The sequence below is a fragment of the Halobacillus sp. H74 genome (assembly GCF_052246715.1).
GTDB classification, from domain to species: Bacteria; Bacillota; Bacilli; order Bacillales; family Halobacillaceae; genus Halobacillus; species Halobacillus litoralis_A.
In genome coordinates this window covers 115,343-230,685 of sequence record NZ_JBQQCI010000002.1, presented here as the reverse complement: position 1 = coordinate 230,685, position 115,343 = coordinate 115,343, and the positions used below count along the sequence as shown (strand labels likewise).

At 42.7% G+C, this 115,343-nt stretch carries 118 protein-coding genes (1 of these 118 cut by a window edge); 5 read left to right on the top strand and 113 right to left on the bottom strand.

Going from position 1 to position 115,343, the window contains the following annotated elements; genetic code table 11:
• Positions 1-85: 85 nt before the first annotated feature.
• The 4 genes from tlp to acnA all read right to left on the bottom strand — a co-directional run bounded on the left by tlp (position 86) and on the right by acnA (position 4,412).
• Positions 86-331, bottom strand: a complete 246-nt coding sequence (tlp, locus tag ACTWPX_RS04380) for a small acid-soluble spore protein Tlp (RefSeq protein ID WP_431357382.1) — start codon at positions 329-331, stop codon at positions 86-88.
• Positions 332-626: 295 nt separating this feature from the next.
• Positions 627-770, bottom strand: a complete 144-nt coding sequence (locus tag ACTWPX_RS04375) for an FbpB family small basic protein (RefSeq protein WP_164908438.1) — start codon at positions 768-770, stop codon at positions 627-629.
• A gap of 51 nt (positions 771-821) precedes the next feature.
• Positions 822-1,412, bottom strand: a complete 591-nt coding sequence (locus ACTWPX_RS04370) for a peroxiredoxin family protein (protein ID WP_128522663.1) — start codon at positions 1,410-1,412, stop codon at positions 822-824.
• A 294-nt stretch (positions 1,413-1,706) separates the two neighbouring features.
• Positions 1,707-4,412 carry an aconitate hydratase AcnA gene (acnA, locus tag ACTWPX_RS04365; protein ID WP_443118653.1) on the bottom strand — a complete coding sequence of 902 codons (2,706 nt, stop codon included), beginning with the start codon at positions 4,410-4,412 and terminating at the stop codon, positions 1,707-1,709.
• A 287-nt stretch (positions 4,413-4,699) separates the two neighbouring features.
• Between acnA and ACTWPX_RS04360 the strand changes: the two genes are divergently transcribed.
• Positions 4,700-5,128 (top strand): DUF2621 domain-containing protein, encoded by a 429-nt coding sequence (locus ACTWPX_RS04360; RefSeq protein WP_128522665.1) that lies wholly within the window; start codon positions 4,700-4,702, stop codon positions 5,126-5,128.
• A gap of 11 nt (positions 5,129-5,139) precedes the next feature.
• On the opposite strand, the gene ACTWPX_RS04355 is transcribed toward ACTWPX_RS04360, so the two are convergent.
• The 9 genes from ACTWPX_RS04355 to ACTWPX_RS04315 form a co-directional block, all read right to left on the bottom strand.
• Positions 5,140-5,622 carry a CcdC family protein gene (locus ACTWPX_RS04355; protein WP_443118652.1) on the bottom strand — a complete coding sequence of 161 codons (483 nt, stop codon included), beginning with the start codon at positions 5,620-5,622 and terminating at the stop codon, positions 5,140-5,142.
• A gap of 35 nt (positions 5,623-5,657) precedes the next feature.
• Positions 5,658-6,017 carry a response regulator gene (locus ACTWPX_RS04350; protein WP_443118651.1) on the bottom strand — a complete coding sequence of 120 codons (360 nt, stop codon included), beginning with the start codon at positions 6,015-6,017 and terminating at the stop codon, positions 5,658-5,660.
• 14 nt (positions 6,018-6,031) lie between these two features.
• Positions 6,032-6,460: a Na(+)/H(+) antiporter subunit B gene (locus ACTWPX_RS04345; protein ID WP_128522668.1), complete on the bottom strand. Its 429-nt coding sequence runs from the start codon at positions 6,458-6,460 to the stop codon at positions 6,032-6,034.
• 66 nt (positions 6,461-6,526) lie between these two features.
• Positions 6,527-7,231 carry a cytochrome c biogenesis CcdA family protein gene (locus ACTWPX_RS04340; protein ID WP_443118650.1) on the bottom strand — a complete coding sequence of 235 codons (705 nt, stop codon included), beginning with the start codon at positions 7,229-7,231 and terminating at the stop codon, positions 6,527-6,529.
• Positions 7,232-7,365: 134 nt separating this feature from the next.
• On the bottom strand, positions 7,366-7,590 hold the full coding sequence (locus tag ACTWPX_RS04335; RefSeq protein ID WP_128522670.1) for a YneF family protein: 225 nt from the start codon (positions 7,588-7,590) through the stop codon (positions 7,366-7,368).
• 73 nt (positions 7,591-7,663) lie between these two features.
• The gene (sirA, locus tag ACTWPX_RS04330; RefSeq protein WP_443118649.1) at positions 7,664-8,086 is read right to left on the bottom strand and encodes a sporulation inhibitor of replication protein SirA; all 423 of its coding nucleotides are present in this window, start codon (positions 8,084-8,086) and stop codon (positions 7,664-7,666) included.
• 205 nt (positions 8,087-8,291) lie between these two features.
• Positions 8,292-10,295 (bottom strand): transketolase, encoded by a 2,004-nt coding sequence (tkt, locus tag ACTWPX_RS04325; RefSeq protein WP_443118648.1) that lies wholly within the window; start codon positions 10,293-10,295, stop codon positions 8,292-8,294.
• Between the two features lie 353 nt (positions 10,296-10,648).
• Entirely contained in the window at positions 10,649-10,882 is a 234-nt protein-coding gene (locus ACTWPX_RS04320; protein ID WP_443118647.1) for a DUF896 domain-containing protein, read from the bottom strand.
• Positions 10,883-10,978: 96 nt separating this feature from the next.
• A complete protein-coding gene (locus ACTWPX_RS04315) occupies positions 10,979-11,629 on the bottom strand; it encodes a YneB family resolvase-like protein (RefSeq protein WP_443118646.1) in 651 nt (216 codons plus the stop codon).
• Between the two features lie 317 nt (positions 11,630-11,946).
• Here ACTWPX_RS04315 and lexA point away from each other — a divergent pair, with 317 nt between their 5' ends.
• On the top strand, positions 11,947-12,570 hold the full coding sequence (gene lexA / locus ACTWPX_RS04310) for a transcriptional repressor LexA (protein ID WP_128522675.1): 624 nt from the start codon (positions 11,947-11,949) through the stop codon (positions 12,568-12,570).
• 259 nt (positions 12,571-12,829) lie between these two features.
• On the top strand, positions 12,830-13,381 hold the full coding sequence (locus tag ACTWPX_RS04305) for a CotY/CotZ family spore coat protein (RefSeq protein ID WP_443118645.1): 552 nt from the start codon (positions 12,830-12,832) through the stop codon (positions 13,379-13,381).
• Between the two features lie 225 nt (positions 13,382-13,606).
• Here the strand turns inward: ACTWPX_RS04305 and glnA are convergent, their stop codons facing one another.
• The 7 genes from glnA to miaA all read right to left on the bottom strand — a co-directional run bounded on the left by glnA (position 13,607) and on the right by miaA (position 20,348).
• Positions 13,607-14,938, bottom strand: coding sequence for a type I glutamate--ammonia ligase (glnA, locus tag ACTWPX_RS04300; protein ID WP_443118644.1), 1,332 nt, complete (start codon positions 14,936-14,938; stop codon positions 13,607-13,609).
• 24 nt (positions 14,939-14,962) lie between these two features.
• Positions 14,963-15,367, bottom strand: coding sequence for a MerR family transcriptional regulator (locus tag ACTWPX_RS04295; protein WP_128522678.1), 405 nt, complete (start codon positions 15,365-15,367; stop codon positions 14,963-14,965).
• 125 nt (positions 15,368-15,492) lie between these two features.
• Complete coding sequence (locus ACTWPX_RS04290) at positions 15,493-16,743, bottom strand: methionine gamma-lyase family protein (protein ID WP_443118643.1); 1,251 nt, start codon at positions 16,741-16,743, stop codon at positions 15,493-15,495.
• An 18-nt stretch (positions 16,744-16,761) separates the two neighbouring features.
• A complete protein-coding gene (gene hflX / locus ACTWPX_RS04285) occupies positions 16,762-17,997 on the bottom strand; it encodes a GTPase HflX (RefSeq protein ID WP_443118642.1) in 1,236 nt (411 codons plus the stop codon).
• A gap of 75 nt (positions 17,998-18,072) precedes the next feature.
• Positions 18,073-19,014 (bottom strand): AAA family ATPase, encoded by a 942-nt coding sequence (locus ACTWPX_RS04280; RefSeq protein WP_241655915.1) that lies wholly within the window; start codon positions 19,012-19,014, stop codon positions 18,073-18,075.
• Positions 19,015-19,148: 134 nt separating this feature from the next.
• Complete coding sequence (hfq, locus tag ACTWPX_RS04275) at positions 19,149-19,373, bottom strand: RNA chaperone Hfq (RefSeq protein ID WP_128522681.1); 225 nt, start codon at positions 19,371-19,373, stop codon at positions 19,149-19,151.
• A 45-nt stretch (positions 19,374-19,418) separates the two neighbouring features.
• A complete protein-coding gene (gene miaA, locus ACTWPX_RS04270; RefSeq protein WP_443118641.1) occupies positions 19,419-20,348 on the bottom strand; it encodes a tRNA (adenosine(37)-N6)-dimethylallyltransferase MiaA in 930 nt (309 codons plus the stop codon).
• A gap of 189 nt (positions 20,349-20,537) precedes the next feature.
• Between miaA and ACTWPX_RS04265 the strand changes: the two genes are divergently transcribed.
• Together ACTWPX_RS04265 and ACTWPX_RS04260 are read left to right on the top strand one after the other, a co-directional pair.
• Positions 20,538-20,897, top strand: coding sequence for a helix-turn-helix domain-containing protein (locus ACTWPX_RS04265; protein WP_443118640.1), 360 nt, complete (start codon positions 20,538-20,540; stop codon positions 20,895-20,897).
• A gap of 279 nt (positions 20,898-21,176) precedes the next feature.
• Positions 21,177-21,326: a hypothetical protein gene (locus tag ACTWPX_RS04260; RefSeq protein WP_443118639.1), complete on the top strand. Its 150-nt coding sequence runs from the start codon at positions 21,177-21,179 to the stop codon at positions 21,324-21,326.
• A gap of 33 nt (positions 21,327-21,359) precedes the next feature.
• Here ACTWPX_RS04260 and mutL read toward each other — a convergent pair whose 3' ends face one another.
• From mutL to hslU, 93 genes are all read right to left on the bottom strand, one after another.
• On the bottom strand, positions 21,360-23,216 hold the full coding sequence (gene mutL / locus ACTWPX_RS04255) for a DNA mismatch repair endonuclease MutL (RefSeq protein WP_443118638.1): 1,857 nt from the start codon (positions 23,214-23,216) through the stop codon (positions 21,360-21,362).
• 14 nt (positions 23,217-23,230) lie between these two features.
• The gene (gene mutS / locus ACTWPX_RS04250; RefSeq protein WP_443118637.1) at positions 23,231-25,810 is read right to left on the bottom strand and encodes a DNA mismatch repair protein MutS; all 2,580 of its coding nucleotides are present in this window, start codon (positions 25,808-25,810) and stop codon (positions 23,231-23,233) included.
• A 315-nt stretch (positions 25,811-26,125) separates the two neighbouring features.
• Positions 26,126-26,698 (bottom strand): outer spore coat protein CotE, encoded by a 573-nt coding sequence (locus tag ACTWPX_RS04245; RefSeq protein ID WP_443118636.1) that lies wholly within the window; start codon positions 26,696-26,698, stop codon positions 26,126-26,128.
• A 170-nt stretch (positions 26,699-26,868) separates the two neighbouring features.
• Positions 26,869-27,294, bottom strand: coding sequence for a RicAFT regulatory complex protein RicA family protein (locus ACTWPX_RS04240; protein ID WP_443118635.1), 426 nt, complete (start codon positions 27,292-27,294; stop codon positions 26,869-26,871).
• Positions 27,295-28,866 (bottom strand): tRNA (N6-isopentenyl adenosine(37)-C2)-methylthiotransferase MiaB, encoded by a 1,572-nt coding sequence (gene miaB, locus ACTWPX_RS04235; protein ID WP_443118634.1) that lies wholly within the window; start codon positions 28,864-28,866, stop codon positions 27,295-27,297.
• A 294-nt stretch (positions 28,867-29,160) separates the two neighbouring features.
• Positions 29,161-30,336, bottom strand: a complete 1,176-nt coding sequence (locus ACTWPX_RS04230) for a glycine C-acetyltransferase (RefSeq protein WP_443118633.1) — start codon at positions 30,334-30,336, stop codon at positions 29,161-29,163.
• Positions 30,337-30,355: 19 nt separating this feature from the next.
• Positions 30,356-31,396, bottom strand: coding sequence for an L-threonine 3-dehydrogenase (gene tdh, locus ACTWPX_RS04225; protein WP_443118632.1), 1,041 nt, complete (start codon positions 31,394-31,396; stop codon positions 30,356-30,358).
• A gap of 471 nt (positions 31,397-31,867) precedes the next feature.
• Positions 31,868-32,128 (bottom strand): stage V sporulation protein S, encoded by a 261-nt coding sequence (locus tag ACTWPX_RS04220; protein WP_128522690.1) that lies wholly within the window; start codon positions 32,126-32,128, stop codon positions 31,868-31,870.
• Positions 32,129-32,236: 108 nt separating this feature from the next.
• The gene (locus ACTWPX_RS04215) at positions 32,237-33,034 is read right to left on the bottom strand and encodes a TIGR00282 family metallophosphoesterase (RefSeq protein WP_128522691.1); all 798 of its coding nucleotides are present in this window, start codon (positions 33,032-33,034) and stop codon (positions 32,237-32,239) included.
• Positions 33,035-33,128: 94 nt separating this feature from the next.
• A complete protein-coding gene (rny, locus tag ACTWPX_RS04210) occupies positions 33,129-34,691 on the bottom strand; it encodes a ribonuclease Y (protein WP_443118631.1) in 1,563 nt (520 codons plus the stop codon).
• A 324-nt stretch (positions 34,692-35,015) separates the two neighbouring features.
• Positions 35,016-36,059 (bottom strand): recombinase RecA, encoded by a 1,044-nt coding sequence (gene recA, locus ACTWPX_RS04205; RefSeq protein ID WP_128522693.1) that lies wholly within the window; start codon positions 36,057-36,059, stop codon positions 35,016-35,018.
• 160 nt (positions 36,060-36,219) lie between these two features.
• A complete protein-coding gene (locus ACTWPX_RS04200; RefSeq protein ID WP_443118630.1) occupies positions 36,220-37,464 on the bottom strand; it encodes a competence/damage-inducible protein A in 1,245 nt (414 codons plus the stop codon).
• A complete protein-coding gene (gene pgsA, locus ACTWPX_RS04195; RefSeq protein WP_443118629.1) occupies positions 37,461-38,039 on the bottom strand; it encodes a CDP-diacylglycerol--glycerol-3-phosphate 3-phosphatidyltransferase in 579 nt (192 codons plus the stop codon). Before pgsA ends, ACTWPX_RS04200 begins: the two co-directional genes overlap by 4 nt.
• Before the next feature lie 102 nt (positions 38,040-38,141).
• Entirely contained in the window at positions 38,142-39,077 is a 936-nt protein-coding gene (locus ACTWPX_RS04190; RefSeq protein WP_443118628.1) for a helix-turn-helix domain-containing protein, read from the bottom strand.
• A gap of 19 nt (positions 39,078-39,096) precedes the next feature.
• Positions 39,097-39,888 (bottom strand): DUF3388 domain-containing protein, encoded by a 792-nt coding sequence (locus tag ACTWPX_RS04185; protein WP_128522697.1) that lies wholly within the window; start codon positions 39,886-39,888, stop codon positions 39,097-39,099.
• A gap of 202 nt (positions 39,889-40,090) precedes the next feature.
• Positions 40,091-40,351: a DUF3243 domain-containing protein gene (locus ACTWPX_RS04180; RefSeq protein WP_128522698.1), complete on the bottom strand. Its 261-nt coding sequence runs from the start codon at positions 40,349-40,351 to the stop codon at positions 40,091-40,093.
• Between the two features lie 68 nt (positions 40,352-40,419).
• A complete protein-coding gene (gene ymfI / locus ACTWPX_RS04175; RefSeq protein ID WP_443118627.1) occupies positions 40,420-41,139 on the bottom strand; it encodes an elongation factor P 5-aminopentanone reductase in 720 nt (239 codons plus the stop codon).
• Positions 41,132-42,424 (bottom strand): EF-P 5-aminopentanol modification-associated protein YfmH, encoded by a 1,293-nt coding sequence (gene yfmH / locus ACTWPX_RS04170; RefSeq protein WP_443118626.1) that lies wholly within the window; start codon positions 42,422-42,424, stop codon positions 41,132-41,134. The genes ymfI and yfmH overlap by 8 nt, the downstream gene beginning before the upstream one ends.
• A 1-nt stretch (position 42,425) precedes the next feature.
• Complete coding sequence (gene yfmF / locus ACTWPX_RS04165; protein ID WP_443118625.1) at positions 42,426-43,709, bottom strand: EF-P 5-aminopentanol modification-associated protein YfmF; 1,284 nt, start codon at positions 43,707-43,709, stop codon at positions 42,426-42,428.
• A gap of 142 nt (positions 43,710-43,851) precedes the next feature.
• Positions 43,852-44,811: an ABC transporter permease gene (locus ACTWPX_RS04160; protein WP_128522702.1), complete on the bottom strand. Its 960-nt coding sequence runs from the start codon at positions 44,809-44,811 to the stop codon at positions 43,852-43,854.
• The gene (locus ACTWPX_RS04155; RefSeq protein ID WP_128522703.1) at positions 44,812-45,858 is read right to left on the bottom strand and encodes an ABC transporter permease; all 1,047 of its coding nucleotides are present in this window, start codon (positions 45,856-45,858) and stop codon (positions 44,812-44,814) included.
• Positions 45,858-47,384 (bottom strand): ABC transporter ATP-binding protein, encoded by a 1,527-nt coding sequence (locus tag ACTWPX_RS04150; protein ID WP_443118624.1) that lies wholly within the window; start codon positions 47,382-47,384, stop codon positions 45,858-45,860. The genes ACTWPX_RS04155 and ACTWPX_RS04150 overlap by 1 nt, the downstream gene beginning before the upstream one ends.
• Positions 47,385-47,517: 133 nt before the next feature.
• Positions 47,518-48,642 (bottom strand): BMP family lipoprotein, encoded by a 1,125-nt coding sequence (locus tag ACTWPX_RS04145; RefSeq protein ID WP_443118623.1) that lies wholly within the window; start codon positions 48,640-48,642, stop codon positions 47,518-47,520.
• 114 nt (positions 48,643-48,756) lie between these two features.
• The gene (locus tag ACTWPX_RS04140) at positions 48,757-49,482 is read right to left on the bottom strand and encodes a GntR family transcriptional regulator (protein ID WP_128522706.1); all 726 of its coding nucleotides are present in this window, start codon (positions 49,480-49,482) and stop codon (positions 48,757-48,759) included.
• Positions 49,483-49,977: 495 nt separating this feature from the next.
• Positions 49,978-52,281, bottom strand: a complete 2,304-nt coding sequence (locus ACTWPX_RS04135) for a DNA translocase FtsK (RefSeq protein WP_443118622.1) — start codon at positions 52,279-52,281, stop codon at positions 49,978-49,980.
• 130 nt (positions 52,282-52,411) lie between these two features.
• Positions 52,412-52,618, bottom strand: a complete 207-nt coding sequence (locus ACTWPX_RS04130; RefSeq protein ID WP_128522708.1) for a YlzJ-like family protein — start codon at positions 52,616-52,618, stop codon at positions 52,412-52,414.
• Positions 52,615-53,337 (bottom strand): ClpP family protease, encoded by a 723-nt coding sequence (locus ACTWPX_RS04125; RefSeq protein WP_128522709.1) that lies wholly within the window; start codon positions 53,335-53,337, stop codon positions 52,615-52,617. Before ACTWPX_RS04125 ends, ACTWPX_RS04130 begins: the two co-directional genes overlap by 4 nt.
• A gap of 287 nt (positions 53,338-53,624) precedes the next feature.
• Entirely contained in the window at positions 53,625-54,500 is an 876-nt protein-coding gene (gene dapA, locus ACTWPX_RS04120) for a 4-hydroxy-tetrahydrodipicolinate synthase (protein WP_443118621.1), read from the bottom strand.
• The gene (gene dapG / locus ACTWPX_RS04115) at positions 54,497-55,738 is read right to left on the bottom strand and encodes an aspartate kinase (protein WP_443118620.1); all 1,242 of its coding nucleotides are present in this window, start codon (positions 55,736-55,738) and stop codon (positions 54,497-54,499) included. Before dapG ends, dapA begins: the two co-directional genes overlap by 4 nt.
• A gap of 24 nt (positions 55,739-55,762) precedes the next feature.
• A complete protein-coding gene (asd, locus tag ACTWPX_RS04110) occupies positions 55,763-56,809 on the bottom strand; it encodes an aspartate-semialdehyde dehydrogenase (RefSeq protein ID WP_443118619.1) in 1,047 nt (348 codons plus the stop codon).
• A 104-nt stretch (positions 56,810-56,913) separates the two neighbouring features.
• Complete coding sequence (locus ACTWPX_RS04105) at positions 56,914-57,510, bottom strand: dipicolinate synthase subunit B (protein ID WP_128522713.1); 597 nt, start codon at positions 57,508-57,510, stop codon at positions 56,914-56,916.
• Positions 57,510-58,403, bottom strand: coding sequence for a dipicolinic acid synthetase subunit A (gene dpaA, locus ACTWPX_RS04100; RefSeq protein ID WP_443118618.1), 894 nt, complete (start codon positions 58,401-58,403; stop codon positions 57,510-57,512). Before dpaA ends, ACTWPX_RS04105 begins: the two co-directional genes overlap by 1 nt.
• A 128-nt stretch (positions 58,404-58,531) precedes the next feature.
• Entirely contained in the window at positions 58,532-58,663 is a 132-nt protein-coding gene (locus ACTWPX_RS04095; protein ID WP_443118617.1) for a hypothetical protein, read from the bottom strand.
• A 271-nt stretch (positions 58,664-58,934) separates the two neighbouring features.
• Complete coding sequence (locus ACTWPX_RS04090; protein ID WP_128522715.1) at positions 58,935-59,168, bottom strand: YlmC/YmxH family sporulation protein; 234 nt, start codon at positions 59,166-59,168, stop codon at positions 58,935-58,937.
• A 16-nt stretch (positions 59,169-59,184) separates the two neighbouring features.
• Positions 59,185-60,105 (bottom strand): polysaccharide deacetylase family protein, encoded by a 921-nt coding sequence (locus tag ACTWPX_RS04085; RefSeq protein WP_443118616.1) that lies wholly within the window; start codon positions 60,103-60,105, stop codon positions 59,185-59,187.
• A gap of 102 nt (positions 60,106-60,207) precedes the next feature.
• Positions 60,208-62,328, bottom strand: coding sequence for a polyribonucleotide nucleotidyltransferase (gene pnp / locus ACTWPX_RS04080; RefSeq protein ID WP_443118615.1), 2,121 nt, complete (start codon positions 62,326-62,328; stop codon positions 60,208-60,210).
• Positions 62,329-62,448: 120 nt separating this feature from the next.
• Positions 62,449-62,718: a 30S ribosomal protein S15 gene (gene rpsO, locus ACTWPX_RS04075; protein ID WP_128522718.1), complete on the bottom strand. Its 270-nt coding sequence runs from the start codon at positions 62,716-62,718 to the stop codon at positions 62,449-62,451.
• Between the two features lie 127 nt (positions 62,719-62,845).
• On the bottom strand, positions 62,846-63,769 hold the full coding sequence (gene ribF / locus ACTWPX_RS04070) for a riboflavin biosynthesis protein RibF (protein WP_443118614.1): 924 nt from the start codon (positions 63,767-63,769) through the stop codon (positions 62,846-62,848).
• A 24-nt stretch (positions 63,770-63,793) separates the two neighbouring features.
• Positions 63,794-64,690, bottom strand: coding sequence for a tRNA pseudouridine(55) synthase TruB (gene truB / locus ACTWPX_RS04065; protein ID WP_443118613.1), 897 nt, complete (start codon positions 64,688-64,690; stop codon positions 63,794-63,796).
• A gap of 64 nt (positions 64,691-64,754) precedes the next feature.
• Positions 64,755-65,105: a 30S ribosome-binding factor RbfA gene (gene rbfA, locus ACTWPX_RS04060; protein WP_128522721.1), complete on the bottom strand. Its 351-nt coding sequence runs from the start codon at positions 65,103-65,105 to the stop codon at positions 64,755-64,757.
• Between the two features lie 28 nt (positions 65,106-65,133).
• Positions 65,134-65,412 (bottom strand): DUF503 domain-containing protein, encoded by a 279-nt coding sequence (locus tag ACTWPX_RS04055; RefSeq protein WP_128522722.1) that lies wholly within the window; start codon positions 65,410-65,412, stop codon positions 65,134-65,136.
• Positions 65,409-67,472: a translation initiation factor IF-2 gene (gene infB / locus ACTWPX_RS04050; protein WP_443118612.1), complete on the bottom strand. Its 2,064-nt coding sequence runs from the start codon at positions 67,470-67,472 to the stop codon at positions 65,409-65,411. The genes ACTWPX_RS04055 and infB overlap by 4 nt, the downstream gene beginning before the upstream one ends.
• A 7-nt stretch (positions 67,473-67,479) precedes the next feature.
• A complete protein-coding gene (locus ACTWPX_RS04045; protein ID WP_128522724.1) occupies positions 67,480-67,794 on the bottom strand; it encodes a YlxQ family RNA-binding protein in 315 nt (104 codons plus the stop codon).
• Positions 67,791-68,063 (bottom strand): RNase P modulator RnpM, encoded by a 273-nt coding sequence (rnpM, locus tag ACTWPX_RS04040; RefSeq protein WP_281975554.1) that lies wholly within the window; start codon positions 68,061-68,063, stop codon positions 67,791-67,793. Before rnpM ends, ACTWPX_RS04045 begins: the two co-directional genes overlap by 4 nt.
• A 15-nt stretch (positions 68,064-68,078) precedes the next feature.
• Positions 68,079-69,188 (bottom strand): transcription termination factor NusA, encoded by a 1,110-nt coding sequence (nusA, locus tag ACTWPX_RS04035; protein ID WP_443118611.1) that lies wholly within the window; start codon positions 69,186-69,188, stop codon positions 68,079-68,081.
• Positions 69,189-69,202: 14 nt separating this feature from the next.
• Positions 69,203-69,676 (bottom strand): ribosome maturation factor RimP, encoded by a 474-nt coding sequence (gene rimP, locus ACTWPX_RS04030; RefSeq protein WP_443118610.1) that lies wholly within the window; start codon positions 69,674-69,676, stop codon positions 69,203-69,205.
• Between the two features lie 330 nt (positions 69,677-70,006).
• Positions 70,007-74,299 (bottom strand): PolC-type DNA polymerase III, encoded by a 4,293-nt coding sequence (locus ACTWPX_RS04025; RefSeq protein ID WP_443118609.1) that lies wholly within the window; start codon positions 74,297-74,299, stop codon positions 70,007-70,009.
• Between the two features lie 89 nt (positions 74,300-74,388).
• Positions 74,389-76,095 carry a proline--tRNA ligase gene (locus tag ACTWPX_RS04020; RefSeq protein ID WP_443118608.1) on the bottom strand — a complete coding sequence of 569 codons (1,707 nt, stop codon included), beginning with the start codon at positions 76,093-76,095 and terminating at the stop codon, positions 74,389-74,391.
• 83 nt (positions 76,096-76,178) lie between these two features.
• Positions 76,179-77,435 carry an RIP metalloprotease RseP gene (rseP, locus tag ACTWPX_RS04015; protein ID WP_443118607.1) on the bottom strand — a complete coding sequence of 419 codons (1,257 nt, stop codon included), beginning with the start codon at positions 77,433-77,435 and terminating at the stop codon, positions 76,179-76,181.
• Positions 77,436-77,451: 16 nt separating this feature from the next.
• Positions 77,452-78,597 (bottom strand): 1-deoxy-D-xylulose-5-phosphate reductoisomerase, encoded by a 1,146-nt coding sequence (gene dxr / locus ACTWPX_RS04010; protein WP_443118606.1) that lies wholly within the window; start codon positions 78,595-78,597, stop codon positions 77,452-77,454.
• 18 nt (positions 78,598-78,615) lie between these two features.
• Positions 78,616-79,416, bottom strand: coding sequence for a phosphatidate cytidylyltransferase (locus ACTWPX_RS04005; RefSeq protein WP_443118605.1), 801 nt, complete (start codon positions 79,414-79,416; stop codon positions 78,616-78,618).
• 17 nt (positions 79,417-79,433) lie between these two features.
• Positions 79,434-80,201, bottom strand: coding sequence for an isoprenyl transferase (locus ACTWPX_RS04000; RefSeq protein WP_128522733.1), 768 nt, complete (start codon positions 80,199-80,201; stop codon positions 79,434-79,436).
• 154 nt (positions 80,202-80,355) lie between these two features.
• A complete protein-coding gene (frr, locus tag ACTWPX_RS03995) occupies positions 80,356-80,913 on the bottom strand; it encodes a ribosome recycling factor (protein ID WP_128522734.1) in 558 nt (185 codons plus the stop codon).
• A gap of 2 nt (positions 80,914-80,915) precedes the next feature.
• On the bottom strand, positions 80,916-81,638 hold the full coding sequence (pyrH, locus tag ACTWPX_RS03990; protein WP_443118604.1) for a UMP kinase: 723 nt from the start codon (positions 81,636-81,638) through the stop codon (positions 80,916-80,918).
• Between the two features lie 122 nt (positions 81,639-81,760).
• Positions 81,761-82,645, bottom strand: a complete 885-nt coding sequence (gene tsf, locus ACTWPX_RS03985; protein ID WP_443118603.1) for a translation elongation factor Ts — start codon at positions 82,643-82,645, stop codon at positions 81,761-81,763.
• Positions 82,646-82,786: 141 nt separating this feature from the next.
• A complete protein-coding gene (rpsB, locus tag ACTWPX_RS03980) occupies positions 82,787-83,524 on the bottom strand; it encodes a 30S ribosomal protein S2 (RefSeq protein WP_128522737.1) in 738 nt (245 codons plus the stop codon).
• Positions 83,525-83,672: 148 nt separating this feature from the next.
• Positions 83,673-84,146 (bottom strand): DUF6115 domain-containing protein, encoded by a 474-nt coding sequence (locus tag ACTWPX_RS03975; protein WP_443118602.1) that lies wholly within the window; start codon positions 84,144-84,146, stop codon positions 83,673-83,675.
• A 246-nt stretch (positions 84,147-84,392) separates the two neighbouring features.
• Entirely contained in the window at positions 84,393-85,751 is a 1,359-nt protein-coding gene (locus ACTWPX_RS03970; RefSeq protein WP_443118601.1) for a DUF342 domain-containing protein, read from the bottom strand.
• A gap of 15 nt (positions 85,752-85,766) precedes the next feature.
• Entirely contained in the window at positions 85,767-86,543 is a 777-nt protein-coding gene (locus ACTWPX_RS03965; protein WP_443118991.1) for a FliA/WhiG family RNA polymerase sigma factor, read from the bottom strand.
• Positions 86,544-86,589: 46 nt separating this feature from the next.
• Entirely contained in the window at positions 86,590-86,907 is a 318-nt protein-coding gene (locus ACTWPX_RS03960; protein ID WP_443118600.1) for a hypothetical protein, read from the bottom strand.
• Complete coding sequence (locus ACTWPX_RS03955) at positions 86,907-87,404, bottom strand: chemotaxis protein CheD (RefSeq protein ID WP_443118599.1); 498 nt, start codon at positions 87,402-87,404, stop codon at positions 86,907-86,909. The genes ACTWPX_RS03960 and ACTWPX_RS03955 overlap by 1 nt, the downstream gene beginning before the upstream one ends.
• Positions 87,397-88,047, bottom strand: a complete 651-nt coding sequence (locus ACTWPX_RS03950; protein WP_443118598.1) for a chemotaxis protein CheC — start codon at positions 88,045-88,047, stop codon at positions 87,397-87,399. Before ACTWPX_RS03950 ends, ACTWPX_RS03955 begins: the two co-directional genes overlap by 8 nt.
• Positions 88,040-88,510, bottom strand: a complete 471-nt coding sequence (locus ACTWPX_RS03945; RefSeq protein ID WP_443118597.1) for a chemotaxis protein CheW — start codon at positions 88,508-88,510, stop codon at positions 88,040-88,042. Before ACTWPX_RS03945 ends, ACTWPX_RS03950 begins: the two co-directional genes overlap by 8 nt.
• Before the next feature lie 15 nt (positions 88,511-88,525).
• Positions 88,526-90,559, bottom strand: a complete 2,034-nt coding sequence (locus ACTWPX_RS03940; RefSeq protein ID WP_443118596.1) for a chemotaxis protein CheW — start codon at positions 90,557-90,559, stop codon at positions 88,526-88,528.
• Between the two features lie 5 nt (positions 90,560-90,564).
• A complete protein-coding gene (locus ACTWPX_RS03935) occupies positions 90,565-91,617 on the bottom strand; it encodes a protein-glutamate methylesterase/protein-glutamine glutaminase (protein WP_443118595.1) in 1,053 nt (350 codons plus the stop codon).
• Positions 91,618-91,621: 4 nt separating this feature from the next.
• Positions 91,622-92,479 carry a MinD/ParA family protein gene (locus ACTWPX_RS03930; protein WP_443118594.1) on the bottom strand — a complete coding sequence of 286 codons (858 nt, stop codon included), beginning with the start codon at positions 92,477-92,479 and terminating at the stop codon, positions 91,622-91,624.
• Positions 92,463-93,575 carry a flagellar biosynthesis protein FlhF gene (gene flhF, locus ACTWPX_RS03925; protein ID WP_443118593.1) on the bottom strand — a complete coding sequence of 371 codons (1,113 nt, stop codon included), beginning with the start codon at positions 93,573-93,575 and terminating at the stop codon, positions 92,463-92,465. The genes ACTWPX_RS03930 and flhF overlap by 17 nt, the downstream gene beginning before the upstream one ends.
• Positions 93,572-95,605, bottom strand: coding sequence for a flagellar biosynthesis protein FlhA (gene flhA / locus ACTWPX_RS03920; protein WP_443118592.1), 2,034 nt, complete (start codon positions 95,603-95,605; stop codon positions 93,572-93,574). Before flhA ends, flhF begins: the two co-directional genes overlap by 4 nt.
• 18 nt (positions 95,606-95,623) lie before the next feature.
• Positions 95,624-96,709: a flagellar biosynthesis protein FlhB gene (gene flhB / locus ACTWPX_RS03915; protein ID WP_443118591.1), complete on the bottom strand. Its 1,086-nt coding sequence runs from the start codon at positions 96,707-96,709 to the stop codon at positions 95,624-95,626.
• 2 nt (positions 96,710-96,711) lie between these two features.
• Positions 96,712-97,491, bottom strand: coding sequence for a flagellar biosynthetic protein FliR (gene fliR, locus ACTWPX_RS03910; protein ID WP_443118590.1), 780 nt, complete (start codon positions 97,489-97,491; stop codon positions 96,712-96,714).
• Between the two features lie 3 nt (positions 97,492-97,494).
• On the bottom strand, positions 97,495-97,764 hold the full coding sequence (gene fliQ, locus ACTWPX_RS03905; RefSeq protein ID WP_443118589.1) for a flagellar biosynthesis protein FliQ: 270 nt from the start codon (positions 97,762-97,764) through the stop codon (positions 97,495-97,497).
• 15 nt (positions 97,765-97,779) lie between these two features.
• A complete protein-coding gene (gene fliP / locus ACTWPX_RS03900; protein WP_128522750.1) occupies positions 97,780-98,445 on the bottom strand; it encodes a flagellar type III secretion system pore protein FliP in 666 nt (221 codons plus the stop codon).
• The gene (locus ACTWPX_RS03895; protein ID WP_443118588.1) at positions 98,438-99,112 is read right to left on the bottom strand and encodes a flagellar biosynthetic protein FliO; all 675 of its coding nucleotides are present in this window, start codon (positions 99,110-99,112) and stop codon (positions 98,438-98,440) included. The genes fliP and ACTWPX_RS03895 overlap by 8 nt, the downstream gene beginning before the upstream one ends.
• Before the next feature lie 13 nt (positions 99,113-99,125).
• Positions 99,126-99,488, bottom strand: a complete 363-nt coding sequence (locus ACTWPX_RS03890; RefSeq protein ID WP_128522752.1) for a response regulator — start codon at positions 99,486-99,488, stop codon at positions 99,126-99,128.
• Between the two features lie 29 nt (positions 99,489-99,517).
• Entirely contained in the window at positions 99,518-100,720 is a 1,203-nt protein-coding gene (gene fliY, locus ACTWPX_RS03885; RefSeq protein ID WP_443118587.1) for a flagellar motor switch phosphatase FliY, read from the bottom strand.
• The gene (gene fliM / locus ACTWPX_RS03880; RefSeq protein ID WP_443118586.1) at positions 100,713-101,714 is read right to left on the bottom strand and encodes a flagellar motor switch protein FliM; all 1,002 of its coding nucleotides are present in this window, start codon (positions 101,712-101,714) and stop codon (positions 100,713-100,715) included. Before fliM ends, fliY begins: the two co-directional genes overlap by 8 nt.
• Positions 101,715-101,744: 30 nt before the next feature.
• On the bottom strand, positions 101,745-102,158 hold the full coding sequence (gene fliL, locus ACTWPX_RS03875; RefSeq protein ID WP_443118585.1) for a flagellar basal body-associated protein FliL: 414 nt from the start codon (positions 102,156-102,158) through the stop codon (positions 101,745-101,747).
• Entirely contained in the window at positions 102,155-102,373 is a 219-nt protein-coding gene (locus ACTWPX_RS03870; protein ID WP_128522756.1) for a flagellar FlbD family protein, read from the bottom strand. The genes fliL and ACTWPX_RS03870 overlap by 4 nt, the downstream gene beginning before the upstream one ends.
• Positions 102,374-102,419: 46 nt before the next feature.
• On the bottom strand, positions 102,420-103,307 hold the full coding sequence (gene flgG, locus ACTWPX_RS03865; protein WP_128522757.1) for a flagellar basal body rod protein FlgG: 888 nt from the start codon (positions 103,305-103,307) through the stop codon (positions 102,420-102,422).
• Positions 103,308-103,393: 86 nt separating this feature from the next.
• Positions 103,394-103,759: a TIGR02530 family flagellar biosynthesis protein gene (locus ACTWPX_RS03860; RefSeq protein ID WP_443118990.1), complete on the bottom strand. Its 366-nt coding sequence runs from the start codon at positions 103,757-103,759 to the stop codon at positions 103,394-103,396.
• A gap of 2 nt (positions 103,760-103,761) precedes the next feature.
• The gene (gene flgD / locus ACTWPX_RS03855; protein ID WP_443118584.1) at positions 103,762-104,229 is read right to left on the bottom strand and encodes a flagellar hook assembly protein FlgD; all 468 of its coding nucleotides are present in this window, start codon (positions 104,227-104,229) and stop codon (positions 103,762-103,764) included.
• A gap of 8 nt (positions 104,230-104,237) precedes the next feature.
• Complete coding sequence (locus ACTWPX_RS03850; RefSeq protein ID WP_443118583.1) at positions 104,238-105,704, bottom strand: flagellar hook-length control protein FliK; 1,467 nt, start codon at positions 105,702-105,704, stop codon at positions 104,238-104,240.
• Between the two features lie 29 nt (positions 105,705-105,733).
• Positions 105,734-106,312, bottom strand: coding sequence for a MotE family protein (locus ACTWPX_RS03845; protein WP_443118582.1), 579 nt, complete (start codon positions 106,310-106,312; stop codon positions 105,734-105,736).
• A 4-nt stretch (positions 106,313-106,316) separates the two neighbouring features.
• A complete protein-coding gene (gene fliJ / locus ACTWPX_RS03840; RefSeq protein WP_443118581.1) occupies positions 106,317-106,766 on the bottom strand; it encodes a flagellar export protein FliJ in 450 nt (149 codons plus the stop codon).
• 14 nt (positions 106,767-106,780) lie between these two features.
• A complete protein-coding gene (fliI, locus tag ACTWPX_RS03835; protein ID WP_443118580.1) occupies positions 106,781-108,088 on the bottom strand; it encodes a flagellar protein export ATPase FliI in 1,308 nt (435 codons plus the stop codon).
• Complete coding sequence (gene fliH, locus ACTWPX_RS03830) at positions 108,081-108,833, bottom strand: flagellar assembly protein FliH (RefSeq protein WP_443118579.1); 753 nt, start codon at positions 108,831-108,833, stop codon at positions 108,081-108,083. The genes fliI and fliH overlap by 8 nt, the downstream gene beginning before the upstream one ends.
• Positions 108,817-109,830: a flagellar motor switch protein FliG gene (gene fliG, locus ACTWPX_RS03825; protein ID WP_443118578.1), complete on the bottom strand. Its 1,014-nt coding sequence runs from the start codon at positions 109,828-109,830 to the stop codon at positions 108,817-108,819. Before fliG ends, fliH begins: the two co-directional genes overlap by 17 nt.
• Positions 109,831-109,843: 13 nt before the next feature.
• Positions 109,844-111,445: a flagellar basal-body MS-ring/collar protein FliF gene (gene fliF, locus ACTWPX_RS03820; RefSeq protein ID WP_443118577.1), complete on the bottom strand. Its 1,602-nt coding sequence runs from the start codon at positions 111,443-111,445 to the stop codon at positions 109,844-109,846.
• Between the two features lie 62 nt (positions 111,446-111,507).
• Positions 111,508-111,822 carry a flagellar hook-basal body complex protein FliE gene (gene fliE / locus ACTWPX_RS03815; RefSeq protein ID WP_443118576.1) on the bottom strand — a complete coding sequence of 105 codons (315 nt, stop codon included), beginning with the start codon at positions 111,820-111,822 and terminating at the stop codon, positions 111,508-111,510.
• Between the two features lie 23 nt (positions 111,823-111,845).
• A complete protein-coding gene (gene flgC / locus ACTWPX_RS03810) occupies positions 111,846-112,298 on the bottom strand; it encodes a flagellar basal body rod protein FlgC (RefSeq protein ID WP_443118575.1) in 453 nt (150 codons plus the stop codon).
• A gap of 3 nt (positions 112,299-112,301) precedes the next feature.
• Positions 112,302-112,694 (bottom strand): flagellar basal body rod protein FlgB, encoded by a 393-nt coding sequence (flgB, locus tag ACTWPX_RS03805; protein ID WP_128522768.1) that lies wholly within the window; start codon positions 112,692-112,694, stop codon positions 112,302-112,304.
• Positions 112,695-113,376: 682 nt separating this feature from the next.
• A complete protein-coding gene (gene codY / locus ACTWPX_RS03800) occupies positions 113,377-114,156 on the bottom strand; it encodes a GTP-sensing pleiotropic transcriptional regulator CodY (RefSeq protein ID WP_128522769.1) in 780 nt (259 codons plus the stop codon).
• Between the two features lie 28 nt (positions 114,157-114,184).
• On the bottom strand, positions 114,185-115,343 hold the 3' portion of the coding sequence (gene hslU / locus ACTWPX_RS03795; RefSeq protein ID WP_128522770.1) for an HslU--HslV peptidase ATPase subunit. It continues 239 nt past the right edge of the window; the window shows 1,159 of its 1,398 coding nt (coding positions 240-1,398); its start codon lies off the right edge, out of view — the gene reads right to left on this strand; it ends in the stop codon at positions 114,185-114,187.

Below are 115,343 nucleotides of genomic sequence, written 5' to 3'. Positions count from 1 at the left end.
TGTAGATGAACATGCTGTCGGCAGGGAAAACTTCCTTTTGAAAAAACCGCTCCCCCTTATTTAAGAGAAGCGGTTCAAAAATTGATTAATATTGTTGGTGACGAGCTTCGTCTTTAATTTCCTGCCTCATCGACTCAAGCGACTGATTTCTCCGTTTGTTTTTGCGTTCAATATCCTGCTTTTCTTCCTCTGTGGCAAACTGCATTGCATTGTGGGAAGCTTCAATATTTTCAATCGTATTTGTTACATTCTCCTGAAGTCGATCGACATTATCTGCCCGCTTATCAGGGTTCGGCTTTTCGTTCGCCATGTGCTGTTGTTTGTGGGACATATCGTCACCCTCCTGTACTTTCGTATTGTGAGTCATGGTTTACTTTTCCCAGGAAGCCAATGATTTATGATGGACATTTGCTGTCATTAATCCCCAATATAAGGACAAAAGCGCAAATGCCTTGGTCGACCTCGAAAAGTTTAAGAACATCAGTCCCGTGAAGTGATCTTTCACGACGGTACTGATGGAGTTAAGGTCTCGAGAGGCTAAGCGTTACAGCTGGGCGGGCCTTATACAGCACAAGACCCATAGGGTGGTATTTTATTATTTCCTACGCAAAAAAACAAACCCCGGTTCACGACGGGATTTGTTTCATTCGTTCATTGTGGCGTTTTTCAATTCGCTCATCGATTTGTTCCATCAGCTTGTGATCGGCTTGGATCGAGCGGATATTCTCTTTCACTCGTTCCTCAAAAGAAATCGGTTTATGTCTTCTCATGGAAATCTCTCCTTTAATAGGTATGATTTCCATGATTTGAAAGAAATATTCTTAATTTAATGCATTTTTCATCTCTTTCATGTACTCATATGTCATCGGGCCTACGATCCTTGGTTGTTGTATGACTCCATCTGTTCCGATGAAATATGTTGTAGGTATCGAGATAATCTCATATGTCTGATTTATAGCTAAATCTTTATCCAATAGAATTGGAAAGGTGTATTCACCTTCTTGCACGTATTCCTTCACTTGCTTGACACTTTTTTCCGAACCTGTGCCGTTAACTGCAAGAATGACGACTTCGTCTCCGAATTCTTCATGGAAGCGCTGCATTTCCGGCATCTCTTCTCTACAAGGCGGACACCAGGTAGCCCAATAATTCAAAAACACTTTTTTTCCTTTGAAATCGGAAAGTTTGACCGTTTCACCTTCAAGTGTCTGTAGAGTGAAGTCTGGGGCCTGTTCCCCCTCCTCTAAGCCATCAGGAGCATTAGGAGCCGTCATCCCGGCTCCTTCTTGGTCACGATCACTATATTCTTGAAGGCCACTATCCGCCTCTTTCTCATCATTTTCATTTAACGCAGAAATGATGACAAATGCGAAAAGTAGTACCAGGAATGCTGTGGCTCCCCATTGCTTCATTTCATTTCCTCCGTCCCTCTAAGAAAAATTCTTCGTCACTCTTCTATATATAAGAATATAGAAAAACATTTATACCTGTAAAGAAGGATACGCCTTTTCATACAAATTTCACAATTATCTCTTCTAAAGTGGTCAAGGATAGAAAGCATGTGAATTGGTCTGTGTTAACAAATTTAAACATCCGTATCTTGAAAGGAACATACACGGAACGGAGAGCTTATGTAGGATAAGGAGAAATTTCATCATCACAGACCTAGAAAAAAGGATCGCCCGACTGGGCGATCCTTTTTGATATTAACTAAGTTTATTACGCAGTACCATTTGCAAGATACCACCGTGACGATAATAATCAACCTCAACTTCACTGTCAAAACGAGCAATGACGTCGAATTCTTTTTTATTACCTTCTTCATCTGTGGATGTAACTTTGACAAGATCATGTGGTTTCACATCTTCTCCGACTTCCACATCAAAAGTTTCACGGCCAGTCAAACCAAGGGATTCAACGGAATCTTCCGGTTTGAACTGAAGGGGCAGCACACCCATCATAACCAGGTTGGAGCGGTGAATACGCTCAAAGCTTTCGGCAATGACTGTCTTGATTCCAAGAAGGTCAGTACCTTTAGCCGCCCAGTCACGAGAGCTTCCCATACCATAGTCATTTCCTGCGATGACCATCAACGGAGTATCGTCCTGCTGATACTTCATGGCAGCTGTATAAATCGGCATGACTTCTTCTGTCGGCCAATAAGTTGTGAAGCCACCTTCTGTACCAGGTGCAAGCTCATTACGGATACGAATATTTGCAAACGTACCACGCATCATAACTTCGTGGTTACCACGACGGGATCCATAAGAGTTGAAGTTACGCGGACTCACACCATTCTCCTGCAAGTACTCTCCTGCCGGCATATCCTTAGGAATTGCACCAGCTGGTGAGATATGGTCTGTAGTTACAGAGTCACCGAATTTACCTACCACACGCATTCCTTTTAGTGGTTTGACTGCTTCAGGATCGCTGGACAGTCCTTCAAAGAATGGCGGGTTTTGTATATACGTGGAATTATCGTTCCAGTCATACAACGGCTCATCAGTCGTATTGATTTCATTCCATTTTTCATTGGAGTTGAATACACTTTCATATTCTTTACGGAAGATTTCCGGTGTAACAACACGGGAAATTTCGGATTTAATCTCCTCTTGAGATGGCCAGATGTCATCAAAGAAGACCTCATTCCCCTGTTGGTCTTTACCGATCGCTTCATTTTTAAGATCGATATCAACCGTCCCTGCAAGTGCATAGGCGACAACAAGTGGCGGTGAAGCCAAGTAGTTCGCTTTTACAAGTGGGTGGATACGTCCTTCGAAGTTCCGGTTACCTGAAAGCACAGAAGAAACCGTCAAATCACTGTCTGCGATAGCTTTTTCGATTTCAGGCAGCAATGGACCGGAGTTCCCGATACAAGTCGTACAGCCGTAACCCACAAGATTGAAACCGAGTTTATTCAAGGGCTGCATTAATCCAGAGTCTTCAAGGTAGCGGGTTACTACTTTGGAGCCGGGTGCGAGTGAAGTTTTCACATAATCCGGCACTTCAAGACCTTTTTCAACGGCTTTCTTAGCTACTAAGCCTGCCCCAAGCATAACGTGTGGGTTAGAAGTGTTCGTACATGAAGTAATCGCAGCGATAGCAAGAGCACCAGTATTCATAACTGTTTTATTTCCGTTATCGAACTTCACTTCAACTTCTTTATCGAATTCGGCTTTACCCAAACCGAAACCATGGTTCCCAGCAGGGCCAGTGATCGCTTTTTCGAATGAATCCTTCATTTGGGAAAGTGGAATCAAGTCTTGAGGACGTTTAGGTCCTGATAGATTCGGCTCCAATTCTCCGAGATCGATTTCAACCAGGGAAGTGAACTCTGGATCTTCGAAGGATGGATCGTACCAAAGACTGTTTTTCTTGCAGTACTCTTCGACCATATTGATTTGCTCTTCACTACGTCCAGTCAGACGCATATATTCAAGTGACTCTCCATCAACTGGGAAGAAACCACATGTAGCTCCATATTCAGGCGCCATGTTGGAAATGGTAGCGCGATCTGCAAGCGGCATTTCTTGCAGACCAGGTCCGAAGAATTCAACGAATTTACCAACAACATTCTGTTCACGAAGTTTTTGTGTAACTTTCAAAGCCAAGTCTGTTGCGGTGGTTCCTTGCGGAAAGCTTCCGTTCAACTTAACACCGATAACTTCAGGAGCAGGGAAATAAGAAGGTTGTCCGAGCATTCCAGCTTCCGCTTCTATTCCTCCCACACCCCATCCAAGAACACCAAGGCCATTGATCATCGTCGTATGTGAGTCGGTACCGACAAGTGTATCTGGATAAGTATCATAAGAGCCGCTCTCATTCTCTTTCGCATGAACGACATTCGCGATGTATTCAAGGTTCACCTGGTGGACGATTCCTGTTGCTGGCGGGACAGCGCGATAGTTATCGAACGCCTTTTGTGCCCAGTGAAGGAACTCATAACGTTCCTCGTTTCTTTCGAATTCAAGTTCCATATTGATATTAAGTGCGTCAGCTGTCCCGTACTTATCTACTTGTACGGAGTGGTCAATGACAAGATCCACAGGTACTTCCGGGTTGATCTTATCAGGACTTCCACCCATGTCCACCATCGCTTTTCTTAACGATGCAAGATCGACGACAGCTGGTACTCCGGTAAAGTCTTGCAAAATGACACGGGAAGGTTTGAATGGAACATCTTCCCCTTTAGATTTCTCAGTTCCCCAGTTTGCTAGACTCTCTACGTGATCATCTTTAATGACACGTCCGTCATGTTGACGTAACAGAGATTCTAGTAGGATACGGATGGAGAAAGGCAGACGGGAGATCTTACCATGTCCCGCATCTTCTAAGGCTTTCAGGTCGTAATAGTTGTACGTTTGGCCGTTCAGGTCAAATTGTTTGCGAGCATTAAAAGCATTGCTAGCCATATTCCTTTTACCCCCTCATCAATATTCAATGGTGATGCCGTTTATCCGGCTTCTCCATTCCCCAATTTTTGTACATTTGATCCCTTCATACATAACAAGTTCACAAATCTGCAACCCTTATTGTAAATGAAAACGATTTATAAGTAAAATATATGAACGTAAATTTTTCATAATTCGACAATTTATATATTTGAGCCCGACATAACAGGAACACTTGTATTTAAATGGAGGAACTTTTATAATTAAATAAAGAACTGATTACAAGAAAAATGAAACAGGTGATAGGTATGTCAGGTGGATTTGCCCTATTCATAGTCGGGTGGATTGTCATCATGGTCGGTTTGATGAGCATCGGTGGTTTTTTCATGTTCCGGAAATTTTTGAAACGATTGCCGAAAGAAGATGGGAAATCAATCATTGATTGGGAAGAATATTATGTGGATAAGACCCGTCATATGTGGGCCTCTGAGCAGAAGGAGCTTTTGGAAGAACTCGTCTCTCCTGTTCCTGAAATCTTCAGAGATGTAGCCAGACAAAAAATTGCTGGCCGCATCGGGGAAATCGCACTGCAAAAAAAGAAGAAAAGAATTACGCAGGATATCTTGATCGAAGGTTACATTCGTGCCACTCCGAAACGGGACCATAAATTCTTAATCAAAAAGCTTGAAGAAAAAGAAATTGATATGACACCATATCATCCATTACTTGAACGATAAAAGGACCAGGCTTACGCCAGGTCCTTTTTTGCGTCTAAATTCTTTTCTAATTGTAAATATTGCCTCAGCATAGCCAGACGCCATGTCAAAATCATTCCCAGAGCCAGCAGAAAGAACATCCCGCTCGTTTCTCCAAAGGAAACATGCTGCCCGATAATCAGCTTGAAGATGACCCGCAGGATCAATAAGCCGAACAAAATGAAGACGAAAGCTTTGGAAGGCTTTAAATAGATGTCTCCACCCCTCACCTCGAATTTTGAGGTCCGGATAAGAAAAAACGAGAAGATCACGCCAACTAAAAGCGCTTCAATCACCTGACTCCACTGGACCCTGAATTCAGGAAAAATGAACATCAAGGCTCCAGTACTCATGAAGAATGGAGGCAAAATGATTTTTTTTACACTTGCAGGCTGCCTGGATGCGCGAAGTCGGATGAAAATCATCCCCGTCGCCATACATGCAGCTACAATAGTACTTGCAATCAACCAAAACATACCATTTCACTCTTTCTTCTCTGCCTGAATAAAGTTTAGTTTAACACACGGTCAATCGCATCAAGGACGCGGGATTCATCAAAGGGTTTGACAATGAAATCTTTCGCACCCTTCTCAATTGCTTCAACTACCATCTTCTGTTGTCCCATAGCTGAACACATGACGACTTTTGCTTGTTCAGACTGAGCTTTGATTTCCTTAAGAGCTTCAATACCATTCTTTTCAGGCATTGTGATGTCCATCGTAACTAAATCCGGTGAAAGTGCTTCATATTTTTCTACAGCTTCCTGCCCGTTTTCAGCTTCTCCGACTATTTCATGGTTCCCATTCTTCAAAATGTTCGTCAGCGTCATACGCATGAATTTAGCATCATCGACAATCAGAATTTTTGCCATTCATCCTTCCCCCTTCATTCACGGTCGTTTGCAATCGTCAAGATAATCGTCATTGTGACTCCGACGACCGCTAAATAGACCCCAAGGTCGAACAATAGAGCCGTAGCCAGTTCGGTTTTACCTAAAATGGGCAATTGAAAGTAAGCGAAGGTCTGCGTCAGGAACGGCTGGCCGAATATAAAGGACCCGACTCCTGTACCAGTTGCGATGACCAAACCTACAGGTATCACATAACGAAAGTTGATTGGCAGAATTTTTTCCATTGCTTTGATGCCATAAGCCATATACATGAGGATGATTGCAGCAGCAGTCATGAGACCTCCGATGAAACCACCACCGGGCGCATTGTGCCCAGCAAAAAACAAGTAAATGGAAAACCCTAATAGTATGAAAGCGATTAAAGTAGTTGTTGTTCTTAATATGATGTCGTTGGTTCGGGTCATACAAATACTCCTTTATTTTTAATCAATACTTTTATCTTAATATAAAAACCGCATAAAATCTATATTTTAGAAACCTTGGAATCCAAATAAACCAGCAAGATATGATGTAAGCTTAGCCATCCAGTCGAAATATAAAGCTATTCCCACAAGAATCATGATGTATCCACCTACTTTTAAAATCTTTGCGCTGTGACGTTTGATCCAATTCAATTTGCCGATAAAGAAAGAAAGCAGCAAGAAAGGAATTGAGAAGCCCATGGAATATGAGAGCATCATAACTACAAACAATTCAGGTGAATCGGCTGCCAGAGAAAGTACACCTGCGAGTATCGGTCCCGTACAAGGCGTCCATCCAAGTGAAAATGTCAGGCCGATTAAAAAGGACCCCAAATATCCAGAAGGTCGGTTTTTAAAACTGATTTTCCTATCTTTCATCAAAAATTGAAAATTGAATACTCCAATGATGGTGAATCCAAAAAAGATAATTAAAATCGCACCCAAACGACGGATGATCGACTCATTTTGGATTAGAAACTGAGAGAAAAATGATCCCGAAAACCCTATAATCATAAAAATCGTCGTAAAACCTGCTAAAAATAGAACGGTATGAATTAAGCTTGTACGTTTCAACATTCCATTGTCTTCTTTTAATTCATTGACACTCATCCCTGTTATGTAAGAGAGGAATGCAGGATATAAAGGAAAAACACATGGAGAAATGAACGATAAAAACCCTGCTCCGAAAGCTAGGAATAGATTCACATCCATCATAATATTATCCTCCAAACTCTTAGTCGCCCTCTATTGTATCAGAGGTTTTTTCAAAAAACGATGAAACTACTGTGAACATCTTATGTTTTCCATAGAGAAAGCCTTCTCCCCGTACAGGAAGAAGGCTTTATGAATTATTTCATTTGGTTGTTCATTGAACGCATCATTTGATTGATCTTCTTCTGTGATGGCTTTTGACCCATCTGCATCATCAATGTGCGTAGCATTTGTTCGTTGATTGGTGGGTTTTTTTTCAAATAATTCATCATATATTTTCTTGCGATAAAGAAGCCAAGGGCTGCCCCACCGACAAGCGCTAGTAAAGCTATGATGATGACCCAAACGATCCCCAATGTCATGTCTTCGTCTTCCTCCTTCGTATTGTCTCCCATAACAGTATAGTAAAACGGCCTTTAGAATACAATAGTCGTTTTACGATAATAGACGTTGCCGTGCTTCAGATGTGATCCAGCCATAATGTTCCCCTGAAGTTTCAATGATATAAAACGTATGGGTCGACATTCTCAACGGGCTGAATGCAACACTTTCAGCTTGCCACAGACTATCACACTGAAAAAGACAACAATAATTCTTATCGACTATTATATCATACGGAAGGGCGAAATCGAAAAAGCGACGACAAAAAGAACCATTTTTTTCACTCGATTCCTCTATTAACTCTTTGTCTAAGTAACTTTCGAAAGGGAAAGGCTCTGTTATGTAGGAGAGTTGCCTGTGATGATGACGACTTCCAGGATTCCTCAGCCATTCTAAGAAAAACCGCTTCATAAGATCTGCTTTATAGTAATATTGTTCTGTAATTTCACGTTTGATTGAAAATATGATGAAATACATTCCACTCACTCCTCCCTATCATTATAAAAACAAATAGATAGATTTCGTGTCGTATTGTGGCAGGAAGCAGTTTCTTTTTTTGTCTATTTCGCTCTGTTTATCAGCCCTTCTACCTTTTCAGATGGATCCCTTCAAGTGGAAATGGTTTTACTCAATATGTACAAAAAAAGCTGCCCCCGTTATATACCAGGGGCAGCTTTATTGTTTATTTCATTAGGTTTTCCGCATGTTTCACTACATTTTCAACTGTAAAACCATAGTTTTCAATGACTGTATTTCCAGGTGCGGAGGCACCGAATGTATCGATTCCAATGACAGAACCATCAAGACCAACATAACGTTCCCATCCGAAGGAAGCAGCCATTTCAACTGCAAGACGTTTACGAACGTTCGGAGGCAATACTTTCTCTTTGTATTCCTGAGGTTGTGCATTGAAACGATCGAAAGAAGGAATACTCACGACGCGGACATCGTACCCTTTCTTCTTCAATTCGTCTTGGGCTTTGACAATTAATTGAACTTCAGAACCAGAGGCGAGAAGGATAGCATCAGGCTCTTCTTTATCTGAATCACTAAGGATGTATGCTCCTCGCTTCAGACCTTCGTAAGCATTCTCTTCTGTACCTTTAAGTGTAGGAAGCCCTTGACGAGTCAACACAAGCGCAGTAGGAGTGGTATTAGATTCCAGAGCGATTCTCCACGCAGCATTGGTTTCGTTTCCATCTGCAGGACGGACGACTGAAAGGTTCGGCATTGCTCTAAGTGAAGGCAGCTGCTCCACTGGTTCGTGTGTCGGACCATCTTCACCGACTGCTACTGAATCGTGAGTAAACACATAGTTCACAGGAAGGTTCATAAGTGCAGACAGACGGATTGCCGGACGCATGTAATCACTGAAGACGAAGAATGTGCCGGCATAAACTTTCAGGCCTCCGTGTAGACACATACCATTCATGGCAGAAGCCATCGCAAATTCACGTACCCCAAACCAAATGTTACGCCCAGCATAGTTTTCACGGGAGAAGTCTTCCTGATCTTTCACGGCTGTTTTGTTTGAACCGGCAAGATCGGCACTACCACCGAAGAAATAAGGGATTGCATCAGATAAAGCATTAATCGCACCCCCGGAAGCTGCACGGGTTGCAGGACTGTCCTCACCAACTGTATAAGAAGGCAGTTCTTTGTCCCATCCTTCTGGCAGCTCACCACGGATGGCTGCTTCCAGCTCTTTCCCAAGCTCAGGATATGCTTCTTTATATTGAGTCATCAAATCATTCCAGGACTGCTCTTTATCTTGACCATTTTCCTGTACTTTCTCTTTGAAATCTTGATAAACTTCATCAGGTACATGGAAAGGTTCATGACCCCATTCATAAAATTCTTTAGCTGCAGTCACTTCATCTTCACCTAAAGGTGCACCATGAGAATCAGATTTACCGGATTTGTTTGGAGAACCGTAGCCGATAACTGTTTTAACTTCGATCATAGTCGGCTGATTCGTATTCGCTCTCGCCTTTTCCAGCGCTTTCGTAATTTCTTCTGTATCTGTGCCGTTTTCAACACGGATAACCTGCCATCCATAAGCTTCATAGCGTTTTTCAACACTCTCACTGAAAGAGCGATCCAGATCACCATCAAGCGAAATATCATTTGAATCATAAAGAACGATTAATTTACCAAGACCAAGGTGGCCAGCTAAAGAGGCGGATTCTTGGGACACACCTTCCATCAAATCTCCATCGCCGCAAATCGTATAAGTGTAATGATCTACTACATTGTAGCTCTCGCGGTTGTATTTAGCTGCCAGATGGGCTTCAGCCATCGCCATACCAGTTGCCATAGCGATCCCTTGTCCAAGAGGGCCTGTCGTAGCCTCGACTCCATCCGTGTGACCAAACTCAGGGTGACCGGGAGTTTTGGAATCCCACTGACGGAAAGACTTCAAATCGTCCATCTTCACATTATATCCTGAGAGGTGTAATAGACTGTAAAGCAGCATAGATCCATGCCCTGCTGATAATACAAAACGGTCACGGTTGAACCATTCAGAATTATTCGGGTTGTGATCCATGAATTTCGTCCATAGTGTGTAAGCCATCGGTGCAGCCCCCATAGGCATCCCCGGGTGACCAGAGTTTGCTTTTTCTACTGCATCGATCGTAAGTGTTCTGATCGTATTGATTGATGTTTGTTCAAGGCTGTTAGCCATGTCCAACATTCCCCTTTCTGTTCAGGTATATGTACCATGTATTATCCTATAATGAAAATCCATTTGAAACAAGCATAGGATGAACTTTCTTAAAGATCTTCCCTATACTTTCCCCTTAAATGATGGAATTAAACAGACGTTCATTCGCTACTGAAACGTTCCTTAAGAGTGATTCAAAAACAGGAAGATGAGGTTTTCAGCTCTGACTAAGAGCGTCTCATTAAAGGTTGTCATTGATCTTTCATAATAATCTTTACCAGTATCTTTTCTTCTATTTTGTTATAGCCGTTTTCAATTTCCGGGAGAAACAAAAAAGAAAGCACTCTACTGCAATAGAGTGCTCATGGAAACAGTTAGTTCTTTTTCTCATTTTCCTGCATTTGTTTAAGTTTTTTCGGTGTAACATCTGTACCTTCAGGATCGATGACAGTGACACCTTTCAATTGGTTCTTAAAGGATTGACGAGCATTTTTCAGATATTCTTGTCTTAATTTCTGTTGTTCATTCTTTTCCTCTTTCGACAATTCTTGTTGTTTTGATTTATTGGCTAACTCGTTGATTCGATTGATTTTCTCTTTGGATAACATAAGATCCTACTCCTTTATATATAGTCTGGACCGTAAAAACATGAAAAAGACAAGCAGCCTTTAAGACTCTTGTCATTTAAGTATATATTAACTTGCTTATTCTTCTTTTTCAAGCGATAGATATTCCTTATATCTACGGTGGACCGTCGCTTTAGAAACATCGTAACCCAAGCCTCTCAGAGTGGCAGCGATATCTTTGAACGTCAGGTTATTCCTTCGCAAACGAACTACTTCTTCAATGGGAAATTCTATACGTTCACGTCCCGGGGCTAAATGTTGATTCGAAAGGTTGGAAGCCGGGTCATAGCCATGATCTACTGCTTTTCTCATCCCTCTGCGTATTTTCATATTATGGATTTTTCTTTGATATTCTTCAACAATGCCTACGATTTGCAGGACCATCGAGTCAGATTCTGAAAGCTCCAGCTCCCCTTCATGGGAAAGGGAAAATATTTTCACTTCCAAACGATTCAATTGATGGAAAAGTGCTATTTTCGTATTCCCGCGCCCGAGTCTGGTTTCATCTTGGATCAGCAGACCATCTGCTTCCCCTTCTGAAAAATAGGACAGCAGGCGGAAAATCCCCTCGCGCTCGATGTCATACCCACTCGCTTGTTCTTGGATGCATTCGACCACTTCCATCCCATGGACTTGTGCCATGTTTGCAAGCTCTGTCTTTTGTCTGTTCAATGAGGTTACCTGTGCCTCTTTTTCCGTGCTGACACGACAATATAATAGTACTTTCATGATGCCTGATCCTTCCTCCTATAAGTTCTACGACTGATTTCTTACCCGCTCGTAACCATAGAATAATAGAGAAAGGCAAAACTCACAACGAACAATAATAAATAAGTGTAATCAAGTTTGGATAATTTGTTGAACATGATTAATCCCTCCGTTTTAAGAACGAACGTTCCCTTAGAACCTGTGTTCGCATTTGTTGATTACCATTATAGACGAATGTGTGTTCTTGTCAACTTGTATTTTTCGAACGCTTGTTTGTGTTTTTGAAATGACCGTGGTACAATGTGGTTACTATAATCCTATGTACGAGGTGCTAATCTATGAGTAAACTTTCAAAGCGGCAGCAAGAGATATTAGATTTTATTAAAGAACAAGTATTAATGAAAGGTTATCCACCATCAGTAAGGGAAATCGGAGAATCTGTCGGGCTGGCTTCCAGCTCTACCGTACATGGACATCTATCCAGACTGGAGAAGAAAGGGTATATCCGCCGGGATCCTACTAAGCCAAGAGCAATAGAAGTCATCGAATTAGAAGAAGATCATAGCATACCGAGAAGTGAAGCCTCTTATGCCCCAGTGATAGGTAAAGTTACGGCAGGGTCTCCTATCACTGCAGTTGAAAATATCGAAGAATACGTGCCGCTCCCAGACACATTAGCAGGATCAGACGACAATACATTCGTCCTTATCGTGCAAGGGGAAAGTATGATCGAAGCAGGAATATTGAATGGAGACATGGTGATAGTCAGACAACAGCAGACAGCTCAAAATGGAGATATAGTCGTTGCAATGACAGAAGATGAAGAAGCCACTGTCAAACGCTTCTTTAAAGAGAAGAACCATATCCGCCTTCAGCCTGAAAATGCCACGATGGAACCGATCATCTTGAACGATGTATCGATTCTAGGAAAAGTCGTCGGTTTATATCGCACAGTTCATTAAAAAGACGAGGGGATTCCCCTCGTCTTTTTGCTATCTCATACTATTTATAAATAGAATCGTACATTCACTTCTCTGGCCATCAATCTTTCTATATATTATGACGCTACAGTTTCCAAAAAGACTATAATAAGTTTCTGACCTTCCACTAGACTCTTTCATTATGTACAAGCGCACATTTCTTCTCCATCGTGACAATCTCCCATCCTCTTGTCTATTTCTCTCATACTCTATTAGTAAATAGTGTAAAGGAGTGAAATAAATGAGTTGTAAATGTAAAAAAAGCAACTGTGTCTGTGAAAAGGTAAGAAAAATTGCCGCAGCACAGGACGAAGTTGCCAATAATGATTGCTGTCGTGCTGGTTCATGTGAGAAATCACTAAGAGATTTGCTTTCTCCTGCAGCGAATGGGAACGGAAATGACACGATTCCGTTCATGCTTCTATGTGGATGTGAAAGTGCACTTTCCGGTTTGCTTCCGTACTTTGCCTGGGGAGTAAGAAATGTCAACACATCCTGCTTCGGTCCCATTCCGTCTCCATTTTTCCGTGTTAAGAAAATCAAAGAGGATGACAAATGCTGCGCGGTTTTAGAACTGCTGTATCCGAGCTTGTGTGACGAAACACCAGATTCATTGCTAGACTTCATCGAATATGATGGATGGTTTGCAACAGGGGCTTGTGTAGAAGTGGATCTTAGTAACTTCACTGGTATCACGTGTTTCCCACCAACAACAACGATGACACCTACTGCTAGTAATATGCAAGCAGGTATCAATGCTGTTAATGCTCTACGCAATCAGCAAGCTAAATAATCAGGGGACACCTTGTATGATTTAAATGATAAAGCGACCTTACACTATGATAAGGTCGTTTTATTTATGTGTGACGGGTACTTAAATTCATGCTACTTTCTCTCTACTATACAGAGTAATCCAACTAAGGAGCTTTTCTATTCATCTTTTCAGGGCGGTGTATCCATTCATCCCGCAGCGTACAAAAAAGCCTCAACACGAAGAGTGTTGAGGCTTTTGTAAATATTAATAAGTTTGTAAGTATTGTTCACGTTCCCATGGATGAACCTGAGTACGGAACATATCCCATTCGATTTCCTTCGCTTCAATGAAGTGTTCGAAAAGGTGTTCCCCAAGTGCTTCAACCATGATCGGGTCTTGTTGCAACTCTTCAAGCGCATCATAAAGGGTAGCAGGAAGGTCTTTCACGCCATGAGCTTCACGTTCTTTTTTATCCATAACGTAGATATTACGATCGACAGGTGCTGGGGCTTCTAATTTATTTTCCACACCGTCGAGTCCGGCCGCAAGCAATACCGCCATGGCCATATAAGGGTTGGCCGCTGGATCGACACTACGTACTTCGATACGTGTGCTTAACCCACGTGAAGTCGGTACACGTACAAGCGGGCTTCGGTTTTGTCCAGACCAGGCGACATAACATGGCGCTTCATATCCTGGAACTAGACGCTTATACGAGTTGACTGTAGGATTCGTCACGGCTGTGAAGTTTGTTGCGTGTTTAATGATTCCTGCTGTGAACTGGTAAGCTACTTCAGAGAGCTGCTCTTTTCCATTTTCTTCAAAGAAGGCGTTACCATCTTTATTGAATAGGGACATGTTTGCGTGCATCCCGGATCCATTTACACCGAATAATGGTTTAGGCATGAATGTAGCATGTAAACCATGTTGACGTGCAATCGTTTTGACAACCAGTTTAAATGTCTGAATGTCATCACAATGTTTCACAGCATCGGAGTATTTAAAGTCAATCTCGTGCTGTCCCGGAGCTACTTCGTGGTGGGAAGCTTCAATTTCAAAACCTATTTCTTCAAGTTCAAGAACGATATCCCGACGACAGTTCTCGCCCAAATCGGTCGGTGCTAAATCAAAATATCCACCTTTATCATTGAGCTCCATCGTAGGATTTCCTTTTTCATCCAATTTAAACAGGAAGAATTCTGGTTCTGTTCCAATATTGAACGCAGAGAAACCAAGTTTCTCCATTTTCTTAATGTTTCGCTTCAGATTATAGCGCGGGCAACCTTCAAAAGGCGTTTTATCTGGGTTGTAAATGTCACAAATGAATCGTGCCACTTTCCCCTTTTCGGAAGTCCATGGGAAAACGACGAATGAGTCCAGGTCCGGTACTAAGTACATATCGGACTCTTCAATTCGAACGAAACCTTCAATAGAAGATCCATCGAACATCATCATTCCATCTAATGCTTTATCTAATTGGCTTAGTGGAATTTCCACGTTTTTGATTGTGCCCAGCATATCAGTGAACTGCAACCGAATGAACCGGACATTTTCCTCATCGATTTTTTTGTAAATTTCTTCTTTTGTCAAACCCATTACATCTTCCCCTCTCAACACTAATTAATGGAAGAATCTAGACATTTCTCCCTGCCTGATTCCCAATTTACCTTGCCTTCCCGCTGTGAATAGTTCTTGTTGGAGCATACGACGAAGTTCTTTTTCAGTCAGTTCATTATGGACTTCCTGAATTTGTTCTTCATCGTAAGCCTGGTTCTCTGGCTGTTTATCAAGCTTAAGAACTTTTTTAATCCCCGCCATGTTCACTCCTTGATCAATAAGGTCTTTGATTTCTAACAATCGATCGACGTCATTGAATGAGAACATACGGCGGTTCCCTTCTGATCGGGCCGGATGAATCAGCTGATGCTGTTCATAATACCGGATTTGCCGAGCAGTAAGGTCTGTTAAAGATTGAACAATCCCCATCGGGAACAAGGGCATTGAACGACGAATTTCATCACTCATCGATGTGCCTCCTCCCCATAAGAATGATACTTTAATTATACTTCAAGCAAGGTATATGTCAACATATGTGAGGAATGTTCACATAAGTAAATTTAACAAGTGAAACAGGTCGTTAACCTGCGCTTTTAATCAAGCTTAACCATTCCTTCTTCTATCAATTGTCCAGCAGCATTCAAGACAGCTATTTTGACATGAGCGTAAGTCAGCCCGCCTTGTACAAAGGCAGTATATGGCGGGCGGATCGGTCCATCTGCTGTCAACTCCAAACTTGCTCCTTGAATGAAAGTTCCTGCTGCCATGATAACTTCATCTTCATATCCCGGCATTGCGCTCGGTTGAGGTTTGACATGGGAATTTATCGGTGATGCCTGCTGGATGGTTTGACAGAATCGGATCATCTGTTCTGCAGTTTCAAAGTTGACAGATTGGATTAAATCGGTGCGCTCCGCATCAAAGGGAGGGCTTGTATGGAATCCCAGCAGATCAAGGAACCTGGCAGAAAATATCGCACCCTTCAATGCCTCTCCGACAATGTGGGGGGCGAGGAATATTCCCTGGTACATTTCTTGAAGACTATTGAGACTTGCACCGGTTTCTTTCCCTAACCCCGGGGCAGTCAAGCGGTAACTGCACTGTTCGATCAATCTTTTTCTCCCGGCTATGTATCCCCCAATGCGGGTAATTCCTCCTCCCGGGTTTTTAATTAAAGATCCCGCAATCAAATCGGCTCCTGCCTCCAAAGGTTCCTTTGTTTCTACAAATTCGCCATAACAGTTGTCGACAAATACGATGACATCCTTCTTCAGACTACGGATATACTTAATGATGGACGCTATTCGTTCTATATTGAATGATGGTCTGTCGTCATAGCCTTTTGAACGCTGGATCGCCACTACCTTTGTCTCACTCTTTACCGATTCACTTATCTTTGCTTCATCGAAGGACCCTTCCGCGGTTAATGGGACAGATTGATAAGTAACTCCAAAATCCTTCAACGAACCTTTGTCCTTATTCCCGGATGTCCCTATAACTTCTTCAAGTGTGTCATACGGTTCCCCGGAGATGTACAGGAGCTCATCCCCTGGCCGCAGCACTCCAAATAACGCCGTAGTTATTGCGTGTGTCCCTGAAATCAATTGAGGGCGTACGAGGGCATCCTCCGCATCGAAAATCTCCGCATAAAGAGCCTCTAATGTGTCTCGCCCGAAATCATCATAGCCGTACCCTGTGGTCGGATTGAAATGGGAGTCACTGACTCGTAATTTTTGAAAGGCGTGTAAGACTTTTTCTTGATTGGATTCGACGATTTTATTCACTTTGGCATGTTGCGCCGCTATTTGTTGTTCTGTATTCAACTTAATTTCTTTCAAGTCCATGTTGTTCTCTTCCTAACATTATAATATCTGATGTTTCAGAGGGTGGGCTGGATGGATGAATCCATGTAGCGCATATCCTTCTTTCTCTTCATAAAAATGCATGGAGGTAACCATACTGTATGATTTGAATTGCTGCAGCCTCTTCCCTTCTGAAGCATGTACAAACACATCGTATTCATGCCATTCTTCCTGGAGTACTCTTTCGATCTTATTCAATACCCGCTTTAAATCAATCGGGTCATGCACACTGACGGTCAAAGAAGGATAGGCATCAGGAATGAAGTCCTCCGTGAGTAAATCTTTTTTATTATACACAGTCAGAACGGGTAAATGATCGGCCCCCAAATCCTCCAGCAGCTTCAATACCGTTTTCTCCTGTTGAAGGTGGTCCGGGTGGGAAGCATCCACCATATGCAGAACGAAATCAGCTTCTGTCACCTCTTCCAAAGTCGAACGAAAGGCAGCGACCAATGTTGTCGGTAGATCTTGAATGAAGCCAACTGTATCTGAAACTAACGCTTGGAACCCTGATGGGAGACTCACTTGTCTAGTTAAAGGATCGAGAGTGGCGAACAGCAGATCTTCCTCAAAAGACTGGCTTTCAGTTACGCGATTGAAAAATGTTGATTTTCCGGCATTCGTATAACCGACAATCGCTATTTGAAAAGCGCGGTTGTCTTTGCGGCGCTTACGGTATTGCTCCCGTTGTTTAACTACAGCATCCAGCCGCTTCTTAATGTCATCAATTCGGCGACGGATGTGACGGCGGTCACTTTCCAGCTTTGTTTCACCAGGCCCCCGCGTCCCTATTCCCCCACCAAGGCGTGACATCTCTGTCCCTTGACCAGCCAGGCGTGGCAGCAAATATTGTAACTGAGCAAGTTCGACCTGCAATTTTCCTTCTTTTGTCCGGGCTCGAGAAGCAAAAATATCTAAAATCAACTGGCTGCGGTCAATGACTCGGCGTCCAACCTTTTCAGAAATATTCCGAAGTTGGCCTGGGGAAAGCTCGTCATTGAAAATAACGAGCTCCGCGCCCGAGTCATCCGCTTCCTGTTTGATTTCTTCTAATTTCCCTTCGCCCAGATATGTAGCCGGGTGAACCCGCTCTCGCTTTTGTGTGATGATCTTAGCGACTTCACCATCAGCTGTTTCAGTCAAAGATTGAAGTTCTTTCAAGGAGGACTGAAAGCGGTCCTCCAATTCGTCAGGATCTTTTCTTGCAACTAACACGACTAATTCTTTTTCACTCATCCTTACACCTACTTTTCTACATCTTCACCCCACCCATCATAACAAAAAAGCAACAGAAAAGAATCATATCGCTCACTAGTGGATGTAGGTATGTTTAGTCTGCACATTGAAATCTTCTGACTGCAGTGTCATCAAGGTTGTTTTCTTGGGATTAGGACTACCGATCACACGCCATGCATGCTTTCGTATAGCTTCTTCAATAAGGTTTCTTACATACCTCGCATTGGAAAAATTCTCACGTTTCTCCCAGCATACAGACTGTAAATGCTGATGCAATTTTCTTTTTGCTTCTTTTGTTAAACAATATTCCCTTTCCTCGATCATCCCAAAAGCGATAGCCGAAAGTTCTTCGGGATTATAATTGGAAAAAGAAAGCTGAATCGGGAACCTTGAAGCTAAGCCGGGATTGATCGTCAAAAAATCATCCATTTCATCAGGGTATCCTGCCAGGATGATGATCAATTCATCATGGTGGTCTTCCATACATTTCACCAGCGTATCAATAGCTTCTTTACCGAAGTCCTTCTCTCCTCCGCGGGCAAGCGAGTAAGCTTCATCTATGAAAAGTACCCCACCGAGAGCTTTACGAATCAATTCTTTCGTTTTTTGAGCGGTGTGACCGATATACTCACCGACTAAATCACTCCGGTCAGCTTCAATAAAATGCCCCTTTTCCAGAACATCGATTTCTTGAAACAATGCAGCCACCATCCGGGCTACTGTCGTTTTTCCTGTGCCGGGGTTCCCTTTGAAAACCATGTGTAACACCTGGGGGTTGGCTTTCAGACCGGCGTCTTTCCTTTTTTGAGTAATTAAAACCTGCGCATAGATTTCTTTCATGCGCTTTTTTAAATCCTGCATACCTATAATAGTAGAAAAAAATTCATCAATTCTACGAAAAGGGGTTGCCGGCTGTTCCCGCACGTCCTTCCTCGGATCAGGGACAGCTCTATCTTTTGTATCATTCAAGACGATATTGATCGCGCCAGGCTTCGCTGCTTTTGCTTGCGGATGCACATCGATCCCTCCTCATTCTCCTTCATCATACGTTGAAGGAAGAGATACTGTGACAAATGCCCACCTTTAAAACACATCAAAATGGGAGCCCCGAAAAGGACTCCCACATTGTTCTCGTTTGCAGCGATTAACCGCTATTCTTTATCCAACGACACATTTTTCATTGGTGCGAATGTCGAAATGGCGTGTTTAAATATCAATTGTTGCTTACCATCAGTTTCAAGGAGCACAGTAAAGTTGTCAAATGCTTTGATGACGCCTCTCAATTGGAAACCATTAAGCAGAAAGACAGTCACCTGCATACGTTCTTTTCTTAATTGATTCAAATAATTGTCTTGGATATTAACCGATTGGGCCATGGATCTTCCTCCTCTTTTCTATCTGTAATAATACGTTTCTACGTTTTAGCCTATCTTTCCTGCTAAATCGTCTAAAATAGTTTCAAATTTATCATTGTAATTGTTCTCATCGATTTCATACCATTGAATCTCCATTTTATTTTTAAAGTACGTGTATTGACGCTTTGCGTACCGTCTTGAATTTCGTTTCAACAGCTCGATGGAACGAGCAAGGCTATACTCTCCTCGAAAATAAGGGAGCAATTCTTTGTAACCGATCGCTTTCATGGATTGCGCTTCAGTCAAACCTTGCTTGTAGAGTCGTTGAACCTCTTCCACTAATCCTTCTTCGACCATTTGATCGACTCTCCGGTTGATACGACGATATAACAGCTCTCTATCCATCTCCAAACCGATCATAACCGGGCGGAAAGGAGATTCTCCAACCTGCTCCTTATGATACTCACTCATGACCTGTCCTGTAGTCTCATACAGCTCCAGGGCACGAATCAAACGCCGTTCATTGTTAGGATGAATCCGATTCGCCTGTTGGGGATCGACTGCATGAAGACGTTCGAACATATACTCTTTGCCCTTTTCTTCGAGTTCCTTTTCCAAGCGCTTGATAACCTCCGCATCTTTCTTCACATCTGAAAAATTGAAGTCTTCCAATGTAGCCTGTATGTATAAACCTGTCCCCCCGACGAGAACGGGAACCTTCCCACGTTCATAGACGTCGTTAATCAATTCCTGGACATCCGCCTGAAATTCAGCCACAGAAAAACTTTCATCCGGATCTTTGATATCGATCATATGGTGCGGTATACCACCCATCTCTTCTTCAGTGATTTTAGCAGTCCCGATATCCATCGTCCTGTAAACCTGCATGGAATCACCGCTAATCACCTCACCATCAAAGCGTTCAGCGATTTTGACTCCTAATTTCGATTTACCGACCGCTGTCGGTCCAACCACCGAAATGACTAAAGGTTTCATATTTCCACCTCCTACTCTTTGCTGCTACCTATTATACATGAATGGCTCTACAATCATACATCAAGACGTAAACTAACGTAAACCGTTACCACAACTAACGATTACCGTTAGTGAAAATCAAAATATCCGTTAGTCATGGTATCGCATTTCGTTAGTCTGTGTTATAGTATAGAAAAGGAGGCGTCTTAAGTGGTTCATGAAAGAATTCGTTCGCTTAGAAAAGAGAGACGTTTTACACAATCGATGTTAGCTGAAAAAGTCGGTGTCTCGGCACAAGTCGTATCGAACTGGGAGCGTAATTATACATCTCCAGATCTGGAGGATTTGACAAAAATCGCCCACTCTCTTCATACCACTGCAGATTATCTTCTCGGTTTAAGTGATGAATTTGAAGATGAAATGCGCGAAATCAAGCAGCTCCTGGAAACAAAGGGTTACAACAAACCAGTCTTTTTCGATAAAAAAGCATGGTTCGGCATTCAACCTGATGACATTAAGCAGATAGATAATTATTTCCGTTTCTTACTCCAACAAAAAGATATTTCCTGACTTCCCCTACTCTAATAAGTGGATAAAATAAAAAGCAATCATAAAAATATTATGTAAACATAAAAACAAAAAGAGGCTCCGCTGAGGGAGCCTACTGAAGAACTGCAACTTTCTGAGTTATGCATAGATGTAAAGAAGCCGCGTTGGACGATAAAATCGTCCAACGCGGCTTCTTTATTTCGGAGTCAATCGAGCTCTTACTTCTCCATGAGCTTTAGCGTTCTTTTTGACATTGACGGTGAATATCGCCACCATCCCTTTTACACTTAGAGGGCCTCATTGATTCCACGATGCTTGTTCGGTGGTCACGCCTGCGGGGACACCGGGCCGGAAGATCCATTTGGTCAAGGAATCTTCTGGACCCGGTTAACTGAGGCCGTGCCCGCGGCCAACATTCACCGACAAGCGATTCGTGTGAAGCAACAATAAAATTTAACAGGTCCTCTAGAGATGAAAAGGGTTTTACATTACTCGCTTGAACATTTTTTCCATTTCATACTCGGAAAAGAAAACGATGATCGGGCGGCCATGCGGGCAGGTGAATGGATCAGTCGATTTTCTTAAATCCTCCAACAACTGAAACATATCTGATTGATTAAGATAATGGTTCGCTTTTATGGAACGTTTGCATGACATGAGTATCGCCGCTTCTTCTCTCAGCTTGAGAATATCGATGCGATCCTCATTCATCAATTGCTGGATCATCTCATCGATCACTTCCTGCTCAAAACCTTTCGGAAACCATTGCGGATGGCTCCTGATGATGTAACTGGTTTCACCGAAAGTTTCAAAAAAGAGTCCCGCTTTTTCTAAATCTTCTCTGAATTCTTCAATCCGTAAACATTCTTGTTTAGAGAAATCAAACGTCATAGGTACAAGAAGCTCTTGCACTTCATGATCGACTTCTTTCAATTTATCACGGAAGAACTCATATTTGATCCTCTCTTGAGCGGCATGTTGATCAATGATGTACAATCCATCTTCGTTTTGAGCCATGATATAAGTCCCGTGAAGCTGGCCGATCGGATACATAGTCGGCACCCGGTTGCCCCCTTTTTCAGGAGGACTTACTTTTTCATGGGCTTCAGGGTCCTCTTCCGGCTTTTCGATTCCGGTTTCATAGGCAGCCATCTCTTTTACAAGTTCATCTTGTTCTGCATTATAAGAATCATGGTGAAGGGGCTCGTGCTGAGAGGTTTCGAACAGATGATCTGCTGCCGTCTCCCTCTGCCGGTGGGCCTCTTCTTTACGAGTTTCGTATAAATCAAAAGAACCCTGGTGAGATTTTTCTTTTTTCGGTTTGGCTTTTGTCTCCTGGACATCCGGGATGAGTGTTTGTTTACGAAAAGCCTGTCTGATCGTATCTTCGATCAACTCGAACAATTCCTTTTCCTTACTGAACCTTACTTCTAACTTAGATGGATGAACGTTCACATCAACAAGAATGGGGTCCATATCGATATTCAAAACGACAACCGGGCTTTTCCCAATAGGCAAGAGGGTATGATACCCACCGAGGATTGCTTTATTTAATGGGATACTGCGGATAAAACGTCCGTTTATGACTGTAGACATGTATTGACGGGAGGCTCTGTAGACTTCTGGTTTAGCAATATAACCCTTCACTTTGAAATCTGCCGTTTCCGCTTCCACGGGAACCATTTTTTTTGCGACATTCATGCCATATATATTCGCAACGACTTGAAGAAGCTCCCCGCGTCCATTTGTTTTGAATATTTGTTTTTCGTTATGAGTGCAGGTGAACTGGATTTCCGGATTAGCCAGCGCCATCCGGTTAAGAACATCAGTAATGTGGCCCAGTTCTGTATGGATGGTTTTCATATACTTCAATCGAGCCGGAGTATTGAAGAAAAGTTCTTCTACGGTAATATCCGTCCCTTGTCGCGCATCACTTTTTCCTTGCTGAAGGAGTGTCCCTCCTTCAAATTCCAGCTTTGTTCCTGCCTGGTCGCCGGTCGATGTTTGGACGCTCAGCCGGCTGACTGCTGCGATACTGGCAAGAGCTTCTCCCCGAAAACCTAGTGTACGCACATGGAACAGATCATTCTCATCCATGATCTTACTTGTGGCGTGTCGATGAAATGCACGTTCTACATCTTCTTTTTCCATCCCTGCACCATTGTCTATGATCCGGATACGCTGTAAACCAGCTTCCATCAAATCGACTTTCACCCATGTCGCCCCTGCATCAACACTGTTTTCTACCAGCTCTTTCACGACAGAGGCAGGGCGTTCGACGACTTCTCCAGCAGCTATTTTATTGGCTAAATGGTCAGGCATCAGTCGGATACGCGCCATCTCTGTTCCCCCCTTTAAGACTTGATACGTTTTTGCAAACGGTATAACTCGTTCATTGCATCCATCGGAGTCATTTCCATTAGATCCATTGCTTTCAATTGCTTTTCAATGGATGATGGATTCGCTTTTTTCTCAGCAGGCTTCTCTTTTTTCTCTTCTATGAAAAGACTCAGCTGTTCATCAGTTTCACTTGTTGCTGCTGCTTCATCGCCAGCAGAGGTATTTTCCAACTGATGCAGCAGCTGTGAGGCACGATCAATTAACACTTCTGGCAGCTCGGCAAGCTTAGCCACGTGAATACCATAACTTTCATCAGCGGGACCTTCTTTGATTTGGTGAAGGAATACGACATTCCCTTCATATTCTTCTGCACGGACATGGACATTCTTCAATCGCTCTAACTGTTCATCAAGCGTTGTAAGCTCATGATAGTGGGTGGAAAATAATGTTTTAGCTTTGATTTTCCCATGTATATATTCAACGATCGCTTGAGCCAAAGCCATACCATCGTATGTGCTTGTGCCCCGACCGATTTCATCGAGGAGAATCATACTATTCTCTGTCGCATTACTTAGCGCGTGATTGGCTTCAAGCATTTCCACCATAAACGTACTATGTCCTGAAACAAGATCATCTGCCGCTCCGATCCTGGTGAAAATCTGATCGAAAATCGGCAGGGAAGCTGATTCACATGGAACGAAACAACCCATCTGCCCTAAAATCGCCGTCAAAGCCAGTTGCCGCATATAAGTACTTTTCCCTGACATATTAGGGCCAGTAATAAGCAGAACATCCGTTTCCTCATCCATATAAATATCGTTAGGGACAAAGGTTCCGTCCTGCATAACTTTTTCTACTACTGGGTGGCGGCCTTGTTTGATATCAACAATCCGTTCTTCTCCATATGAAGGGCGGACATATTGATTGGCCTCTGCTACTTGAGCGAAACTTTGCAGGACGTCTACGCGACTGATTTGATCAGCAAGATTTTGAAGTTCCTGGACAAATGCCTTCACCTTTTCTCTAATTTCCAGGAAAAGTTCATATTCCAATTCTACACTTTTATCTTGAGCTTCTAAGATCATCGTTTCTTTTTCTTTCAGCTCAGGAGTAATAAAGCGCTCCGCATTTGTCAATGTCTGCTTGCGTTCATACATTCCTTCCGGCAAATGACGCAAGTTCGCTTTCGTCACTTCAATATAATAACCGAACACCCGATTGTAGCCGATTTTCAATGATTTGATACCGGTCGCTTCTCTCTCTTTTTGTTCTAACTGAGCGATCCACTGCTTTCCATTTTTCGATGCATCCCGATACTCATCTAATTGTGTATGATATCCATCACGGATTAAGTCCCCTTCTTTGATCGTAATCGGAGGATCTTCGCTGATGCTTTCTTCCAACAAGTCTTTCAAATCTTCAAGCGGATTGACGGTTTCATAAAGTTCACGAATCGAAGGGTGGTCAAATTGAGATAGAGTATACAGTATCCCCGGGATTCTGTTAAGGGAGTTCCGTAACTGAACAAGATCTCTTGCATTGACATTCCCATATGCCACACGCCCGGCCAACCGTTCCAAATCATAGACAGAAGTCAATTCTTCCCGAAGCGTTTCCCTTTCGAAAAATTGTGCAAGGAAACCTTCCACCTGATTATGCCGCTCGGAAATTGCATCCTGTGATAACAACGGACGCTCCATCCATTTTTTCAACATTCTGGCACCCATCGAGGTAATGGTCTTGTCTACTACAGAAAGCAGACTTCCCGCTTTGCCTTGTTTCCTTAAAGTTTCCAGCAACTCCAGGTTTCGCTTAGAGTACATATCCAATGTCATATATTCCTTCAGTTCGATGACGCTGACAGGTTGCAGGTGACCCAAGGTTCTTTTCTGGGTATGCTGGATATAGTTGAGCAGCCTTCCGAAGCCTACAAGGAGCTTATCCTGATGAAGCTCTTTGACAAGTGGGTGAAATTCGGTTTGAATTTCGGTTTCGTCCTGATAGGAGACGGTATAGCCTAACCGGTCTGCCAGCATTTCCTGTTGGCTGTCTTGAAAATCTGAAGCTACGACGACTTCCTTTACGGGACGGCTGTACAATTCACTCAATGCAGCGTCAAAACCGCCAGGAATGAGTGCAACACTATTTTCTCCTGTTGTCAGGTCATTGTAGCTTACCGTATATGAACCATCAGGAAAAGCACTTAAAGAGGCTAAGTAATTGTTCTCTTTTTCGTTCAGCATACTTCCTTCCATTACAGTACCAGGCGTAATCAACTGGACCACTTCACGCCTGACCACTCCTTTAGCAGTCTTAGGGTCCTCGACTTGCTCACAAATGGCTACTTTGAAACCTTTTTCAATCAACTGTCTTATGTAATTTTCGGCTGAATGGTAGGGTACACCACACATAGGGATTCGATCATTCGACCCTCCATCACGACTTGTCAATGTAATTTCCAGTTCTTGGGATGCTTTTAACGCATCATCAAAAAACAATTCATAAAAATCACCTAAACGAAAGAAAAGGAACGCATCCTTTTGTTCTGCTTTGATCTTTAAGTATTGCTGCATCATTGGTGTATATTGTGCCATAAGGTCAGTCCTCCAAAGCGTACGTATTGATTATGTCCTTATTATAGCACACACGGCAAGCCGGCTTGAAACGCAAAAGCTTACCAGATCCATCATCGACACTGCTCCGAAATCATTTGATAAGGTCCTTCCACATACTAAGAACTGAGTACTTTTGCATAAAAATCGATCCCGCATCCCCCGCTATAGTTGAAGTTGGATTTACTTTACATACGGATACTTTAAAACCTGCTTTTGAATCATTGAAAAATCAAAATGAGTAAAAGACAGCAAAAAAAAAAGAAATCCTCGCTGGGACAGCAAGGAATCAACAGGTCAATCTTTTTTATCATGACTACTTGAAGATGATGGAAGGAAGTCCGTTTCAATAGCAGAAAAATCATCGGAAGACAAGTCGTACTCATAATCACCTTTGTTGTCGCAACCATGTGGATCGACTTTTACGCACAATTTCGTTTCACCAATGACATCGACGATAAACTCTCTCTCTACTTCTACAACGATTTTCTGACCATTTCCAGTGATGTTTGCTTCCAGACAGTTCGGTTGTTGGACGACCTTGGCAATCACCTCAAATTCATCATGTACGCAATTATCATCTTTGACAGCCAATTTGACGTGATCGCAATAGCTGACACGCTCTGTGACTACCTCTGTTTTCGTATTGTCATTATACGAATACCAGACGTTGATGTCATAACTGCCTGAAACCTCGACGTGATCCCCTTTCTTCTTCGCATTGTAAATGTGGTTGATGACCCAACAACCTAGAATGCTTGTCGGCCGATGCGAAGGACTGATTGTGTGTGTTGATTCTGTAAACTTTTTACCTTTTCCGATTACAGCCTTGGTAATGATTTCTCTGTAATCCCGCTCAAAAAAAGACATAGGGTTTCATTCCTCCTTATTCTACCACCCATCCTATGCAAGGATTGGGCGAATGGTGACTAACAGGAACATGACTTAAGGACGTGTTTAATTCATTCTATGCACGAGCCCATAAAATTGTACGAAAAAAATCCGCCAGAGAGAAAAACCCTCTGACGGATGTATATGCATCAACGGCTGCAGCCATTACTTTGTTTGTGAGAACCTGTTTCCCCTTGCAGAACATCTCCCCCAGTCGAGCGAATTACTTCATTCGTAACTTCACGGGAAATGGTGTTTGAAATCATTTGAAGAATATCATTGATAACAGTTTGCGATTCTTTGAATTCCGCAACAACCGGAACCCCATCCAGTTCATCTTGCAGACGATCGATCTCTTTTTCAATTTTTTGCAAGGCTTCAGTCTTACCATAAGCTTGAAAATTGACGGCTTGTTTTTGCAAAGCTTTGATTTTCTTTATATGGGATTGAACTTTTTGATTGTCGTTCAGTTTTGCTTCGAGTTGTTTAAAGCGATCGATTTCTTCAATTTCCGCCATCATTTTCGCTAATTTATGTGCTTCATCTACGACTTCTTTTCTTGTATATTGTGCCATTTATTTCACCTCTGCGTTTAATTCAACCATTTCTCCATCAAGAGACCAGGTTTTTGCTTTTATTATTTTTACAGGGAGGATCTGTCCAATCGCAGCCCGGGGAGCTCTGAAGTTCACTAATTTATTTCGTTTGGTATAACCGGCTAATACATCAGGGTTGGTTTTACTTTCCCCTTCCACGAGTACATGAACGATTTCCCCTTCATATTCCTTCATGGCGTCAGCAGATTGTTGATTGACAATTTTGTTGAGTCTTTGAAGACGGTCTTTTTTCTCTTCCATCGAAACATTATCTTTCATTTTTGCTGCCGGTGTGTTTTCACGCGGCGAATAAATGAAGGTGTAAGCAGCTTCGAAGCCGACTTCTTCCACTAGTGATAATGTATCCTGGAATTGCTCTTCTGTTTCATTCGGAAACCCTACGATGATATCTGTTGTCAGTGTAGCTTCAGGCATCGCTGTCCGAATTCTTTCTACAAGCTCAAGATATTCTTCCCTGGAGTATTTTCGACCCATGATTTTCAGGACCTCTGAGTTACCTGACTGTACAGGGAGGTGTATATGATCAAGCATATTGCCACCCTTAGCCAGCACTTCAATCAGCCGGTCATCAAAATCGCGTGGATGTGATGTCGTAAACCGGACACGAGGAATGTCGATGCCGCGAAGTTCATCCATCAAGTCTCCTAAACCATATTCAATGTCGAGATCTTTGCCATATGCATTGACATTCTGGCCCAGTAAAGTGATTTCTTTATATCCTTGAGCAGCTAAATGACGAACTTCTTGAATAATATCTTTCGGCAGACGACTTCGTTCTTTCCCACGAGTATACGGAACAATGCAGTACGTACAGAACTTGTCACAACCGTACATGATGTTCACCCATGCTTTGATATTCCCTTTACGGGAACGCGGAAGGTTTTCAATAATGTCCCCTTCTTTTGACCACACATCAATAACCATTTCTTTTCCGAACATCGCTTCTTTGACAAGCTGGGGAAGTCTGTGGATATTGTGTGTGCCGAAAATCAAATCAATGAATGGGTGTTTTTTCAGAATACGATTGACCACGGATTCTTCTTGTGACATGCAGCCACAAATACCGATGATCAAATTAGGATTCTCCATTTTCAAAGGCTTCAAGTGTCCGATTTCCCCAAACACTTTGTTTTCCGCATTCTCCCTGATCGCACATGTATTCAGTAATATGATATCTGCTTCTTTTGTATCTTTCGTAGCTTCGTAACCCATTTCTTCGAAAATTCCAGCCATGACTTCAGTATCGTGCTCATTCATTTGGCACCCGTATGTACGGATCATATACTTTTTACCTTTACCGGAGTGATCCATATCTTCAGGGATTTCGAAGTCATAATGCACGTCGGTCTCTTTCCGTTTACGACGCTGGGCATCTCTCATATTAGGTGGTTGATAAGTTGTTTCGAAATATTTTACAAAATCTTCACTCGTCTTTTCTTTTAGACGATTCAGATTGTCTTGGTCAGACGTTTGTTCTTCTTGATTTACCTGACGAATTTGCGACGTTTCTTTACGCTGTTGTTCGTTCATTGTGATCTCCTTTCAAACCGGTCCTTCTAACTGTACCATTATATCAATTTTTACACTAAAAATTAAGTATAAACAATAATTCACTTATTTTTCACAGAATCATCGACGCTCTCATGAAAATTTTTCTCTGCTCATCTTTATAAAGGCAACTTAAAACGCATTTTTCCTGAAGCATCGATAGGAGTGAATACATCCGTACAGGGAAGCGATTCTGCTTCACGGAAAAGGGGAATATTTCAAACTTTTCCTGAACACGAAAAAAGCCGCTGTGAGTTAGTCACAGCGGCTTTTGACTTATACAATTCCTAATTTCTTTCCGACTTTTTCAAAAGCATCAAGAGCTTCTTGCAACTCTTCTTTAGAGTGTTCAGCCGTTACAATCGTCCGGATTCTCCCTTTGCCTCTTTGAACAGTCGGGAAAACAATTCCTTGAGCGAAGACGCCTTCTCCGAATAATTCATCAGAGAATTTATGGGTTAGGGCATCATCCCCAATCATTACTGGCGTAACAGGTGTTTCACTGATCCCCGTGTCGAACCCTAGAGTATTCAATCCATCTTTGAAAAATTTCGTATTATCCCACAGCTTGTCGATCAGTTCCGGCTCTTCAAGCAGAACATCTACAGCCGCATCGTTAGCCGCTGTGACTGCTGGCGGGTGAGAAGTACTGAATAGGAAAGGACGTCCTTTGTGAATCAAGTATTCTCTTAATGTTTGCGTACTTGCTACATATCCGCCAAGCACCCCGATCGCCTTACTCAAAGTACCGACTTGGATATGCACCCGGCCATCCAGGTTAAAGTGGTTGACGGTACCACGGCCATTATCACCGAGGACACCGCTTGCGTGGGCATCATCAACCATTATCAATGCATCGTATTTTTCTGCCAATTCCACGATTTCAGGAAGAGGTGCGATGTTTCCGTCCATTGAAAAAACACCATCTGTGACAACGAGACGTGTGCGGTAATCAGCACTCTGCTGTAATGCTTCTTCAAGAGACTCCATATCCACGTGCTTGTAAATTTTACGATCTGCTTTTGTCAACCGGATCCCATCAATGATAGAAGCATGGTTAAGCTCATCTGAAATGACCACATCTTCTTTTCCTAGTATGGAAGAGAGAACCCCCTGGTTTGTAGTAAAACCGGATTGGAACACAAGTGCGGCTTCCGTATGTTTGAACTTCGCCAGCTTTTCTTCAAAGTCTTCATGCATCTTCAGTGTCCCAGCGATCGTACGAACAGATCCTGTTCCAACACCATATTGTTCATTAGCACGATCTGCTGCCTCTTTCATTCTTGGATGGGAAGTCAATCCTAAGTAGTTGTTCGAGGAAAGTTGGATCACTTCTTTGCCTTTGATTTTCACTTTAGAGCCTTGAGCAGACTCCAGTGGGATCAACTTACGAAATGTCCCTTCCTCCTGCATCTCATCCAATTCTTTTTGTAAGTATTCAAAACCTTTCATAAAACATCCTCCTTTACAATTAAGGGTGTAAGACCACTTTTCCACATTGCCCCTGATTCATCAAGTCAAAACCTTTTTCAAATTCGTCTAAACTCAAGTGATGTGTAATCATCGGTGTAACATCTACTTGACCTGATTGAAGAAGTCTGGATACTTGCTGCCAAGTTTCATACATTTTGCGTCCTGTAATCCCCTGGACTTCAACACCTTTGAAAACGATATCATTGGTGACATCCAAACTAACTCGCTTGGTCGGTAAGCTTAATATCGATACACGCCCGCCATTTGTGATCATTTTGAATCCTTGATCCATCGCAACGGGATGACCGCTCATCTCACAAACAACATCGACACCATGACCATCTGTTAAGTTACGTGCTGTTTCAACAGGATCGATCTCTCCGGAATGAACGGTGGTTGTCGCACCCATTTTCTCTGCCAGATCAAGCCTATAGTCATTCAAGTCAAAAGCGAGCACTTGAGAAGCACCTGCCGCTTTCGCTACACCGACGGCCATCAGACCAATCGGACCGCAACCGATAACAGCCACTGATTTCCCGGCGACATCTCCGTTCAGAACAGTATGTACCGCATTTCCCATCGGCTCTTGTATGGAGGCGATATCAGTTGGCAGATCTTCAGGGTTCTTCCACAAATTATCCGCTGGAAGTGCAACATATTCCGCAAAACAGCCTTGAGTGTCGACACCAATGATTTTAGTATTTTCACATATATGGAATTTACCCGTCAGGCATTGCGGGCAATGACCACAAACGAGGTGAGTCTCTGCACTCACATAATCACCTTTGGTAAAGTTAGTTACTTTTGCTCCAACTTTTACAATTTCACCAGAAAATTCATGTCCGAATACATAAGGCGGCTGGACTCGACTTTCTGACCATTCGTCCCAATTATAAATATGGACATCCGTGCCACAAATAGAAGTGGCTTTAACCCGTATCAATACTTCGTCTTCGCGGATTTGAGGAATCGCTACTTCTTGAAGCTCTGCTCCTACACCGCGGTGATGTTTAACGATCGCTTTCATCGTTCCATTCACAGTGAACACTCCTAACCTACATAAAATCTATGTAATCCTTTTATATAGATTATAGTAACATGAATAGAGAATAACGCAAATATAGATGTCCACTGGAAAAACACATATGGCTATGTCTATTACGATTGGGAAACTATCGGACATCTTCCCCCCCAAAACTCGAAAGCTTTGATCATTTTGACAAGCTTAAACAAAATTTTTGAAGTATATTTTTTGTCTCCCAAAGGGAATATATTAGATCCTGCCAGGTTCTTGACCTCCTATTGCAAAGACAGTCACCCAACATCTTCTGTCACGAAACTTACAGCGATTTTCTCAGAAACGTGAAAAATCCGCACTCTGGATAGAGTGCGGATTTCCTGATTAAAACCATATCCCTACGATTATAAAATAGCGACAATTTTAGTAGATTTTACGTATAGACTCCAAGATGTCTTTATATTTTGCCTGGAAGGAAGGTGAATTGAATTGCTAACGAGGTTCGACAATCAACTTGATCGCCGTTCGTTCCTCCTCATTAATCATAATATCTGTAAAGGCCGGGATACATATCAAATCCATCCCGCTTGGCGCAACAAACCCCCGAGCGATAGCAACGGCTTTCACCGCTTGATTCAATGCACCGGCTCCAATAGCCTGAACTTCTGCAGTGCCGCGTTCTCGTACAACATTCGCCAAGGCCCCTGCTACTGAATTAGGTACGGATTTAGCTGATACTTTTAAGACTTCCATTACTAGCTCCTCCTTCAATCACTATAGTTGTTCCATAACTACTATATTCTTGGAGATGTAGAATATTACCTTTTCATTATGAATGAATTTGTCGCAAAATTCAAATAATCAGTTGAAGAATGGATGGTCTTCATTAATCAAAATACGCTTGACTTTCGTAGACTTTCCTGTTTTTTCGTCTACATCAACCAAGAAAGCGCTTAATTGTGCTCTTCCCTCTTTTGGAACTTCGAAACGTACAGGCAGGTTTGTTAAAAACCGTTTCAAAACGGCCTCTCTACCCATACCTAAAATACCGTCGTAGGGACCGGTCATTCCTACATCCGAAATATAAGCCGTGCCTTGTGGTAATATGCGTTCATCTGCAGTTTGGATATGAGTATGTGTACCTACATTTACACTTACTCTTCCATCCACATACCAACCCATCGCCTGCTTTTCACTTGTTGCTTCAGCATGAAAATCCAAAAATATGATAGAAGTTCTTTTTTTCGCAACTTCTATCAATTCATCCACTTTTCTGAAAGGATCATCATTAGGTGACAAAAATGTACGTCCTTGCAGATTGATGACAGCTACTTCTGCTTTCGGTGTTTTCACGAAAGTTAATCCTTTGCCTGGTGTCCCCTCAGGGAAATTCGCTGGACGAACCATATATTCTGCATCATCGATAAATTCAAATATCTCTTTCTTATCCCAAGCATGATTTCCAAGGGTCACAGCCTGGGCACCTTTCTCTAAAAAACGACGATAGATTTTTTCTGTAATCCCTTTACCTGATGCCGCATTTTCGCCATTGACGATCGATACAGCAGGTTGGTACTTCTGTTTTAGTTTAGGTAGATATTCATCCACCATATCCCGCCCAGGAGAGCCGACAACATCACCAATAAATAATATACGCATAAACATTTCCTTTCCTATAAACATCATCATATTTTGTATCCTAATATTCCCTTGAAAACAGAAATGAAGCGACCCAAAAGGCCGCTTCATTGTTTTATTTCGCATACTCCACAGAACGTGTTTCGCGAATGACGGTAACTTTAATATGACCTGGATAATCGAGTTCTCCCTCGATTCTGTTTCGAATATCACGTGCTAATCTTGTAGCTTCAAGATCATCAATTTCATCAGGACGAACCATAATTCGAACTTCACGGCCAGCTTGAATCGCGAAGGACTTCTCTACTCCTTCATAAGACTCTGATATTTCTTCAAGTTTCTCTAAACGCTTGATATAATTTTCCAGAGTTTCACTTCTCGCACCCGGACGAGCAGCAGATAGAGCATCTGCGGCAGCGACCAAGACAGAAATGATTGATGTAGGCTCTTCATCACCATGGTGAGAAGCAACAGCATTGATAACTGTGTCATTTTCTTTGTACTTCATAGCCAACTCTTTACCGATTTCTACGTGGCTGCCTTCCACTTCATGGTCGATCGCTTTACCGATGTCATGAAGCAAACCTGCGCGGCGGGCAAGTGTTTCGTCTTCGCCAAGCTCAGCAGCCAGCAACCCGGCTAGATAAGCAACTTCGGTCGAGTGTTTTAAGACGTTCTGTCCATAACTTGTACGATACTTCAGGCGACCAAGGATCTTGATGAGGTCCGGGTGTAACCCGTGAACTCCCACTTCAAATGTCGTTTGTTCACCTACTTCACGTATATAGTCATCGACTTCACGCCTGGACTTGTCCACCATCTCTTCAATTCGAGCTGGGTGAATACGTCCATCTTGAACAAGTTTTTCAAGGGCCATTCGCGCAGTTTCACGGCGAATTGGATCGAAGCCTGAAAGAATGACAGCTTCCGGGGTATCGTCAATAATTAAATCAATCCCAGTCAACGTTTCTAATGTACGGATATTACGACCTTCACGGCCGATGATTCGACCTTTCATCTCATCGTTCGGCAGGTTGACTACAGAAACCGTCGTTTCAGCAACGTGGTCTGCAGCACAACGCTGCAAGGCTAGTGAAAGAATGCTTTTCGCTTTCTTGTCCGCCTCTTCTTTAGCCCGATTTTCCGCTTCTTTGACCATAAGGGCTGACTCATGAGACACCTCTTGTTCAACTCGTTCTAAAATCATTTGTTTCGCCTGGTCTGATGTTAAGCCTGATACGCGTTCAAGCTCTGTTTGTTGTTCTTGAAGCATAGCTTTCACTTTGCTTTCCATTTCTTCAATTTGTTGTTGTCTCTCGGCAAGAGTACCTTCTTTCTTTTCGAGTGAAAGATCACGCTGGTCAAGCGTACCACTCTTACGATCGAGATTCTCTTCTTTCTGAGTCAAACGATTTTCAGTTTTCTGCAGTTCCATGCGGCGGTCACGAATCTCGTTCTCCGCTTCTTGACGAAATTTCTGATTCTCTTCCTTTGCTTCAAGAAGAGCCTCTTTCTTTGCTGATTCAGCATTGCGATGACCTTCATCAACAATCTGTTTCGCAAGTTCTTCAGCACTTGAAATTTTCGCCTCCGCAATCGATTTCCGAATAAGATAACCAACAACAGAACCGATGATAAGGGCAAGCAAAATGAAGATGAGCGAGGATATCATATCCATAATTTCACCTCCTCTTGCTATGAACTTGGTCCGTTTGTCGGTAATTACAAACGTTTCATTTTCAGTTTCATTTAGTTAAAATAAAGGGTATAAAGATGAAAATGATACACATTCATTTTATGCTTGCACATGCGGAATGTCAAGGAAACGCCCTATGTATCTACTAACATATTCAAATATTTAAAAATATCTGTCTATTGATGAACGTTACGGAGGCTTATGCTTCGCAAGTTATCCACAGGCGTTACCTTAAAGATTCCTATCCGATAGCAAAAAGCAGCACCATTCTTACCGGCGCTGCTTTCAGAATATTTTCAGAAAACGTTATACATCTAAAGTTTCTTGGCTGTCCTTACTTTTCTCTTCGGCTTCACCGTCGGCTGCTTCCATTCCATAATGGTCACGAACCAAACGTTTAACTTCTTCATAAATTTCTACATTTTCTTTAAGGAACTGCTTAGCATTCTCACGGCCTTGACCTAATCGTTCATTGTTATAGGAGTACCAGGAACCGCTCTTTTGAATAAGGTCAAGATCTGAACCGATATCCAGGAGCTCACCTTCTCTTGAAATACCTTCCCCGTACATAATGTCCACCTCCGCTTGTTTGAATGGAGGGGCAACTTTGTTTTTGACTACTTTCAAACGAGTTTTATTCCCTACCATTTCATTTCCTTGCTTCAATGTTTCAGCACGGCGAACTTCCAGACGCACAGAAGAATAGAACTTAAGCGCACGTCCACCAGGGGTGGTTTCAGGGTTCCCGAACATGACCCCTACCTTTTCACGAATTTGGTTGATGAAAATTGCAGTCGTCTTCGACTTGTTGATTGCACCAGATAGTTTACGGAGCGCCTGGGACATTAAACGAGCTTGAAGACCTACGTGGGCGTCTCCCATTTCGCCTTCGATTTCTGCCTTCGGAACAAGAGCAGCAACGGAGTCGACGACAACCATATCCACTGCTCCACTACGAACTAGCGCTTCAGCAATCTCCAGCGCCTGCTCTCCTGTATCGGGCTGGGAAAGGAGAAGCTCTTCGATATCTACTCCAAGCGCTCTTGCGTAGACTGGATCCAAGGCATGCTCAGCATCGATGAAAGCCGCTGTGCCGCCATTACGTTGTGCTTCAGCAATAGCGTGGAGAGCAACCGTCGTCTTACCGGAAGATTCCGGTCCATATATTTCTACAACCCTTCCGCGAGGATATCCGCCCACACCAAGTGCAACATCCAGCCCCAAAGAGCCACTCGAAACCGTATGCACCTTTTGTTCTGATCCATCACCCATTTTCATAATAGAACCCTTGCCGAATTGTTTCTCTATTTGGCGTAAAGCCATATCTAACGCTTGCTTACGATCACTCATATAAATCATACCGCCTTTCAAAATTTCTAACCCTATCATAACTTGTTTTTGATCGTTTGCCAACTAAAAAGCGAATAAATGTTCCCTTTTTTTATTAGAAAAAGATCTGATTTCGGAGTTTCCTCTAGAGGAAACTCCGAAATTCAGATCCATAATTTCATCAAAAATCATTTTTCAAATGATGGAAAAGAAGTTCATAGCCCTTCTTCACCGCACGATTTCTCACTTGATCACGACCTCCGTGGAAAGTGAACAGATGGACTTCAGGGTCTTGTTCACCGATTTGTATTCCGATGAATACAGTTCCCGGATGCCTCCCCTCACTCGGCTCAGGTCCAGCGACGCCTGTAAAACTTATACTTACATCAACATCAAGCAAACTTTGAGTATTCAATGCCATGATTTCTGCACATTCGTGGCTGATGGTACCGTATTGCTTGATAAGGAACTTCGGTACTTGGATGACCTTTTCCTTAGTCTCAGCTGTATAAGCGACCAGTCCGCCCTGGCACACAGCTGAAGCCCCTGGTAAAGCCACTAACCGTTCTATAAAGCTTCCTCCAGTAAAACTTTCAGCTGAACCAATCGTGTACTTATGTTCTTTTAAAAGGTCCCGGACTCGCTCTTCAATCGTTACCGTATCACTACCATAATAATAAGACCCCACTTCCTGTAATATCTTTTCTTTGAGAACAGCAATCTTATGGTAGGCATCCTCTGTCGTCTCGCCGGTAGCCGTCAACCTCAAACCGACTTCTCCTTCACTTGCCAAAGGAGCAATAGTGGGATTTGTCTGGTTCGTGATGGTGTCTTGCAATTCCGTTTCGAGTGTAGACTCTCCGATCCCGATGAATCGCATCATCTCAGATACGATCTGTGATTTCAAATTATAGATTTTGTGCAGACGAGGGATGACTTCGTCTTGCATCAATGTTTTCATTTCGGAGGGCACCCCAGGTAAAAATATCCAGAGGCAGCCATCTTTCTCGACCAATTGCCCCGGAGCCATTCCTTCCCTGTTGGTTAATACATCAGCTTTTGAAAAGACGAGCGACTGCTTTCGATTGTTCGGGGTCATTTTTCTATGATTACGGTCGTAGTAGGATTGAATTTTCGCCAGTGTTTCCTCATGGTTAACCAATTCCTGCTGCATCACCTTCTGCGCAGCCTCCCGTGTCAGATCATCTTCTGTAGGGCCTAATCCTCCGGTCACGATGATCACCTCTGAGCGGGATTGGGCATGCTCGAATGTCGTCTGTAAACGATTGAAATTGTCACCTACAACTGTATGACGTAAGACGGGTAGCCCGATACCTGCCATTTCTTTAGAAATCCATTGGGCATTCGTATTGGAAATCTGCCCCAAAAGCAACTCTGTGCCGACTGCAATAATTTCCGTCTTCATTTTGAATCTCTCATCACGTGCCAATTTTTCTTAAAGTAATCGTAACCTGAATATACAGTTATGATGAGTGCTAAATATAGGGCGATCGTTCCTAGTGGAAAGCCGATAAAAGCAAGTGGCCAATTGTGCAGCAAGAGAAGTGAAATCGCTACAATCTGAATCCAAGTCTTCAGTTTCCCCATTTGACTTGCAGCAAGTACACTACCTTCTCCAGCAGCAACCAACCTTAACCCAGTAACAGCAAACTCCCGACTGATAATCAGGATGACAATCCAAGCCGGAGCAAGGCCGATTTCAACGAGCAAAATCAAGGCCGCACTCACTAACAATTTATCAGCAAGCGGGTCCAAAAACTTCCCTAAATTCGTGACAAGGTTGTATTTCCTGGCGATGTACCCATCAATCCAATCCGTTGTAGAAGCAATGATAAAAAGGAGTGCCCCAGCTAGATGAGCGACAGGCAGGTCCCTGTCCCCCATTTCCAATGCACCCCAGTTAAAAGGGACGCTCATAAGTATGATAAAGACAGGGATTAGAAATATGCGTGATAAAGTTATTTTATTTGGTAAATTCATATGGTCACTCTCCTATTACTGAATACATGAAAGGCTGCCCCGCTACAAAGAGTTCATAAATCACTCCTATAGCTCAATTTATAGGGCAGCCTGACCACGATTTTATTTCTGGAATTGAAGCAATAATTTCTGGGTCGATAATTCCGGGTTTGGAAATGGCACTTCCTGATCATTGATTTTAACTACTGTACCTGGCGCGTTTCCGGTTTTGATATAAAGCTCGTCGTCACCTTCAAAATCCAAGGTTAGTGGTGAATCACTTGGACCGTACTCACCAGCTGTAATCAATCCCTCACCACCCTTAGGTGATTGAACATCCATATATGCGGTGCCTGTCCATTCAATAGTCACTGTAGGCTTTTCCACCCCTGTGACTTCATAGATGTGCTCTGGAAAGCCACCCGTGCCTTCTTGGCTAAGTTCAACATTCATTTCTTGTTCGGATTGTTTTTCTTTCTCTTCTTCTGTTTTTTCTGAGTTTTCTTCATCAGATGAAGATCCACTTCCGTCTTCATCATTATTTCCTTCAGACTCCGTATTCTCTTGCGTTTCTTCTTCTGAATCTCCCTGATCAGATGAGTCTGCAGGTACGTTGATTTCATCATTGGAATCATTTTGAGATGAAGATCCTTCATTCTCTGCATCGCCACCGTTTTGTAAGAACACCCATGCTACAAGCAGGATCCCTATAACCAGCGCGACTGTTAAAATAGTCGGAAAGATCTTGGAGGTCCCTGAACTTTTTTGGGAGGCTTCTTTCTTCGATTTCTGCACACGACTGTATTGCACTGCACTCTCATCTTCAAAGGTTGGCAGTTCACTTTTATGCTCTTCCATAACGATTTCAGGGTCCAATCCTACAGCAGAAGCATACTCACGAATAAATGCCCGAGTGTAGAACTTCCCAGGCAGCACTTGGAACTCATTCGTTTCTATAGCTTTTAAATAACGCTTTTGAATTTTAGTTGTTTCTTGTAATGACTCTAAAGAAATGCCCTTCGTTTCCCTGGCTTCCTTCAGTCTTTCTCCAATCTCCATGTGTAACACCATCCAATTTCTAAAAATCAAACATGGAAAAACCATCGTTCATCGGCATGCTCGGTTTCTCCACTGTTTCATAAGTAATTTCTTCATCATCATTGTTACGAAGCTCTATGATGTAATCGAAGTCATCCATCTTGTATTCGGTTTCCTGAACAAATATATCCGGATGTTCAATGACTTTGGTCGCTGGCAGCCTCATAATTTCCCGAACCAGCTGCCAATGCTGTTCGTTTGCTCTTTTTGCAGAAACGATTCCATCTATAATATAGAGGTTATCTTCACTATATTCTTCATCAATCAGCTGATTACGAACCGTTTGTTTAAGCAGCGTACTAGAAACGAATAACCAGCGCTTATTAGCACAGACACTTGCGGCAACCACAGATTCTGTCTTTCCTACTCGCGGCATCCCGCGTATCCCGATTAATTTGTGGCCATCTTTCATAAAAAGTTCCGCCATGAAATCAACTAGCAACCCCAGGTCTTCACGATTGAAACGAAAGGTTTTCCGGTCATCGATGTCACTATGTATATACCTTCCATGCCTGACAGCCAGCCGGTCTCTCAACTTCGGCCTGCGAAGCTTTGTGACTTTGATCGTGTCCATCGTATCTAAAATCGACTGGAGTCGAGTTATTTGCTCTTCGTCTTTACATAATAAGAGCATACCCCTGTGTGAATTTTCTACACCATTGATTGTAACAATATTGATAGACATCATACCCAGCAATGAGGAGATATCTCCAAGAAGTCCAGGGCGGTTGTATTGTATTTCATATTCTAAGTACCATTCTTTTTTCTCCATAACACAACTCCTCTGGAAAAAATGTCGTTTTTTGTCAAAGTCGAGTGATATATGGAATTTTCCACTCTTCATCTATCATAAAGGATTTTTATTAAATAGGAAAGGTGAGAACTGCATAAACATCCAAAAAGTTATAAAGATTAAATCGCTAAATACTTATGAAAAAATCCGCACAATGGTTTTGTGCGGATTTTGTCGATGTTTAAGATTGTGTTCCTTCGTTTTGAACCATTTTCACCATTATGTTAGCCATGGCATGTTGTTCTTTCTCATCAGCTACATTCCAAAGATCACGCAAAACAGCTTCCTGCTCGTTCTTAGCATCAACAGTATTAGCTAAATAACCACCGATTTCATAAGCAAGTTCTGATACGGCATGTTGTTCCATTCCTTGACCTTTCGCTTGATGTAAGCGATCGCCCAAAAAGTCTTTCCAAGAATCAAAATTATCGAGAACAGACATCAATGTAACCTCCTCTGAATTTTTTCATGCTTAGTATTAGGAGGAGTGAATGAAATTATTCACGATAATCAAGCCCAGCCACCATTGATTTGAATAATTTGTCCTGTAATATAGCTGGAACATCCGTTTATTAAAAAATCAATAGCATCAGATACCTCTTCGGCCTTCCCGGCACGACCCATCGGGATCTCCTCGGCCAGGGCTGTCAATTCATCCTTTGTTAAGTGCGCATTCATTTTCGTGTCAATCAAACCGGGCGCGACAGCATTCACCCGAATTCCACTAGGGGCGACCTCTTTGGCCAGGCCTTTCACGAAACTGTTTTGTGCCCCTTTAACAGAACTGTATGCTACTTCAAGGCTAGCCCCTTCGATTCCGAAAATAGACGAAACCAAGATGATGCTTCCTGCTTTTTGGTGAATCATGTAGGGAAGGACATGTTTGGTAGTCATCCATACAGCTTTCACATGGACGTTATATAATGCATCCATATCTTCTGGATTCATATCTTGGAAAATACCAGTCCACATTTGCCCTCCAGCGAAAATGACCGCATCCCATTCCATCTCCAGAGTATCCAAAAATGCCACAATGCCTTCATTCGTTGAAAGATCTGCTTGAAAATCACCAGAATATTGATGGCTGGGAATTTCTTTTCTCAGAGAAGAAACAGCTGGTTCATTGGCATTATATTGCAAACCGACTGCATAACCTCTTGCAACTAATTTAAGGGCTGTCGCTCTACCAATTTCACCGCTCGCCCCCAAAATCAGCACCCTTTTATTCATTTGTCTGTGGTTTTACCTGGAAAACGGAAATCGCTTCTTCTTTTATCCAATGTTGCAAATATTCATCTGCATCATCTGCGGTTAGAGATTCGATGACTGGTAAAACTTCGAATAAATCGACGCCTAACGTATGATAATGTGTGAATTGATTAGCGATGAATTCCAGTGAATTCAAAGCACGCATGAATTGGCCGATTTTCTTCCGTTTCATTCGCGTGAAATCTTTTTCGGAGATGCGCTGTTCTTTTAATTCATGCAGCATTTCTTTTACTCGTTTAGTCATTTGATCAGGCTTTCGTGAATCTCCACCGAGAATAGTGAAGCCGAATTGGCGATCAAGCTCTGTTTCAAACTGGAAGCTATCGTCAATCAAGTCCTCTTTGTAAAGCTCTTCATAGAAAACTCCACTCTTAGAGAAGTAATAGTCAAGAATCATTCCTGAGAGCAATTCGCCTCTCAGAATTTCTTCCCCTGTCAGTCCCTGGACGTTTTCTTTCACACCAACCATGGCTTTTGCTGTTGTCACAGGCATGGTTATGGAATGATCCTTTTTGGCTACCGTTTTAGGCTCTTCCGGGTAGGATCGATTAATCTCAGGAGCTTCGGGAAACTCTTTATTCTCCTGATTTTCACGAATAAGATTCATCATTGCTTCAGGTTCAATGTTTCCAGCAACGAACAACACCATGTTGGATGGGTGATAAAACGTTTCATAGCATGTATAAAGGTCATCTTTAGTAATATCCTGAATGCTGTCCACCGTTCCTGCAATATCCACCTTTACAGGGTGATTGTGGTACAGACTCTGAATGGTTCCGAAAAATGAACGCCAGTCAGGCTGATCATCGTACATACGAATTTCTTGTGCGATGATCCCTTTTTCCTTTTCTACGGATTCTTCTGAGAAGTACGGGTTCTGTACGAAGTCCAGTAATGTCTTCACATTTTTATCGATTTGACTCGTCGCTGAAAATAAGTAAGCCGTCTTGGTGAAAGAAGTAAACGCATTTGCCGAAGCCCCGAGTCTAGTGAAGTCTTGGAACACATCCCGGTCTTCTTTTTCAAAAAGCTTATGTTCAAGAAAGTGCGCGATGCCTTCCGGGACCGTGACACTCTCCTCCTGGCCGATAGGCGTGAACGTTTGATCGATCGATCCATAATTGGTAGTGAAAATACCGAACGTTTTCGCCATCTCAGGTTTCGATAATAGAAAAACCTTCAAACCATTATCCAGTGTTTCTTGATAAACGGATTCATTCAGTTGTTTATATACTAGCTCCTCCATATTATTCCCCTCCTTCATTGCTCGTTAAGAAGTAAATCGTATCCAGTTCGATCTTGTTAGCCATATCAACCACATCTCGTTTTGTAACTTTACGAATATTTTCAATCAACTCATTCGCAGGCATTTCTGCCCCAGAAAGCATTTGATGGTAGAGAACCTCAATCAGCCCGTTGGCATTATCCATCGTTTCTTGAAGTTGGTTGACAACTTGTTCAGTGGTCTCTTGTACTTGTTCTTCTGTGAAATCGCCTTTTTTCATGGCTTCCATCTGTTCTAAAATAATGGTTTTCGCCTGCTCGTAATCTTTCGGATCCACACCACTGAAAACAAGCAGTAAACCTTTGTGGCTTTCAAATCTGGAAGCAGCATAATAAGCGAGGCTGTGCTTCTCCCTTACGTTCATGAATAACTTTGAACTTGGGAACCCACCGAAAAGGCCATTGAAAATTTGTAAAGCATAGTAATCATCATCCCCGAACTTAGTGTTCGTGCGGTAGCCGAGGTGCAGTTTACCCTGGTTCACTTCTTCTCTTTCTATGATTTCGGCAGGTTCCTCCACCTGTTTAGATACAGATACTTGATCATTGTCATCATTATTGCTTCCGCTTCTGGAAAAATACTGATCGGTCATTTTCTCGACTGCTGCCTGATCCATATCGCCGATCACATAGACATCCAGCATGTCATTTTTGATCATCTGACGGTAGTAATCATAGAGCTTACCAGGTGTAATATCAGCCATATCCTCCTGGTAACCATGGACGTGCAGGGCATATGGTTCGTCTTTACACATGTGGTCCATGAGACGCAAATTCGCATAACTCATTTTGTCATCTTTTATTGAAGTGATTTTTTGTTCCAGTGTCTGTTTTTCACGGGATACAATGGCTTCATCGAATCCATCGCCCTCCACTTTCGGATCGAAGAGCACTTCGTGAAAAAGCTTGAATGCTTCTTCCAGAATAGGCTCCTGATCGTTCAAATAAGCTTCATTCACAACCTCCATACGAAAGCTGATCACGTGATTTTCTCCTTTTTTCGAACCGTCGCTGGACAGAGCTGTTCCATAAAGATTCTCAAAAGCAGACTGCAATGAGCGCACATTAGGGTGATTGTTCGTAGCTTTTTGTAATACGTGCGGGAGAAGTGCCCTCTCTGTAATGCCCTCTCTTTTTAATGGGGCTTTGAATTTTGCTACGATATTGATGGTTTTGTATTTTTTGCTGGGTAAAATATGTAGTCGGTATCCTTCTTTTTCAAGTAACGTTTCTTCTGTCAATTTCATATATACATCCTCCTCATCATTCTTTTTTTATTATAGACCTACATGTCCATATTCATCCATCAAAGCTATGTCCTATGCTAAGGTATATGTGTGAAAAAGTAAAAAATTAAGTCCGGTACAAATGCACCGGACTTAATTTTGATTAACGGTTCCCTTTTACGTAAGCTTCCCCAAGTGATCTTGGCGCTTCCGCTCTTCCTATGAATCCTGCTAATGCCAGAATCGTCAAGACATAAGGGGCAATCAATAAGAATATTTGCGGAACATTTTCTAATAGAGCGATATCGGAAGACACGATACTCAAACTTTGAGCAAATCCGAAAAATATTGCTGCTCCAAGGGCCCCGAGTGGGTGCCACTTCCCGAAAATGACTGCCGCCAAGGACATGAATCCCTGACCAACAATCGTCGCATGTGAAAAGTTCAGAGCGATCGTCAAGGCATATACAGATCCTCCCAGGCCCCCTAAGGCTCCGGAAATCATGACTCCAATGTAACGCATCTTATATACATTGATTCCATTTGTGTCAGACGCCATCGGGTGTTCTCCAACTGAACGCAGACGAAGACCGAATGGTGTCTTATAAATAAAGAACCAGGCCACGAACGCAAGGAAAATCGCTAAATAAGAAGTCAAATACCACCCAGTGAAAAACAAATCGCCGATAATCGGAATTTTACTTAATACTGGGATATCCATAGAATAAAAAGGGCGTGAAATAATATCCGTCTGCCCTTTGTCATACCATTGTTTTGTCAAAAATAATCCGATACCAAGCGCTAAAAAGTTGATCGCGACACCACTTACAACTTGATCTGCCCGGAATGTGATGGAAGCTAGAGCATGGACAAGTGCGAAAATCGCAGAACCTGCCATCGCGACAAAAATGGACATCCACGGGGTGAAACTTCCGAACGTTTCATAAAACGTCAAATTGAATACAACACCAATGAATGCTCCCATTACCATCAGACCTTCAAGGCCAATATTGATAACCCCCGAGCGTTCACTGAACACTCCACCGAGCGCAGTGAAAATCAGAGGGGAAGCGAAAAGAATCGCCGAACCAAGAATACGACTTAATATATCAATGAATTCCATTTATTTCCCCTCCTTTTTGAAGCGCAGGATGACCCAGCGGATCATGTAACTGGATGCAACGAAGAAAATGATCAAAGCAATAATGATTTCTACAAGTTCTGTAGGTACGCCAGCCTCTGTCGGCATATTCAAGGCACCGATTTTCAAGGTACCGAATAAGAAAGCGGCAAGCACGACTCCTAAGGCTGTGTTCGCTCCCAAAAGAGCTACGGCGATCCCATCAAAACCGATATTCGTGAAACCAGACTTGATGGACATGAACCCGAACGTGCCCAGACCTTCCATCGCTCCTGCAAGACCTGCAAAAGCACCAGAAATGACCATGGCAAGAATGATATTCTTACTTACGTTCATTCCGGCATATCTAGAAGCATGCTGGTTGAAACCGACGGAACGCAATTCAAAACCTCTTGTGGTACGGTTCAACACAAACCACATGACTAATGCCATGAAGATAGCCAAAATGAATCCGTAGTGAATTCTTGAATAGAACGTCAATCCTGCCAGCCATTCTGATTGAAGAGAAGCGGTAGCAGCAATATTATCCGTGCGGTCCGCACCATCTGTGATGACATTTCGGACGAATGAATTACATACATATAAGGCAATATAGTTCATCATAATTGTAACGATAACTTCATGAACCCCGAGTTTCGCCTTAAGAATACCAGGGATGAATCCCCAAAAGGCCCCCGCCAACGCAGCAGCAATTATAGCAAGCGGCAAATGAATGATCATCGGCAGTTCAAATGCAACCCCGATCCACACCGATGCCAGCCAGCCTACAAAAACCTGACCCTCGACTCCGATATTCAATAAACCTGAACGTAAGGCGAAAGCTACAGCAAGTCCAGAAAGGATATAAGGGGTGACTTGCCGGATCGTCTCACCAAGAAAGTATGCATCTCCAAAGGCTCCGTTCCATAATGCACCGAAGCCAGCAATTGGATTATATCCGAAAACAAGCATGATGATCGCACCCGAAAGCAGCCCGAGCACAACAGATATGATCGGAATCAGCAGATTGACCATTCGATTTGAAAACATTACTGATCACCTGCTTTCTGTCCTGTGTTCCCAGCCATCAGGAGTCCTAATTCTTGTTCATTCGTATCCTCAGGTTTCACATCAGACACTATTTTCCCATCGAACATAACCGCTATCCGATCGCTCAAATTCATAATTTCATCTAATTCAAAGGATAATAGTAAAACAGCTCTTCCTTTATCACGTTCTTCTATTAATTTTTTATGGATGAATTCAATGGCCCCGACGTCAAGGCCCCTTGTCGGCTGAGCAGCTATGATCAAGTCCGGTGAACGGTCGACTTCCCTGCCTATAATGGCCTTTTGTTGATTTCCACCAGATAAAGCTCGTGCTTTCGTGTAGGAATCCGGCGTACGAACATCATATTCATCAATCAATTCCTGAGCTTTTTTATAGATATTCTTGAAGTTCATCACGCCTTTTTTTGAAAAAGGCTCCTTATAGTAGCTTTGCAGCACCATATTTTCACCGATGGGAAAATCGAGCACTAAACCGAATTTATGGCGGTCTTGTGGTATATGAGAAATTCCCGATTGAGCAACTTTTCTAGGATTCAGGTTTGTAATCACTTTTTCGTGAAGGGTAATGGAACCGGATTCACTCTTACGTAAACCTGTGATAGCTTCTATCAATTCTGTCTGCCCGTTGCCATCAACACCGGCAATACCCACGATTTCCCCGGACCTGACTTCAATGTTCAAGCCTTTGACCATCTCAACTCCCCGAACATCTTTAACACGCAGATCTTTGATCGAAAGGTAAGTTTCCGCTGGCTTTGAGGGTGTTTTTTCAGTAGAAAAACTGACTTCACGACCTACCATCAAAGAAGCGAGTTCGTTAACATTGGTTTCTGAAACATTGACAGTTCCAATGCCTTGACCTTTTCGTATGACAGTGCAACGGTCACAGACTTCCATTATTTCTTTCAGTTTGTGTGTGATTAAAATAATGGACTTTCCTTCTTTAACGAGATTGTGCATGATTTCGATCAATTCCTTAATCTCCTGCGGGGTCAAAACCGCTGTCGGTTCATCAAAAATAAGGATTTCTGCACCGCGGTAAAGCGTTTTCAAGATTTCTACACGCTGTTGCATACCTACAGAGATATCTCTGATCTTAGCCCTTGGATCGACATTCAAACCGTAACGTTCTGAAAGTTCCTGCACTTCCTTTTCTGCTGTTCGTAAATTGACTGTGCCCCATCTTTTGGGTTCACTTCCAAGGACGATATTTTCTGTCACTGTAAATGTGTCGACAAGCATAAAGTGCTGGTGGACCATCCCGATGCCAAGACCATTAGCAACGTTCGGGTCTGTAATATGCACTTTCTTTCCACGCACCTTGATTTCGCCTCTTTCCGGCTGATAGAGACCAAACAGTACGTTCATTAAGGTTGATTTACCTGCACCATTTTCACCTAAGAGAGCATGAATCTCTCCTTTTTCAACTTGAAGATTGATGTTATCATTGGCTACTATGCCAGGAAACTCTTTTCTTATGTTTAACATTTCAATAACATAATCCATTCGTCTCTTTCCCCTCCCCCAATTGCGCTTGAAAAAATCATCAAATGAAAAGGGCCGGAATAATCTTTTCATTTGATGATTTTCTGTTTATAGAAGAAAAAGGCCGGCTTTCACCAGCCTTTTTCATCATTTTTTATAGTGAACCTAGGTATGTTTCAAGATCTTCACGAGTGCTTGGTACTTCTACATCACCGTTGATGATCTTTTCTTTCCATTCTTCTACGGATGAAACGATTTCTTCCGTCATTGCTTCTTCGTTCGTACGAGCGATACTGATTGCGTCATCACCAAGGCCATACTCTACAACTTCTCCCCCTGGGAACTCGCCATCTTTCGCTTGTTGTGTAACGTCCTGAACAGCGATATCTACACGTTTAACCATTGAAGTAAGGGTTACATTGGTATCACCGATCTGACCTTCCTCATGCTGGTCACGGTCGACACCGATGACCCAAACATCTTGGTCAGGATTGCTGTTTTTGATATCTTTCGCTTCCGCGAATACACCGTTTCCTGTTGCTCCAGATGCATGATAGATTACGTCAATATCTTGAGAATACATATCCGCAGCAATCAATTTACCTTTATCTGCCGCTGCAAAGCTTTCAGCATACTCCACAGTTACATCAATATCAGCGTTTACAGATTTCACGCCTGCAATAAACCCAGCTTCGAATTTGTTGATCAAATCACTATCAACGCCGCCTAAGAAACCGATTTTGTTTGTGTTCGTTTTCTTAGCAGCTGCAACACCAGCTAAGAAAGAACCCTGGTGCTCTTTAAAAGTGATGCTCGCAACATTGTCACCTTCAGCAATAGAATCTACAATTGCAAAGTTTGTATCAGGATACTGTCCTGCAACCTCAGTAATCGCTGGCTCCAGCAGGAACCCGATACCGAAAATCAAGTTATAATCTTGACGTACTAAACGGTTCAAGTTTGTAGTATAATCAGCATCACTTTCAGATTGTGCATAATCAAAGCCTTCACCTTTGCTCATTCCATTTTCTTCGCCAAAAGCTTGAAGACCTTCCCAAGCAGATTGGTTGAATGATTTATCATCCACTCCACCTACATCCGTTACCATAGCTACTGAAAAATCACTATCGCCACTATCTTCAGAAGTTTCTTCATTTCCACCAGAATCACCTGAATCTCCGCTTGTGTCTTCTTCACCATCTGAAGATCCGCAAGCAGCTAAGAAAACACCAAGAGTTAATACAAGTACGAAAACTAAAAGCAAACGGCTTTTAAACAAAACAATTACCCCCTAATTTGTTAAGTATGTCATAGGTCTAACCACAGCAGTCGTTTCTTCTGTAAACGGCCTCACCTCCCCAAATCCTCGATATGACACACTTTTTGTAAGCCCTTACACTCTTTTTCGTAAGACATGGAAACTGAACTTGTCCGCTCTGAAATAATTAGAGGACAGCAGCATTGGTACATCGTCTTGAGAATAGTGCATTTGTCTTAATAGTAGTAATGCCTGGTCAGGCTCACAGTTCAATATTGGAGATATTCGTTCGTGAAACCCGATCGGCTCAATGTGTGTAACCGCATATGCTATCGTTTTCCCGGTATATCTCTCCAATACATTGAATAATGAATCGGCTTCTCTTACTTGATCGATTGGCAATAAGCCCTGCGGAATCTTATCCGTACAATAGACGACCGGTTGTTCGTCAGCTGTTCTCACTCGTTCCACTTTCGCAATATTATGTATTTCAAGTGGGGAGAATCGCTTGCGATCCTCTTCAGTTGGCTCAATGAGCTCTGCTGATAAATACTGAGAACCAGGTGTCATGCCGGACTTAGTAATCATCCCTGTTACACTATCAAGTTCTTCTATACCCGAGGTGAACAAAGGCTTAGGGTTGACGAAAGTTCCAACTCCATGCCTTCTTGTAACGACACCTTCTTCTTCTAATATTCGGAGCGCCTCTCGAAGCGTGGCTCTTGAAACCCCTAGAGATTTAGATAACTGAAATTCTGAAGGAAGTTTCGCTTTTTCTAAAAAGGTACCATTTTCAATATCACGTTTAATTTGCTCAATCACCTGTAAGTACAGATGACGAGTATCCTGCCTGATGGACATCCATATTCACCCCATGTCTAATGAACTAACAAAAAAGAGATCTGACATCTGACGTTCGACACATCACATTTTGACAATAATATAACACTATTCAGCAAATAAATAAATAGAATTAGGACATTTTTATGAATTTTGCTACAACTAATCTGATTAATACCTCCTAGTTTGAGAATAGACACCCAATAACATCGGCACCTGGACAACACAAATTCAAACCTATGAAGGGTGAATTTTCTGCCATATTAAAGTGGCCAATGAAGTTCTGAAAAGGTCGAAAACTCCTATAGAAATCTCGAAAGTTTGATTCTAAAGCTTACCCAAGGATAGACGCGGAATGATCCCTGCCCTACATATTTTCTGATGTGATTTTTTATCATTTCCAGTCGCTAAAAAAAGCTACTGCAGGACGCAGTAGCTTTCATATCTTTATAAATTAATATAGCTTCGCTGGTTTTTCAATAGTTCAGTTGCCGAGCTATTACCATTACACGAAGTTTAAGATGTATGTTGTTCTTCAGAAGACTGGGAGACGAGTACATTTCTCGGCTTGCTTCCTTCGTATGGACCAACAATCCCGTTATCTTCCATTGCATCGATAAGCCGTGCCGCCCTCGTGTATCCTACACGGAACCTGCGTTGAATCATTGAAACACTCGCACTTTGCATTTCAATGACCATTTGAACTGCTTCAGGGTATAGGTCATCGTCTACTTCCTGCTTCACTTCACTCTCTTCCTCAGGAATCATTTCCTCCTGGTATTGCGCTCGCTGTTGCTCAACACAGAAGTTGACAATTCTTTCTACTTCTTCGTCGGACAAAAACGCCCCTTGCACACGTGTAGGTTTGTTCGAGCCTACTGGAGTAAAGAGCATATCCCCACGCCCTAGTAATTTTTCTGCCCCACCTGAATCCAAAATAGTACGAGAGTCTGTCTGCGAAGAAACACTGAAGGCAATCCTTGAAGGAATATTCGCTTTGATCACTCCTGTAATAACGTCGACCGATGGACGCTGGGTCGCAATAATCAAGTGAATCCCTGCTGCCCTGGCCATTTGAGCCAAGCGTGTAATTGCGTCTTCTACTTCATTTGAGGCTACCATCATTAAATCAGCCAACTCATCAACTAATACAACGATATAAGGCAGTTGGGGCTGTTCATCATCATTTTCCTGGTTGTGTTTCTTAATATACTCATTATAACTCTCGATATTTCTCGTCCCTGAATCTGAGAAAAGATCATATCGACGTTCCATTTCAGATACAACCTTTTTCAATGCTCTGGACGCTTTTTTAGGATCTGTCACCACAGGAGCGAGCAAATGCGGAATTCCATTGTATACATTCAATTCCACTTTCTTCGGATCGATCATCATCATTTTCACTTCATGTGGTTTGGATCGCATCAAAATACTTGTGATAATCCCGTTGATACAGACACTTTTACCACTGCCTGTGGCCCCCGCCACGAGAAGGTGGGGCATTTTGTTGAGCTCTGACATGACAGCTTCGCCGGAAATATCACGACCGAGAGCAAAACTGAGCTTGGAATCTGGATTCGATTTGCCAGTTTCCAATACTTCCCTTAAAGAAACCATAGAGACTTCTTGGTTCGGAACCTCAATTCCGACCGCTGACTTCCCTGGGATCGGCGCCTCGATACGGATATCCTTGGCTGCTAAAGCCAGTGCTAAATCGTCGTTCAAATTGACGATTTTACTTACTTTCACACCGACATCAGGATACACTTCATACTTGGTAACAGCCGGACCGACGTGCACTTTCGTAACTTTCGCTTTGACTCCGAAGCTTTGAAAAGTTTTTTCCAGTTTCCTGACTGTCGCCTGGATATGAGACCTTCCTTGACTCTGAGGTGTTGATGAAGGTTCATCCAATAATTCCAGGCTTGGCAAGCGGTAATCAAAGTTTTCTAATTCAGCAGTAGGCATGGATTTCTCTAAGTTCACTTCATCCGCTTCCCTGTCTTCTTTTTCATTTGCGGGAGCACCAGAGGCCTTGGTTGATGACTGTTGGTTTGCTTTGTATGCATGTTCAGTGAAATCCTGGATGATCGGCTCTTCAGCCTGATTTTCACTAGTATCCTCGATTTCATAAACCACCGTATCATCCGCTTCTTCTTTTTCATTTGGTAAAGCCTTACGTTTTTCGGTTTTATCAGCTTTCGATTTCTTCAGCCTTTCCCTTTGATCCTGACTGATGACTTTCAGCTTTTCACCGAGTTTAGAAAACAACTCCCCTATGGACCATTCACTTACAAAAATGATTCCAATAATAAAGAGGAAAAAGGCAACGATTGCGGCCCCGACTCCAGAGAAAAGGTAGTAGGTGATGGATAAGAGGATAGCGCCTGCCAAACCGCCTCCTACACTATAAAAGGAACTTTCTCCTCGCATCATTTCTGTAATTCGTTCCCACGTCATAGACAAAATTGAATTCCCTGCCGCTAAATCACCAGATAAAGTTTCAAGGTGGGTGAACAGCAACAATGAAGTAAGGATGATGTACACGCCTAAAAGACGTTTATGTAAAAAAGTAGGCCATTTTCGTTTTACCATTAAATAAATGCCGACAATAAGGAAAAACAAAGAGGCGATAAAATACCAAACCCCGAATAAAAACTGCCAAAATCTTTCCAGTCCTCCAGGGATCGCCCCATCACTGATAGCGGAGGCTCCACTCCCAATCACCGAAATGAAGAGAAATAAGAGGCCGATTAATTCAAATTTCACATGGCTCTTCAAATTGGATTGCTTTTTTTTCTTTTTTCTTTTTCTAGCCATATCACTTCCACCTCCATATCGAAAAACGGAAAAGAGAAGGATGCCGATGGGTTCCTTCAATGAATCGAAGAAAGCGACACCGGCATCCTACCTTTCTGTCCTCTATATTATATCATAGCTTGATATGGAGTTACGAGTCCAACCATTGTCCTGGTTGAAGGGATGGATCCATATAATGCGAAGGATCTGTAGAAAGCACTTGCATGATCTGTTTTTTACCATCCTCGGTTTGTAAACATTTCAATGGACAGTTTTTATGTTCTTGATAGACAACTGATGCATTTGATTCCTGAGGGAAAATATCATGTTCACTGAGTGGTGTATATAAAATCGTCATTGAACCACCTGCTGTTCAGGGCCTTTGTTTTGTTCGATCATTTCATTCAATTTCATCATAGCTTCTTGAACCCCCCCCACAGCATCGATCAGACCGTGATCCACAGCTTGTTGACCGACTACGTTCGTTCCGATATCCCGTGTCAGGTTCCCTTTATCAAACATTAATTCCTTAAACTTTTCCTCTTCGACATTCGAATGGCGTGTGACAAAATTTATCACTCGATCCTGCATTTTATCCATATATTCAAACGTTTGCGGTACCCCTATAACGAGACCTGTCATCCGAATCGGGTGAATAGTCATTGTGGCTGTTTCCACTATGAATGAATAATCGGCTGACACAGCAATGGGAACACCGATTGAATGTCCTCCCCCAAGCACGATGGATACAGTAGGTTTCGATAAGGAAGCGATCATCTCGGAAATAGCAAGTCCTGCTTCGACGTCGCCCCCCACAGTATTCAACAACACGACAAGTCCCTCAATTTTAGGATTTTGTTCGATGGCAATCAATTGTGGGATTAAATGTTCATATTTCGTTGTTTTGTTTTGAGATGGCAACTGGACATGCCCCTCTACCTGCCCTATGATCGGCAGAACATGAATATTTGAATCTGCAGGCTGAGGGACACTACTTTGCCCTAACTGCTGAATCTTATCGACCAACGAAGATTGTGATTTGGATTGATCTTTATCTTTCGGAGAATCTTCTTTCATAAATCGCACCCCTTTCGTTCTTTTCCGTAGTATTGCACAAACCAAATGAAACATACTTAGAAAAGCGGAAGCGATTGGGGAGGCTCGACAAGCATAAGCAAAACGCCAGGGGGACTGCCTTCGTCCCAACGGCGGATTGCTTATGTCTCGAGAGGCTGATCGCTGGAGCTGGACATCAGAAAAGCGGAAGCGATTGGGGAGACTCGACAAGCATAAGCAAAACGCCCGGGTTGGAGCTGCCCAATAAAATAACCGCCCGATTCTAAAAGAAACCGGGCGGTTGTAATTCACTTCTCCAATTCATCTAAAAGCTGATGGATGAATAATTTCTCCCCTTTGGTTAATGGAACTAAAGGGAGTCTCATTCCCCCTGTATCGATTCCTACTTTTTTCAGTGCTTCCTTGACCGGCGCAGGTGAAGGGGCCGTGAACATTCCATTAAAAATCGGCAATAGTTTTCTATGAAGAGTCGCTGCTTCTTTTCCTTTGCCGGTATCATAGAGCTGAAGCATTTTCTGCATTTCATTTCCTATCACGTGAGCAGAAACGGATATGATCCCTTGGGCACCGATTCCATAAGCCGGAAGAGTCAAATTATCGTCTCCGCTATATAATGAAAAATCCTCATCTGTCCCAGAGATGATTTCAGCCATCCCATCTAAATCACCGGTAGCTTCTTTTACGGAAACGATATTATCTATTTCAGCTAACCGGACGATGGTTTCCGGCTGGATACGTACGACAGAGCGGCCAGGTACATTATAAACCATGACTGGTAACTGAACCGCTTGAGCAATATTCTTAAAGTGTTCATACAGGCCGCTTTGATTAGGTTTATTGTAATAAGGTGCCACCAGCATTACACCGTCTACACCCGTTTTTTCTGCAGCTTTAGAAAGTTCAATCGACGAAGTTGTGCAATTGCTGCCTGTTCCGGCTATAACTGGTGCACGACCATTGACGACTTGAACGACATGTTTCCACAACTTTATCTTTTCTTCGGAGGATAGAGTCGGTGATTCCCCTGTGGTCCCTGCTACGACCAATCCATCCGTTCCATTATTGAGTAAATGTTCAACAAGCAGGGTCGTCTTTTCATAATCGATCTTCCCATGGCTGTTAAAAGGGGTCACCATGGCAGTCAAAACTTTTCCGAAGTTCACTTTTGCTTTTCCCCTTTCTTCGCATCCACGTTCAGTTGAAACGTTCCATGTAAAGCATTGACGGCAGGAACAAGATCTTCTTCCTTGATCAACACCCAAATGGTTGTGTGGGAGTCGGCAGATTGAAGAATTTGAATGCCGATATCTGTCAGGGTCTGAACAATCTTTGCTGTAACGCCTGGTATTCCCGTAATACCCGCTCCAACAGTCGAAACTTTCGCACAACCGTTACGTATTTCAGGTTCATACCCAAGGTTATTGAGGATTTGGGCAGCTTTTTCAGCGTAAATATGGTCGATGGTGTATAGGACACCACTTGGAGAAATGTTGATGAAGTCGACAGAAATATTGGCTGAGGCCATTGATTTGAAGACATCTGATTGAAGTTTGGAGGGATCTTCTTTAGATTGTACTTTAATTTGAGTAAGTCCTGCCATATGGGCGATGCCTGTTACAGTTCGATCTGAGATGTCTTGCCCTAACCGATCTTCTTTCGTTCCTGAAACCAGAGTACCTGGAAGATCTGAATAGGTGGAACGGACACGAATTGGAACTTTAGCATACATCGCTATCTCGACAGCTCGAGGGTGGATGACTTTTGCCCCTTGGTAAGCTAAGTTACAAATTTCATTATACGTAATCGTGTTCAGTGGACGGGCTTCTTGTACCAACCGTGGGTCGGCAGTCATGATTCCATCTACATCAGTGAAAATTTCGATACATTCCGCTTGAAGAGCTGCTCCTAGAGCTGCGGCTGTAGTATCACTTCCACCACGGCCGATTGTTGTTACTTCCCCTCTTATCGTTTGACCCTGAAAACCCGCTACTACCACCACATCTTTATCTTTTAGTTCTTCAAAGATTCTGGAAGGATTCATCTGTGTTATTTTTGCTTTTGTGAAATCACTGTTGGTCATTATACCTGCCTGAGCTCCTGTTAAAGAAACGGCTGAAATTCCTTCTTTACAGAGTTCATGACAAAATACAATCGAAGAAATGGTCTCGCCACAGGACATCATCAAATCCTGCTCTCTTGGAGTGACAATGGTATGCGGGAAATCGACAAGTCCTAATAGAGTATCAGTTGCATAAGGGCTTCCTTTTCTTCCCATGGCAGAAACAGTGACAACAACCTTGTAACCTTCACTCAATCCGTTTTTTACATGATGGATCGCCCGGGAACGGCTTTTCAGATCCCGGACGGACGTACCACCGAATTTTTGTACAAGTAGCTTCATTTGGCCACCTCAACTCAAAGAAGTTTACAGCCACTTATTGGCGATCAACCGTTCTGCTATTTGAACCGAGTTCCACGCAGCACCTTTCAACAAGTTATCAGAAACGACCCAAAGGTGAAATCCTTTATCCTCATCTAAATCTTTCCGAATCCGCCCTACAAAGACATCTTTCTTCTCTGCAGCACTCAAAGGAGTCGGGTAAGTTTGAGTAGATGGATCATCCTCTAGTACAATCCCTGGCGCATTGTTCATCAATTCCTTGATTTCCTCAACTGTAACCCCTTCTTTTTCTACTTCCACATATACACTTTCTGCATGAGAAGTGAAGAATGGAAGACGGACGCATGTCGCTGCTACAGGAAGATCTGGTGAGTGCATGATTTTTTTCGTTTCATTAATCATTTTCATTTCTTCAAATGTATAACCATTCTCTTGGAAAACATCAATTTGCGGCAATGCATTGAATGCGATAGGGTAGTGTTTTTCATCCCCTTTGACAGGTAAGATGTTAGCTTCAAGATCCTCTCCGTTCAAAAAGGATTGGGACTGATCACGTAATTCATCAGCCGCTTCATTACCTGCTCCGGAGACTGCTTGATACGTTGATACGATTACGCGTTTCATTCCTAAAGCCTTACGTACAGGCTCAAGCGCAGCTACCATTTGAATAGTAGAGCAGTTAGGGTTGGCAATGATTCCCTGATGATGTTCAATATCTTCTTCATTCACTTCAGGCACAACTAAAGGTACACCTTCTGCCATCCGGAAAGCACTCGTATTATCTATGACCACTGCTCCACGTTTTACTGCTTCTGGAGCAAGTTTTTTGGATATGGATCCTCCCGCTGAGAACAAAGCGATATCCACGCCATCAAAACTTTCAGGTGTCGCTTCTTCCAGAACGTATTCGTCTCCTTTATACGTCATTTTCAATCCTGCGGAACGGCTGGAAGATAGAAGCTTCAGTTGCTCAATAGGAAAATCCCTGTTTTCTAATGTTTCTAACATTTTTTGGCCAACTGCTCCAGTGGCTCCGACAACAGCTACATTATATCGTTTTTTTTCACTCATATTGGTATCCCCTCTTCTGTATGATAGTTGTAAGAATAGTAAGACATGTCACTATTTTTGTTATTTTATCATATTTACAAGAAGACCTGGTATGAAAAGTGGAATTAATTTGGGTACCTTTCGATTAAGACCGGCTGACGCTGCTTCCCTTCTAAAGCTGCCTCGATCGTTTCAGGTATGAGTTTCATGTCCGCTACGAGAGAATTCGGCTTTTTAAAAGGATGATCCTGCCCGAGCGGGACAAAGTAAATGTTCTTTGTAGCCATTAAACGCATCACATTTACTCCGTTCAGTCCTAGTGCATCATTTGTAGAAACAGCCAATACAACAGGATTCTCATTACGCAGAGTGGCTTTGGCTGCCATCAATACAGGAGAATCCGTCAATGCATTAGCGAACTTACTTGTTGAATTTCCCGTGAGTGGTGCGATGACCATACAATCGAGTGGACGCTTAGGTCCAAGTGGTTCTGCGTCAGGAATGGTCAGAATCGGTTTTTCTCCTGTGATCTCCTCAATTTTTTTCAAATGATCGACTGCATCTCCAAACCTTGTATCTGTATTCTGAACCGTATAAGATAAAACGGGAATGACGGTGGCCCCCAAATCCACGAGTTCTTGCATGATGGGGAAAACTTCATGATACGTGCAGTGGGAGCCCGTAAGTCCAAAACCTATCACTTTACCTTTCAACTTAGACATTAACCATTCTCCTTTCGTACATTTTGGTTCAACAAACGTGAGACCACATCAGCGATGATTCTTCCAGCTGTCTTAGGCGCTACGATTCCGGGAAGTCCAGGGGCTAACAAGGCTTTAACTCCCCGATTATCTGCGTAACGAAAATCTGTACCTCCAGGCTTTGATGCAAGATCGAGAATCAATGCATGAGAGGGCAGTTGTTTTATCACAGAGGCATTGACGACAAGGTGCGGGACGGTATTCAATAAAATGTCGCACGTCATATCCACCTTGTCGATTTCATTCATGTCAATTGATTTCAGCCCCATTTCATATACCCTCGCGGCACTTTTTGAGGAACGTACGCCAACCAATACTTCTGCCCCTAAGTGATCGAAAGTTCTTGCAAGACTCATACCGAGACGACCAAGACCTAAGACGATTACTTTTGAACCGTGAATTGTAAAGTCTGTATGTTGAATGACCAACATCAACGTCCCTTCCACCGTCGGGATCGAATTGTAAATAGCTACATCATCCCGATCCATAAGAGGAATAAGAGGACGGTTGACTTTATTTGCTAATTTCGTCAGGTGTGTATTTGTTATACCAGTGAAGATCAGACAATGATCTGGTGTTCTTTTCAACCACTCTTCCGGTAGATGAATTAGCTGATTTGAAAAAATGCCCTCGATCTTTCCGTCATCATCTGTTCCCGGAACCGGAAGAATAACTGCATCCAACTTCTCCACTTGTTGACTATCAAAATCCAAGTCGATCGCTTCTCTGAAGCTTTCGTTCAGTTGATCGAATCCTGCTAAATAAACAGTTGCGTCCCATTCATTCAGCCTTCGTATGAGTTCGATCTGCCGGGCATCGCCCCCTATAACCGCAACATGATATCCTGTTAGCATCCCGGATGTCTCCTTTTTCTAGTGTCTTATCTCTTTGTATCCTATGCCGGAACCATAAGTTAGTGATTTGGTTAGACAACAAAAAACACTGCAGCTATTTGCAAGGTCACTGAAAAACCCTTTTCTCTCTAGAGGAGGTTTTGGAGTTGTTGTTGCTTCTCACGAATCGCTTGTCGGTGGATGCTTGCCGCGGGTACGGCCCAGCTGACTTGGTCAAGAAGGTGGATCTTCGGCTCCGCTGTTCCCGCAGGCGTCACCACCGAACACTCATCTCGGAATCAAAGTGGCACATCTGAAAGAGTGATTTTTTTGATTTATAAACGAAAATCACTCTGGGTATACAGGGGCTGGTGGCGATATTACCGTCAATATCAAACGAATACTAAAGCTCACGGAGGAGAAAGAAACCGAATGGCTCATCGAAATAAAGAAGCCGAGTTGAACGATAAAATCGTCCTACTCGGCTTCTTCTTTGATATATAACACAGAAAGTTGCAGTTCTACAGTAGTCTCGCTAGTTGCTGCTGTGTTTTACTGTTTTTTCAAGAGAATGGTTTCATCGCCAATGGTTTTGATTTGGTGCCAATCGATCGTCAATTCTTTTCTAGCTGCCCCGAAACCGATCAATCCCTGGTTCAGAATGACTAAAGACTTGATCATTCCGGAATCAGGATCAATTATGAGATCTGCTCTACCTAGTACACCGAGTTTTTCACCATTCTCCACATCGATCACTTCTTTTTTCGATAATGCCTTCATCCTCATTTCCCACAACCCCTCATCATCTTTCCTCACTTAACAATTTAGGTAAGGCTGCTATGTGATAGCCCTCCTTTTTTATTTTTTCGATTAAATCCGGTAAACTGTCGACTGTCACTTCCGTCGGATGCATAAGCACAGTAGCCCCATTATGCAGGCGGTTCATCACCCGGCTGATCAGCACGTCTTTCGTCGGCTTTTTCCAATCCACCGTATCAACCGACCAAAGGATTGTTTCCATTCCCATCTCATGAGCAGCTTCTACTGTACCCTCATTATAGCTTCCTGCCGGGGGAGCGAAGTATTTAACCTTTTCCTTCGTCAGAGCAAAAAGGAGTTCATCTGCTTGTTCAAGGTTGTTTTTCGAATCCGCTTTAGACATTTTGGCCATGTCTTTATGCATATACCCATGACTTCCTATAATGTGCCCTTCTTCTTCAATCATCTGGATAAGATGTGTGTACTCTTTTGCAAATTCACCATCAATGAAGAAAGTGGCTTTCACCTGATGTTCCGAAAAGATTTCAACCATATCCGGAATGAACTCTTCCCCCCACGAGACGTTAATAAGGAAGGAAACCATCTCTTTAGCTGGATGGCCCCTATATATAGGCGAGGGCGGCAGGTCACCCATAGACACCTCTGGCTTGATCAATTTATATACGAAACGATCAGGGTCATATCCACCCTGCTTTTTCATCTTCTTGTAGGAAGCTTCTACATCCACTTCGCGCCCGACAATGCCAGGAGTTTTTTTCCAAACCGGGTCTATTTTTGCATCTTCTGCTTCCCACTCATACTTCTCTTTTTCTTCGTTAATTTTCTGATAAAGAGTATCGTCTTTATTGACTGTCACCGCTTCATTCACTGTAAAGTAAGCAAGTCCTAATCCAGTCAGAAAAGAAATGCATATAAAAAAAAGCCCAACCGCTCTTATACTCATGGACATCCACCCCTAAAATAAGTGTATGCACGAGTTGTCCGGTTAGACTAACCAAAAAAAAAGAGACTGGCAAGCCAGTATCTTTTCTTTCAATAGCGTCAATTATTCAGCATTCGATTCCTGCTTCTTCTTTTCATCCAGAAGAATGGCTTTGTGTGAAAGGTTGATTCGACCTTGATTATCGATTTCCTTTACCTTCACTTTGATCGTATCGCCCATGGAAACGACGTCTTCGACTTTGCCGATTCTTTCTTCTGCCATTTCTGAAATGTGTACAAGACCTTCTTTTCCTTTGAACAATTCAACGAACGCGCCGAATTTTTCGATTCGTTTGACTTTACCGTCGTAAACTTCTCCAACTTCAACTTCACGCACGATATCCTCAATGATTTTTTGTGCTGTAGTGTTCATACTTGCATCAGTGGAAGATATGAAAACAGTGCCGTCTTGTTCAATGTCGATCTTGACCCCTGTATCATCGATGATTTGGTTAATCTGTTTTCCGCTTGGTCCAATAACATCGCGAATTTTATCAGGGTTGATTTTCATTGTCATGATCTTAGGTGCATGTGCAGATAGCTCTTGGCGAGTTTGAGGAATAGTTTCGAGCATATGACCCAAAATTTCCATACGGCCGTTTTTCGCTTGAGCTAACGCTTCTTCAAGAATATCTCTTGATAGACCATCAATCTTAATGTCCATTTGTAAGGCTGTAACACCTTTTTCAGTCCCTGCTACTTTGAAATCCATATCTCCAAGGGCATCTTCCATTCCTTGAATATCAGTCAGGATTGTATAATCATCTCCTGATTTAACAAGCCCCATAGCGATTCCTGCGACAGGTGCTTTAATAGGAACCCCAGCATCCATCATAGCTAATGTACTTGCACAAATACTTGCTTGTGAAGTCGAACCATTCGATTCAAGCACTTCCGATACTAAGCGGATTGTATAAGGGAATTGATTCTCAGATGGGATGACGACTTCCAAAGCACGCTCACCTAAAGCACCATGTCCGATTTCACGACGGCCAGGGCCACGTATCGGTCCTGTTTCCCCTACTGAGAATTTCGGGAAGTTATAGTGGTGCATGAAACGCTTGGATTCTTCAAGGTCAAGACCATCCAGAATCTGAACATCACCAAGGGCACCCAGAGTACACACACTTAGCGCTTGTGTCTGGCCACGAGTGAATAATCCAGAACCGTGCGTCCTTGGAAGTAAGCCGACACGGGAGGTTAAGGAGCGGATCTCATCGACTCCACGGCCATCAGGACGAATTTTGTCTTTTGTAATCAAAAGGCGGACTTCGGTTTTCACCATGTTCTCTAAAATAGAACCGACTTGTTTCAATGTTTCTTCATCCGCTTCTTGTTCTTCATAAGAGGCAAGCACATCTGCTTTCACCTGGTCAATCGCTTCTTCACGTGCTTTTTTCTCTTCTGTTTTAATAGCCTGAGCGACAGCATCAGTCGCTTCTGCTTCTACTTTACTTTTCAGTTCAGCATCCAGATCGAATAATTTGACTTCCATTTTTTCTCTTCCGACTGCTGCAACAATTTCCTCCTGGAAGGCTACCAGACGTTTGATTTCCTCATGTCCAAACATGATCGCTTCCAGCATGTCTGCTTCAGATACTTCATTCGCACCCGCTTCAACCATGTTGATGGCATCTTTTGTACCGGCGACAGTCAAATCTATGTCACTTTTTTCTTGCTGTTCAATTGTCGGGTTGATGACAAACTCTCCGTCAACTCGTCCAACGATGACCCCTGCAATCGGTCCATCAAATGGAATATCGGAAATGCCTAATGAAATAGAAGAACCTAACATCGCTGCCATTTCAGATGAACAGTCCTGATCCACACTCATGACCGAACTGATGACTTGTACATCATTACGGTAGCCCTCTGGGAATAATGGGCGAATCGGACGGTCAATCAAACGGGAAGCCAAGACCGCTTTATCACTTGGGCGCCCCTCACGTTTTATGAAACCACCAGGGATTTTTCCAACAGCGTATAAACGCTCTTCATAGTTTACGGTTAATGGGAAGAACGGCAGATCCTTAGGTTCTTTTGAACCCGTTGCTGTAGACAGGACTGTCGTATCTCCATAATGAATAAGTGCTGCACCATTCGCTTGTTTCGCTAATTCGCCGATTTCAACAGAAAACGTGCGTCCAGCGACTTCAATCGAATAGACTTGTTTTTCTTCTGCCATAAAGAACTTAACTCCTCTCGATAACTCTCTTAATTCAACTTAAGGGTCTATGATCAGTTTACACCCTTATGTATGTAAACATACAGAAAAAGCGGGAATACTCCCGCTTTTTCCCATACATTAACGACGCAAGCCAAGACTCTTGATTAACTCACGGTAACGTGTAATGTCCTTATTACGAAGGTAGTTCAATAGGTTACGACGCTTACCTACCATTTTAAGCAGTCCGCGACGAGAGTGGTGATCCTGCTTGTGTGCACGCAGGTGTTCGTTCAATGTCGTGATTTGCTCGGTAAGTACAGCAATCTGTACCTCTGGAGACCCTGTGTCGTTGTCATGAGTTTTGTACTCATTGATAAGTTCTTGTTTACGTTCTTGTGTGATAGCCATTATAGCTACACCTCCTAAAAAATTTAAAAATTCCCATTCCCCGAGCGGACGTCGGAGTTACGATCCGCCAAGCGAAGGTTCCATATTAAAGGGTACATTTTTTTTCGGTAAAATGCAAGGAAAACCTCTATTCCAAGCCGAAAAAACTGCGGATAATCTTTTCATTTTTTTGCAGTCGGTCATCCACATAATCAAAACTGCTCGATTCAAACTCATCTCTTATCTTCTTATGAAAGCGAACAGTAACATCTTCCTCACCATGACCTGCATCCATATCAAGCAAATACACATTGAAGGTGCAGGTTTGTTCCTGACCTTGAGGTACTTTACTCTTCAACCAGGCCATTCCGTAATGCATCATACCTTTTAGCAGAACAGTAACAGTGTAGACACCTTCATTGGGGAAATAGAAGCTGTTTTCAACATGAACTTCGATTATCTTCCTTGCGAGGTCACTATTGCCTTTTTTTCCTTTTACGAAAAAAGGTCTGCCCAGTAGATCATTGACCTCGTTCACCTTCCCCACATCTAAAAGTTTACGTATTCGTGTCGAACTCACCTTCTCTTCTCCATCTGCAACCTTCTCGACCACAGTTTGTGCGAAGCGGCCTCTGGAATGTTGAGCAAGCGTATTCATTGAACCTTCACCTTTATGTCCATATGTGAAATCAAAACCTGCAACAACATTCCTTACATTCAAAGGAATGAAAAAGTCATCGACGAACTGCTGGGGAGATAATCCTGCCAGGGATCGATCAAAAGTAACAACGAATAAATAATCGAGTCCCATGTCTTTGAGAATTTCTTCTTTCTCCTCAAGTGGTGTTATATAATAGGCATCTCTCTGCTCTCTTTTCAGGACGACCAATGGATGTGGGTCAAAAGTCATAACAGCAGACCTTACCCCTGAAGCGTCTGCTTTCTCTTTTGCTGTAGCTATGACGCGCTGATGCCCTTTATGGACACCATCAAAAAAACCGACGGCCACCACATTTGGTTCTACAGAAAGAAGATTTGCGGAAGAAGAGGTAGATAGATGAAATGTTTTCATGCCACTCACCTACTTTACACTAAATTAAAACACTCGAACGGGTTTCACATATCCAGGTTTACTGGGATGCTGCTGATATATCGCAATGACCTCTTTATCGTGCACCACAGCAAACGTTTCCGCGTCTATTTGAGAAGGTTTTGTCAATACACGTCCATGCTGGATCATCACTTTCCATTCCTCATCTACTTCCCAAGATACCATATCCGAAAGTCCACGGGATAGAGGGAGAAGTAACTCTTTCCCCTTATGTTCGTCAGCCTTCTCCTGAATTTGTGCCAATGTGTAACACTCATCCCGAGTGATACCGCCTGTCTTTGTCCTTACAAGAGAAGACATATGGGCAGGATAGCCGAATGTCTTCCCTATATCTACACAAAGTGTACGGATGTATGTCCCTTTAGAACACACAACGCGCAATGAAAAAGACATTTCTCCCTCTACAATCTCCTCATCCTTCGAAAGAATGCTGATTTCTTTGATCAGAACTTGACGAGAGGGTCTATCCACTTCAATTCCTTCTCTTGCATATTCATACAAGCGCTTACCATTCACTCTTACAGCTGAATACATTGGCGGGGTTTGAGTAATCTCACCTTGAAAAGAGGAAATGTGGTCTTCGATCTCATTGTACGTAATATTTTCAGTTACTTCTTTCGACTCAATGATCTGGCCACTGCTGTCTTCTGTATCCGTAGCAGATCCTAAAGTCACAACAGCTTCGTAGACTTTATCCGTGTCCGTAAGAAAAGGTACTATCTTTGTTGCCTTTCCTACACATAGCGGTAGTACTCCTTCAACGTCTGGATCAAGTGTCCCTGTATGGCCGATTTTCTTCGTCTTCAACATCCCTCTTGCTTTGCTCACGCAATCGTGGGACGTAAACCCTTCAGGTTTCCATAATGGAAGAATTCCATCCATGTTTTCCACCTCTGACATTATTAATTTACACATAAAATCCGTGCTGAGTCAGCACGGATTTTTATCAACTATCCGTATCATTCAAGTCACGGAGAATAGTTTCAATACGATTTCCTTGTTCAATCGCTTCGTCAAACTCAAACATGATTTCAGGAGTTTTCCTAAGACGGATCCGCTGGCCGATTTCGGAGCGGATGAACCCTTTAGCTTTTGCTAAGCCTACAAGTGTATCATGTTTTTGTTTTTCATCTCCTAATACGGAAATATATACTTTCGCCTGTTGCAAATCACCTGTTACTTTCACTTCAGTAACAGTGACGAAGCCAACACGGGGATCTTTGATTTTTTTACTGATGATATCGCTCATCTCTTTTTTCATCTGTTCCCCGACGCGGTTCGCTCGTAAGTCATTCATGTTCATTCACCTCTTCTTAAACAAGACATCATAGCCATTCCTGGTTCGTCTCTGTGCGTTCGATCTCTGGAAAAGAATCGATGAAAGCTAAAGCCTGCTGCATCGTCTGCTCAGCGATCACTTTATCACTCGCGATCGTAACCAGCCCAAGGCGGGTACGCTGCCATAGATTTTGAAAATCCAGTTCGCTGACAGCGATGTTGAATTCATTTTGGAGCCTTGTTTTGATCCGCTTCAGAACAGCACGTTTTTCTTTCAACGATTGCGCTTCATAGATGATGCAATCCACTTCTGCGCTTACAATCATGTGCGTTCAATTTCCTGCATTTCAAATGGTTCGATAATGTCACCGACTTTAATATCGTTGAAGTTCTTAATTGTAATCCCGCACTCATAACCTTTTTGCACTTCTTTAGCATCATCTTTATAACGTTTCAGAGCGTCAATTTCACCTTCGTAGATGACGACACCATCACGGATGATGCGGATTCCTGAGTTACGGTTCACTTTACCTTCTGTTACATATGAACCGGCGATTGTACCGATTTTAGATACTTTGAAGATTTCACGAACTTCAACTTGCCCGATAATCTTCTCTTCATATTCAGGATCCAGCATCCCTTTCATAGCCGCTTCAATTTCTTCCATCACTTTATAAATGATGTTGTGCAGACGGATTTCTACATCCTCAGACTCTGCCGCTTTTCTAGCATTCCCATCTGGACGGACGTTAAAACCGATAACGATGGCATTGGAAGCAGAAGCCAGCGCGATATCAGATTCTGTGATAGCACCTACACCTGTGTGGATGATTTTGACTTTGACGCCTTCGACTTCAATTTTTTCTAGAGATCCTGCCAAAGCTTCAACAGACCCTTGAACGTCACCTTTGACGATCAGGTTAATATCCTTGACCTCACCTTGTTTGATCTGATCGAACAGGTCATCCAAGCTGACTCTCGCTGTTGAACTCCGATTTTCTTCTAAATGTTTCTGAGCACGTGCTTCACCGACAGATCGTGCTTTCTTCTCATCGTCGAATACTAAGAAGCGATCACCTGCTTGCGGGACATTGTTAAGACCCGTAATTTCCACAGGAGTAGACGGTCCAGCAACTTTCACCCGACGTCCGATATCGTTGACCATCGCACGTACACGGCCCCATGTATTCCCGACAACGAGGGAGTCACTGACATTGAGTGTACCGTTTTGCACAAGCAATGTTGCTACAGGTCCGCGGCCTTTATCCAATTCAGCTTCGATGACTGTACCATAGGCAGCACGATCAGGATTGGCATTCAGTTCTTCCATTTCAGAAACAAGCACAATCATTTCTAAGAGATTCTCGATACCCTCACCGTTAACGGCTGACATTTTGACAAATATCGTTTCACCACCGAAATCTTCGGCGATCAATTCATATTCCATCAATTCTTGCATGACGCGGTCAGGGTTAGCGCCTTCTTTATCCATCTTGTTGACAGCTACGATAATCGGGACTCCGGCAGCTTTTGCGTGACTGATCGCCTCTTTTGTTTGTGGCATGACTCCGTCATCAGCAGCAACTACCAGAATTGCGATATCTGTCACTTGCGCTCCTCGGGAACGCATACTCGTGAATGCGGCGTGACCTGGTGTATCAAGGAAAGTGATCTTCTTTTCATTTTCTTCAATTTGATAAGCACCGATATGCTGGGTAATCCCGCCTGCTTCACCTTCTGTCACTTTCGTGTTCCGGATTTGGTCAAGAAGCGTTGTTTTACCATGGTCGACGTGTCCCATAATGGTCACGACTGCCGGACGCTCTTGCAAGTCTGCAGGATCGTCATCGAATGTCATATTTTCGATGTCTGTTTCATCGACAATGACTTCTTCTTCTACTTCAACGTCATACTCTCCACAAATTAACTCGATGGAGTCAGCATCCATATCCTGGTTTTTCGTAGCCATAACTCCTAAATTCATGAGTTTTTTAATAATATCAGACGAATCTTTACCTAATTTCTCAGCCAGCTCACCAACGGTCAGGCTGCCAGAGTAGGTGATTTTCTCAGGTGTCTGATTCTTAGCCTTTTTCTGAACTTGTGGCTGCTGTTGTGCTGGTTTTTGCTTTTTCTTGTTATTTTTCTGGTTCTTATTTGCCGGCTTTTTGTTGTCTTTAGGTTTAGCAGCATTGCCTTTTTCCTGTTTCGGTTGTTGAGGTCTCTGCCCTTTTCCGAAAGCCTGATCCAATTTCTTCGCTTCATCGTCTTCTAACGTAGACATATGGTTCGTCACTTCGATATTAAGATTTTGAAGTTTTTGGATTACCTGCTTGCTAGATAGTTCATTTTTTTTGGCATATTCATATACGCGCATTTTACTCATATAATCTTCACCCCCGAATAGATTCATCGAGTAGCGATTGCAACTTTTTCGCAAATCCTTGGTCCAGAACTGCGATCGCGACTCTCCCTGCCTTTCCAATGGCTTGTGATAATGTATCTCGATCATCAACCACATAGCAGGGTATTTCATAAAAGCTGCATTTATCTGTCAGCTTTTTCTTTGTTTGTTTGCCAGTGTCATTAGCTATGAGTACCAGTTTCGCTTTACGCTTCTGAATGTCTTTGATGATCGACTCTTCCCCGAGCGTACATTTTCCGGCTCTTAGGGCCAATCCAATCAAATTCAGATAACTGCCACTCATGATTTGTCCGCCTTTATTTTAGCTTTCAATTCTTCATAGACACTTGCATCGACATTTGCTTTTAGATGACGGTTGAGCACTTGCTGCTTTTCTGCTTGTTCAATGACTTGGATATCTTTGGAGAGATAGGCTCCCCGACCATTCTTCTTACCTGTTTCATCCACGAATATCTCTCCATCTTTATTGCGGACAACGCGGATAAGCTGTTGCTTGGGGACCATTTCCTGAGTAACTATACATTTTCTTAAAGGTTTTTTGGAACGGGTCATTATTCTCCCCCCTCCTTATTCTTCGTCAAACATTTCTTCATCAAGATCAGCATCTGCGTCTGTTTCACTTTGCTCTGTTAGCATTCCTTGTTCACGAGCTTCACTTTCACTCTTGATATCGATCTTCCATCCTGTGAGCTTAGCAGCTAAACGTGCATTTTGACCGCGCTTGCCAATAGCCAGGGACAGCTGATAATCGGGAACGATGACTGTCGTCGCCTTTTCTTCTTCATCTACGAGCACTTCAACGACCTTGGATGGGCTTAATGCGTTCGAAACGTACGCTACAGGGTCTTCAGACCACTGGACGATATCGATTTTTTCACCCTTCAATTCATTGACGATCGCTTGAACCCGCTGACCTCTTTGGCCGACACAAGAGCCGACTGGATCGATTTCTTGATCTTCTGCATAAACAGATATCTTAGAACGGTCACCTGCTTCACGCGCTACAGACATTACTTCAACGGTACCGTCGTAAATTTCAGGAACCTCCATCTCGAACAAGCGTTTCAATAAGCCGGGATGAGTTCTGGAAACATAAATGTGTGGACCTTTGTTGCTGTTTTCAACCTTGGTCACGAACACCTTCAAACGATCATGTACTTCATAAGTCTCTGTCGGCATTTGTTCACCTTCAGGCAGGCGTGCTTCAATCTTGCCCAGGTTCACATAAACAAACCGAGGATCCTTACGCTGGATGATCCCCGTCATGACATCTTCTTCACGATCGACATACTCACCATAAATAATGCCGCGTTCCGCTTCACGGACTCGCTGTGTGACAACCTGCTTGGCAGCTTGAGCAGCAATGCGTCCAAAGTCCATCGGAGTCACTTCCACTTCAATCACATCTTCAATCTCATAATTCGGATCGATTTCTTTTGCTTCTTCAAGTGAGATTTCTTGCTGAGGATCCATGACTTCTTCAACGATTTCTTTCCTTGCTAACACTTTCATAGCACTTTCTTCTTCATTAATATCCACTCGGACATTCGTTGCGGAATTAAAGTTCTTCTTATAAGCAGATATTAGAGCTGCCTCCAGCGCTTCCAACAACAAATTCTTGTCGATGCCTTTTTCCTTTTCTAAATAATTCATGGCATCAAATAGTTCACTACTCAAAAGTCTTCTCCCCCTTAATTGAACGTAACAGCTAAATTAGCTTTGGCTATTTTCTGAAACGGAATTTCAAGCTGTTTCTTTCTTGTTTTTATGCGTATTTCCACAACGGCTGTAGAATCTTCGAAAGATTTCAATGTTCCTTCAAATTCTTTTTCACCATCGATCGGTTCGTATAACTTCATATACACATACTCACCGACGAATTTTGTGAAATCGGCTTCTGTTTTCAAAGGTCGTTCAGCCCCTGGTGAAGCGACTTCCAAAAAGTAAGGAATTTCAATCGGATCTTCTTCATCCAGCTTTTCACTCAATTGCTCAGAAACTTGTCCGCATTCTTCAATGTCTACTCCACCTTCTTTATCGATGAAGACACGAAGGTACCAATTTTGTCCTTCTTTTTTATATTCAATATCAACAAGTTCCAAGTTCATTTCATCCAGAATCGGATGAACGAGCCGTTCAGTAACGGATGTAACATGATTGCTCATGCCCTTCCCTCCTTCGATCACAATGATAAATAGTAGTCATATTAGTATGGGATTTATTCGCTCATTTCATTTAAGTATCAGGACTCTCTATTTTTCAAATGTCACGAGAAACCGCTATGACAGGTATCATAGCGGTTCATCTCGCGGGCATCCAAGCCCCTGATGCATCGAAGTTTCTCCACAAGCAATAGCCTGGAATATGAAGAGAAGAGTGGGTTGCCCCACTCTTCTCTTCGTCCGTATCGCTCTTCTCACCATAAAAAATATACCATAGTTGCTTGATTTTTGCAACATAGTAGAAATGCGCCAGGCTCAAGCTTCCTTATAACCTCAAAATAGAGAAAGTTGATTTTCGTCAGGCATACCTTCTAAACAACCGAAATTGTCCAAGTATTCAAGAACGGTTTTAGAAATGCGACTGCGTTCCCTCAAATCCTGCTTAGAGAGAAATTCCCCTTCCTGACGGGCATTCACAATGTTGATTGCGGCATTCGTTCCTAATCCATCTACTGCATTGAACGGAGGAATCAATTCATTATCTTCCACCAGAAAGTCTGTAGCACTCGAACGATATAAATCGACGTTCTTGAATCCATACCCTCTCTCGCACATTTCCAGAGAGATTTCCAGGACTGTGAGCAGACTTTTCTCTTTAGGTGTGGCATCCAAACCTTTTGCTTGAATCTCTTCGATTCGACTGCGGATGGCTGCAGATCCTTTCACCATTGTATCGAGTTCAAAGTCACTCGCTCTAACAGTGAAGTAGGCGGCATAAAAGTATATAGGGTAATGTACCTTGAAATATGCAATCCTCACCGCCATTAATACATAAGCAGCGGCGTGTGCTTTCGGGAACATGTATTTGATCTTCTTACAAGATTCAATGTACCAGTCCGGGACCCCGTGTTTCTTCATTTCTTCGATCCACTCATCCTGAAGGCCACGGCCTTTACGAACAAACTCCATGATTTTGAAGGCTAGGGAAGGCTCGAGACCCTTGTGCATCAAATAAACCATGATATCATCACGACATCCGATTACTTCCGGAAGTGTACATATCCCATCATTTATCAGCTGTTCAGCATTGCCCAGCCATACGTCTGTGCCGTGAGACAGCCCTGAGATGATGACTAGTTCAGCAAACGTCTTCGGTTTTGTGTCTTCAAGCATTTGCCGAACGAACCTTGTTCCGAATTCCGGAACTCCTAAGGTACCGGTTTTACACATGATTTGATCAGCGTTTACTCCAAGGGCTTCTGGTCCACTGAATATTTTCATTACTTCAGCGTCATCAACTGGTATTTCTTTTTGGTCAATGCCACTGAGGTCTTGGAGCATCCGGATCACGGTTGGATCATCGTGCCCTAGAATATCCAATTTCAACAAATTGTCATGGATAGAATGGAAGTCAAAGTGTGTCGTCTTCCATTCAGACTTTGTATCATCAGCAGGAAACTGGATGGGGGAAAAATCATAGATTTCCATATCGTCAGGCACGACTATGATGCCTCCGGGGTGCTGCCCGCTTGTTCGTTTGACACCTGTACAACCATGAACCAGACGGTCGATTTCTGCGTTTTTATATTGCAGCTGATGGTCACCGGCATACCCTTTCACATACCCATAGGCGGTTTTTTCAGCAATGGTACCGATCGTTCCCGCCCGATAAACACTGTCTTCTCCAAAAAGTTCTTTGGTATAGTTGTGGGCATGTGGCTGGTATTCTCCTGAGAAGTTCAAATCGATATCAGGAACTTTATCTCCTTTGAAACCAAGGAATGTTTCGAACGGGATATCCTGTCCATCCTTTTTCAATGGGGTGCTGCAATTCGGACATTCCTTCTCCTCTAAATCAAAACCACTTCCGACAGAACCGTCAGTGAAAAACTCATTAAACTGACAAGACGGACATACGTAATGAGGCGGCAGTGGATTGACTTCTGTAATATCTGTCATCGTAGCAACGAAGGAGGAACCTACAGAACCCCGTGACCCGACAAGGTATCCATCCTCCAAAGATTTGGTCACAAGCTTTTGGGAAATCAAGTAAATGACGGCAAAACCATTCCCGATAATACTATCAAGCTCTTTCTCCAAACGTTTCACGATCAGTTCAGGAATATCATCACCATAAATGCTTCTTGCTTTGTTATAAGACATTTCGCGGATCTCCTGATCAGCACCTTCGATGTTCGGTGTATAAAGGTCATCTTTTACAGGCGAGACCTCACCGATCTGAGCAGCGATTTTCTGCGTGTTGGCAACGACTACTTCTTTCGCTTTTTCCTCTCCTAGAAAGGATAACTCCTCAAGCATTTCATTGGTCGTTTTGAAATGGACCTCCGGCAGCGTTTGGCGGTTCAGCGGGTTACCATTTTGGGATGAAATCAATATTTGCCTGTACTGCTTTTCATGGGGTTCCACATAATGGGTATTGCCAGTAGCTGCGACAGTTTTGCCTAATCGCTCAGCCATGCGGACAAGCCGTTTCAATATATCTAATATTTGCGCTTCTGTTTGGACAAGATCTTTCTCTACCAGGTGTTGATAGTTACCCGGAGGCTGGATTTCAATATAGTCATAAAAATCAGCGACCTTCTCTGCTTCTTCCTCCGACTTCTGCATGATTGTTTCAAATACTTCTCCTTTATCACACCCGGACCCGACCAGAATACCTTCACGATATTTCGTCAACAAAGACCTGGGAATTCTCGGGACACGATAAAAATAGTTCACATGGGCTTCTGAAACCAGACGGTATATGTTTTTCAACCCAGTACTGTTCGTAGCAAGTAAAGTGCAGTGAGAAGGCCTTGAACGCTGATACGCTTTTCCTTCTCCCATATAATCATTCAAATTCTTATGATTAATGATTTCTCGATCCATCGCTTTCTTCACTAACTTCCAAAGCAAATAGCCGGTCGCTTCCGCATCATAGATCGCCCTATGGTGCTGTGTCAATTCTATATCGAACTTTTTACACAATGTATTCAATCGATGGTTTTTAAGTTCAGGAACTAAGAAGCGCGCAAGTTCTAATGTATCAATAACAGGGTTCTTCGCTTTCCCATAGTCGATAGACTGATATCCTGCGTTTAAAAAGCCCATATCGAAACTGGCGTTGTGCGCAACAAGAATGTCATCTGCACTCCATTGATGGAAATCCTTTAGCACTTCTTCAATTTCTGGAGCGTCCTTGACCATGTCGTCGGTTATCCCTGTTAGATCAATGGTAGTTTGAGACAGGGGCTGGTGAGGATTCGCAAAAGATTCAAAGCGGTCAATAATTTCACCACCCTTGATTTTGACGGCAGCCAGTTCGATGATTTTGTCATAAACAGCTGAAAGTCCTGTCGTTTCCACGTCGAAAACGACATAAACAGCTTCTTCCAAGTCACGATCCTGCTCTTCATACGCAATCGGTACACCATCATCAACAAGATTCGCTTCCACACCATATATGATTTTGACCCCATTCTTTTCCCCGGCTGCATGGGCGTCTGGATAAGCTTGGACGACAGCGTGGTCTGTAATAGCAATGGCTTTATGCCCCCAATCGGCTGTTTTTTGAATCAGCCGGGATGGAGAGACCGGTGCATCCATCGCACTCATCGTCGTGTGCGCATGGAGTTCGATACGTTTTTCCCCATCAGGTGCATCGTCTCCGCGAAGTTTAGGTTTTACTTCGTTGATGTCATTCGCCATCATCGTAAGCTCATTTGTAAAATTATCCGTCTGGATTCCTCCACGTGCTTTGACCCACATCCCCTGCTTCACATGTTTGAACAGATCGGCATGATCATCTCCACGGGAAAACATTTTTATCGAGAAGGAATCGCTGTAATCAGTTACTTTCAATAAGAGTAAATGTCTGCCGGACCGGAGTTCCTTGACTTCTGCATCAAACACATACCCCTGGACAGCGATTTTGCGTTCTTCTTCCTGGATCGTTTCCATCATGACGATTTCATCCTGGATCTTATACCCGATTTCCAATGGCCCTTTCGGTTTTGTATCATCTTTATCTTTCGCCCGTTCTTCTTGTTCCTTCACTGCTTGTTGAACGAGGATTTTATCTTCTTTTTGACGTTCTTCCTGGAACCTCTTGATTTCCTCCTGCTCTTCCTTCACTCGTGTCGATAACATGAATGGCGGTAAGCCGGAACAAGAACAATATTCTTTAAAAGGTTCTTCTAATTTCTTTTGAACAGCATGACTTTCAGCTAAGTTCCTACAAGTTAACATAATCTTGTTTCCGTTTACTTCGGGTCGTTGTTCTAATAACAAATCTTTGTAGCCGGGCGTCAAATCTGTCAACGTTTTTATAAACCCCTGCCAATACTCCACTACCTCTGTATCTACTACTTCTTTCTGGTCCGTCTCAATCGTCCAGGAAACCTCTGCAATAGCTCTGAATGCTGTTTTCAGTTTAGTCGTAAAAAGTTCATAGACCGATGGGGGTAATGGTTTCGGCATATGAAAATGAAAGTGCCACACTTTTTTCTCACGATAAACGACCAGCTTCTGCATACTGCTGTCTTTAAAATGAGGTTCAATCAGATCATGTGGAAACTGGATTTGTTCCAGTAAATAGTGCATCTTTTCCTGATTGCTCACACTCAAATTGATTCCTCCTCTATCCTTCTCTACGCATCTAATCATGGAAATACCCTTGCTTTACATGTTACAGCAAGGGTATTTCCGTTGAGCGATTATTTTCCTTTGTACCAATCGTTTACATATTCTGTAATTCCGATTGCTTCAACATCCGATTGTTCCCCTGTCGCTCTATCCTTCACTTCAACCATACCTTCCGCCGCACGCTTACCTACGGTGATTCTCAAAGGAATACCGAACAGATCACTATCGGCGAATTTGACGCCAGCACGTTCTTTACGATCATCATATAAAACTTCAATTCCAGCTTCAAGAAGTGTCTCATAAAGATCATCTGCCAATTCTTTCTGGTCTTCCTTTTTCGGATTCATGGAGAGCAGGTGAACATGGTATGGAGCAATTTTTGCCGGCCATGTAATCCCGCGTTCATCATGATACTGCTCTACAATAGCTGCCAGGGTGCGGGAAACTCCTATTCCGTACGAGCCCATGATCATCGTTTTCGCTTTACCCTGGTCATTAAGGAAAGTGGCATTCATGCGTTCAGAATAAAATTCACCAAGCTTGAAAACGTGACCGACCTCAATTCCCCGAGCAAACTTGATAACCCCCTGCCCGTCTGGCGAAGGATCTCCTTCCTGGATGAATCTAAGATCTGCATATTGGTGGACTTGGAAATCTTCGCCAGGAGTGGCATTTGTATAATGATATCCTTCTTCATTCGCACCGCAGGAAGCATTCGTCAGTGCTTCTACTGCATGATCTGCCACCACTTCAACTTCTTCCGGAACATCTACCGGACCTAAGGAGCCAAATCCAGTTCCCAACAGCCGTTTTGTATCTTCTTCAGAGGCAAGTTCAACAATGTCTGCATTATACAAATTCTTCAGCTTCACATCATTTACTTCGTGGTCCCCCCGCGTAACTGCCATGACAAACTGATTGTCAACTTGGAACATGATCGACTTCAAACCTTCATGAAGCTCATGACCTAAATAATCCGCTACATCCTTCATCGTTTTCTTATCTGGTGTTTCTGTTTTCTTCATCGTTAATGGGGATTCATTGGTCTTTTTGTACTCTGCAGCCACGGGAGCCATTTCTATGTTTGCGGCATAGCGGGAAGTATCTGAATATGCGATCACATCTTCTCCAACTTCAGATAAAACCATGAATTCATGTGTATCCTTTCCGCCCATCGCGCCTGAATCAGCAATGACTGCTCGGAAATTGAGACCACAACGCCGGAAGACATTTGAATAGGCTTCAAACATCTTCTGATAGGTTTCATCCAAACTTTCGTATGTTTCATTGAACGAATAAGCATCTTTCATAAGGAATTCACGACCCCGCAATAAACCGAACCGTGGGCGTGCCTCATCACGGAATTTATTTTGTATTTGGAAGACTGTTATCGGTAACTGCTTATAGCTCTTGACTTCATTGCGAACAATGCTTGTAATCACTTCTTCGTGAGTAGCACCCAATGCAAACTCACGTTGATGACGGTCGTTGATTCGCATCAGTTCTGATCCGAATGTCGTCCATCGTCCCGTTTCTTTCCAGAGTTCAGATGGTTCAAGTGCAGGCATAGCCATCTCGTGGGCACCGATTTTCTCCATTTCTTCACGTACAATACTCTCTACTTTGCTGAGGACGCGGCGTCCGATTGGTAAAAAGCTATAAATTCCTGATGCAATTTGACGTATGTAACCAGCGCGAACGAGGAACTGATGACTCTTGATTTCTGCATCTGCTGGATTTTCTTTTAAAGTTGGGATTAACATATGACTTTGTCTCATAACATGCACCTCAGTTCAAAATTAATAAAAGAAGCTAGAAGCCTAGGAAACACCTATCACCTTAGGACTTCCAGCTATAGATTTCATAAGAATAACCGTTGAATATCGTTCCATGTGACAACAAGCATCAATAACATCAATAACGCAAAACCGATAAAATGAACAATTCCCTCTTTCTGGGGATCGATCGGCTTACCTCTGACGCCTTCAAGACCGACGAATAACAGCCGTCCGCCATCAAGTGCAGGAAGAGGTAATAAGTTGACGATTCCTAAATTGATACTCAGAATGGATGTCCACATGACAAAATTCGTAAAACCTGTTTGGACCACCTGATCTGTTGCATCATAGATTCCTACAGGCCCTGATAACATATCGAGAGAGAACTGCCCTGTTACCAACTTGCCTAAATTCGTTAATATCATTGCAGACCACTCGTAGGTTTGCGTGAATCCGAAAGTCAGCTTTTTAGTGAATGATTCTTCAAAAGCCCTCGCTACACCCACTTGACCTATTGTTCGATCGCGATCCTCAATAGCAGCTGGAGTAATATCCAATTGCTGTGTTTGTCCGGAGCGGCTGATCGTCAAGGTCACCTCTTCATCAGGATGGTCCCGGATTACTGTCGTGAATTCTTCCCATGTGCTTACAGATTCACCATCAACGGCAATCACTTCGTCCCCAGCCATCAGTCCAGCTTGTTCCGCAGGGGTGCTCTCTTGTATTTCTCCCAGCTTAGCTTCATTAGACGGTACGCCCTGGATAAAGCCTAAAATCGTGAAGAGCACGATTGCCAGGATGAAATTCATCAATGGACCTGCGAATAGCTGCATCGCCCGCTGGGGAACTGATTTCGAAGCGAATTGGCGGTTATAAGGAGCGATCTGTGTTTCTTTTTCATCCATTACGAACATCGCTTTAGGATCGACTTCAAAAAACAGCTTTTCATCTTCATCCACTTCATATCCTTCAATGACGAGTCTGTGATCAAGATCGGCTCTTTCCACCTCAATCACTCGTGCATGAGGATGCTTGGATTTATTGTTAACGACAATACGATTCACTTTGCCTTCATCATTGAATTCAAGAGCAATATGATGACCTGCTTTCAACTCAACGATTTCAGGGTCTTCCCCTGCGACACGTACGTAACCGCCGATAGGTAACAAACGGATCGTGTACAGGGTCTCATTTCTTGTGAAAGCAAAAATCTTCGGTCCAAATCCTATCGCAAATTCACGCGCCAGCATTCCGGCACGTTTGGCAAAAATAAGATGCCCCCACTCGTGTACGAACACCAAAAGTCCGAACATGAGTATAAACGCAATTACTGTAGTCAAATGAAGCACCTTCCTTTTAATTTAAATGGAAACGGACGCTCTTTCTAGTTTCCTCATCAATAGAAATTATGGTAGACAAGTCCGGGTTATGAATCCTGTCATGATTTTCCAGCGCTTGTTCAATGTATTTTTCAATATCCAGGAAAGAAATTTTCCCTTCCAGGAACAATTGCACGGCTTCTTCGTTAGCAGCATTCAATACTGTCGGCATAGACCCACCGGCTTTCCCAGCCTCAAAAGCCATCCGCAGACAAGGGAAGCGCTCCATATCCATTCTCTCAAAGTTCAGTGTGGCAATTTCTTCTAAGTTGAGATGTTCTGTAATCGGAAGATCCAGACGTTCAGGGTATGTCAGTGCATATTGTATCGGCACCTTCATATCCGGTGTACCCAGCTGTGCAATGATATTCCGATCAACATACTCCACCATCGAATGTATGACACTTTCTCTATGAAGAATAACATGAATTTGTTCGTAAGGCACATCAAAAAGCCAGTGCGCCTCTATGACCTCAAGACCTTTATTCATCATTGAAGCTGAATCCACAGTGATCTTTGCTCCCATACTCCAGTTGGGATGATTTAAAGCATCCTGGACAGAGACACCTGCCAATTCTTCACGGCTTTTATCACGGAAGCTTCCACCTGAAGCCGTTATGATCAACTTCTGGATATCGCTTTTCTTTTCTCCATTTAATGACTGGTAAATAGCTGAGTGTTCGCTGTCAACCGGTAAAAGCTCAACTTGATGCTTGCGCGCCTCCTCCATGACAAGGTGGCCGGCTGTCACTAATGTTTCTTTGTTTGCGATAGCGATGATTTTCTTTGCTTGAATAGCTTTCAATGTGGCAGGTAACCCAACACTCCCCATCACTGCATTAACGACCACATCAACAGAATCGGCAACACTGGCTTCAATTAAACCTTCTCCGCCGCAAAATATTTGCTGATGGTCGATTTCTTTATTTAATTTCACTTTAGTCGCTTCATCCTGGACGATAATGATAGTTGGTTTGAACTCACGGATCAAAGGCAGAGCTTTTTCTATATTTCTCCCGAAGGCCATTGCATAAAGAGAAAATTGCTCAGGGTGCAATCGAATGACCTCAAGAGTTTGAATCCCGATCGATCCTGTAGCTCCCAATAATGATACTTGTTTCATCTTAGATTCCCCTCTCGTTTACGCAGCAATGAAGTTGATGAGGTGAAGGATCGGCAGTATGAAAATAAGACTATCAAACCGATCTAGCACTCCTCCATGACCTGGTAAAATCTTACCTGAATCTTTGACGGCATAATGCCGTTTGAAAGCAGATTCGACTAAGTCTCCGATTTGACCGGCAATAGATACCAGAATCGTCACAAGTAAGACGACGATGAGAGAGTGATCGAGTGGATAGAAATATTGAAATAAAACCGCCACTATACAGGCAAGGACAATACCGCCTACTGAACCTTCGATCGTTTTTTTAGGACTGATCTGCGGCCAAAGCTTGTGCTTTCCGAGTGAGCGGCCGAACAGGTATGCGCCGGTATCAGTGGCCCACACGATAAATAATGCAAAGAAGATATACTCCAAGCCGCTTGTCCTTGTTTCCATCAAATAATTGAAGCCCATGCCGATGTATATCGCAGACAGCAGGAGGAATCCTGCATCATCAAATGTGAAACGGTTTTTCACCAAAACGGTATAACTCAGTAATATCAAGACAGCAAGCAACGTGATTTCTGATTTTGTAATGATGCTTCCGATTTCCACAGTTCCGTCGAGGACTTCATAAGGGAACATTAAAGCCCACATCAAGACAAGACCAAGGCCGGACGCCACGGAATACCTTGCGATTTTTTTCATGCGTACTAATTCCAATAAGGCAATGCTCGCTATTAAGTAAACAAATATTTTAAAAGGCCATCCTCCGAGCATGACAATCGGTATAAAAATTAGTGCTGCAACAACTGCTGTAATTGTTCTTTGTTTCATAAATTTTATTTCACACCTTATACTCCGCCGTATCGACGTTTGCGATTTTGGAAATCATAGAGAGCCTTTTCAAAGTGACTCTCATTGAAGTCAGGCCAATATACTTCGGTAAACCAAAACTCCGCATAAGCCAACTGCCACAGTAAAAAGTTACTCAGCCTTTGTTCACCACTTGTACGAATCAATAAATCCGGTTCGATCAATTCAGAAGTATAGAGCTCTGAAGAGAAAAGTTCTTCATCTATGTCTGAAGTTTCCAATTCTCCATCTTTGACTTTTGATGCTATTTGCTTGACTGCATGGACCATCTCGAAGCGGCTTCCATAATTCAGAGCAAAATTAAGAATAAGCCCATCATTATGCTTTGTTTTCTCCATCGCTTCTTGGACCGCCTTTTGAGTATGAGACGGTAAAACTCCGAAGTCACCGATTGTGCGGACTTGAACATTCCTCTCAATCAGTTCAGGCAAATATGTATTTAAAAAATCTACTGGTAACTTCATTAAGAAGTCTACCTCATTTTTTGGCCGTTTCCAATTTTCTGTAGAGAAAGCGTAAAGTGTAAGGACCTTCACCCCGGCATCTGAAGCATAACGTACAATACGCTTCACGACACTCATGCCCTCTTTGTGACCAGCAATCCGAGGCATTCCTCTATTCTTCGCCCAGCGTCCGTTACCATCCATAATAATGGCAACGTGTTGAGGCAAATGGTTATAATCAAGTCCTAGAGGCTGTGATTGTGGTTGTTTTTTACTTTTGGTAAATGGAAACTTGATTGGCATGTTTAATCCTCCAGTCCGTTTCTTCCATCTTACTATTATATACTAAAATCGTACAATATGCCGAGCCCTTATGAAAGGTACAAAATTAAAACCGCGCTGCCAAACATCTACAGCGCGGCTCATACACCTTATGGCATATTTAGAATGAAGAAACTTAAACTTCCATAATTTCTTCTTCTTTAGTTTTAGATAGTTGATCGATCTTATCTACGTTCTGATCTGTGACTTTCTGAACATCATCTTGGAAAGAACGAAGATCGTCTTCTGTCAAGTCTCCGTCTTTCTCCATTTTCTTCAAACGGTCATTGGATTCACGACGAATGTTACGGACCTGTACTTTCGCTTCTTCGGAGTACTTCCCGACTACTTTCGCAAGATCTTTACGGCGTTCTTCTGTCAGTGCTGGGATATTAATGCGAACAACATTACCATCACTGGAAGGAGACAAACCAAGATCAGCTTTTTGAATCGCTTTTTCGATTTCAGCAATCGCTGACTTATCATATGGTGTAATGACAAGTAAACGAGGCTCAGGTGCGGATACTTGTGCGAGTTGCTTCATTGGAGTCGCAGCACCATAATAATCCACATAAACGTTATCGAGAATAGCAGGATTTGCACGACCTGCTCTTACTGTAGCAAGCTGACGAGAGAAAGCTTGTACAGCTTGTTCCATTTGTTGTTTCGTTTCATTAATCACGGCTTCAGACATGATTATTTCCCCCTTACAATGGTTCCAATATTTTCGCCCATTACGGCCTTCTTGATATTTCCGTCTTCTGTAATAGAGAATACCAATAAATCGATATCGTTGTCCATACATAACGATGATGCTGTAGAATCCATAACTCCTAAACCTTCGTTAAGAACATCCATGTAGGAAAGTTCATCGTATTTCACTGCAGCTTCATTGATTTTCGGGTCGTCCGTATAGACTCCATCCACATTGTTTTTTGCCATCAGAATGACATCAGCTTCTACTTCAGCTGCTCTGAGAGCTGCGGTTGTGTCTGTCGAGAAGTACGGGTTACCTGTACCTGCGGCGAAAATCACCACCCGTTTCTTCTCTAAATGACGGATCGCTTTTCTCCGAATATATGGTTCCGCTACTTGTCTCATTTCGATAGAAGTTTGGACACGGGTTGGGATACCTACGTTTTCCAGGCTGTCTTGAAGGGCCAGAGAATTCATGACAGTCGCGAGCATTCCCATATAGTCAGCATTGGCGCGGTCCATGCCCATTTCAGCTCCGACTTTTCCACGCCATATGTTCCCGCCGCCAACTACGACTGCGACCTCTACCCCAAGTTCAGCTACTTCCTTGACTTGACGAGAGACTGATTTGATAATGCTGGGCTCCAATCCGAATCCAGCTTCCCCACTCAAAGCCTCTCCACTTAGTTTCAATACAATCCGACGATAGCGAGCAGTTGTCATAGTAACCTCCCGTGTGTTTTGCTATTCTTATATTTGCTTTTTTTGCTCATAGGGTGCTATGCAACTATGTAGCATTTTTGAAAATAGGGAACACCGACAGTGTCCCCTATTCTTTACTATCATTATTTTTTAACTTGGTTCATCACTTCATCAGCAAAGTTTTCTTCGCGTTTCTCCATACCTTCGCCAACTTCGAAACGTTCGAAACCAGTGATTTTACCACCGGCAGAAGCTACGAATTGCTTAACCTTCTGGTCTGGATCTTTAACGAAACTTTGGTCTAATAAGCAAATCTCTTCGAAGAATTTGTTCAAACGACCTTCTACCATTTTCTCTACGATGTTTTCAGGCTTGCCTTCATTCATCGCTTGAGTCTTCAGCATTTCGCGCTCACTGTTCGCCTCTTCTTCAGGAATCTCATCGCGAGAAACATAACGAGGGTTCACTGCCGCTACGTGCATGGCAATGTCTTTCGCAGCTGTTTCGTCAGTGGAACCTTCAAGGACAGTAAGAACACCAATGTTCCCACCCATGTGAAGGTAAGCACCAAACGCGTCATTATCCGTTTTCTCTTTGATGACAAAACGACGAAGAGAAAGTTTCTCACCGATTTTTGCTACACGATCAGTAATGTAGCTGCTAAGTACTTCTCCATCACCATGAAGTTTTTGTTCAAGAGCTTCTTCGACTGTTGCAGGCTTTTGAGATACCAGGTGTTGGCCTAGATCTTTTAAAAGTTGTTTGAACGTGTCGTTTTTCGTTACGAAGTCTGTTTCACAGTTCACTTCGAAAAGGACAGCCGTGTTACCGGAAATTTCAATAGCAGCAGAACCTTCAGCAGCAATACGATCTGCTTTTTTCTGTGCTTTAGAGATACCTTTTTCGCGCAACCATTCGATTGCTTTGTCCATGTCACCATCGTTTTCAGTCAGTGCTTTTTTACAGTCCATCATTCCAGCACCTGTTTTTCCACGAAGTTCTTTTACCATTTTTGCATTTATAGCCATTGTAATGCCTCCTTATTAATATACAAGTGAGAATAGCGCGAGCCTCCTACCGAATTTGGTTACGGCAGAGCTGAATGATAAAGGAAATATCCTTTAAAAAAGGTGATAAAGGTATACCCCCTTATCACCTTTAGACCCTTCTTACTCTTGAGCAGCTTCTACTGCAGCTTCTGTTTCTTCAGTTGTTTCTGTTTCTTCCCCTTGTTTAGCTTCAAGTACAGCATCAGCCATTTTTGAAGTCAACAATTTAACAGCACGGATTGCGTCATCGTTCGCTGGGATGACATAATCGATTTCATCTGGATCACAGTTTGTATCAACGATACCTACAACTGGAATATTCAATTTATGAGCTTCAGCAATTGCGATACGCTCTTTACGAGGATCAATGATGAACATTGCGTCCGGAAGTTTCTTCATTTCTTTAATACCGCCAAGGAATTTCTCAAGACGATCTTTTTCTTTAAGCATATCAACTACTTCTTTTTTAGGAAGTACGTCGAAAGTACCGTCTTCATCCATACGTTCGATATCTTTCAAACGATTGATACGTTTGCGGATAGTTTCAAAGTTAGTAAGCGTTCCACCCAACCAACGTTGGTTGATATAATACATGCCGCAACGAGTTGCTTCGTCGCGCACTGTATCCTGCGCTTGTTTTTTTGTTCCTACGAAAAGAATGTTACCACCGTCAGCAGCGACATCTTTCACATAGTTGAATGCTTCATCCACCTTTTTGACAGTCTTTTGCAGGTCGATGATATAAATACCGTTACGCTCTGTGAAGATGTACTTCTTCATCTTCGGGTTCCAGCGACGGGTTTGGTGTCCAAAATGAACACCAGCTTCTAATAGCTGTTTCATAGAAATTACAGACATGATAATTCCTCCTGTTTGGTTTTTTTAGTATCCTCCGCCTCATTCATTTCCTTCTGTGAACTCTTTAATAAAAGAGCAACCTCACTGAAGAATCCAAAGGCGTGTGTATTGACACCGTCAGTAAATATACCATAAGAGTCAGGCGTGTTCAAGTTTTTTTGTTACTTTTTTGATGAAATTTGTAAAGAAGCTCAACCTCAGTTTTACCTTTATTGAGTTGCTTGGCGATCTCTTCTATAGTATAGCCCTCTTTTTTCAATTCAAAAACTTGAGAATGAATCGATGGTTGATATACTTCTCCGTCTTCAACGGGTTCCGGCGGTGTATAATCTTTACTCTCAGAGACTTCCATTGTTTCATCCGTTTCCTTAGAGCTTGATTCCATCACATGCGCTTCAGGTTCCTGCTTATCTTTTTTCTGGGTGACCCATTCCCCCATACGCCTGTTTTCTTCTTTGATTTCCATTAGATAAGAAGTAAATAGATCCTCTATTTCAGAAGCCACTTGTTTCTGTCTAAGTTCCAGTTCTTCTGCTTGCCTTACTTTTTTCATCATGGCAAACAACGCCATAACTAATACACCATCTATAATGAAACTGACAACCAATAAAAAAACAGTCATTAAATCACCCTCTCTCATTCATTTTCATAATTTATGTAATTGTGTTCTCTTCAGGATTTCTAAACAATTTCACGGTCATCTGAGGAGGGGGCACCGCTTTTAAAGAATCCTAAGTGGAAAATCAGTTAGGGAGGGGCTTGTGGTGAATCATCCAGAGCGGGGAGTCTCCGTCGGGAAGTGACTTAGTTCCCTGCCAACAACCATTCTATTGTAAAAAAATGCCATAATAAGATTTAGGCCGCCTATTTATCTATTTGCTTTAATTACGATTTCACCACTATCCAGGATCATATGAACATCTGTATGATCTACATCGACACGAAGAACATACTTTCCGAATCCTACATTAGTGAAAGCATGTATATTTTTTACTGCTTTTATATAAGCATCATCCAAATTCCCAATGGAAGAATTCATAGACTTCATTTGCTCAGCAAGTTCATAGATTTCTTCTTCATTATTCTCCAAAGAACTTCTTTGTCTTAAAGAAGTAATGCGTTCTTCAGCCGAAAGCTTACCTTGCTTGAGGCGCTTTCGTTCCAGGGATTTTCCTATTTGTAAGAGCTTTTCCTTTTGCTCCATCTTTGCTTTTAATGTTTGATTGAGCTTCATTTGCTTCTCTTCTACTTTTTTGTTCACTCCAATGTAAATGCCGGTCGGGGTATGCATACGGTTGCCTATGGATTGAGCTTCCACACGATTCCCTGCTGAGGTTGTGCCTCCTATGATATTCCCCTTTTGGCAGTATACACTGCGGTGGGCAACACACTGGCTATGTAAAGCGGAATTTTCAACAAATAAATCTTGTCCAGCTTCTACAACCGCTTGATTGATGTAGCCTATCCGAACATCCTCACCAGCGGTAACCCTTGCCTTCCCTAACCCTGAAACTCCGTCAGAAATATGAACAGAACCTCCAGCTGAAAGTTCAGCAGCTTCTACCATTCCATAAACGGTTATATCGCCTGCAGCTTTCACTTTATATCCTGTCGGGACGTTGCCTCTGATCGCAATGGAGCCGATAAAATCAAGGTTGCCTGTATGTAAATCCAAGTCTCCTCGAACTTCAAATAACGGCTGCACTTGAATCGACCGATCCTTATAACTCAACTGACCATCTATTTCCGCGTAAAAGCCTGCTTCTTTCTCATCGTAGATCGTGTTTTTTCCAGCACGTAGGTTCGGTGTTTTTCCTGGCTTCTGTTGAACGGCATCGCCGAAAACATTTTTTCCTGGCACACCTGATGTGTGAGGTTCAATACGAGCAATTCGATCTCCTTTTGAAACTGACGGAATAGCAATAATGTCTCGAAAGCTAGCCTTCTCTTCTTGATCGACTTCCATCGTCATAGGTTTGTCAAATACGATGCGTCCATTCTCTCCATCTACCGGTTCTATCCCTTTGGCGACAAGGACTTCCATCTCTGTGAGTGGTGGTTCTTCCACTAACATCCGAATGACCTCTTCTTTGATACCAAAAGTGATGCCCTCATCCTTAAGGAGATCCAAAAGCACTTGTTCTGCAACGGAGTCCACGGAGGAAAAATGAATGACAGCTTCCATCTTATCTGGTGAAACAATAACCTTATATTCTTCCTGCTGCATCAATCTTCCTCCCTTTTATACCTCCATCATACCTTTCAAAGCATGCTTAAGTTTGAATATAGCTTTTGCATGGATTTGTGAAATGCGAGACGTTGTCAATTCCATAACATGACCGATTTCTGTAAGTGTTAACTCCTCATGATAAAACAAACTGATGACGAGTTTTTCCTTTTCATTCAATTGATCGATTTCTTCTGCTAATTCCTTATAATTCTCTTGCTTAACGATTGATTCGGAGGGCGTATGTGACTGATCATCCGGGATGGAGTATCCGATTCCTTCTTTATGATCTTCATTTCCGTCTTTCGGTTTTTCCTCCATTGAAAGAACATTGGAAAATAAAGAATCTTTTACGGTTTCTTCTATTTCCTGCTGGCTCAAATTGAGCTCATCAGCGATTTCTTTGGATGTAGCCGGCCGCTGCAGCAGCTGCTCCAGTTGCTCAGCCATCTGCTCGATTTTTTTTGAGCGATCTCTTACCGATCTTGGCAGCCAATCCTCTTTTCTTAATCCATCCATGATTGAACCTCTGATCCGGAATGAGGCATAGGTGTCGAATTTCAAATCCCTTGTGCGGTCGAACTTCTTCAATGCATCATACAGGCCTAACATTCCCAGGCTTCTAACATCATCTTTACTCACACTTTTCGGGAGGTGCGCAGATATTCTCTGCACATGATAACTCACTAAATAATCATATAGTTGAACTAAATGATTCGCAGCTTCTCCATCCTGTTCCGTTGTCCATAAATCCCACCAATGTTGTTCCTGAGGAGATAAACAGCTGGCCATTGTAATCATCCCCGCTCCTTTATTCATTGAATATTTTTAACTATCCTTATTGCTGATCTTCTTTCATTAACTCTCGAATCATTTTTGAAGTTCCCTCTGCGTCGAACCCATCTGAAGATTCAGACGGCTCAGAAGAAAGAGAGTCCTGTGGATTCTCATTTAGACTATGGTCTTCTTTCCTCTTACCAACCGCAATTGCTGCCCAAACAAACCGAAACAGAAATGCTATTAAGAAAAACGAGAAAAAACATAAAGTGCCTCTTATGATCGCTGCTTCAAAGGAAGTACTTTGAAAACTAATAAAAAACACAAAAATAAAACCCAAAATCGCCCCAATGAGATTCCACAGTGCAGAACCTATCATTAAATCACACTTTCTCCACGATTTACTGTTCTGATATTTAGCTGAGTCGTCTCAGGATCGAACTCAATCGTCCTTCCACTCTTCCCGCCGACTTCTTCTGCTACGATTGGAATGTTCAGTTGAGCTAGCTTTTGTTTCACTGCTTCTACATTCCTCGGGCCGATTCTCATCATGTTACTGGAAGATGTGAATTGAAACATTTGTGCCCCGCCAGCTATCTTTGCCTGTACGCGGTAAGAGAGGGCCCCTGTGGTGGTGATCTGATTATAAAGATCATCTATGCCCGTGTCTGCATATTTCGCCCTGTTCATCGTTATTTTCTTTGCCATGGAAGAATCAGGCAGCATAATATGCAGCATTCCCCCGATCTTTTTCACCTCATCAAAAAGGATAATTCCCACACATGAGCCCAGACCGGAAGTGCGGATTCGATCAGGTGCTTTCACAATGTCCATATCCCCGATTCCAACTCTCACTAACCTTGCTACTTTACTCATGACCAGGAACTCCAAGGGAATGGAATATTTCACTATATGAATCCGGGTCAGGGAACAAGAAGAAATGGCCTTCCATCACGTCCGTCTGTGCATCTCCATCTGATAAAGATGTTTCTATGACGATTGCGTGATCACTCACTTGCGATGCTTCTATCAAACCCGTACTTAAAATCGCCCCCACCATATCTCTGGATAATGAAGGAACAGAAGGATAAAGATACAGATCGGTAAAATCACTGAGTGCCGTTAAATAGGAGCCTGAAAGGATATTCCCTAGTTCTTGCAGTGCTGAGGAAGCCAATTCAGCATCCTCTTCATGGCTTTCCCCGAAATTCGTCACACCCGTAAGCAGCGCTACAAAGCGATTCGCCTGCTGAGGAGGAAGAATAAAGAACATACTCCCAGGTGCATCTCCTTCTATTCTTAAGAAAATACTGACCATTTCCCTTTCCGCTCCGCCTGCTAATTCCATGACCTCATCAAAATCCACCACCTGGACGTCTGGAACATGCATATCAACCTTGCGCCCTAATAGCTTGGATAATGAAGTAGCTGCATGCCCAGCACCGACATTACCGACTTCCTTCAATACATCCAAATGAAAAGAAGTCAATCTTCCATCAAACCTTTTTGTATTAAACATGAACCTTATTCAAAAGGTGGACATCTTCTTTGGAGAGTACCTTTTCCAAGTTTAATAGTATGAGAAGACGTTGATCCAATTTAGCTACCCCCTGGATGTATTCTGCTTCAACAGTCCCGATAACTTCAGGGGGAGGTTCAATGGTAGACTCATCAAGGTCAAGGACATCATTGGCAGCATCCACGATCAATCCGACGTTGAGACCTTGAATAGTCACTGTTATGATTCGGGTCTGTTCAGTATTATCAGTACTTTCAATCTCAAACCTTTCTCGAAGGTCAATAATCGGAGTGACCACCCCGCGCAAATTCAACACACCTTTAACGAAGGGTTTTGTGCCGGGAACACGGGTGATCGGCATCATCCTTTCAATGGAGCCGACTTGCTCAACGGGTATGGTGTATTCTTCGTCTTTGATTTGAAAGACGATTACTTTTAACATTTGCTTGTCTTGTTCAGACATCTTTCATCCCTCCCACTATTTAATCAAGGCATTGCTGTCTAGAATTAACGCGACTTGTCCATCCCCTAAGATTGTTGCTCCTGAGATCGCGAATACTCCAGAGAGGTAATCGCCAAGTGATTTCAGAACTACTTCCTGTTGTCCTATGAAGGAATTTACAACGAGGGCTGCCATTTTATCTCCCTTACGAACTATGACTACAGAGTAATAATCATCTTCTTCTAAAGTCTCAGGTACATCTAAAATATCCTTCAAGAAGGCTAGTGGTACCACTTTCCCACGGAAATCAATCACTTTCTTATTATGGGCATGCATGATCTCTTCTTTTTTAACAATTGCTGTTTCGATAATCGAAGATAACGGCACGGCATATTTTTCCTTTTGCACTTCTACGAGCATGACCGATATAATCGATAGTGTCAGTGGAAGCTGTATAGAAAATACACTGCCTTCGTCCGGTACAGAGTCAATGGATATGTTGCCTCCAAGCGATTCAATCGTATTCTTAACTACATCGAGTCCCACTCCTCTTCCTGAAACATCAGAAATGGTATCTGCTGTGGAAAAGCCGCTTTCCATGATTAGTTCAAAAACTTGAGAATCAGTCATATTGTACGCTTGTTCTTCTGTTACGACATTGTTAGTGATTGCTTTCTGCTCTACTTTATCCCGATTTATGCCACCGCCATCGTCCGAAATCTCTATAAAGACGTGGTTTCCACTATGATAGGCTTTCAATTCCAATTTTCCGGTAGGTGATTTCCCTTTGGATTCGCGCACATCAGGACTTTCTATTCCATGATCAAGAGCATTTCTTATCAAGTGGACGAGAGGGTCACCGATTTCATCGATAACTGTCCGGTCAAGTTCTGTTTCTGCACCCACAACGCTTAAGTCAATCTTCTTGTTCAAATCCCTTGAGAGCTGACGCACCATTCTCGGAAATCTATTGAATACTTGTTCGACAGGCACCATGCGCATGTTCAAAATGATACTTTGCAAATCACCTGATATTCTCGTCATACGCTCTACCGTTTCCTGCAGTTCGCTATGTTTTAATTCATTTGAAATTTGCTCCAAACGCCCTCGATCAATTACCAATTCTTCAAATAAATTCATCAGCACATCTAAGCGGTCAATATTAATTCGGATAGTTTTATTCGCTACTTGTTTGGTTTCCTTTTCTCCACTGTTTTGCTTCTGCACATCTGCCTTTGTTTCTGTTTTACTGATTGCCGTTTGTTCAGCAGATTCCGTTTCTGCCTCCCTCCCAGTTTCGACGCGGGAAGAAGTTTCAAAAACACCCACCTGAACCCGATCGATTTCTGATACTTTATTTATTCTATTTTGGATTTCTTCAGCAGACTCTCCCGTAATTAATAAAACGGTAAAGCTTGTATCGAATTCCTCATTTTCCAATTGTTCAACAGTCGGTTGCGATTGAATGACTTCACCGCATTGTTCCAGGATTTCAAAAACCATGTACACACGGGCCGCTTTCAGTAAGCAATCTTCCCTTAGAGCGACTTCCACCCGAAAATTATTTTGGCCCTGTTCAGAGGATTGCTCCAATACAGCAGAGGTGAATTCATCAATTTGAAGTTCATTTGAGGCCATTTGACGAACATCGATCGTCTCTGCGGATGGGTTAGTACTCGTTGTAGATATCTCTCCATTTTCAATCGAGTGAAGGAGCTGGACCACCTTCTCTACATTTCTTTCCCCTGTCCCCCCTTCTGCAATATCCATGACCATTGCTTCAAGGTCATCGACAGAATCAAAAACGACATCAAGTATATTTTCATCCACTGACACTTTTTCATTTCGGACAGCATCCAGCACATTTTCCATCTTATGCGTCAAATTGGATAAATCCTGATATCCCATCGTCGCGGACATACCTTTCAGTGTATGTGCAGAGCGGAATATTTCATTTACAATCGTAATGTCTTGTGGATTTTTCTCTAAAACTAACAGATGATCATTAATGGCTTGCAAATGTTCTTTGCTTTCATCGATAAAAACTTCTAAATATTGATTTATTTCCATTACTTCTACCCCCTTTTTATTTGAAGCGACTCTATGATACTTCGGCTGATATCCTTAAGTTCTCTAACTTCATCCGCCAGACCTGATTTAACGATCGCTTTGGGCATGCCGTAAACGACACAAGAGGTTTCAGCTTCAGCAATACTGTGTGTCCCCCCGGCTCGTTGTTTAAGTTCAAATAACCCTTCTGCTCCATCCGCTCCCATTCCCGTCATAACAACCGATGTAGTCGAGATGCCGTTCAATTGGGAAAGGGAGGAAAATAATCGGTTCACAGAAGGTCTGTGGCCATGAACTGGATCAGATTGATCCAGTTCAATGACTAATTCACTCTCTTTCTGACGAACGTGCATATGATACCCGCCCGGGGCAATATAAGCCGTTCCATTTAGCAACTTCTCTAAGTGCTCTGCCTCTTTCACCTGAATGCTACAAAGTTTATCAAGCCGGTCAGCCAGTGATTTTGTGAACCCTTTAGGCATATGCTGGACGACTGCAATCGGCGCGGGGAGGTCACCTGGCAGTGAAGTCAATACTTGTTGAAGTGCTCTCGGACCACCCGTGGAAGTTCCGATAGCTACAAGATTACCTTTAAGTTGATAATCATCAGGCAAAGGGACTTTTTCATGGAGGAGCGGCTGCTCACATGTGACGACATTTGCGTCACTTGCAACCAGAACTTTTTTGATGATATGACTGTCCACAGTTTCCATATCTAGTGAAATCGACCCTGAGGGTTTTTGGATGAAATCAACAGCACCAAGACTCATAGCCTTAACCGTACTTTCGGCACCCTCTTTAGTCAGACTTGATACCATGACGACAGGCTTCGGATTTTTTTTCATAATATGATCCAAAGCTTCCAAACCATCCATTATGGGCATTTCAACATCCAATGTGATGACATCAGGTTTCAGCATCTCCATCTTCTGAAGGCAATCTTTCCCATTACGGGCAGTCCCAACAACTTCGATCCGATAATCTTTATTCAAAATATCTGTCAGAATACGTCGCATGAATGCAGAGTCATCAACAATCAGTACATTAACTTTCTTCATATCGTTACCTCACAAATACTAATCTTTTTAACTTTGACATAAACGAGTCAGCTTGCCCCATCTGCACCTGCCCATTCAAATACTTTCGGACAATCTGGTCCAGCGACTTACTCGCTTTGCTGCCAGGCTGGTCTATTACGAAGGGTAACTGTTGGTTGACAGCCTTTAAAACCGCCCGGTCATCAGGGATCGTCCCAAGTGATTCAATATCCACATGGAGAAAACGTTTGACTACCATTTGTAAACGATTGAAAGTCTGTTGAGCATTCTCATTACTCAAAGAACGGTTTACTAGGACCTTGATTGGCAATTTTGGATTTTTTTTCACTAAGTGTTTAATCATTGCATAGCCATCCGTGATGGAAGTTGGTTCAGGTGTTGTTACGACAAAGGCTTCATGCGCGGCACTGATGAAATTCAAACTATCATTGGTTGCTCCAGCTCCCATATCAAATAGAATATAATCATAAATGCCGGTTAAATCTGCAAATTGTCTTTGAAAATATGAAAATTTTTCATCATCCAGTTGAAAAATTTGCGACAATCCTGAGCCTCCTGCTATGTAAGATAGGGAATTTGGCCCTGGTTCAATAATTTCATTAAATTCCAACTCCTCTTTGAATAAATCCACAAAAGAGTATTTGGGTGTCAGACCTAAAAGAATATCAACGTTCCCCATACCGATATCCAAGTCGATTAAAAGAACGCGTTTCTTTTGTTCGATCAATTTCAGGGCAAAGTTTATAGAAAAATTGGATTTGCCCACTCCCCCTTTACCACTTGCAATCGCTATCGTTTTAGCTGGGGGTGTATGTTCATTTTGCTTCATACGAGTGCGGAGCAGCTCAGCTTGATCCTTCATTCACGAATCCCTCCATGACGCTTCTCGCCATGTTCATTGCAGAAGCTTCCCTTATATCATCCGGGACGTTTTGCCCATTTGTCAGATAAGCTGCACCGACTCCATGAGTAATCATCATATTGATGGCACTTCCGATACTCGCTGTTTCATCCGCCTTCGTGAAAATCATCTGGTGAATGGGAATATCGTGAAATTGCTCGAATATCTCCTTCATATCGCTATATTTACTCGTTAAACCTAACACCAGGAAGTTGTCGGAATCCTCTTCAAAGTCAATCATTTCCTTCAACTCATGAACATAGGAAGCATCTCTGAAGTTTCGTCCAGCCGTATCGACTAAGACGAGATCATAGTCTTTCAACTTTTCTTTCGCTTCTCTGTAATCTTCTGAACTATAAGCAACCTCAAGCGGAATATCCAAAATCTTTGCATACGTTTTCAACTGATCAATAGCTGCGATTCTGTAAGTATCTGTGGTTATGAACCCCACACGTAGGTTATGATTCAAAGCAGCGTCTGCGGCAAGCTTTGCTAATGTTGTTGTTTTCCCGACTCCAGTAGGTCCGACTAAATGGACGAAAGGTTTCCTGAATGTAGGTCTTCCAAAGGGTGAACTTTTCAGTTGCTCGTATAATTCTTTTACCAGGAGACGGCCTATGGCCTTCCGATCCTCATTTTCTTGGTACTTCTCTCTGACATTTTCTATGACAAGACGAGAAATCGCATCCTCAACTTCTTGATCCCGCATGTGTTGATAAGCTTCTTGAAAAAGCGGAGCATAATCGGGTTTTTGGCTGTTTAACATTGATTTCAATTGTTGCAGTTCTCTCATGATTTCCCGGTTATCCTGCACCCCTGACTCTTTCTCCGGTACCAAATCTGGAAGCTCGTCTTCCTTTTTCTCTCTTTTCACCATTTTAGGTTCTGGAGGATCTATGGCTGCAATCACTTCCGTTCGATTTTTTTTGAACATCCCGAGAAATCCACCAGTCTTGATGACCTTCGAGTTCAATATAACCGCGTCTGCCCCTAAGTCGTCCCTTACTTTCTTCATCACTTCAGGCATTGTCCCCGCTTGGAATTTTTTAACCTTCATGCTACATTCACCACCCCTATACTCTGAACTTCCACAGTTGGTTCTAATTCGTTATAAGACAAGACGACCACTTGTGGTAAAAAGCGATCCAGTAGTTGTTTCACATACATGCGGACAGCTGGTGAGCATAGAAGAATCGCTGTCTCTTCCTGCAGTGACATTTGCTCGACTTGCTCAGCCACCGCCGTAATGATCGCTTGTTGATTATCAGGATCAAGTGCTAAGTAGCTGCCATGTTCGGTCTGTTGGATGTTTTCCGCAATGACTTTCTCCACTTTTCCGGACACAGTGATCACTTTTACGCGATGGTCTTCTTTCTTATATTGATTTGTGATCTGAGCAGATAGGGACTGCCGTGCATATTCACCTAATAACTCAGTATCGTTCGTCATCTTGGCGAAATCGGCAAGCGTTTCAAAAATAACGGGTAAATTTTTCACCGATATATTTTCACGGAGCAGCTTGGCTAAAACCTTTTGGATATCCCCTACACTGAGAGGTTCCGGTGTTACTTCTTCCACTAAAATCGGATAGGATTCTTTAAGGTGATCGATCAGCTGCTGGGTTTCTTGACGGCCTAACAGAGCGTGAGCCTGCTGCTTGATGATCTCAGTGATATGTGTCGAAACGACAGATGGCGGATCAACAACTGTATAGCCGGATAATTCCGCTTCATCCTTTTGCTCTTCTGTAATCCATTTAGCTGGAAGACCGAATGCAGGTTCTTGTGTATCAATGCCTTCGATTCCACCATCATCATCTCCAGGGCTCATTGCTAAGTAATGATCAAGGAGAAGCTCACCCTGGGCGACTTGATTACCTTTCACCTTCAAACGGTATTCATTCGGGTTCAACTGGATATTATCTCTGATACGGACGACCGGGATAACGATTCCAAGCTCGATCGCTAACTGTCTTCTGATCATGACGATCCGGTCTAACAAGTCTCCACCTTGATTCGTGTCGGCAATCGGAATCAGCGCATAGCCGAACTCAAATTCAATCGGATCCATACTGATTAAGTTAACGACATTCTCCGGTGATTTCATCTGATCACTTTCTGCTTCATCCAGCTCTTCTGGTTCGTCAAGTTCAGGTTCTGGGTCTTCTCTGGACAGCCAATAACCCCCAAACCCTAGCACACCAGCAATCAATGTGGTAAGTAAAATCGGAATCGGTGTTAAACCAAGCAAGAATATCGTTATCGCTGCAATGTAAAGCATTTTTGGGTAACGTAACAACTGGCTCGTCACATCTGAACTCAAATTACCCTGTGACGCTACTCGGGTAACGACTATTCCTGTGGCTGTCGAAATGAGCAAGGCAGGTATCTGACTGACAAGCCCATCTCCAACTGTTAAACGCATATATGTATCAATCGCTTCAGTAAAGGACATGCCCATTTGGACCATTCCTATTATCAAACCGAAAATAATGTTGATCAAAACGATGATAATACCGGCAATGGCATCTCCTTTGACGAATTTACTCGCCCCATCCATCGCACCGTAAAAGTCAGCTTCATTTCCAATTTTTTCACGCCGTTCTTTAGCCTGGTGTTCATTGATCATTCCTGCATTCAAATCAGCATCGATACTCATTTGTTTACCAGGCATCGCATCAAGGGTGAATCTTGCTGCAACTTCGGATACCCTTTCCGCACCTTTAGTGATGACTAAAAACTGTATGATGACAAGGATAACGAAAACGACAAACCCGACAAGCGGATTCCCGCCAATGACAAAGGTTCCGAATGTGGCAATGACCCCACCAGCCTCAGCTTCTGAGAGGATGGAACGAGTAGTAGAGACGTTCAATCCTAAACGGAATAATGTCAGTAATAACAAAAGGGTCGGGAATACGGCAAACTGGAGGGCTTCATCCATGTTCATAGATACCAAAATAACGATAAGCGCTAAGGTGATATTCACAAGGATAAAGAAACTAAGGAGCCACCCGGGCAAAGGTATGACAAGCATGATGATAATTAAAATCACACCGATAATTACTGATAAATCTCTCGCTGACATGAGGGCTACTCCTTTCTGTTACATTTTTTTCTCCAGTTGATAAACATAAGCCAAAACTTCAGCTACAGCTTTATAAAACTGTTCATCAATCGGTTGGTCGATTTCGGAATGCTGATAAAGAGAACGTGCCAAAGGGCGGTTTTCGACCGTCATTACATCATTGGATCTCGCTACCTCTCTAATCTTCAAAGCGAGAAAATCCACCCCTTTGGCTACGACAAAAGGAGCTTCCGACTTTGATTCCTCATATTTGATAGCAATCGCGTAGTGAGTCGGATTGGTAATGACGACATCGGCATCCGGGACTTCACTCATCATCCGGGAAGCGGACATCTGTCTTTGCTTCTCTTTGATTTTCGCTTTGATTTGAGGGTCCCCTTCCATGTTCTTATGTTCATCTTTGATGTCTTTCTTTGACATCCTTATGTTTTTTTCATGGTCATACCTTTGATATGTATAATCAAGAACCGATAGAATAAGTAAAGCCAGTGCAGATGCTAACCCCATAATCGTCGTAATGGTTCCGAAAAAGGCAAGCGCCACCTCTACCGACTTTTGAGACATCATAAGCATTTGATCTTTGTTGACCCAGATGATGGCAAATGTAATGACGCCCACCATACTTATTTTCAACAAAGATTTCAGCAGCTCAACGAGGGCCCGTGCCGAGAAAATTCTTTTAGCACCTTTGATCGGGTCCAGCTTTTTCAAATCCACTTTCAATGGTTCACCTGTAAACATGATCCCGACCTGTAAAAGATTCGAAGCAAGCCCGGCCACAATCGCTACCCCCATGATCGGCGCGATCACTTTTGTAATTTCTATCGTCATTTCTACGAACATCGAATGGGTTTGTTTCTGTGTCAGGTCACGGTGGATATATTCGCTGAAGGCCAGCTCATACATCCCTGTCATGGTCCCCTTCATATATCCACCGAGTAAAAATAAAGCTCCGAAGACTAAGAGAAGCAGAAACCCAGTATTTACATCCTGACTTTTGGGAACTTGTCCTTTTTTTCTTGTGTCCTGCCTTTTCTTTGGTGTGGCTTCTTCCGTTTTCTCATCGGCAGCAAAATACTGAAGATCCAAGTTCAAATAAAGCATAGTCATCCACCTCCGAACAATTGCATGAGTCCGCGCATCGTCTCTAACATCGTTTCAAATAAATTCTGAATCAGCATGACATAAAACGTCATCGCAATGACTAAAAGAGAAAGAGCGACGAAGATTTTCAATGGCAGACCTACCACAAAAACATTCAATTGAGGAACCGTCCGGGCGATGATGCCAAGTGCAATATCGACTAAGAATAAACAGCCTACAATAGGAGTGGCCATCAAAAAAGCAATGATGAACATTTGATTGAAGGAATGAATCACATATTCAATCCAACCTTCATCTCTGAATGGGATGAATTGATCGATTCCAACTAATTCATAACTGTAAAAAACACCATCGATCATCAAATGGTGACCATCCACTGCAAGGATGAAAAGCAATGTAATAATGTACAAATATTGCCCGATCAACGGGCTTTGTGCACCCGTTTGCGGATCTATGACATTAGCAATGGCAAAGCCCATTTGAAAATCAATGAAGCCTCCAGCGATTTGTATGGCAGACAGGATGATGTAGGCTAATAAACCAACGGCTATGCCAACAGCAGCTTCCTTGAATAATAAAAGAAAATATTCTGCGTCGATCACCAACTCTGGTGTCGGAACTGTGAAGTACATAATGCCGGCTAAGAAAAAACTGAAAGCGACTTTATGCCGTGTAGGCACAGTCTGATAAGAAAACAATGGTAAAGTGACAAAAAATGAAGTCACTCTCACCAATATAAGGAGAAAAGCAGGTAAATTCGCTAAATTGATCGAGTCGAGCATATGTTACCCCACCAATATATTCAGATTACTGAATATATTTTCTGCAAAATCTACCATGTTAGTGAGCATCCATGGACCGAAAACGATCAACCCGATCATTACGGCAACGATTTTGGGAATGAAAGCTAACGTCTGTTCCTGGATTTGAGTGGTGGCTTGAAAAATACTGACAATCAGTCCGACCGCCAAAGCCAAAATCAATAAAGGGCCAGATATGAGTAAAACAGTGTAAATTCCTTCTTTTGCGAATGATATAACCATGTTGCTGTTCATCTTGTTACCCCCTATCTAAAACCCTTCTAATAATGACTTGGAAATCAAGTACCAACCATCTACCAGCACAAAAAGTAATATTTTGAACGGTAGTGAAATCATCACCGGCGGAAGCATCATCATCCCCATAGACATGAGAACACTGGCGACAGCCATATCGATGACTAGAAACGGAACAAAGATCATGAATCCCATCTGAAAAGCAGTCTTCAATTCACTAATAGCAAAAGCAGGTACGAGTGTGGTCAGCGGAACATCCTGAATCGTTTCCGGGGCATCCATATCGGAATAATTCATAAATAAAGCTAAATCTTTCTGCCTCGTATGTTTCCCCATGAAGTCTTTCATCGGGATACTTGCTTCTTCATAAGCTTCATCAAGGGTGATTTCCTCATTGAATAAAGGGGTCAACGCCTCGTCGTTAACTTCTTGGAATGTCGGTGCCATAATGAAAAAAGTAAGAAACAAAGCAATTCCGATCAGAACCTGGTTCGGAGGCATTGACTGTGTAGCCAATGAAGTTCGAACAAAGGAAAGTACGATCAAAATCCTGGTGAAGCTTGTCATCAAAATCAAAATTCCAGGAGCTAACGAGAGGACGGTCAATAACAACAGTAACTTTACTGATGTAGCTACACTTTCGGGATCTGAACTTGAAAAAATATCAATGAACTCATTCATGTTCTCGATCCCCCCTATCCTCATCGACCGCTTGCTTTCTCTTCTTCTTCATATCATTCAGTTGGTTTTCGAATAGCTGTTGGAACTGGATCGAGGAATCGCTTGATTTCGGCTGGTCATTCTTCTGCTTCCATTTACCGATCCATTTGTCCATCGCAAACGGTGTTGAACCCTGGGTTTGTTCATCTTGTTGCATCAACGTGTCCTTTGTAGACTCGTCCGTGATTTCAGCAATCATTTCCACGGATTCTCCTACACCGAGGATGAATACTTGACCGCCTATCCTTACTGCCTGGATAGAACGGTTCGGTCCAAGGTTCATCCCACCGAGATTTTCCATAGTTTTGTTGCGATTAAACAATTTATTTTTCTGATTAAAAAATTTCAACAGGCCATAAATGAGTGCGACGACAAATATTAATGCAAAAATAAGCTTAATGATATTCCAAACTAACGAAGAGCTTGATGCACCCTCTCGGCTTTCTATCTCCTCCTCTACAGGCGGCTGTTCTTGATCACCTGTAGAGGAGGAAGATGGGCACCCTTCCAATTGGGGGTTCTCAAGGCATTCATAGGCAGATGGCTGGGCTGCCACCACCATAGGTACTGATGCTATGAAGACCCCGACCAGTGCTAGAATGATTGTCAATCTAGTTGTCTTAAACATGTACATTCCTACTTTAACTCAATGCTTTTTGGATAGCCTCAATTACACGATCTGCTTGAAAAGGCTTGACTATGAAATCTTTGGCCCCAGCTTGAATCGCGTCCACGACCATTGCTTGCTGCCCCATTGCTGAACACATGATGACCTTCGCATTCGGATTATGCGCTTTGATTTCTTTCAAAGCTGTAATACCATCCATTTCGGGCATCGTAATATCCATTGTCACAAGATCCGGCTGGGTATCTTTATATATTTCTACAGCTTTCTGTCCGTCTTCTGCTTCACCTGCAATTTCATATCCATTCTTAGTTAGAATATCTTTCACCATCATCCGCATAAATGCTGCATCATCTACAATCAAAATTCTTTCTGCCATTTTATTTCCTCCTCTGATCAACTTGTGTATTATCGTAATTTTGTCAGTCGTTCTTTCGGACTGAGAATATCTGTTACCCGCACACCAAAGTTTTCATCTATGACGACGACTTCGCCCTTGGCCATTAATTTATCATTCACATGGATATCGACAGGCTCTCCAGCAAGTTTATCCAACTCCAGAACGGAGCCGGAAGACAATTCCAGGATCTCCTTAACCGTACGCTTCGTACGACCGAGTTCTACTGTCACCTTCAATGGGATGTCCATTAACATATCCAGGTTCTTCTGTTCAGACCCATTCAGTTGAACATTGTCAAAGTTCTGGAACTCAGCACTTTGTATATTCGCTTCCTGTACACCTTGTCCAGCAGGACCTCCAACATATTGCGGGGAACTTTGCTGCGGATGGGCCGGAGCTTCCTGCTGCATCTGTTCCTGGTGGTGTCCAGTGGGCTTTTGCTCAGGTGCTTGAGGGGCCGGTTCTGGTTCGGCTTGGGAAGGTCCCTCTTGCCCTTTGCTTGATACGACCTCTTCCTCCTCTTGTGGAGGGTTCATCAATTCTTCCACGAGTTCTTTAGCGAAACCTACTGGTATCAATTGCATAATGTTAGAATCTATCAATTCGCCGACTTGCAACTGGAACGATACTTTCACTAATACTTCATCATTGGGAATCGTTTCGGTTCCTTTATCTTCTTCCAGATCCAAGACATCGATAGCTGGTGGGGAGATGTCCACTTTTTTATTAAAAATCGTAGACATGCTCGTAGCCGCAGAACCCATCATTTGGTTCATCGCTTCCTGGACGGCGCTTAACGCAATCTCATTCAAATGTTCATCAGGATTCTCACCGTCCCCGCCTAACATTAAATCTGCAATAATTGCTGCATCTTTCGTATTGATAACAAGTACATTTTCACCAGAAAATCCATCTGTATAAGTGACTCCGATAGTCACATAAGGCTTCGGAAATTCATTCGGTAAGTCGGCACGCCCGACGACTGAAATCTCCGGTGTCGTAATTTCCACTTTTTGATTTAATAATGAAGACAAAGCTGTCGCAGAGCTACCAAAGGAAATGTTTCCGATCTCCCCGAGAGCATCTTCTTCTAATGTCGATAAATGTTCCTCTTGCTTGATAGAAGCGGAGGGATCCTCTGTCTTGGCATCATCCCCTCCGCCGTTCAATAGCGCATCAATTTCGTCCTGGGATAACATATCATCACTCATCTTGTCCGGCACCCCCTCTATACTCCTCTATAACTTGGACAGCCAATTTGTTTTTCGATTTTCCTGGCTGTATATAAAACTTCTCTTCATCATCCACTTTCAGCCTCATCGGCTGGTCGATCGCCTGGTCGAGTCGAATGACATCCTCTTCCTTCATCTCCAGAAATTGCTGAATCGACATGTCAGCTTCTCCCAAGATGGCACGCATCTCCATCTCTGTCCCTTTAAGTGTCCTGCTCAAAGCTTCGACTTCTTCCGGGTCACGGTCTTTCGGTTGTTCTTTCTGCATCCAATAGTGGACAGATAATTTAGGTATGATCGGTTCAAGCACGACATGAGGAATACATATATTGATCATACCGCTTGTTTCTCCGATCGTGGTATTCAAAGAGACTACGACGACCGTCTCGTTCGGTGACACCATCTGCAGGAATTGCGGGTTGACTTCGAACTCCTCTAACATTGGGTCAATATCAACGATAGATCCCCATGCCTCTTGATAGTTTTCCAGTGAACGTTCAAAGAGATGGGACATGATCGTTGTTTCAATTTCAGTCAGATTATCAACTTTGTTGACACTGCTTCCTTTTCCTCCCAGCACGCGGTCCATCATGGCATAAGCGATATTAGGGTTGGTTTCCATTAAAATGCGCCCTTCAAGGGGAGGTACGCTGAATATATTCAGGATCGTCATCGTCGGAATCGATCGAATAAACTCTTCATAGGGCAATTGATCGACGGATGCGACTTCGATGTTCACATACGTCCTAAGCTGTGCAGAAAAATAAGTCGTCAATAGTCTCGAAAAGTTTTCATGGATCCTTGATAAACTTCTGATCTGGTCTTTGGAAAAACGGAGAGCCCGTTTAAAATCATAAACTCTCACTTTCTTTTCTTTTTCTTCATTTCTTAATTCTTCCGCATTCATTTCCCCTGTTGATAATGCGGACAATAACGAATCGATTTCATTCTGCGAGAGAACCTCTTCTGCCAAAACCTCACCCCCCTTTCATCATGCATTCAATTATTGAAGGACTTTGTTGACGGTATATACATCAGTGATTTTTCCTTCTGTCATGACCTCATTAAGCTTCAGTTTAATTTTCTCTTCCAAATTGGATAGACCGGATTTGAAAGCCTTTGCCTCCATCGTGGCCAGTTCCTTGATCAACAAATTTTTCAGTTGAAAGTCTCTTTTTTCCAATTCTTCCAATGAATCTTTACTATCTGTGACGATCCGGAAGCTGATTCTGACGTAATCGCCACTTTGGAGGTCCGTGGTAATTTCATCTGTTACAAGTGAAGATTCACGGATATCATCGATTGAACGCTCTCCACTAGCTTCTGAATCGTTAAAATTAAAAACAATTATAAGAGCTACAACACCTAAAATGGTCAGCGCACTCAATGTGATCATCATCGTTTTGAATATATTCATCGATCCTTTTCACCTACCTTATCTACAACACGCAGCAGACCAATTTGCTGGTAAAATTTTTTCACCTGTCTTACGACCTCTTCTTCTGATTCTTTAACAAGAAAAGTTCGCCCTGACGTTGTTGTAATCGTTGTATCAGGGTTGGATTGGATGTGTTCTATGTAGATTGCATTGAATGTGAACGGCTGTCCGTTCAATTTAGATAAAGAAATCATAGATTGATAGGGAGGGCCTGAAAAGAAGCCCTCCTACTCCCTTCTGTTATCGCTTCAAGTTAACAAGTTCCTGTAAGATTTCATCAGAAGTTGTTATGATTCTCGTATTGGCTTGGAAACCCCGCTGTGCCGTAATCATTTCAGTGAAAGATTCAGCAAGGTCGACGTTGGACATTTCAAGAGCTCCTGACACCATCTGACCTGTACCATCCTGGCCGGCTACAAGCAGGTCATCAAGACCCTCTATTGCCGCACCAGCATTCTCTGTATATTGGAATGAATTACCGCCTATCTTTTCCAATCCACTGGGGTTTGAGAAGTTTGCGAGACGAACTTGGCCAGCCATTTGCGGATCGCCATTTTCATCTACGTAGTTGACCGACCCATCAGTTTGGATACTGAAGCTTTGGGCTGTATCAGGAATCGTAATGATCCCTGCTGATTCTTCTCCTTCAGGTTGACCGACGAGATATTTACCTTCGTTATTGACAATTGCGCCATCGGAATCAAGGTAGAAGTTCCCCGCTCTCGTAAAACTTGTGTTCACATTCTGCAAATTAATCGTTTGAACTTCAGGATCGATTTCCTCAGTCCCGCCTTCTGCGAGAATGAACATCCCATCTCCTTCAAGAGATAAATCCAATGGACGGTTCGTTGTTTGTCGGTTTCCCTGGGTATGGATGGTATCAATGGAACCTACTTGAGATCCTAACCCGACTTGGGAAGGGTTGAGTCCGCCACGCACGTTATCTCCACCAGCGCCTACCGTCGGACCTTGGGCTCCTGACATCGTTTGGCTCATCATATCCTGGAAGGTGACTCGACCTTTTTTAAAGCCATAAGTGTTGACATTGGCGATATTATTACCAATTGTGTCTAATTTGGTTTGAAAACCTTTCATTCCGGAAATACCTGAATACATTGAACGTAACATAATAAAAACATTCCTTTCGGTTATGTGGAGTCCATCCGCTTCTGTCAGTCAGCAGATGGTAACAGGCCTCCCATTCTGGGTCCAGCCTAATCATTAATGAAAATCGTTCCGTTGATGTTCGTGAATATTTGAGAGGCGGATTCTTCTCGAGCGAGAGCGGTCACGACTGTACGGTTCTTCGTACTGACTACTAAAGTTGCTTCGTTTGTAATCACCAGTGAATCTGTGACTCCTATTTGCTTTGCCTCATTCATCTTTGATGAAATCTTTTCCCAGGCCGAATCACTGATAGCTATGTCCCGGTCTTCCAACCTTTGTTTTGCATGCTTACTGACTTTAATACCCTGCGCTTCTTCTAAAACATTTCTGAATGAATGATCTACTTTAGGTTGAGAATTTTTTTTACTCGGTATATTCAGTGGCCGGTGCAATGCCTGTACACGAGGGTCCATTATCAATCGCCTGCCTTCTCGTCTCCTGCGCTTTCTGTAAGGTCACTGACCTTTGATATGCTTTCGACAGGGACCGTCTCACCAGATTTCATTTCCAAATAGGTGCTGCCTTGTTTCTGGTTGACAGCTTGTACTACCTCTGTTTCCATCCGATCGAACAACCCGGATTCTTCATCATAGACAGGATAAGTCACTTCTTTACCAATCAGACCGCTATACTGGATCAATGGGGGCATACTTTGGCTATCCATGAAACCTTGCAGCGATTGGGACATATTCGTCATCTGTTCCAGGCTTGAGAACTCTGTCATTTGAGAAATGAACTCCTTGTCTTTCATCGGATCAAGCGGATTTTGATTCTTTATTTGGGCCATCAATATTTTTAAGAAATCATCTTTCCCGAGGCTATTGCTTCCTGTTCCCCTAGTTTGCTGGTTTTGCAAATATAGAGATGGATCTATTTTTGTCATAAAATCACCTATGCTTTCTCATTCATTAACAGTTCGTGAAAAGTAAGCTCTTCTTCATCAGGTTCCTCATTATGCTCGGAAGATTGATCAGCTTGGCCTCCGCTTTGCTCATCAAACGCTTGCTCTTCATCCCAGCCAAACTCTTGCTGCAGATGCTGTGCATTCAAGGCATCACTTTTTTCAACTACCACCTGTTGTGGAGAGAACATATGTCTCAATTGACTCATATTTCCTTCAAGCATCTCTTTAGCTGCCTGGCTGCTGACTAAGATTTTCACAGCCATTTCCCCATTCATTTGAGCGAACTTGACTGTCAAATCACCAAGGTTGGCTGGACGGAGTTTGATTTGCATTTCCATGCTGCCAGGTTTATTCGACAACATCCGACTTGAATTGAGAATGCGTTCAAATTGCTGAAGCAACTGTTTTTGTGAAGACGAGGAGTCCTGGTTTTGGTTGACATGGACGACATGCTGCTCCACTTTCGTCATTGGAATCACTGACTGATTTGTAGGGTTGGTGTTTTTTAAATTTGACGCTTGTTCTGTAGAGTTATTATTTTCCACAGTTTGCTGCACCCATTTTGCTATGTCTTTTCCAGTTACCGGCATTTGGCGATGATAGCTCTGCGGCATATTCATTCTGTTTTGAAATGTCGTCATCAACTGTTGAAAGATTTTTTGCTCCTGGGCGCTTCCATCCTTTGTCACTTTCGCAAGCAACTGCCCCCAATCACCTTTCCCTTGCACATGCAGCGACTCTGACAGCTTACTGAATTGCTGTAGCAGATCTTTGATTGCAGTTCCTGTTTTTGCATCAAGTTTAGTTGAAGCATCTGCCTGTAACAGAGGACTCACAAGTTGCTGGAATTTCTGCCAAAGTTTATGCAGGTTCTCTATGCTGTCTGTATTCTTGCCGGTAACATGTTGTGATTGTCCACTCAAAGAGGGATGAGCAATAAATATAATGGGATCATTTCCATTGGAGCTCTGATTATTCTCGCCTGTCATACTTTGCAAAATTTTGAGTTGGTCAAAAACCCCAATCATGAGATCAGTCATCTGCTTACTCTCTTCAGCAGCTGTGTCCAGATCAAGATCCTTCCACTGGGCCTTCAGATTCTCTAACTCAACTTTAATGGCTTCGAGTTTCTCAGTGTCCAAGTTAGCCAGGGAGCTCTCTGAATTATTCAGCAGTTCTTCACTAAATTTAATTAAGTTGCCCACCGGGCCTGCCTCTTCTGTGAGATTCTCCATTTTTTCCATCAATTGCTCGAGCTTCTTTTTCAATGCAGCTAACTCTTCTGAAAATTCCTTCTGTGACAATCCTTCAGGCAGGTTTGCTGAATCCAGCGTTTTCAACTCTGAAAAAAGTTTCTGGAAGGGAGAATCTTTTCCTTGTGCCTTTACAGAAGCTATTCCTTTATCCAGATTAAGTTTCGGTGAGCTGAATAGATTCGATGAAATCGGATTCATCCTTATTCACCTCCTTTCAATAAAATCCATTATTCTTCTAATAGAATACTTGCAATCTCTGCAGCAGCCTCAGGATCCATCTGACCTAATATTTCTCCTCTTTCCTCACTTGCCACTTCTCTCATCACTTGCACTGCTAAGGTCTGACTCATACTCCCAATAATCGGAGCTGCCTCTTCAGGATCCATTTCTTGAAAAGAGGCCGCCAAATCCTTTGCTTTTTGATTGGGATCTTCACCATCTTCCGGCAATCTATCCTCAAGCTCCTTTTCGAGTTTAAGAATCTGTTGATCCATTTCTTCTATGGTTGTTTGCTTTTGATCAGCATCCTGCTGCAATTGTTCAATTTCTGCATCTTTATTGGCAAGCATCGCCTGCAAACGATCCATTTCTTCCGGGTCCGATGCTGGCTCGTCGGTAGAAGTGACTTCTGAAACCCCAGGGATCTTTTTCGCATATTTTTCAGCTTCCTCAAACACATTGATTCCTGACAATGTCAGGACAATCAACGTCAAGGTAAGGAGGAATATGAAAGGAATGACGATCGCAAAGAAGACTTTCTGAATTTTGTTTCCTTTTGGTTTGTCGTTATGTACACCCTTCGCCATCCGATCACCTATTCTGAAAATTTAAGTACTGTTGCATGGACAATTCGTCCATATGCTTATTTTCTTCACTCTTCACCCAGTTTTGGTATTTTAGATGTTTATTTTCAATTAACGTTTCGTACTTCTTCACCTCTACGTGAGCTTCCGTCAATTTTGATTGGGATTGCTGCATTTTAACTCTTGCTTGCTGGACAGAAGGCTGAAGAGAATCTATTTTCTCTTCAAGGCGGGCGATATAGTTTTGATGCTGGATGAATGAGCCTGCTTGCACAGTTTTCTCTGAAAGCTTGCGGTTAAATTCGTAGACTGCGGTTTCTTTCTTCTTCAATGCGTCATATAACTGCTCAGCTTTCCTTTCAAAAATATCTACAGCTTCTTGATGGAACAGCTGTTTTTCGCGCTTTTCCTTGTCTCTTATATCTTTGATTTTTTCAAATGTTTGAATATCCGCCAAGATTCAATTCCCTCCTAAACGAACAATTCTTTCAAATCTTCTACAGAACGCTCAAAACTCGATGGTTCATGAATACCCTGCTTAAGAAAACTTATGATAGAAGAATGATAATGGATGGCTTGATCTATATCCCTGCTGGAGCCTTTCTTATATGCTCCTATTTGAATAAGTTCACTGTTTTCCTCATATGTGGCCAACAATGCACGTAGTCTTTCCGCCGCTTCCAAGTGTTCTTCCGAAGCGATTTGTTTCATTACACGACTGATGGACCTTAAAATGTTGATGGCTGGGAATTGTCCCTGTTCCGCAAGTTTACGATCCAAAACAAAGTGACCATCAAGAATCCCCCGGACAGTGTCAGAAACCGGTTCATTCAAATCATCTCCATCTACCAGCACCGTGTAAAAGGCTGTAATCGTCCCTTCCTTACTAGAACCCGTACGCTCGAGAAGTTTTGGTAACAATGCAAAAACGGAGGGAGTGTACCCTTTCGTCGTAGGAGGCTCCCCGGTTGCCAGCCCAATTTCCCTTTGAGCCATTGCAAAGCGGGTCACTGAATCCATCATCAGATTCACGTTATAGCCAAGGTCCCGAAAATACTCACTGATGGCGGTTGCCGTGTAAGCACCTTTCACCCGCATCAAGGCAGGTTGATCTGAAGTAGCTACAACTAAGATGGAATGTTTCAGCCCTTCTTCACCAAGGTCATTTTCAATGAACTCCCGAACTTCACGACCGCGCTCACCCACCAATGCGATCACATTCAAATCTGCAGAGCTATTCCTGGCGATCATTCCCATCAGTGTACTTTTACCGACACCACTACCAGCAAATATACCGACCCTCTGCCCTTTGCCGACAGATAAAAGTGAATCGATCGCCCGCACGCCTACCTGGATCGGCTCTGTGATTGGAGGCCGTGATAACGGGTTTGGCGGGTTCTGTTCGGTCGGATACATTTTCAAACCGCTCGGGAGCTCGCTTCCATCAAGAGGCTGTCCTGTCGCATCTAGAATATTACCAATCAGACCGATTCCTACTTTGACTTCCAGCGGCTCACCGGTAGCTTCTACAAGACTGCCAGGGCTTACGTCTCTCACTTCTTTATAGGGCATGAGGAGAATGTTCTCATTATTGAATCCGACAACTTCAGCAGCAATCGGTTCAGAGTTACCTGTAGGCGGGTGAATATAGCAAAGGTCTCCAATGGAAGCTTCAGGCCCTTTCGATTCAACCATTAAACCTACAACCCGGTGTATTTTCCCAAAGCGTTTGAACGTGTCCGCTTGGTCGATGGCATTCAAATATGCCTGTTTATTCATGTCCCATCTCTCCATTAGCGAAATTCAGTACTTTCTTTCGCAACTCAGTTAATTGGCTGTCAATACCAGCATCGACCCTTCCAAATGGTGATTCAATGAGACAAGAAAATGGGGCAAGATCCTCATCTGCGTATAAGGTCAATTGGGTTTTATGGCCGACCAGCCTTTTCAGTTCTTCAGCCTGGCAATGAACCGTTCCATATTGATCGGGATGGACATAAACCACGATTTCAGGCTGGTCATGAACATCTTGTATGACTTTCTTTACAAGAGGCAAAAACATTTCAGGTGAACCTTCAAGCTGTTGGTTCATAATTTTTTCTGAGCATTGAAGAGCGATTTCAGCTATTGTTACTTCGCTGCTCATTACGATATTGTCGTGTCTTTCTTGGGCTTGCTCGATGATTCCATTCGCTACTTTCAATTTATCAATGTAGGAATCATACCCATCTTTTTTCCCTTTCTGTACACCCTGGTCAAAACCATTTTGGTAAGCTTCATTTTGTAAATCCTGTTTTTCTGCTTCCCATGCCTGCTTCAATTCTTCAATTTCATTTTCTGCATTCTTTAAAAGTTCATCTCTTTTCAATTGAGCTGCTTCCAGAGCTGCTTCCGCTTCTTTTCGCTTCTCTTCCGTTTTCAGAAGATGGTGTTGTTCATTATATTCGGCAGGCGATTCATCATTTGTGCGGATAGGTTTGATTTGAATCACCCTGCCGGATGTGTGATTAGACAATGATGTCATCTCCTCCACCCCTTGCAATGACAATTTCACCAACATCTTCAAGCCTGCGAATCGTTGATACGACTCTAGTTTGAGCCTCTTCTACATCACGGAGACGTACAGGGCCCATAAATTCCATTTCCTCTTTGAACGTATCTGCCATCCGTTGCGACATATTATTGAACACGATGTCCTTCACTTCTTCACTTGAGACTTTCAATGATAAGCGCAAGTCATCATTGTCGACATCACGGATGACACGTTGGATGGCCCGATCATCAAGGGCGACGATGTCTTCAAAGACAAACATCCGTTTCTTGATTTCTTCTGCGAGCTCAGGATCCTGGATTTCAAGAGAATCCAGAATGGTTCTTTCCGTACTTCGGTCGACCCCATTCAAGACTTCGACGACTGCTTGGATTCCGCCAGTTTCTGTATAATCCTGGGTAACAGTTGTCGATAATTTCTTTTCCAGTATTTGTTCTACTTGACTGATCACTTCAGGCGAAGTCGAATCCATTGTTGCGATTCTCCTGGCGATGTCTGCTTGTAATTCCTGAGGCAGTTCAGAGAGTATCTGCCCAGACTGTTCAGCCTCTAAGTAGGAAAGCACAAGCGCGATCGTTTGTGGGTGTTCATTTTGAATGAAGTTCAAAATTTGATTCGGATCTGCTTTACGAGCGAAATCAAACGGCTTCACCTGGAGTGAGGAAGTCAATCGGCCAATGATGTTGGAAGCCTCGTCAGACCCTAATGCTTTCTCAAGGATGGTTTTGGCATAACCGATACCCCCTTGGGAAATATAGTCCTGGGCTAAGGCTATTTGGTGAAATTCGTCCAGGATTTCATCTTTCTCTTGCGCATCGACTTTTTGTACAGAAGAGATTTCTAATGTTAACTGTTCGATCTCTTCTTCATCTAAATGTTTGTAAACTTGAGCTGCCACATCCGGCCCAAGAGAGATCAACAAAGCGGCTGCTTTTTGTTTGCCTGTCAACCCCGGTTTCTTCAAGGGCATAAAAGGACCCCCTCTAATCTTCCGCAATCCATGATCGCAGTAATTTTGCAAAATCTTCCGGTTTTTCTTTCGCCATTTTTTCCAGCTGTTTTCGTTTGTGAGTCGATTCATCTTCTTTCTCTTCTATCTCAGGTACTTCACGCGGTTCAGGCGTTTCCTGCATGCGTTCCTCGTACATGACATAGTCTTCTTCCTCATTGCCTCTCCTGCGGAACAACATCCAAATGAGAACAGCAATGATGAAGGTTAACAATCCCCCTACTATATACATCCATAACGGAATGCCCGGATCAGAGTCTGGGAAGTCAGGTTCCCCATTGAATTCCTGAAAAACTATGGAGGCTTTCTCTTCTGGATTGACTTCTCCATAATCTCCATTAATAGAAGTAGTGATCATGGAATCGACAATCGATTGAATGCTTTCTTCAACCGTTTGTTGTTCTGCCGCTGTTAAATATTCTACCTCACCATCTTCAGTCGTTCCTTTCGTATTATCCACAGCTACTTGGATGCCTAAATCCCTCACCTTATAAGGGCTTTCCTCTATGTTCTTCTTAATCCGGTTGAATTCATTGTTGATTGTTTCACGGTTCATCTCATAGTCGCCGCCGGAGCCGTTCTCACCTGCAGGGTAATTGGCGATATCTTCATCTCCAGCCCCCGGGACACCACCTTCAGGAATTCCGCCTTCGTACGTTTCTTCAATACGCTCGACGCTGACTGGCAAACCTTCCATTGTGTCAGGATCGACAGGCTCGACTAGCTCTTCTACACGTTGTTCTTTCGTGAAATCAATATCAGCTGTCACAGTTGCAATGACTTTCTGCTGGCCGATCATCATGCCTAACATGCGTTGTAAACGCTGCTTGATATCTCTCTCAATATCCTGCTTTACATTTTGCTGGTATGTATAAGCATTTTCCCCACCAGCGGTCGGAGAATCATTTATGTCAAAATAGTTGAAATTCTGGTCCATGATGACGATATTATCTTTAGAAAGATTTGGAACAGACTTAGAAGCTAGATTATAAAGAGCTTCGACCTGTTTGTTTTCAATTTGATGCCCTGGTTGGACATTCAACACAACTGATGCAGAGGCTTCTTGGCCTGACTCAGATGCAAAAATCTGTTCTTCAGGCATATTGATCATCACTTTTGCATCTTGAATGCCGCCAATCCCCTTCATTAGGTCGGCAAGTTCAGTCTGCATGGCATCGAGTTTAATGACATCAAATTCGTTGTCTGTCATCCCCCACGAGGTGTCGTCACTGAAGAAGCCGTAATCAATAGATCCACTGTTCGGAAGTCCGGCTGCAGCTAAATCTACAAGCAGCCCTTCCGCTTGTGTTTCAGGAACAAGAATCGTCGTCCCACCCTGGTCCAACTCGTAAGTAATCCCCTTGGCATCAAGTTCCGTTTTGATTTGACCGATTTCCTGTAACGTCAAATCCCGATATAACGGCACCATTTTAGACCCTGAAGCAAAAATTCCTGTCAATGAAATAATGAGAATGATAGCAAGGGCTGTCCCTATGATCAGTACTTTTTGTGACTTTTTTCGTTCTTTCCAAAAGGTAATTATTTTTTCTTTATATAATGATATTTTTTCTTTCATAGTTGCCCCCAAAAAAAGCACGACCTATGCGAATAGTCTAGTGCGGATTATCCTTAGTTCAGTCAGACTTGCATACGCATGACTTCTTTATAGGCTTCGACCACTTTGCCTTGCATTTCTACTGCTGTCTGCATCGTAATACTAGCCTTTTGCGAAGTAATCATCACATCATGTAAATCATTGATTTCTCCACGCGCAAGAGCTTTCGTTTTGTCATTCGATGCTACCTGCGCATCGTTCACACTTTCTATTGCCTCTTTCAATTGTTTAGAAAAGGTAGCCTGGGCTTCTCCGGGTGTGACTTTCTGTTTCCACTGGGAACCGGAGGGCTGTACTGTTGCGGATTGGGAACCTGATACTGCGTTCAAATCTGGCATAACCATACTCTCCTAACCTTTAATTATCTTCCGATTTCTAATGCTTTCATAAGCATGCTTTTCGAAGCATTTACTGAGGTCACATTCGCTTCATAAGAACGTGTGGCACTCATCATATCCACCATTTCCTGCAATGGGTCAACATTCGGCACTTGGACATATCCATCTTCCCCTGCATCAGGATGGTTCGGATTGAAGACCACTTTGAATGGCTCCTCGTCTTCTCTGATTTGTGTTGCTTTCACCCCTGAACCAGGAGAGTCCTGTTGAGCAGCTTTATGTAAGAAGTTTTGAAAGTTATTTTCAGCTGGTTGGAACACGACCATTTTGCGACGGTATGGCTCCCACTCACCATTTTCATTCAAGGTGGCCCTTGTTGAGTTGGCATTGGCTATATTCGAAGATGCGACATCCATTCTTAAACGCTGACTTGTCAAAGCACTTGCACTTGTATTCATGGAATGGAAAATACTCATCGTCTAGTTCCCTCCTTTAATGACTGATTCCAAGCTGCGGAATTTACCGCTCATTCGATCGACAAGAGCCTGGTATTGGATTTGGTTTTGAGCTAATTCATTCATTTCTTTATCAATATCGACGTTGTTCCCATTGTGATTGTATGTAGTGTTGGATTTTGTGAAAGTCCGGTATGATTCAGAAGTATCAGGACCGAATTGAAAATGGCGTTCGTTTGTTCTTTTCGTTTGGAACGATGAACGTTCTTGTGCGAGCACGTCTTTGAATGCCACATCTTTCGCCTTATACCCTGGCGTGTCAACATTGGCAATATTATTCGAAATAGCTCTGTTTTTTGCAGAAGAATAGTTTAAAGCATTCTCCAAGGTGGTAAATGTATCACTGAAGAGCTTCATCGCCTTCACCTCGATTCGACATTATTCCATACTCACAGAGACAATTGTAAAAAAATTTGTATACTTGTGTCTATGTTTTATGACAGGTTTTTACGAGAGTATTACAAACAGGCCTAAAGTACCAGGACCATTAGAGCTACTTATTTGGTTTTTGTTGGAAATTGTCGTATTTTCAATTATAATAAACATTATTACACACTTTCATGTCGAATAGTATTAATTTTTAGTCAAATAAAAAAACCCCTACTATAGTAATTTAGAATAGGTTATATTTTCCTGGGGATGAATATTTGTGCTACATAAGAAGTAGGATTAGACATAATGGGAGTTTTCACTAGAGGGTCATGTCCCCGGACATTTGGCCCCTTTTTTTATTGTCTGAGAAATGTATATTAAACCCTGCAGTGATTTGTGCTTCTCATCGGTGTTTCACCATCACAAGGATTGGATCTATACAGCAAAGCTTTAAGCTGTTAAGGATTTTGCAGACTATTGCTATTTTTGATGTGTCAGTGAAACTATCTCCTTCATTTTTATAAGACCCCTTCTTCTCCATCGCAGACTATTACAAAGAGATTCTCAAAAAATTTTCGAATAAAAAAAAGTAGTCCAGTCAGAGGGTACAAGTCAAATTCTTGTCCTCTAAAACTGAACTACTTTTCTTATATACGGTGCAGACTTTTTAGTTGGTACGAAGCTTTTGCAACTCTACCAGGAAGTTGTTGTTAAGAACTTTAATATAAGTCCCTTTCATTCCTAGAGAACGGGATTCAATAACTCCTGCGCTTTCCAGCTTACGCAGAGCATTGACAATCACAGACCTTGTAATGCCTACACGGTCAGCGATTTTACTTGCTACAAGCAACCCTTCATTTCCTTCCAATTCTTCAAAGATATGCTCGATGGCTTCCAATTCACTGTAGGATAGAGAACTGATCGCCATTTGTACGACAGCTTTACTGCGGGCTTCCTGCTCAATTTCTTCTGTTTTTTCATGAAGTATTTCCATCCCAACTACTGTTGCACCATATTCAGCAAGAAGCAGATCATCTTCATTGAAGGCACCGTTTAAACGGCTGAGAATCAATGTCCCCAAACGCTGGCCCCCGCCGATAATAGGAACGATGGTTGTCAGTCCACTTTCAAACAGTTCACGATTTTCAACAGGGAACGCTGTATATTCGCTATTAATATCGATATCAGGGGTTGTTTCCTGGATGTTGAAAAGGTTTTGGGTGTACTCTTGTGGAAATTGACGCTCAGACAGCATCTCTTTCATGCGTTCATTTTCAATCTCCTGGTTGATCGCGAATCCAAGCAGCTTACCACGACGGCTTAATACGAATGTATTAGCCTCAATGACGTCTCTTAAAGTAGCGGACATGTCATTGAAGTCGACGGATTTCCCTGTAGTCTTTTGTAGCATGGCGTTGATTTTACGTGCACGATCTAATAAATTCATGTGTATTTCCTCCTTGTTGGTAAATAAATTATAATATAAATCGACTTAAATCTTTGTTCTTGACAATCGATGATAGTTTGCTGTCTACGTATTGTGGTGTGATTTCTATTTTTTCCATCATCACGTCCGGAGCTTCAAAGGAGAGGTCTTCTAACAATTTTTCTAAAATTGTATGCAACCTCCGCGCTCCGATATTATCCGTTTCCTGGTTCACTTCATGAGCTATTTCTGCAAGTCTAGTAATAGCATCGTCAGAAAATTCAACCTTTATACCTTCAATTTCAAGTAATGCCTTATATTGTTTCAAAAGAGCGTTGGATGGCTCTGTCAAAATGTTCCTGAAATCTTCAACACTCAATTTATTCAGCTCGACCCGGATCGGAAAGCGTCCTTGTAATTCTGGAATCAAATCAGATGGTTTTGCCATATGGAAAGCACCCGCAGCAACGAATAAAATATGATTGGTAGAAACAGGACCATATTTCGTTACGACCGTCGATCCTTCTACGATTGGAAGGATATCACGCTGTACACCTTCCCTGGAAACGTTAGCCTGGTTATCACCTTTTGCAGCTACTTTGTCGATTTCATCGATGAAGATCATTCCTGACTGTTCTACTTTTGTAACAGCTTCCTGACCGACTTCGTCCATATCGACAAGTTTCCCTGCTTCTTCCTGTGTTAAAACTTTCCGTGCTTCTGAAACAGGCATTTTCCGCGTTTTCTTCTTTTTAGGCATGAATTGACTGAAAGCATCCTGCATATTCATCCCCATCTGTTCCATTCCGGATCCTTGCATCATATCAAACATAGAAGACTGGGATTCTTCCACTTCTATCGTCACGATACGGTCTTCTAACTCACCTAAATCCAACTGCTGACGGATCCGGCTCCGGTTCTTCTCAATCTCTGTTTCTTCCTGCTCTTGATCCGCCTCGTTCTCCTCTTCATCACTTTGGTTGAAAAGCATCCCGAATGGATTCTTGAAATTATTGTTCTCTTTCTTCTTAGATGGGACGAGAAGCTTTACTAAACGCTTATTCGCTTGTTCCTCTGCACGCTCTTTGACCGTCTCCATTTTTTCTTCTTTCACCATACGGACGGCCATTTCTACAAGATCACGTACCATCGATTCCACGTCCCTGCCGACATAACCGACTTCTGTGAATTTCGTCGCTTCCACTTTA

Excerpts from the sequence above, each read along its gene's own strand:
- tlp (WP_431357382.1), bottom strand. The coding sequence starts at position 331 with ATGTCCCACAAACAACAGCACATGGCGAACGAAAAGCCGAACCCTGAT.
- ACTWPX_RS04375 (WP_164908438.1), bottom strand. The coding sequence starts at position 770 with ATGAGAAGACATAAACCGATTTCTTTTGAGGAACGAGTGAAAGAGAAT.
- ACTWPX_RS04370 (WP_128522663.1), bottom strand. The coding sequence starts at position 1,412 with ATGAAGCAATGGGGAGCCACAGCATTCCTGGTACTACTTTTCGCATTT.
- acnA (WP_443118653.1), bottom strand. The coding sequence starts at position 4,412 with ATGGCTAGCAATGCTTTTAATGCTCGCAAACAATTTGACCTGAACGGC.
- ACTWPX_RS04360 (WP_128522665.1), top strand. The coding sequence starts at position 4,700 with ATGTCAGGTGGATTTGCCCTATTCATAGTCGGGTGGATTGTCATCATG.
- ACTWPX_RS04355 (WP_443118652.1), bottom strand. The coding sequence starts at position 5,622 with ATGTTTTGGTTGATTGCAAGTACTATTGTAGCTGCATGTATGGCGACG.
- ACTWPX_RS04350 (WP_443118651.1), bottom strand. The coding sequence starts at position 6,017 with ATGGCAAAAATTCTGATTGTCGATGATGCTAAATTCATGCGTATGACG.
- ACTWPX_RS04345 (WP_128522668.1), bottom strand. The coding sequence starts at position 6,460 with ATGACCCGAACCAACGACATCATATTAAGAACAACAACTACTTTAATC.
- ACTWPX_RS04340 (WP_443118650.1), bottom strand. The coding sequence starts at position 7,231 with ATGATGGATGTGAATCTATTCCTAGCTTTCGGAGCAGGGTTTTTATCG.
- ACTWPX_RS04335 (WP_128522670.1), bottom strand. The coding sequence starts at position 7,590 with ATGACATTGGGGATCGTTTGGGTCATCATCATAGCTTTACTAGCGCTT.
- sirA (WP_443118649.1), bottom strand. The coding sequence starts at position 8,086 with ATGTATTTCATCATATTTTCAATCAAACGTGAAATTACAGAACAATAT.
- tkt (WP_443118648.1), bottom strand. The coding sequence starts at position 10,295 with ATGGCTAACAGCCTTGAACAAACATCAATCAATACGATCAGAACACTT.
- ACTWPX_RS04320 (WP_443118647.1), bottom strand. The coding sequence starts at position 10,882 with ATGTTATCCAAAGAGAAAATCAATCGAATCAACGAGTTAGCCAATAAA.
- ACTWPX_RS04315 (WP_443118646.1), bottom strand. The coding sequence starts at position 11,629 with ATGAAAGTACTATTATATTGTCGTGTCAGCACGGAAAAAGAGGCACAG.
- lexA (WP_128522675.1), top strand. The coding sequence starts at position 11,947 with ATGAGTAAACTTTCAAAGCGGCAGCAAGAGATATTAGATTTTATTAAA.
- ACTWPX_RS04305 (WP_443118645.1), top strand. The coding sequence starts at position 12,830 with ATGAGTTGTAAATGTAAAAAAAGCAACTGTGTCTGTGAAAAGGTAAGA.
- glnA (WP_443118644.1), bottom strand. The coding sequence starts at position 14,938 with ATGGGTTTGACAAAAGAAGAAATTTACAAAAAAATCGATGAGGAAAAT.
- ACTWPX_RS04295 (WP_128522678.1), bottom strand. The coding sequence starts at position 15,367 with ATGAGTGATGAAATTCGTCGTTCAATGCCCTTGTTCCCGATGGGGATT.
- ACTWPX_RS04290 (WP_443118643.1), bottom strand. The coding sequence starts at position 16,743 with ATGGACTTGAAAGAAATTAAGTTGAATACAGAACAACAAATAGCGGCG.
- hflX (WP_443118642.1), bottom strand. The coding sequence starts at position 17,997 with ATGAGTGAAAAAGAATTAGTCGTGTTAGTTGCAAGAAAAGATCCTGAC.
- hfq (WP_128522681.1), bottom strand. The coding sequence starts at position 19,373 with ATGGCCCAATCGGTTAATATCCAAGACAATTATTTGAATCAATTAAGA.
- miaA (WP_443118641.1), bottom strand. The coding sequence starts at position 20,348 with ATGAAACCTTTAGTCATTTCGGTGGTTGGACCGACAGCGGTCGGTAAA.
- mutL (WP_443118638.1), bottom strand. The coding sequence starts at position 23,216 with ATGGCGCGTATCCGACTGATGCCTGACCATTTAGCCAATAAAATAGCT.
- mutS (WP_443118637.1), bottom strand. The coding sequence starts at position 25,810 with ATGGCACAATATACACCAATGATGCAGCAATACTTAAAGATCAAAGCA.
- ACTWPX_RS04245 (WP_443118636.1), bottom strand. The coding sequence starts at position 26,698 with ATGTCTTTTTTTGAGCGGGATTACAGAGAAATCATTACCAAGGCTGTA.
- ACTWPX_RS04240 (WP_443118635.1), bottom strand. The coding sequence starts at position 27,294 with ATGGCACAATATACAAGAAAAGAAGTCGTAGATGAAGCACATAAATTA.
- miaB (WP_443118634.1), bottom strand. The coding sequence starts at position 28,866 with ATGAACGAACAACAGCGTAAAGAAACGTCGCAAATTCGTCAGGTAAAT.
- ACTWPX_RS04230 (WP_443118633.1), bottom strand. The coding sequence starts at position 30,336 with ATGAAAGGTTTTGAATACTTACAAAAAGAATTGGATGAGATGCAGGAG.
- ACTWPX_RS04220 (WP_128522690.1), bottom strand. The coding sequence starts at position 32,128 with ATGGAAGTCTTAAAAGTATCAGCTAAATCCGTACCTAATTCAGTAGCA.
- ACTWPX_RS04215 (WP_128522691.1), bottom strand. The coding sequence starts at position 33,034 with ATGCGTATATTATTTATTGGTGATGTTGTCGGCTCTCCTGGGCGGGAT.
- rny (WP_443118631.1), bottom strand. The coding sequence starts at position 34,691 with ATGGATATGATATCCTCGCTCATCTTCATTTTGCTTGCCCTTATCATC.
- recA (WP_128522693.1), bottom strand. The coding sequence starts at position 36,059 with ATGAGTGATCGTAAGCAAGCGTTAGATATGGCTTTACGCCAAATAGAG.
- ACTWPX_RS04200 (WP_443118630.1), bottom strand. The coding sequence starts at position 37,464 with ATGAAGACGGAAATTATTGCAGTCGGCACAGAGTTGCTTTTGGGGCAG.
- pgsA (WP_443118629.1), bottom strand. The coding sequence starts at position 38,039 with ATGAATTTACCAAATAAAATAACTTTATCACGCATATTTCTAATCCCT.
- ACTWPX_RS04190 (WP_443118628.1), bottom strand. The coding sequence starts at position 39,077 with ATGGAGATTGGAGAAAGACTGAAGGAAGCCAGGGAAACGAAGGGCATT.
- ACTWPX_RS04185 (WP_128522697.1), bottom strand. The coding sequence starts at position 39,888 with ATGGAGAAAAAAGAATGGTACTTAGAATATGAAATACAATACAACCGC.
- ACTWPX_RS04180 (WP_128522698.1), bottom strand. The coding sequence starts at position 40,351 with ATGTCTGTTCTCGATAATTTTGATTCTTGGAAAGACTTTTTGGGCGAT.
- ymfI (WP_443118627.1), bottom strand. The coding sequence starts at position 41,139 with ATGAATAAAAGGGTGCTGATTTTGGGGGCGAGCGGTGAAATTGGTAGA.
- yfmH (WP_443118626.1), bottom strand. The coding sequence starts at position 42,424 with ATGGAGGAGCTAGTATATAAACAACTGAATGAATCCGTTTATCAAGAA.
- yfmF (WP_443118625.1), bottom strand. The coding sequence starts at position 43,709 with ATGAAATTGACAGAAGAAACGTTACTTGAAAAAGAAGGATACCGACTA.
- ACTWPX_RS04160 (WP_128522702.1), bottom strand. The coding sequence starts at position 44,811 with ATGGAATTCATTGATATATTAAGTCGTATTCTTGGTTCGGCGATTCTT.
- ACTWPX_RS04155 (WP_128522703.1), bottom strand. The coding sequence starts at position 45,858 with ATGTTTTCAAATCGAATGGTCAATCTGCTGATTCCGATCATATCTGTT.
- ACTWPX_RS04150 (WP_443118624.1), bottom strand. The coding sequence starts at position 47,384 with ATGGATTATGTTATTGAAATGTTAAACATAAGAAAAGAGTTTCCTGGC.
- ACTWPX_RS04140 (WP_128522706.1), bottom strand. The coding sequence starts at position 49,482 with ATGTCCATCAGGCAGGATACTCGTCATCTGTACTTACAGGTGATTGAG.
- ACTWPX_RS04135 (WP_443118622.1), bottom strand. The coding sequence starts at position 52,281 with ATGGCTAGAAAAAGAAAAAAGAAAAAAAAGCAATCCAATTTGAAGAGC.
- ACTWPX_RS04130 (WP_128522708.1), bottom strand. The coding sequence starts at position 52,618 with ATGACGATTTTATATACACCACTCAGTGAACATGATATTTTCCCTCAG.
- ACTWPX_RS04125 (WP_128522709.1), bottom strand. The coding sequence starts at position 53,337 with ATGAAAGAAGATTCTCCGAAAGATAAAGATCAATCCAAATCACAATCT.
- dapG (WP_443118620.1), bottom strand. The coding sequence starts at position 55,738 with ATGAAGCTACTTGTACAAAAATTCGGTGGTACGTCCGTCCGGGATCTG.
- asd (WP_443118619.1), bottom strand. The coding sequence starts at position 56,809 with ATGAGTGAAAAAAAACGATATAATGTAGCTGTTGTCGGAGCCACTGGA.
- ACTWPX_RS04105 (WP_128522713.1), bottom strand. The coding sequence starts at position 57,510 with ATGTCTAAGTTGAAAGGTAAAGTGATAGGTTTTGGACTTACGGGCTCC.
- dpaA (WP_443118618.1), bottom strand. The coding sequence starts at position 58,403 with ATGCTAACAGGATATCATGTTGCGGTTATAGGGGGCGATGCCCGGCAG.
- ACTWPX_RS04090 (WP_128522715.1), bottom strand. The coding sequence starts at position 59,168 with ATGAGGATGAAGGCATTATCGAAAAAAGAAGTGATCGATGTGGAGAAT.
- ACTWPX_RS04085 (WP_443118616.1), bottom strand. The coding sequence starts at position 60,105 with ATGAGTATAAGAGCGGTTGGGCTTTTTTTTATATGCATTTCTTTTCTG.
- pnp (WP_443118615.1), bottom strand. The coding sequence starts at position 62,328 with ATGGCAGAAGAAAAACAAGTCTATTCGATTGAAGTCGCTGGACGCACG.
- rpsO (WP_128522718.1), bottom strand. The coding sequence starts at position 62,718 with ATGGCTATCACACAAGAACGTAAACAAGAACTTATCAATGAGTACAAA.
- ribF (WP_443118614.1), bottom strand. The coding sequence starts at position 63,769 with ATGAAAACATTTCATCTATCTACCTCTTCTTCCGCAAATCTTCTTTCT.
- truB (WP_443118613.1), bottom strand. The coding sequence starts at position 64,690 with ATGGATGGAATTCTTCCATTATGGAAACCTGAAGGGTTTACGTCCCAC.
- rbfA (WP_128522721.1), bottom strand. The coding sequence starts at position 65,105 with ATGAATGACTTACGAGCGAACCGCGTCGGGGAACAGATGAAAAAAGAG.
- ACTWPX_RS04055 (WP_128522722.1), bottom strand. The coding sequence starts at position 65,412 with ATGATTGTAAGCGCAGAAGTGGATTGCATCATCTATGAAGCGCAATCG.
- infB (WP_443118612.1), bottom strand. The coding sequence starts at position 67,472 with ATGAGTAAAATGCGCGTATATGAATATGCCAAAAAAAATGAACTATCT.
- ACTWPX_RS04045 (WP_128522724.1), bottom strand. The coding sequence starts at position 67,794 with ATGAGTGGCAGTTATCTGAATTTGATTGGATTGGCCCTAAGAGCCGGA.
- rnpM (WP_281975554.1), bottom strand. The coding sequence starts at position 68,063 with ATGACCCGTTCCAAAAAACCTTTAAGAAAATGTATAGTTACTCAGGAA.
- rimP (WP_443118610.1), bottom strand. The coding sequence starts at position 69,676 with ATGAGCAATCATGTTACATCCGTTACTGAACGGCTCGTTCATCCGATT.
- ACTWPX_RS04020 (WP_443118608.1), bottom strand. The coding sequence starts at position 76,095 with ATGAGACAAAGTCATATGTTAATCCCAACTTTAAAAGAAAATCCAGCA.
- dxr (WP_443118606.1), bottom strand. The coding sequence starts at position 78,597 with ATGAAACAAGTATCATTATTGGGAGCTACAGGATCGATCGGGATTCAA.
- ACTWPX_RS04005 (WP_443118605.1), bottom strand. The coding sequence starts at position 79,416 with ATGAAACAAAGAACAATTACAGCAGTTGTTGCAGCACTAATTTTTATA.
- ACTWPX_RS04000 (WP_128522733.1), bottom strand. The coding sequence starts at position 80,201 with ATGCCAATCAAGTTTCCATTTACCAAAAGTAAAAAACAACCACAATCA.
- frr (WP_128522734.1), bottom strand. The coding sequence starts at position 80,913 with ATGTCTGAAGCCGTGATTAATGAAACGAAACAACAAATGGAACAAGCT.
- pyrH (WP_443118604.1), bottom strand. The coding sequence starts at position 81,638 with ATGACAACTGCTCGCTATCGTCGGATTGTATTGAAACTAAGTGGAGAG.
- tsf (WP_443118603.1), bottom strand. The coding sequence starts at position 82,645 with ATGGCTATAAATGCAAAAATGGTAAAAGAACTTCGTGGAAAAACAGGT.
- rpsB (WP_128522737.1), bottom strand. The coding sequence starts at position 83,524 with ATGTCTGTAATTTCTATGAAACAGCTATTAGAAGCTGGTGTTCATTTT.
- ACTWPX_RS03975 (WP_443118602.1), bottom strand. The coding sequence starts at position 84,146 with ATGACTGTTTTTTTATTGGTTGTCAGTTTCATTATAGATGGTGTATTA.
- ACTWPX_RS03970 (WP_443118601.1), bottom strand. The coding sequence starts at position 85,751 with ATGCAGCAGGAAGAATATAAGGTTATTGTTTCACCAGATAAGATGGAA.
- ACTWPX_RS03965 (WP_443118991.1), bottom strand. The coding sequence starts at position 86,543 with ATGGCCAGCTGTTTATCTCCTCAGGAACAACATTGGTGGGATTTATGG.
- ACTWPX_RS03960 (WP_443118600.1), bottom strand. The coding sequence starts at position 86,907 with ATGATAGGTTCTGCACTGTGGAATCTCATTGGGGCGATTTTGGGTTTT.
- ACTWPX_RS03955 (WP_443118599.1), bottom strand. The coding sequence starts at position 87,404 with ATGAGTAAAGTAGCAAGGTTAGTGAGAGTTGGAATCGGGGATATGGAC.
- ACTWPX_RS03950 (WP_443118598.1), bottom strand. The coding sequence starts at position 88,047 with ATGTTTAATACAAAAAGGTTTGATGGAAGATTGACTTCTTTTCATTTG.
- ACTWPX_RS03945 (WP_443118597.1), bottom strand. The coding sequence starts at position 88,510 with ATGTCTGAACAAGACAAGCAAATGTTAAAAGTAATCGTCTTTCAAATC.
- ACTWPX_RS03940 (WP_443118596.1), bottom strand. The coding sequence starts at position 90,559 with ATGGAAATAAATCAATATTTAGAAGTTTTTATCGATGAAAGCAAAGAA.
- ACTWPX_RS03935 (WP_443118595.1), bottom strand. The coding sequence starts at position 91,617 with ATGAAGAAAGTTAATGTACTGATTGTTGATGACTCTGCATTCATGCGA.
- ACTWPX_RS03930 (WP_443118594.1), bottom strand. The coding sequence starts at position 92,479 with ATGAAGGATCAAGCTGAGCTGCTCCGCACTCGTATGAAGCAAAATGAA.
- flhF (WP_443118593.1), bottom strand. The coding sequence starts at position 93,575 with ATGAAGGTTAAAAAATTCCAAGCGGGGACAATGCCTGAAGTGATGAAG.
- flhA (WP_443118592.1), bottom strand. The coding sequence starts at position 95,605 with ATGTCAGCGAGAGATTTATCAGTAATTATCGGTGTGATTTTAATTATC.
- flhB (WP_443118591.1), bottom strand. The coding sequence starts at position 96,709 with ATGCTTTATTTGAACTTGGATCTTCAGTATTTTGCTGCCGATGAGAAA.
- fliR (WP_443118590.1), bottom strand. The coding sequence starts at position 97,491 with ATGCTCGACTCGATCAATTTAGCGAATTTACCTGCTTTTCTCCTTATA.
- fliQ (WP_443118589.1), bottom strand. The coding sequence starts at position 97,764 with ATGAACAGCAACATGGTTATATCATTCGCAAAAGAAGGAATTTACACT.
- fliP (WP_128522750.1), bottom strand. The coding sequence starts at position 98,445 with ATGAATGAGTTCATTGATATTTTTTCAAGTTCAGATCCCGAAAGTGTA.
- ACTWPX_RS03895 (WP_443118588.1), bottom strand. The coding sequence starts at position 99,112 with ATGTTTAAGACAACTAGATTGACAATCATTCTAGCACTGGTCGGGGTC.
- ACTWPX_RS03890 (WP_128522752.1), bottom strand. The coding sequence starts at position 99,488 with ATGGCAGAAAGAATTTTGATTGTAGATGATGCAGCATTTATGCGGATG.
- fliY (WP_443118587.1), bottom strand. The coding sequence starts at position 100,720 with ATGAGTGATGATATGTTATCCCAGGACGAAATTGATGCGCTATTGAAC.
- fliL (WP_443118585.1), bottom strand. The coding sequence starts at position 102,158 with ATGAATATATTCAAAACGATGATGATCACATTGAGTGCGCTGACCATT.
- ACTWPX_RS03870 (WP_128522756.1), bottom strand. The coding sequence starts at position 102,373 with ATGATTTCTTTATCTAAATTGAACGGACAGCCGTTCACATTCAATGCA.
- flgG (WP_128522757.1), bottom strand. The coding sequence starts at position 103,307 with ATGTTACGTTCAATGTATTCAGGTATTTCCGGAATGAAAGGTTTTCAA.
- ACTWPX_RS03860 (WP_443118990.1), bottom strand. The coding sequence starts at position 103,759 with ATGGACCCTCGTGTACAGGCATTGCACCGGCCACTGAATATACCGAGT.
- flgD (WP_443118584.1), bottom strand. The coding sequence starts at position 104,229 with ATGACAAAAATAGATCCATCTCTATATTTGCAAAACCAGCAAACTAGG.
- ACTWPX_RS03850 (WP_443118583.1), bottom strand. The coding sequence starts at position 105,704 with ATGAATCCGATTTCATCGAATCTATTCAGCTCACCGAAACTTAATCTG.
- ACTWPX_RS03845 (WP_443118582.1), bottom strand. The coding sequence starts at position 106,312 with ATGGCGAAGGGTGTACATAACGACAAACCAAAAGGAAACAAAATTCAG.
- fliI (WP_443118580.1), bottom strand. The coding sequence starts at position 108,088 with ATGAATAAACAGGCATATTTGAATGCCATCGACCAAGCGGACACGTTC.
- fliH (WP_443118579.1), bottom strand. The coding sequence starts at position 108,833 with ATGACATCATTGTCTAATCACACATCCGGCAGGGTGATTCAAATCAAA.
- fliG (WP_443118578.1), bottom strand. The coding sequence starts at position 109,830 with ATGCCCTTGAAGAAACCGGGGTTGACAGGCAAACAAAAAGCAGCCGCT.
- fliF (WP_443118577.1), bottom strand. The coding sequence starts at position 111,445 with ATGAAAGAAAAAATATCATTATATAAAGAAAAAATAATTACCTTTTGG.
- fliE (WP_443118576.1), bottom strand. The coding sequence starts at position 111,822 with ATGCCAGATTTGAACGCAGTATCAGGTTCCCAATCCGCAACAGTACAG.
- flgC (WP_443118575.1), bottom strand. The coding sequence starts at position 112,298 with ATGAGTATTTTCCATTCCATGAATACAAGTGCAAGTGCTTTGACAAGT.
- flgB (WP_128522768.1), bottom strand. The coding sequence starts at position 112,694 with ATGAAGCTCTTCAGTGATACATTTACCACCTTGGAGAATGCTTTAAAC.
- codY (WP_128522769.1), bottom strand. The coding sequence starts at position 114,156 with ATGAATTTATTAGATCGTGCACGTAAAATCAACGCCATGCTACAAAAG.